Below are 112,863 nucleotides of genomic sequence, written 5' to 3' on the forward strand. Positions count from 1 at the left end.
CGCAGCTGGCCCCCACGCTGCCTGCGCACCTGGGCAAACAGCTCGTCCCGCCGCTGCGCCACAGCCGCTATGCGGTGCGCAGCATCCGCGAGGGCTACGTCTACATCTTCCTCCAGCGCCTGGGCAAGCCCTTCGTCTGCGAAGCCGCCTACCGCGCTTGCGACACTGGCTTGCTGCAAGCGGTCTGGCCCTATGACCCCGGCGTACCGATACCGGGCATCGCCGCACTCGGTGGCTGGACCGTGCAGGTCGGTGACCCGGAAGATGTCGACGAGGCCCGATTGCTGTTCACCCCGGACCCGCTCAGCCCTGAAATGGTTGATCGTTATCGGGACAACCCCGTTTACCGTAACCGCCTGCAAAAATTCGACCTGCGCACGCTCGTCAATAGCTGCGGGCTGTTTGTCGACGCCATCACCCCCTCGAACGTCGCCGGCACCGTCGCCGAGTTCCTCGCCGCTGACAACCCCGCCGCCAGGCACCTGCTGGAGAAACAGGCATTTCCCCCGTTCCGCAACGCCCTTGCACCGGGTGACGAGCCGAGGTCCATGGGCTCGATTTACCAGAGCGCCCTGGACAGCCTGATGGGTGGCGGCGGTGTCGCCCTGGTGCTCGATGACCCGATCGGCATCGTTCAGGAGCTCAATGCCTGGCGTAACGACGCCATTGAAATGAACCTGCCGTGGTTGAAGCAGACAAACAAAGAAGGCATCAGCAACGAGCGCCTGTATGCCGTAGCGCAAGCGCTGGACAACGTAGAAACAGCGATGCAGCAGGGTTATATAGAAAACGCTGTCGAAGATGCCGCGTCAAAACTCAGCGCCGCCAAATACAGGGCAATGCGTCATCAGGTCAGTTTCGGCGTGAGCTTCGAGAACATGGAAGCGCAGGAACAACGCTACGATCCGCAGACAGTACTCGATAATGCCTCTGCAGAGGCCCCCGAAGAGGCGTTCAAACGCTATCGCCCCCTGCTGGACATGCAGGCCAGAACCAAGATCAAGGATGACTTCGCCAGATGCGACCAGCAGGCGCAGGCTGAAATGGACAAGCGGTCGTCGGACCACATCGCCTGGCTGGAACACGACCTGTTGATCCAGGCATTGGACCTGTATGACCGCAAGGATGCGATCTGGGGCCAGGCGTTCATGGAACAAATTGGCCTGTGCCTGCTGGGCATGAACGGTTGCGAAAGCGGCGCAGCGAAACTGGCGGGCTGGTGGTCGGACATCAGCATCGGCGAGCGCAATCTGGCTTGGCGCGCCCTCACCCGCAACCAGGCGCAAATCAGGGGCAAAACCGTCATCGCAATCGCCGAAGCCAAAGCCGGAGAAGTCCTGACCGCAGAGAACATGGTGGCGAAACTGGCAACCGTAAACGCCCTCTTCAAAGGCGTTGCGGAGCTGCTGGGGAAAGCGGACTCAGACGTTCAGCAGGCGCTGGCAGAGGGCTCCCACAAGTGGTTTGGTGCCAATCGCCTGGGCCGCTCGCTCTCGCTATTTGCTCAAGCCCATCAATACCTCTTTGAATTGTTGCCGGACAATGCCCTTGATCGAAGGCTGGTAGCCCCGCTGTTGGGCTATATACACGCCAACCTCGGTAATCAGGTCACCCGCCTGCGCCTTGAAGATCTGGCTGCTGCAGGCCGAACCGCTAGCGAAGCACGCGTACGCGGTCAGGTGAACTATCGCATTGGCGAAGTTCGCAATACGTTGGCCTCGGACTTTCAGAACGGGCGCGCGGGCCCCTTCTACAAACTGCGCAGTGGCATCGTTGTGGCGATTATCGAATCGATCACACTGCTGACCGCTGCCTCACGCACTGACAAGCAGACAAAAGACTATGCAGAGTTGGTAGCCGCAGGATTGGTAACGGCTGCTGCAGGCTTCGAATTGACTGCGAGTGGCGTAGCAGCAGTCAGCGCCAGATTTACTCCTTCTACTGTTGTTGGGCGAGGCTCAGCCATTGTGTTGGGTGGGTTGAAAATAACGGGAGGATTGCTTGCGGCTGTAGGTGGGGGGATATCGGCTGTTTTGGCAGCACTGGATGCACGAGTAGCCCTTAGTGAAGGACGCTACACCCTTCGTAACGCTTACCTAGCACAAGCCATTGTCTCTACAGCAATCTCGACGCTTGGGGCAATGCTGTCATTGTCCGCCTCCGGCGCGTTCCTAGAATGGCTTCTACAAAACACCCAACGTGCGTTTTTACGCACGATCCTGCCGACAGTCATTCGTTGGTCGGCCGCATTGGCAGTACCTGAAATCGCCGCCATGTTGGGGTTGGCATTGGGTTGGGCAACTGTCATCGGCGTCGTTGTGGCAGTTGTTATCTGGAAAATAGCGCCTGACGACCTTGAAGCCTGGTGCAGACACAGCTCTTTCGGCAAACGCGAAGAAGGCGATTTCTGGAAGCCATTCCAAAGTGAAGAGCTGGAACTCCAACGTCTGTACGAAGCATTTAATACGGTGAACTAATGTACCTACTAGAAAAGGGCTTCTGGGCGATACAAATCGATCCCAAAACACGCGGCCAGCTGGAAGTTGATATGGCGCGAGCCCTCGCCAAAGAGAAGGCGGATAGAGAGAATGGGGGGATGGAACTATCTGGCATTCACGATCGGGTTAGCGAATGTCCAAATGCGGATGGTTCAATTTACGCTTTCAACGACACCTATATCGAACTCTACGCAGGAGCAATTCAGAAGGGCCGCGGAATTATCACAGTGCTCTCGCTCACGCTGATATCTCTGCTGTGGATATTAGTGCCAGTAAGCATTCAGCTTTTGTCCGTTTGGGTTACAGGTGTGGAATATTGGAGCAGAGCAAGCGCCACAACCTTCATTTATATTAACTCACTGGTAGAGCCAATCATTGTTGTCGGGATTGTCTGGGCAATCTACAAATACCTGTGGCGCTTCATCCGCCTGGAGAACTTCGTCCAGCGTCGCCTGCTGATCCGCTTCAATCGCGTCACCCGCCAGGTTTACCTGCACCGTCCCGGCTATGCTGGTGGCATCACCACCCTGGCCTGGGACCAAGTCTCTCCGGAGCCGGCGCTGGGCCTTCCGGAGTGGCGAGGCACGGGTACCCAACTCATGCTGGCCTGGACCAACGAGATGACCGGCCTGCCGCACTTCCATATCATGCTGGTCGGCAAGATAGCCAACGGCACCAGCGATATCGTCAACCTCTGGGAGTTTATCCGACGCTACATGGAGGAAGGCCCGCAGGCGGTGCCGAAGCCGAAAAAGCTGCTTGGCAAAATCCCCTGGCCCTGGTTGTCCCTGAAGGCGCCCTGGAGCTTTTTGCGCCCGCTGTGGCGCGCAGGCCTTACCTCCAGAGTAATGTTGTGGACCGCCGCGTTATCACCGCTGATTGTGCTGCATGCCACTTTGCACTGGATTTCGCTGTTGCTGGGCTGGGAGCCACGCTGGCCGCGCATCATCCGCGAGGCCGGCAGGCCCGGAAAGCCTGTTCCACCCCTCTCCACCGCCGCCGACTGGCCGCCACTGCCAGTAGTCGAAAGCGGGCTAATCAAACCCCGTAAGCGGCGCAGTCGGCGTAATAACGATACAACAGCACAATCCGACAGCCCCGAAACGCCACCCGACAATACAGCCAAACGCTGAGGCCGCGTCCGAATGTACCTAATAGAAAAGGGATTCTGGGCGATACAAATCGACCCCAAAACACGCGGCCAGCTTGAAGTTGATATGGCGCGAGCCCTCGCCAAAGAGAAGGCGGATAGAGAGAATGGGGTGATGGAGCTCCCTGGCATTCACGACCGGGTGAGCGAGTGTCCAAATGCGGACGGTTCAATTTACGCCTTCAACGATACCTATCTCGAGCTTTATACCGGCGCAATGCAGGACAAGCGAGGCATCGTCACGCCTTTGACACTCACGCTGGTAACGATCGTGTTTTTGTTGGCTACCTTGAGTGTTGAAATGAGTAGCGTGTGGTTTACCCACGTTCATTTCGGTGTAAAAACGCCTGCAACAACCATGGACTACGTTGACCCGATCATTATCGGCTCTCTGGTGTGTGCAATCTGCTGGGCAATCTACAAATATCTCTGGCGATTCATCCGCCTGGAGAACTTCGTCCAGCGCCGCCTGCTTATCCGCTTCAATCGCGTCACTCGCCAGGTTTATCTGCACCGTCCAGGCTACGCCGGCGGAATCACCACCCTGGCCTGGGACCAGGTTTCCCCGGAACCGGCGTTAGGCCTTCCGGAGTGGCGAGGCACCGGTACACAACTCATGCTGGCCTGGACCAACGAGATGACCGGCCTGCCGCATTTCCATATCATGCTGGTCGGCAAGATAGCCAACGGCACCAGCGACATCGTCAACCTCTGGGAATTTATCCGACGCTACATGGAGGAAGGCCCGCAGGCGGTGCCGAAGCCGAAAAAGCTGCTCGGCAAGATCCCATGGCCCTGGTTATCACTCCTGGCTTCATGGAGCTGTTTAAGGCCTCTGTGGCGCGCGGGCTTTACCTCCAGGGTGATGCTGTGGACAGTCGCATTATCGCCCCTGATTTTTCTCCATGCATCCTTGCACTGGATTTCCCTATTGCTTGGCTGGGAACCGCGCTGGCCGCGCATCATCCGCGAGGCCGGCAGGCCCGGAAAGCCTGTTCCGCCCCTCTCCACCGCCGCTGACTGGCCACCGCCGCCAGCGCCAGCAAAGAGAAACCGCAAACGCGCAAAGGAACAGACCCGGCCGAGCCGCTGATCAACTCAGCATCACCGTCCCTCACAACCCCCAATGCATCAGCGCCAACACCAGCAACACGAGGAACACCGTCTCCCCCACCATCAAGGCAATGGGCTTGAAGCCGACCTTGGCCAGTTCCTTGAGTTGGGTCTTCATCCCCAGCGCACTGATCGCGACCACCAGGCACCAGCGCGACAGGTCGTTGATACCGCCCTGCACTACCGTCGGCACCCAACCGGTGCTGTTCAGGCACGCCAACAGTACAAAACCCACCGCAAACCATGGCAACAGCGGCGGCCGCTTGCCGCTGGTGTCGTCGCCTGAGCGCCGGGTAATCATCGCGGCGCAGACAATTACCGGCAGCAGCATCGCCACCCGCATCAGCTTGACCACCGTGGCAATGTCCCCGGTTTCGGTAGACATGCTGTACCCCGCCCCCACCACTTGCGCGACATCGTGAATGGTGGCGCCAAGGAATACCCCGGCCTGGGGCGGCGTCAGTTCAAGCCAGGTGGCAATCATCGGGTAAAGGATCATCGCCAGGGTCGACAACGCCGACACGCCGATCACGGTGAACAGCGTTGCGTGCTCCTTCTGCTTGTGCGGCGGTAGCGCCGCCGCCAGTGCCAGCGCTGCCGAGGCACCGCAAATCGCCGTGGCTCCACCGGTGAGCATGCCGAACAGGCGGTTGAAACCCAGGGCCTTGGCCACCACCATCGACACGCTGATGGTCACCGCGACAATGATCACCACCAGCGCCACGGGCTTCCAGCCAAGGCTGGCGATTTGTTCCAGGGTGATGCGCATGCCCAGCAAGGCAACGCCGATGCGCAGCACCGTACGGGCGGTGAATTCGATGCCGACCTTGCAGCGGCCATCGACGGAAAGAAAATTCAGCGCCATGCCCAGCAACAGGGCAAACAGCATCACCGGCGCGCCGTAGTGCTCGCTGAGAAAACTGGCCGCTGCAGCGGCAATCAGGCTGACCAGAAAACCCGGTGCCAGCTCGCGCACCCGATTATTGACGGCGGCAATTGCAACAGTGCTCATTGGCCGGTCTCCTCGTAGACGATGTACAGCTGATCACCCTGCTGTTCGACCGGGTAGCTGTTGACCTTTAGCGCGGTAGAATTGAGCAGGTATCCGCTGGAAAGGTCGAAACGCAGGCCATGGGCGCAACACTGGATCACCCGGCCTTCCAGACGCCCGCCACACAGCGAGGCGCCTTGATGCGGACAGCTGTCGTCGATGGCGTAGAAGGTATCGGCGACGTTGAACAGCGCCAGGCTCTTGCCTTCGAACGCCAGCAGCGCACGGCCTCCGCGCTCGGGTATTTTGTGCGCTGGCACAGGGTAGCGAAGGCTCATGCCGGCACCGCCTCGTCCAGGGCTTCACGCATGGCTGCAAGCAATACAGCGGGTGGCTGTGCGCCTGAAACCGCACGGCGCTGGTTGAGGACGAAGCACGGCACACCGTCGGCGGCGTGGGCATTGCCGCCCATGAACGGGCTGGCATCGCCGCGCAGGCAATCGGCAATTTGCGTCGGGCTCAAGCCGCAGTCGCGGGCGATGTGCAGCAAGGTGACCGGGTCACCGAGGTCCTTGCCTTGCTCGAAGTAGGCGGCGAACAGGCGTGCCAGCAAGGCTTCGACCACCTGCGTGTCGCCCAGGGCTATGGCGCGCTGGAGCAAACGGTGGGCATCGCCGGTGTTGGGCATGCGCGTGATGCGCGAAAAGTCGATGTTGGCGCCGGCCGCTTGCGCGGCGCCACGTACCTGGGCCTGGCGCACACGTACAGCCTCATCGCTGCCCAGGCGCTTGCGGTAGAACGCCTCGAAGGGTTGCCCGGTGCGCGGCATGTCCGGCAGCAACTGCACACCGCGCCAGCGCACACTGACTTCAGCGTCAGGCTGCTCGAGATGCAACTGCTCAAGAGCTACCTGCAGATGACGCTGACCGATCAGGCACCAGGGGCAGATAAAGTCGAAAAATACTTCAATGGACAACACGCGCTTCACGGTTTTACCTCCTGAATCGGCGCCACTTCAGGCGACGCTTCCTGCAGGTTCTGCAGGCGGGCCATGTCGTTGTGGTAGTGGCGCTTGGCAACAAAAAACACCGCGGCGGCAAAGATGCTGATCAATGGCACCAGCTGGAACGCGGCATGCAAACCGATCACGTCGGAAACACGCCCGGTAATCAATGGCCCGGTGGCCAGCCCCAGGAGGTTGTTGGCCAGGGTCAGGGTGGCGAACGCAGTACCGTGCACCGAGTAATGCGTCAGGTTGGCGACCATCGCGCTGGACGGTCCGTTGGTGCCTGCGGCGATCATCATCCCCAGGCAGATCAGTACCAGTTGCGCGGTGCCGGTTGGCAAAGCGAATGCCAGCGACAACAGCACACAGCTGCCCAGGCAATAGCCGATGGCCAGGCTGATCTTGCGGTCCGGACGTTGACGCCCCAGACGGTCACAGAGCATGCCGCAGAGGATGATGCCGATGCCGCTGCACAGCACGATAATGGCGGCGACGACGCCTGCACGATCAGTACCCATGGCGTAATAGCGGTTCAGGTAGCTGGGCATCCAGACAATCACCGTACCGCCGACGAACAACTGCAGGCCACTGCCGACGTACGCGGCAATCACCGAGCGGCTGCTGTACAGGGTGTGCAGCGGGCGCGCGATTTTCTTAGCGGCGTCGTTCATGCGTTTCGGGGCGATTTTCGCCTCCTTGACGACCAGCGGGTACAGCACCGCCAGCAACAGGCCGAACAAGGCCATGCCGGCAAATGCCCAGCGCCAGCCCAGGTGCTGTGCCAAAACGCCGCCCAACGCCATGCCCAGCACCGAGCCGAACATGCCGCCGGCCATAAAGGCACCGGCCAGGGTCGCGCGCATGTCGCGGGGGAACACCGCCACCACTACAGCGATACCGACGCTGCCGTATGCGGCTTCGCCGACGCCGACCAGGAAACGGGCGACGAACATTTGTTCATAATTTTCTGCCAGGGCGCAGCCCAGGGTGGCGAGGCTCCAGAGGATGGCCATCAGCACCAGGCTCTTGACCCGGCCAAAGCGGTCGGCAAGCAATGAAAGAGGAAACGTGAGCAAGCCGACCATCAGGGCAACGATGCCGCTGAGCAGGCCAAGCTGGCTGTCACTCAGGGCCCATTCGCCCTTGAGCAGTGGAAAGACGGCGTTGAGCACTTGGCGCGACATGTAGTCGGATATCAGCAGGCCAAAGGTCAAGGCGAAGACAAACCAGGCATAGCGCCGTGGAATGCCACGAGAAGTATCGACACCATCATCAGTGGCGTTGGCAAGATAGGCGGCCATGCTGCCTCCTTAGTTGTCTGGCATAGATGTTTTTGTTATTCAAAAGCCTGACGTTCAGCGCGGTGGTCGGTGGCAGGCCGGCCCCCCGTCAAGGGCCGACCCGTTACCGGTCAGCCGCGCTGAGGTACACCCTTTTGACCTGGCAGGCGGTTAGGCGCCATTCCGTTGGCCTTGAGCGTTTCCTCGATGCTGCTGTACTGCTCGCCGATGCGGTAAATGGCACGGGCTTCTTTACCGTTGGCGATCTCGCGGCCCAGTTCGTGGGCAATACGTACGGTTTGCTGGATCTGTTGCACCGAGCTGAAGCGCTTGCCCTGGTGGTCGATGATCGTGTCTTCGTTGCCGCAGCGTGCGTGCAGGCCCATGGCCATGGCCATGGCGTTGAATGGCAGCACGTTCTTGAGCAGCGATTCGGACGTCAGGGTGCAGCCATCCGGGGCGCGGTGGATGAAATTGAAGAAGTTGAACGGGTTCGGGCCGTCAAAGCCGCCACCGATACCGATCCAGGTCAGGTTCAGCGGGCCCATGTAGTCGCCGCGGCGCACAATGCGCTCCAGGGTTTCCAGGGCGTGCATGCCGGTCAGCTGGAAGTGCGGCTGAATGTTGCTGGCCTGCAGGCGACGCAGGTGCTCGCGCACCCAGGCAGGGCCCGCCGGTACGGTCATTTCGCTGTAGGCGGCCTGAATCGCCGGGTGGGACAGCGAGGTGCCCTCCAGGTATTCCGGGTACAGCAGCTCCATGATGTTCATCTGGGTGGTGTTGATCGCCACCGTTACCTGGTCAGGCTTTGGCGTCAGCTCGGCGAGCATGTGACGGGTATCGTCCGACAGCCATTTGGCCGCCTCGCCGTCGCTTTCCGGGGCGAACGAGATCGAGCCACCGACCTGGATGATCATTTCCGGCACCGCTTCACGCACACCGGCAATCAATTCGTTGAATTTCGACAGGCGTTTGGAGCCTTTGCCATCCAGCTCACGTACGTGCAGGTGCAGCACCGTGGCGCCTGCTTCGTAGCAGTCAACGGCCTTTTGAACCTGCTCATCCATGGTCAGCGGGATGTCTTCAGGGAAGTCTTCAGGCATCCACTCCGGGCCATACGGAGCCACGGTGATGACCACCTTTTCCATGTTTTCCGGGTGCAGCGAATCGTCGAAGAATTGCATGTTTCCGTCCTCGGTCTTGTTATTGTCGTATTCGGTGAGCGCGCCAGTCGGCGACTGGCCTGCGCTTAAAACGTACGGTCGCCCTTGATCCCGGCGCGCTCCATCTTGCGGTGGCAGGCGGGGTAGTCCATGACCGCGTAATGCTGGGTACTGCGGTTGTCCCAGATCGCGATGCTGTTGGGCTTCCAGCGCCAGCGCACCTGGTACTCGGGCAGGTAGGCCTGGCTGATCAGGTAGCGCAGCAGATCGCCAGCGCCCGGATTGGCGTCCTGGCCGAAGCGCACCCGCTGCGGCGTGTGGTAATTGGTGAAATGGGTGGTGAAGGCGTTGACGAACAACACCTGCTCACCGGTTTCCGGGTGAGTACGCACCACCGGGTGCTCGGCATCCGGATACTGGGCTTTGAGCGCCAGGCGCTTTTCGATCGGCATCGCGGCGCCAAAACTGGCCTCGATGCTGTGACGGGCGCGCAGCCCTTCGATTTTTGCCTTAACCTCGTCCGGCAGGTTCTGGTAGGCCAGCACCATGTTCGCCCACATGGTGTCGCCACCGACCGGCGGGCATTCCACGCAACGCAGCACGCAGCCCATGGGCGGTGCCTCGCGCCAGGTGGCGTCGGTATGCCAGGCGTTTTCATAGCGGTCGGCTGGCTGGTCCGGGCGCTTGTAAATCTGCACCAGGCCCGGATGCTCCGGGTCGCTACCAGCTACCGGGTGATCTTCCAGGTCGCCAAAGCGGCGCGCGAACGCTACGTGCTCGGCACGGGTGATGTTCTGGTCACGCAAAAACAGTACCCGGTGCTTGAGCAGCTGCGCACGCAGCTGCTCGAACAGGTCGTCGTCGTGCACTGCATCGGCCAGGTTGACCCCGGACACTTCGGCGCCGATGGCGCACGTCAATTGTTCGATGTGCATGCTGAGGCCCTCTTCAGATGACGAAGATCGACGAACCGGTGGTTTTGCGCGCTTCCAGGTCACGGTGGGCCTGGACGGCGTCCTGCAGGGCGTAGTGCTGATTGATCTCGATCTTGATCCGCCCGCTGCTGACGTGATCGAACAGCTCGCCGGCAAGGTCGGCTTTCTCGACCGGGTCGGCGATATAGTCGGCCAACGCCGGACGGGTCATGAACAACGAGCCTTTCATGGCCAGGATCTGCGGGTCGAACGGCGGGATGGTGCCCGAGGCGGTGCCCACACACACCAGCAGGCCGCGGCGCTTGAGCGAGTCGAGCGAAGCCATGAAGGTGGTTTTGCCGACACTGTCGAATACCACGTTGGCGCCAACACCATCGGTCAGTTCACGTACGCGCTTGGCGACATCTTCGTGGCTGTAGTTGATGGTGTGAGTGCAGCCATGGGCCTTGGCGACTTCGGCCTTGGCATCGGTGGACACGGTACCGATGACATTGACGCCAAGCAGCTTGGCCCACTGCGAAACGATCAGGCCGACGCCACCGGCAGCGGCGTGCAGCAGCAGCGTGTCGCCCGGTTTGAAGTCGTACAGGCGGCGCATCAGGTAGGCTGACGTCAGGCCGCGCATGGTCATCGCTGCAGCGGTTTCAAAAGCGATGGTTTCCGGCAGCTTGATCAGCGCAGCGGCGCCAATCAGGCGCTCGGTGCAATAAGCGCCCAGGGTATTGAGAAACCCGGTGTAGGTGACGCGGTCGCCCACGGCGACGTTGGTGACACCCTCACCCACTGCCTGGACCACACCGGCCGCTTCCACGCCCATGCCGTTGGGCATCGGGATCGGGTAGGTGCCGTTGCGGAAATAGGTGTCGGCGTAGTTCAGGCCAACCGCAACCTGGCGCAGGCGGACCTGGCCCGGGCCGGGCTCACCGACTTCGGCGTCCTCGTAGCGCAGGACTTCAGGGCCACCCGGTTCGTAGAAGCGTACGACTTTAGACATGCTTGTCACTCCGTTCTTGTTCTTGATGCACTGCGTCAGTACAGGTTGGCTGGACAATAAGCCCTACGCTTTCAAGGTGCTTCTCATCCCGCGACAAGCCTTTTTCATTTCGTGACAAGCCCTCTGCGCTGGCTGCTGCACGGGCTTTTCTACGCCTCAAGTTCGTTGCTGTACCAACGGGCAAAGCGATGCCCTTGTCCAGAAACGACAAAACCGGCACAAGGCCGGTTTTGTTTTATGCGCAACGCAGGATGTCTACATCTCGACTTGCGTACCCAGTTCGATCACCCGGTTGAGCGGCAGTTTGAAGTACTTGAGGTTGCTGTTGGCGTTCTTCAGCAAAAAAGCAAACAACCCTTCACGCCAGCGCGCCATACCGATGCGCTTGGTCGGGATGACCGTCTCACGGCTGAGGAAGAACGTCGTGACCATGGGGCTGAAGTCCAGGCCCGGTACGTGACACAGCTGCAACGCGGCCGGCACATCGGGCTCTTCGATAAAGCCGAAATTGAGATTGACCCGGTAGAAGCCGTCGCCAAAGTCCTGCACCTCGAAGCGTTCAGCCACCGGCACCCGCGGGCGATCCTGCGACACCACCGTGAGCAACACCACCCGCTCGTGCAGCACCTGGTTATGCAGCAGGTTGTGCAGCAAGGCGTGAGGCACAGCGTCGGAACGGGCCGTAAGAAATACAGCCGTACCCTGTACGCGGTGCGGTGGCTGGGCGGCAATACTGCTGATGAACAGTGGTAGCGGCAGCGCAGACTCGTCCAGCCGCTCAACGATGATTTTACGGCCGCGCTTCCAGGTGGTCATCAGGATGAACAGTGCGGTACCGGCGATCACCGGAAACGCCCCGCCCTGGAAAATCTTCGGCGCGTTGGCAGCGAAATACAGGCAGTCGACCAGCAGAAAACACACCAGCAACGGTACCGCCAGCCAGCGTGGTGCTTTCCACAACAGCAGCACCACCGCCGCCGACAGCAACGTGGTAATCAGCATGGTGCCGGTCACCGCTACGCCGTAGGCGGCGGCAAGGGCACTGGAGGACTCGAAGCCGATCACCAGCAGCACCACCCCCACCATCAGCGCCCAATTCACGGTGCCGATGTAGATCTGCCCTTGCTCCTGGCTTGAGGTGTGCTGGATGAACATGCGCGGCACATACCCCAGCTGGATGGCCTGGCGCGTCAGCGAGAATGCGCCGGAAATCACCGCCTGGGAGGCAATGATGGTCGCCAGGGTGGCAAGCCCGACCATTGGCAGCAAGGCCCAGCCCGGTGCCAGCAGGTAGAACGGGTTGCGCACCGCCTCGGGGTTGCCAAGGATCAGTGCGCCCTGGCCGAAATAGTTGAGTACAAGCCCCGGCAACACCAGCAGGATCCAGGCCCGGGCAATCGGCTTGCGGCCAAAGTGGCCCATGTCGGCATACAGTGCCTCGGCGCCGGTCAGTGCCAGCACCACAGCGCCGAGAATGGCTACGCCAATACCCGGATGCACCACGAAAAACTGCACGGCCCAGGCCGGGTTGAGCGCCAGCAGCACTTCCGGGCGCTGGACGATGCCATACACACCCAGCGCACCGAGCACACTGAACCACAGGACCATGACCGGGCCGAAAAGGATACCGATACGCGCCGTGCCGTGCTTTTGAATCAGGAACAGCGCCACCAGCACCACCAGCGAAATCGGCACGACCCAGTGTTCGATACCGTCGAAAGCCAGCTGCAGGCCTTCTACCGCCGAAAGTACCGAGATTGCCGGGGTAATCATGCTGTCGCCGTAGAACAGTGCGGCGCCAAACAGGCCGAGCAGCACCAGCACCCGGCTCAACCGCGGATATGGTGCCGCCGCTCGCCGTGCAAGAGCGGTCAGGGCCATGATGCCGCCCTCGCCCTGGTTGTCGGCACGCAGCACGAACAGCACGTACTTGAGTGTCACCACCCAGATCAGCGACCAGAACACCAGCGACAGGATACCCAGCACACCGTCATGGTTGGCTTGCACGCCATAATGGCCGGCGAACACTTCTTTGAGGGTGTACAGCGGGCTGGTGCCGATATCGCCGTAGACCACGCCAACGGCAGCAACAAGCAGGCTGATTGAGGAAGTTTTTACAGGAGGATGGGCGCTTGCAGAGGATACGGCTTGGCTCACGGTGGGACGTCTCGGCTACAGAATGCGGCGGTAGTATCCCTGTCCGCGAGACGGCCCTTCGTAAAAAGTGCGTAAAATTTTTTGCAGCCTGACTGTCCAGAACACCGCATACCTGCAGGAGCGGATTTATCCGCGAAAAGCGGCGCAACAGACCCGACTCAGTGTCGAGCATCCGGTCTTCGCGGATGAATCCGCTCCTACAGGTCTGCTGCTTCAGCCGAGCAGTGCGCTCAGATCAAGCGTTTGGCCGTTGAGCGGCGGGCACCAGTAGTAACCACCGGTCAGCGGCGTGCTGAAGCGGTACAAGGCGTCGACCACACCGTCTTCCAGCCCGCTCATGCGGCGCAACTGGGCTTCGAAAGCGTCGAAGGAATGACCGAAGGCCAGGAACGCCAGGCCCGCGCCACGCGTATCGGCCCAGGGCATCGAACGACGAACGATAAACGCCTCAGGCTCGAAGCTTTCCTGCGCCGTACGCTTGACGTGAGCCGACTCGGGCGCATCGTCGAGCTCTTCGTTGTCGGCTTTGCGCCGGCCGATGATGTTGTCCTGCTCGGCTTGCGGCAGGGCTTTGAAGCAGTCCAGGTCGTGGCGCCACAGCTGAAACGCGGCAAAGCTCGAGCCGCTGATGCCGGGGGTATCGCCAGGGACGATGGCGGCTTCGACCGCGGCGTCTTCAACCGGGTTTTCCGTACCGTCTTCATAGCCGGTCAGGTCAAAACCGGTTTTATGACGAAAGGCATCGGTGGCCTCGGCCAGGACAAACGCCGGTGCCAGCAGCTTTTCAAGGTCCTGGCTGAGCAGCCACAGGTCGCCACGGTCTTCACCGCGCAGCCACAACCACAGGTCGTGCTGGGTGCACGGGTTGGCGACTTCGGCGTCCAGTTGCGGAAACCCGCGCAAGCCTTCGATGCTGCGATCCAGCGCCTGTACCAGAGGCGCCCCGAAACCTGCGACTACCCGTTTACCCTCCACCTGTTGCTGCAGTGCAGACAGTACGCCCGGCAATGCGGCTGGCGATTGCAGGGTAAAAAACAAGTGACGGCCTTGAGCGGGTACGGGGGCGGCGAGAATGCCTGGCTGGAACTGCATCGAAATTCATGTCCTTGAGTAAACAGCGAATCCTACTGCCTGCAGCCAGGTGCCACAAGGGCGACGGCTTGACGCAGCTTGCGCAGGGCGGCATCGCAAATCATTGAATAATAATCACTATTACGCCGCGTTTCCCGCCACACCGAGTGAAGCACGGTGCTCGTTCGGCGTGCAGCTGAACCAGCGACGAAACGCACGGAAGAAGGTACTCGGTGTAGAAAATCCCAGTAAATAAGATATCTCTTGAAGGCTCAGGCCGGATTGGGCCAGGTATTGTTCAGCCAGGGTGCGGCGAGTGTCGTCGAGCAACGCATGGAATGTACTGCCCTCCTCCTGCAACCGGCGCTGCAAGGTACGTTCGGACATCAGCAAGGCTTGGGCCAGGGATTCGCGCCGAGGTTCGCCCTGAGGCAACAAGCGACTGAGCAACTGGCGGACCTGGTGGCTGAGCTGCCCCTCGTTAAATCGTTCCAGGTAGTCATCGGCAAAGCGCTGGTGCACGGCCGCCAGCGCCGCATTGGCGGTAGGCAGTTCGGCGTCCAGGTCAGCACGCTCGAAACACAAGGCGTAATGCGTGGCATCAAACTCCAGGGGGGCCTGGAATAGCGCCTCATAAGGCCGGCTGTCTTGGGGTGGTACTCCGCACAGACGCACCCGGCGCGGCGTCAGTGGACGATTGCCTAGCCAGCGGCAGAATGCCAGGAAATATGCCAGCGAACCCTCGGCACTTTCCCTGCTGGAAGGCAGGCGGTCACCATGAATTTTCAGGGTCAGTTCATATTCGTCGGCGTAGGTGTGCAGCGTAAGGTCTGCCGCTTCACCGATAATGCGCTGGTAACGCACCAGTTGCTCGATGCCTTCGACCAGCGTGCGGCTGGACATCAGCGCATACCCCACTACATGAAACGCCGAAGGCCGAACAACTCGCGCCAGGCCAAGCCCAAGCCCGGAATTGCCGGTAACCCGGGCGGCGGCCTGCCACAGGCACGTCATGCCATCCTGGGGGAAGCGTGCTTCAGCGTCGCTCAAGGCCTGGTAATTCATGCCCAGTTGTTTGAACAACTGACGGCAATCCACCCCCTGCTGCTCCAGGGACTGGACGATGGTACTGGCCCAATGGGACGAGGTGGTGCGTTCGGTCATCTAGGGACTCTTGTTCGACAAGTGCTCAGCCGTTCTACACCAGCGCCTGAGCACAGACAACCGTGCGCGCCAGTGTGTACCGTGCAGGTGACCCGCAAGGCTAGCAGTCTGGCTGCCAAGGCAAGTTCGTCACCGCACCGGACTGGCTAGACTCGAGCCATTCTCATAAAAACAAGGAAGCGCGCATGAACAGCCTGAATTCCCCCCGTGGCGTGCAGCAGCAGGTGTCTGACCTCGAATGGCAGACCCGTGTCGATCTCGCCGCCTGCTACCGCCTGATTGCCCTGCATGGCTGGGATGATTTGGTGTTCACCCATATTTCGGCCAAGGTACCGGGCACCGAGGACTTCCTCATCAACCCATATGGGCTGATGTTCCACGAGATCACCGCCTCCAGCCTGGTAAAAGTCGACCTGGCCGGAACCAAGCAGATGGACAGCCCGTTCGAGATCAACCCGGCGGGCTACACCATCCACAGCGCAGTGCATGAGGTGCGCCACGACGTCAATTGCGTGTTGCACACCCACACTGCCGCAGGCGTTGCCCTGTCGGCGCAGCAAGCCGGCGTGTTGCCGTTGTCGCAGCAATCGATGTTTGTGCTGGCCAGCCTCAGTTACCACGACTACGAAGGTGTGGCCTTGCACGCCGAGGAAAAGCTGCGGTTGCAGGCCGATCTGGGCGACAGCCACTACATGGTCCTGCGTAACCACGGCCTGATGACCTGCGCGTCTAGCATTGCCGATGCCTTTCTGATGATGTTCATCTTCCAGCGCACCTGCGAAATCCAGCTGATGGCGCAAAGCAGCGGCGCGGCATTAGGCGTAATCCCACCGGGCATTCTTGCCGGCGCCCAGGCCATGCTCGCCGGTGTGATGCGCAGCAGCACCGGCATCGGCGGTGCACTGCCGTGGCCTGCATTACTTCGTAAACTTGATGAACACATGCCCGGCTACGCGGCCTGAGATCCTCGCCTACACTGGCGCACATCCCTTTTCAGCGAGCCTATGACATGACTGCATCGCCTCTGCTCAGTGCCTTTTTACCCATTGCCCTGGGGTTCATCATGCTCGGGCTGGGGTTGACCCTGACCCTGGCCGATTTCGCCCGGGTGGTGAAATTCCCCAAACCCGTGCTGATCGGCCTGGCCTGCCAGATCCTGCTGCTGCCCTTTCTGTGTTTTCTGATCGCCAAGGGCTTTGGCCTGGCGCCGGCGCTGGCAGTGGGCCTGATGCTGCTCGCTGCGTCGCCGGGCGGCACCACGGCCAACCTGTTCAGCCACCTGGCTCATGGTGATGTGGCGTTGAACGTGACCCTCACTGCGGTCAACTCGCTGATCGCGATCCTGACCATGCCGTTGTTGGTGAACCTGTCGCTGGCGTACTTCATGACGGCGGATCAGGCCATCCCGTTGCAATTCACCAAAGTCCTGCAGGTATTCGCCATTGTCCTGGTACCGGTGGCCATCGGCATGCTGATCCGCCGCCTGGCACCGGGGTTTGCCGCACGCATGGAGCGGCCGATGAAGATCATTGCTGCGCTGTTTCTGGTGTTTACCATTGTTCTGGCCATGGTCAAGGACTGGCAAACAGTGGTCGACTACGCCCCGGTGGTGGGCGGCGCGGCTTTGCTCTTCAACCTGTTGAGCCTGGGCATTGGCTACTGGCTGCCGCGTTTGTTGAAGATTCCCAAGCGCCAGGCGATTGCCATCGGCATGGAAATCGGTATCCACAACGGTACCTTGGCCATTGCGCTGGCCTTGGCGCCGACCTTGCTCAATAACTCGACCATGGCCATTCCCGCAGCGATTTACAGTTTGATCATGTTCTTTACCGCAGCGGGTTTTGGCTGGTGGGTGAGCCGCGAGCCGGCAGGTGCGACTGAAGTGGCGCACCAGGAGTAAAGCCCGCAAGCCGCCTTCAGCCCTGAAGGCGGCTTTGGCCAGGATGGGACGCTACCCCTTTAGCAAGCCGCCCGCCACTGGCGGATCTGGTCGATGGTTGCGGTAACGCCGCCACAAACGATCACCAACACCTTTTGATAGCGTCTGAGCTCATCCGATGGCGTGTAAGCCAGCGCCAAGGCTGCGCCACAGGCGGGCTCGACAAGGATGCGTTGATCCGAAAGAAACTGTTCGCACGCCGCCAGTGCCGCCTGATCACTGACAACGTGGCTGTACACGGGGCGTTGCTGGCTCCATTCGAACGCACGCTGGCACACCTGTTTGGCCGCCAGTGACGTCGCCACGGTGTTGACGCTTTCCAGCGCCACCCATTGCTTCTGCGCCATGGCGGCCGCCAGCGAGGCGGCACCTGCGGTTTCAACCGCGAATACCGGCAGTTGATCCCAACCGTTGCGTTCAAGGCCTTCACACACGCCGGAAAGCAGACCACCACCGCCTACTGCGACCACCACGGCGTCGGGCTTCAGGCCGCTGGCGGCCACTTCATCAATCATGCTGGCATGGCCCTGCCAGAGCAGCGGGTCATCAAAGGGATGGATATAGGCATCGTCGTCGCCCAGCAGCGAAAGCGCCAGAGCGTTGGCCTCATGCCAGGCCTTGCCGTGGACGATGACCTCGGCCTGTTCCTGGCGGATCAGCTGTTTGGCCCGCTCGGTGGTGGTTTCCGGCACTACCACGGTAACCGCCAGGCCCAGGCAGCGGCCGGCATAAGCCACGGCGATGCCGGCGTTACCACCCGATGAGGACACGAAACGGCGTTTGCCCTGCTTGGCATAGACCTCGCAGGCAGCGCCAATGCCGCGCAACTTGAACGAACCCGAGGGCTGCAAGGCGTCCAGTTTCAGCCAGATGTCCAGACCACTGGCCAAGCTCAGCGGGCGGGAGGCCAGCAGCGGGGTTTCGATGTACAGGCTCATGCTTCAACTCCATGTAGGGTACTGCTCCAGCCTACGCCTAATGCGTCCGGCGATCTTGTACGAAATTGCGCTACTGGCTTCTGCGCCGTTCGCGCAACTGACGTTTCAGCTTGTGCATCGGCGGCGCATACAGAAAACCGAACGACACACTGTCATCCCGCCCCTTCAGCGCATGGTGCAACAAATGCGCCCTGTACAAGCGCTTGAGATACCGGTTGCGCGGTCGCGGCTTGAACGGCCAGTGCCGGTGCACGATACCGTCATGGATGATCACGTACAGCACGCCAAACGCCGCGACCCCGGCGCCTACCCATTGCAGCGGCGCATGCCCGGCTCGGCCCAGCGCTACCAGGCCGAGGGCGATCAACGCCAGGGCAGCCAGGTAGATATCGTTGGTTTCCAGTGCGCCCAGATGAGGCTCGTGGTGCGAACGGTGCAGAAACCAGCCCCAACCATGCATGATGTAACGATGCGCCAGGTAGCCGATACCCTCCATGGCTGTCAGGGTGCAGAGAAATACCGCGAAATTGAGCATCATGAGGACATCTATCGGCTGGTGGGCACAAACGGCCAGAAGCCTACCATTTTGGCTCGCTCGGCAGGAGGCATTTCGTCACGCTACTGGCGTACGGTCACCGTCGCTGTGGTACCGGCGCGCAGGTTGTTCCTGCCGCTGTAACCGGGGTCGATCTCGATGCGTACCGGAATGCGCTGTGCCAGTTTGACCCAGGTGTAGCTGGGGTTGACGTTGGCCAGCAGGCGACTGCCAGGCGCGTTCTCGCGGTCGGTGATTGCGTAGGCGATGCTCTGTACCTTGCCGTCGAAGTGTTCACCGCTCATCAGGGCAATCTGCACCGGATCGCCTACCTGGATACGTGGCAGTTTGGTTTCCTCGAAATAGCCGCTGACATAGAACGAACTGCTGTCCACCAGGGCCAACAGCGGGCCGCCAGCGCTGGCGTAATCCCCCTGGCGGGTCAGCAGGTTCGTCACATAACCGCTGACCGGCGCAAGGATACGGGTGCGCTGCACGTCGAGTTGTGCCTGGTTCAACGCTGCCGTGGCCAGTTGCACGTTCGCAGTGGCCAGGCTCAGGTTGGCCTGGCCCCGCATCAGTTCGGCCTGGGCGACCGCAACATCGGTACTGGCCTTTTCCCACTCTTCACCGGAGATTGCCGCGGTCTGCTTCAAGGTGCGCCGGCGCAGTTCTTCGCTTTGACGCTGCTTGAGCAACGCCTGGCTGGCAACAATCGCCGCCTGGGCCAAACCTTCGCTGGCGCGGGCGACTTCGATGGCACGATGGGCATGGTCCACCGCCAGGGCATAGCGCTCAGGGTCGATTTCCAGCAGTAGATCGCCTTTGTCCACGTGCTGGTTGTCGGCTACCCGCAGCGCAACGATGCGCCCGGCGACGTCTGCCGACAAGGTTACCACGTCTGCCCGCACTCGCGCATCACGGGTCCAGGGAGCACGGGTGTAGTGCTCCCAGGCGAACCAGCCGAGCACCAGCGCCAGCGCCACAATTGCCAGGGTCGACGCCTGGGCCACGAATTTCTTCACTGTTTCAGCTCCCCATGAACAGGATGATCAAGGCACAGACGCAGGCATACAGGGCGCCCTCGAACAATGCCGGGTGCCACACCCGCTGCATAACCCCCAGGCGTTGCAGCAGCCACAGCAACGCGAACAGCAAGGGCACGGCCAGCAACAGTGCCTGGGCTATCGGTGGCAGGTAAACGCCACCGATCTCGAAATCAATGGGCAAGCGCTGGCTCTCCTTCAGTAACGGGATCAAGGTAGGTACTGTAATGGCGCAGGAAACCGGCGATTACCAGCAAGGCGACGCGAATGCGAAACAGCGAGCGCAGTTGCTCGGGCGGCGCGTGAAACTGTTCGCTGTGCAACGCATCGAGTTCTTCGCCCAGCGCCTGCAAGGTATCGAGTAAAGCCGATAACTGGCCTCGGGTGCGGCCCGCCACAAAGCGCCCGGTGTTGCGCAGGACCTGCTCCAGGCGTTCACGGGTGTTGTCGGCCAGCAGCAGATTTAACCGCCCCTGCTCCTGCAACTGCCGCAATGCCACACCCAGGGCCATGCACGCCAGATTGACGTCGAACAGCACTTTGGAACGGCTGTCCTGAACGGCTGGCAGCAGGCCGAGAATCAGCGTCAGGCGGTCAACCATACGGCTCTCGAAGGCAAACTGGCGCGCGTCCGAGGTGGGCCCCTTGAGTAACGCATAGACCTGCTCGCGGGTTTCGCGGAACAGCCGCTCGATGCGCCGCTGCGGGTTGAACGGGAACATCCAGGCATACACCAGCAACGACAGCACGCCGCCACAGATATAGGCGCCGGCGAATTCAAACCACTGCATGGCGGTGTTCTGCCAGGCCCCGATGTTCTGCGGACCGAACATCAGGAAACTGGAAAGGCCCAGGCCCATGCCGATCCCCGCCGTCATTGGCGTCGACAGGCCCACCGCGACGACATACAGCAACGGCAGCAGCAACAGCGCGAGCATCTCGAAATCGACGACCTGCGGAATCAGCCAGAACTGGTACAGCGCCGACACCACTAAGGCCAGGCCCAAGCCGCGCATGTAGTTTTGCGCGGCCATCAATGGCCGTGGGAAGGTGGCCATCAACGAACAGAGAATGCCCACCAGGATCACCCCGGCACGGGCCCCGTCCCACGCCGTCTCGATCCAGATCAGCCCGGCCACCAGCAAGGCGCAGAACGCGCGGCTGGCGTTCATCGCCGCCAGGCGCCAATCCAGATGCAGGGGGTTGGTCAATGGCTGGCGGTACAGGCAATCACCGGCACGGCCTTCCTGTATCGCGTCGCTGAGTTCGAGCATTTCGCTCAATTGTTCGAGCAGCCGTGCCTGCTCCCAGCGCAGTGCCCAGGCCAGCGAGCGCAACGTTGCCGGCATGTCATGCTGTAACTGCTCGGCCTGCAAGGCGGCCTGGTCGAAACGCCGCTGCAAGGCACTGAAGTGTTCGCGGGCGTTGCTCGGCATCGCCCTGCCCTGTTGCGCCAACTGGTCAAGAAAGGCCAGCTCGTCTGTAAGCAACCGATTGATGAAGTCCGGATACGCGCCCGGCCAGCGCTCGGCAATCATCAGTTTCTGGTTGCGCAGTACGGTCAGGCGTGAACTGAGCAGCACCAGCTGGTTGCCCAGCAGTTGTACCAGGCCATTGGCGCCGCGCAGGTGTGGCGCGTCGAAATACAGGTGCCTACGCAGCCCCTCCAGCGCGCTGATTTCACCGAGGATCTGCATTTGCCGCTGGCTGAACGCGGCCGCGCTTTCTTCGCCGCGAATGGCCGCGGCGGCGTGACTGGCCATCAGCTTGATCAGGTTGTCGACCTTGGCGAAATAGCCCTTGGTAACCGCCTGGGGACGAGCGCTGAGCAAGCTGACCACACAAACGCAGGCCACTGCCAGCAAAGTTTCGGTAACCCGGGTGATGGCCAGCATCAGGGTGTTGTCTTGTTCGGGGATGGCAAGCATGGCGACCACCACGGCGGTGAAGCCGCTGAGCACGAAGGCATGCGAGCTGGTGTAGCGCAACAAGGTGCCGCCGGCGGTACACAAGGCCAGCCACAGTGCCAGGGTGACCAGAAATGGCAACGGGGCCTGGGGAAACAGCGCCATGATCAGCACCGCCACCGCTGCCCCGACGGTTGTGCCGACAACCTGGGCAAAACTGCGCTGCAAGGTCATCCCGCCGAGCGGCTGGCTGACGATAAACACCGCCATGATCGACCATTTGGGCTGGTCGAGGTCAAAGATAAACGCCAGATACAGGGTCAGCAGGCAGGCGATGATGGTGCGCAAGGCGAAGCGAAAGGTATCTGCGCCTGGATGCAGAATCATGTTGAAGTAGTTTATCAGTGGCTGCATGCCGCTCCCCCGCCGAACCGTGACTACAACCATAGCCATAGCGCCTGGCCGGCGGTAGCGGCGTGGACACACTAGAGCGTTGCAAATCCGGAACACTGGCGTTCCAGATGCATTCCTACAGCAATTGTCATGAAAACAACCTTGACCCTGCTGCCGTACAACGTTAGTTTCTCGCCCGCATTTTTGCATGCCTATACAGGAGTCCTGAATTGGACAGTAGCTCTGGTCGATTGCGACAGACCCCTACGGCGCGCTAGTTCAGCAGACTCTCTTCTCTGCCACTGCTACGCCGTACATGGCGGACAGTGGCGCCTCGCATCCGCTTGGATGACGACGCTTCATTCTCCTTCCCTGCCTGGCCGTCACGAGGGTTCGTGAACCTGGCTTGTGGGCCTGCGCAATCCATTTGTTCATCCCGGTATCGAACCCGTTCGGTGCCCTGGCGGCGTGTGCCGCGAGATTGAGGTTTGTCATGGACTGGAAAGTTTTTCTCCTGCGCGTTGCTGTCGCGCTTGTACTGGGTGCGCTGATCGGCGCAGAACGTCAATTGCGCCAGCGCCTGACCGGCCTGCGCACCAATGCCCTGGTCAGCACCGGCGCTTGCCTGTTCGTGTTGATGACCCAGGCGGTGCCGGGCATGGCGGCTACCGATGCCTCGCGCATCGCGGCCTATGTGGTGTCGGGTATCGGTTTTCTTGGCGGCGGGGTGATCATGCGTGACGGCCTGAATGTACGCGGCCTCAACACCGCGGCAACGCTCTGGTGTACGGCGGCCGTTGGCGTGCTGTGCAGCATGGGCCTGTTGCTTGAGGCGGCATTGGGTAGCTGCGTGGTGCTGTGCGCCAACATCCTGTTGCGCGACATTGCCCAGCGTCTCAACCATCAGGACGTGCTGCCTGCTACTGAAGCTGAACAGCGCTTCGAGGTGCGCATCACCTGCCGTGCCGAAGACGAGATTCAAGTGCGCAGCCTTATGCTGCACAGCTTCGGCAATGGCGGATTGCGCCTGCAGTCGCTGCACAGTGAAGACCTGGCCAACCCGGCCAAGCTGGAGGTGCGCGCCGAATTGCTTGGCAGCCCGGAGGCGCCCACGCAACTGGAGCGCCTGGTCAGCCGGGTCAGCCTGGAAAAGGGCGTCAGCTCGGTGCGTTGGCAGGTGCAGGAGCTGACGGCTGACTAACGACGTTCGTCAGACAGCGGTGTGGGTTGATCAGGCTCCGGTAAACGCGTGTCGTCATCCGGGGCGTCGGGCAGGCGCTCGATGTCCTGGGGATGCTCGCGCCGTTGCGGGTCGCCATCAACATTAGGGTCAGTGACCGGATCGTGTACGCGTTGCGGGTTGTTCAGCGGATCCTTCCAGAGCGGATCATCCTCGGGACGTTGCTGGCTCATGGCAGATACCTCTATAGAGCGGCCCGCAGAACGTCAGGCCGTATCAGTTCGAACCTGCCACTGTGCGCGACGTGCCTTCAAAGCGATCAACGGTTGGCCAGCGAAAATATCCTCAGTGCCCAGCAAAATCCGCTGCAGGCCTTTACGCCCCACGGGGTACCCTGTAGCAAAATAATCAGCCAGAGGTGCACTGTGGCGTCCTATACCTTGCGTCAGTTGAAGTATTTCGTCACCACCGTGGAGTGCGGCAGCGTCGCCGAAGCGTCGCGCAAGCTGTACATCGCGCAACCGTCGATTTCAACCGCAATCAAAGGCCTGGAAGACAGCTTTGGCGTGCAGTTGTTCATACGCCATCACGCCCAGGGCGTATCCCTTACCCCCGGTGGCGCGCGGTTCTACCGTAAAGCACAGGAACTGCTGCGCATGGCCCGGGAGTTCGAGCAGAATGCCCTGGCCGACAATGATGTGGTCTGCGGGCAGATCGACATCGGCTGCTTCGAGACGGTTGCCCCGCTCTACCTGCCGCGCCTGATCAAGGGCTTTCATGAACGCTTTCCCGGTGTGGAGATCCGCCTGCAGGACGGTGAGCAACAGGAACTGGTGCAGGGTTTGACCGGCGGGCGCTTTGACCTGGCGATCTTCTACGACCATGACCTGGACAGCACTATCGAGACTGAAGCCTTGATGGCGCCGCAACGGCCCTATGCATTGCTGCCAGCCGGACATCGCTTTGCCGAACAGGCGCAGGTGTCGTTACGCGACCTGGCGCTGGAACCGATGATCCTCCTGGATGTGCAGCCGAGCCGAACCTATTTCGTGAGCATCTTCGAAGAGCTGGGGTTGAGCCCGAACATTGTTTTCAGCTCGCCTTCCATCGAGATGGTCCGCGGGATGGTCGGGCAAGGCTTCGGCTTTGCCGTGCTGGTTACCCGGCCGCAGACCACCAGCACCTATGACGGCCAGGAACTGGTGTGTGTGGCGTTGGCCGAAGATGTAACCGGTTCGGGGCTGGTGGCGGGCTGGTTGAAACGTGCGCAGCTGACCAAGCCTGCGCAGTTGTTTGTCGACTATTGCAAAGAACAGTTCACGGCCTGGCTGGCCTGAATGTTGGGGAACATTATTCGCGGGTGAACCCGCTCCCACAGGTACAGTGCAAACCCCTGTGGGAGCGGGTTCACCCGCGAATGCTTAAGGTCAGCGCGCCGCCCAGGCGTTGAAGCGCTGTTCCAGTTCCTCCCCGTGATCCACCCAGAACGCCGCATCCACTGCCTGCGCCTGAGCGAGGTTGGCTTGAGCCGTAGGCAACTGTTGCTGCACCGCATCAGGCAACAGCTTCAGCGCATCACGATGCACCGGCCCATAGGGGATCTCTTCAGAAAACACCTTTTGCGCCTGCGGCTGGCTGGCAAAGGCAATGAAATCCTCGGCCAGGGCCTTGTTCGGCGTGCCCTTCACCACCGCCCAGTATTCCGGGTCGTACAGGCTCTGCGGCCAGACGATACCCAGTTTCATCCCCTCTTTCTGCGCCGAGGCAATGCGCCCGTTATAGGCCGCGCTCATTACCACGTCACCGGCGATCAACCACTGTGCCGGTTGTGCGCCCGCCTCCCACCACTGGATGTTGCCCTTGATCTGGTCGAGCTTGGCAAACGCCCGGCTCACCCCTTCTGGCGTCGCCAATACTTCGTACAGTTGCTCGGGCTTGACGCCGTCCGCCAGCAAGGCGATCTCCAGGGTGTACTTGGCGCCCTTGCGCAACCCACGTTTACCGGGGTACTCGCTGACATTCCAGAAGTCCGCCCAGGAAGTCGGCGCCTTGACCAGTTTGTCGTGGTCGTAGGCCATGACCATCGACCAGACGTACGTCGCCACTCCGCATTCGCTCAGGGTACCCGGCACAAACTGCGCCGCATCGCCAAAACGTGCCGGGTCCAGGCGCTCGAACAGGCCTTCGTCACAGCCGCGCAGCAACTCCGGGCTTTCGACCTCGACCACATCCCAGCTGGTATGGCCGACATCGACCATGGCTTTGATCTTCGACAACTCACCGTTGTATTCGCCGGCGACGACGCGTCCTGCACCGCTGGCGTTGAAAGGTTGGAAATAGGCCTTGTCCTGGGCCTGTTTGGTAGCACCGCCAAACGAGATCACCGTGAGGTTCTGTGGCGCGGCCTGAACAGCACCGCACAGCAACGCCAGGGCAAAGGGAACACTGCAACGCAAGGATCTGGACATGGATCTGTTCCTCAAGAGAGCCGGCTCGCCCATACGAGCCGGCGTACGGGGCTTACAGCAGGCCGTACTCGCGCGCGGTGCGGTCTACGGCAATACGGGTCTTGTCGACCAGTTCATCGATATCGGCTTTACCGGCCACCAGGGCTGGCGCCATGATCATCCGGCCCAGGGTCGAGCGGATGATCAGGCCTTCTTCGAAGCCGATGGTGCGGCAACGCCAGGCCATGTCGTTCTCGTTGGCAAAGCGTTTGCGGCTGGCCTTGTCTTCGGCAAACTGCAGGGCCGCGACCAGCCCGGTGCCCTGGATTTCGCCAATCAGCGGGTGATTGCCGAACACCTCACGCAGGCAGTTCTGCAGGTACGGACCGGTGTCCTGCTTGACCTGGGTGACAATGCCCTCGTCGCGCAGTGCCTTGAGGTTGGCTATCGCAACCGCCGCTGCCACCGGGTGCCCGGAATAGGTCAGGCCGTGGGCGAATACCCCGCCCTGCTCTACCAGCACCTGCGCCATACGCTTGGACAGGATCAGGCCGCCCATGGGGATGTAGCCGCTGGTCAGGCCCTTGGCGATCGACAGGGTGTCGGGTTCGAAACCGAAGTGCTGGTGGGCAAACCATTCACCGGTACGGCCAAAGCCGCCAATCACTTCATCGGCACACAGCAGTACGTCGTACTTGCGGCAGATGCGCTGAATCTCCGGCCAGTAGCTTTCTGGCGGGAAGATCATGCCGCCCGCGCCCTGGAACGGTTCGGCAACGAAGGCGGCAACGTTCTCGGCACCCAGCTCGAGAATCTTCTCTTCCAGCTGGCGCGCGGCGCGCAGACCGAACTCGGCCGGGGTCAGGTCGCCTTCATGGGCGAACCAGTACGGCTCGTCGATGTGCGCGACATCGGGAATCACCCCGCCCATGTCGTGCATGAACTTCATCCCGCCCAGCGCGGTGGCGCCCAGGGTCGAGCCGTGGTAGCCGTTCCAGCGGCCGATCATGATTTTCTTCTGCGGTTTGCCGAGGATCTGCCAGTAGCGGCGCACGGTGCGGATCAGCACCTCGTTGGCCTCGGAGCCTGAGTTGGTGTAGATCGCGTGGCTGTAGTGGCTCGGCAGCAGGCTGAACAGCAGCTCCGAGAGCTCTACCACTGCCGGGTGGGTGGTGTGGAAAAACATGTTGTAGTACGGCAGTTGCTCCAGCTGGCGGCTGGCGGCGGCGGCCAGGTCCTTGCGGCCGTAACCGAGGTTGGTGCACCACAGGCCTGACATACCGTCGAGGTAGCGCTTGCCGTCGTTGTCCCAGAGCGCCAGGCCTTCACCACGGACGATCACGCGTGGGCCTTCCTCGTTCAGGGCTTTCTGGTCGAGAAACGCATGGATGTGGTGCGCCGCATCCAGGGCCTGGTAATCGCCGGTGCTGCGGTCGGTGTTCACTTGAGCGGTCATTGCGAGTCTCCTTATTGGTTTTTATCGTTGCCAGCCACCAGCGCGGTTTGCAGTGGCTCGGGCTTGAACAGGGGTTTGCGCATCACGCACTTGATCCACAGCACGGCGATGATCGAGACGATCAGCAGTACCAGGCCGGCGTAAGCGAAAATCGAGAAAGTCATCTCAGGGCTTGGCGACACGTTCCAGATGGCAAAGAGCATGCCGGCGATGCCGAAAATCTGTGGCAGCGGGTAGAACGGCGTGCGAAACGGCCGGTGAACCTGCGGATAGCGGCGGCGCAGCGCAATCACGTTGATGTGGGTAATGATGTAGGCCAGCAGCCAGGCCAGTGCGGCGGCCAGCAGCAACTGGTTGATCGCGTCCGGATGATCGTGCATCAGCAGCAACGGCAGGCCGGTGATCGCCGCCACGAACAGCACCGCCACCCAGGGTGCACCGGTGCGTTTGCCCTGGCGTTTGAGGATGCCGAACGCCTGTCCGTTGCAGGCCATGCCGAAGAGCATGCGCGGGATCGCCGCCAGCGAACTGTTAAGGGTGCTGCATGTAGCGGTAATGGCGGCGGTGACCAGAAACACCTTGCCCGCCTCACCGAATACGGTGGTGGCGAACAGGTAATGAGGCAGGCCATTACTGGCCAGTTCCGCCTGCGGCACGGTGAGCAGCGCGCCGAGTGCATACAGGGCGATGATCACAAAGATGATGGTCAGGCCGAGCATCATCGAGCTGGGGATGTTGCGCTCCGGACGACGGGTTTCTTCCACCAGCGGGCAAACGAACTCGGCACCGACAAAGCCCCACACCGCCATCGCCGTCAGGGCGATCACGCCCAGCCCCATCGGGTTCCAGCCCGCGCTTTCAAACAGGCCAGGGTTTGGCGAAACGATGTCGCTGTTCATCGCGCTCAGGCCCATCACCAGCAGCACCACCACCATGACCACGGCCAGTACCGTCTGCAGACGGGCGAAGATGTCGATGTTGAACAGGTTGAGCACGGTAAACAGCGCCAGTACACCCAAAGCCACGGTCAGCGGCGGCATCGAGTGCGGGTAGACCTTGTCGATGATGAACTCCATCAACAGCAGCTCTGCCGACAAGGCGAACATCGCCACCACCACGTAACCGGAAAAGGTCGCGAGGATCGCCGGGAACTGACCGATAGCTACCTCGGTGTAGCTACTCAAGCTGCCGGCGCGAGGGATCATCAAGGCCAGTTCCGAGAACGAACAGGCGTAGCTCAAGGCCAACAGCCAGGCCAGCGCCAGGGGCACGATGAAACCGGCCCCGGCGATACCGACGCCTTGCAGCATCAGCACCATTACGCCTTGCGACACGACCAGGCCGATGGCCACGGCGAGCAAGGCGCTCAGGCCCAGTTTCTTGCTACTCGCAGGCGGCGCCAGGGCGCCTGCGGACACGCTTGCATTGCTGTTCATCGGGTGCTCCGTCTTGTTGTAGTTTTAAGAACAGTTCGGGGTTGCCAGTACTGGGGCTGCCCTGCAGCCCATCGCAGGCTTCGCCAGCTCCTACAGGGTCTTTGGGTGGATCTTCAGCCTCGCAGCTGAATCCAGGTGGTTTTCAGTTGCGTGTACTTGTCGAACGAATGCAGGGAAAGGTCGCGGCCAAAGCCCGATTGCTTGCCACCGCCAAAAGGCACCGTGACATCCAGGGCATCGACGGTGTTCACCGACACGGTCCCGGCATTCAGCCGCCGTGCCACCCGATGTGCGCGGTTCAGATCGTCGGTCCATATCGACGCTGCCAGGCCATAGATGTGGTTGTTGGCAATCGCGACAGCCTGGTCTTCATCGTCAAAGACGGTTACGGCAAGCACCGGGCCGAACACTTCTTCGCGGGCCAGGGTCATGTCGGCGGTGACACCGGTGAAAATCGTCGGTTCGATGAAGTTGTCGGCGCCGTCGATGCTCAACTGGCGGCCCCCACACACCAACTGTGCGCCCTCGCCTTGGGCCTGTTCGATGTACTGCATGATTCGCAGGGTCTGGCGCGCATCGACAATGGCCCCGGCGGCACTGGCCGGATTCAACGGGTTACCGGGCTGCCAGGCGCTGGCTTTTTCGATCAGGCGCTGGATGAATTCATCGGCAATCGAGCGCTGCACCAGCAGCCGCGAGTTGGCCGAGCAGACTTCGCCCTGGTTGAAGAAAATGCCGAACGCGGCCTTCTCGGCAGCCAGGTCGAGGTCCTGGCAATCGGCGAACACCAGGTTCGGGCTTTTGCCACCGCACTCCAGCCACACTTGCTTGAGGTTGGACTGTGCCGCGTACTGCATGAAGTACTTGCCGACTTCGGTGGAGCCGGTGAACACCAGGGAATCCACGTCCATGTGCAGGCCCAGCGCCCGACCGGCCTCCTCGCCAAGGCCCGGCACTACGTTGAGCACACCAGCGGGGATGCCGGCTTCCAGCGCCAGTTCAGCCAGGCGCAGGGCCGAGAACGGCGACTGCTCGGCGGGCTTGAGTACCACGCTGTTACCGGCCGCCAGGGCGGGTGCGAGTTTCCACGCAGCCATGTCCAGCGGGAAGTTCCACGGCACCACGGCAGCGATCACACCCAGTGGCACGCGGGTAATGGTCGCCAGTGCGTTGCTGGCGGTCGGTGCAACCTGGTCATAGAGTTTGTCGAGGCTTTCGCCGTACCAGGCGAACACATGGGCGGCACCCGGCACGTCGATGTTCCAGGCATCCATCACCGGCTTACCCATGCTCAACGAATCCAGCAAGGCCAGTTCATCCCGGTGTTCGAGCATCAGTTGCGACAGGCGCAGCAGGACTTTTTTACGTTCGCCCGGCGCCATCTTTGCCCAGGGGCCTTGCTCGAATGCTCGACGAACACTGGCAACAGCCTGGTCGACCTCCACCTGCCCACACGCGGCAACACGGGCCAGCACGCGGTTGGTGGCCGGGTTGATCACATCAAAACGCACGCCGTTTTGCGCCTGGCACGGCTCGCCGTCGATCAGCGCGGTGTCTATCAGACGCTGTTGCGCAGCTAGGTGTGTCCAGCCATTGAAATCGTTCACCACAGACTCCTTGTTGTTATCCGTTGTGGGAGAGGTACGCAGCCAGCCGGTCCATCAGGCGGTCACAGGCCGCCATCTGCTCGACGCTGACGAATTCGTCGGGTTTGTGCCCTTGTTCCATGCTGCCGGGGCCACAGACCACGGCGGGGATTCCAGCCTGGTCAAACAGGCCGCCTTCGGTGCCAAAGGCCACCGTGCTGAAAGCGTCGCTGCCACACAGTTGCGCGATGAGTTTCGCGGCGGCGCTTTCAGGTGCAGTCACCAGGCCCGGATACGCAGACAGTGCTTCGAAACGGATGGCGGTGTCGGCGTTGACCGCCTGCATGGCCGGCAACAACGTGTGCTCGGCGTAGGTTTGCAACTCATCGAGTACCGCTTGCGGCGCGAATGCTGGCAAGGCACGCACCTCAAAGTCGAAGCGGCAGTCGGCCGGCACAATGTTCAAGGCCGTGCCACCCTGGATCACCCCGACCTGTACCGTGGAGTACGCCGGATCGAAGCGCGCATCGTGGTGCTCTGGCGCAGCCAGGCGTTGGCCGATTTCGCCCAGGCGGCCAACCAGTCGCGCCGCCTGTTCGATGGCGTTCACACCATAAGGGGCGTAGGCCGAATGGCACGGCGCGCCGTGTACATGGCAACGCATGGCCAGCTTGCCCTTGTGACCGAGCACCGGTTTGAGCTCGGTGGGCTCGCCAATCAGGCACACCGCTGGCTTCGGGATGCGCTGGGGCAACAACGCCAACAGGCTGCGTACGCCCAGGCAACCGACCTCCTCGTCATACGAGAACGCGAAGTGCACAGGGCGCCGGAGCGGACTGGCAAGAAACACCGGTACCGCTGCCAGCACTGAGGCCAGGTAGCCTTTCATGTCCGCAGCACCGCGGCCATAGAGCTTGCCGTTACGCTCGCTCATGACGAAGGGCTCGACCGTCCAGGCCTGGCCGTCCACCGGAACTACATCGGTGTGCCCCGACAGCACCACTCCGCCTTCCACTGCCGGGCCAATGCTTGCCAGCAGGTTTGCCTTGGTCTGCTCAGCGTTGTAGATCAGCTCGCAGCTGACGCCAAGGCCGTGCAGGTAATCACGGACGAACTCGATCAACGCCAGGTTCGAATCGCGGCTTACCGTGGCAAAGCCGATCAGCTTTGCCAGCAAGGCACGGCTACGCAGCTCACTCATCACCCGGTACTCCGTAGCTCGGGGCCAGCGTCGGGTTGAGTGCGCGCGTCAGGTAATCCTGCAATTGAGGCTCATAGGCATCCCAGAGCTTTTGCAACTCACCGATGGGGTTCTCGTCAGCCCAGTCGACCCGCAGGTCAACGATCGGCCAGACCAGCTCGCCCACCACTGATACTGCTGCCGAATGCACCGCACCGGCTTCCCCTCCGGCGTCCTGCCCGGCTTGCAACGCCGTGAGCAGGCGCGCGGCCAGGCAGCCTTCGCTGGCTTCAAACGCAGCGACCATGCGTTCGATCACTGCCGTATTGGCCAGCAGGTTGCCGGCAGCCACACACTGCTCGCCGGCCACGGCGTTGTGCGTGCCCAAGGTATGGTTGCCACTGAACACGGCGGTACGCCCCTGGGCATCGATGACTGCCACCTGGCGATACTGGCTGTAGCCGTTGCGGGTCAGCGCATGATCCAGTGCCTGATGCGGCGCCAGGCCTTCACCCAGCGCATCCAGTACCTGTGGGCCGAGGGCAGGCAAGGTGATGTTCTGGCTCGAGACCGCCCCCACGCCTGAGCGCAGCCAGGGGCAACGAGCGCCGACAGCAATGCTTGAAGAACTGATTGCGATGCCCAGCTGGCCGGTTTCTGCGCAGCGTCCGACGATGGAAAAAGTCATGGCAGGCTCCTTATTCGGGGATGACCGCGATCACGTCGATTTCCATCAGCCACTGCGGCTGGCCCAGGGCACTGACCACCAGCCCGGTTGAAATCGGGAACACGCCTTTGAGCCATTTACCCACTTCCTGGTACACCGGCTCGCGGTAGCGCGGGTCGATCAGGTAGGTGGTGGTCTTGACGATATGGCTGAGGTCACTGCCCGCCTCTTCCAGCAGTTGCTTGACGTTGCGCATGGCTTGTTCGGCCTGCGCACGAGGATCGCCGAGGCCTACAAGCTGCCCGTTGAAGTCGGTGCCGACCTGGCCACGAACGTACACGGTGTTACCGGCACGCACTGCCTGGCACAGGTCGTTGTCCAGGGTCTGGTTCGGGTAAGTGTCTTTGGTGTTGAACATGCGGATACGGGTATGAGTAGGCATCAACGGGCTCCCAGCAGGCTGGCGGTTTTCAGGGGTGTCTTGGTGGTTTCGGCCTGACGCTGCGCGGCGTCCCGATAATCGAAATAGGCGCGCTGCTTGATGATGTGTTCGGCGATGTGCCGGGCGTCATGCCACACGCCCCAGATAAACGCCGAGCCCCTTCGCGCAAGCCAAGGCAGGCCAACGAAATAGATGCCAGGCTCGCTGCTGACGCCGCGTTGATGCTGCGGTTTGCCGTCGGCCTTGAAGGCATTGACCTTCAGCCAGTCGTAATCCACGGAATAGCCGGTAGCCCAGATCACCGTGGTGACACCGGCCTTGGCCAGGTCCAGTTCAAGGATCGGGTGGCTGACACACTCAGGATCGGGCAGCATGATCCGCGCCTCGGGTTCCAGCGGCAGGTCGAGCCCGTTGGCCTCGATGTAAGCGTCGGCGGCGTCGAGCAGTGCCAGGTAATTTTCGTCCCCGCGAGCGATGTTCTCGGCCAGGTTCGACTCGAAGCTCACCACGTCACCATTGAAAGCCTTGGTCAGGCCCACCAGGGTCACGCCTTGCTGGGCCAGGCGGCGGAAGTCGACGGTATGGCCGCCGCGCGCACCGCTTACAGCGATGGTGACGTGCTCTTTGCCTGGCTGCACACCTTCGGCGTCCCACAAACCGAGCACACCCAACCACCAGCAGAAATCACGGTTGCGGTAGGCGCGCGGTGGTCGGTCATGGGCACCGACAGAGAGGTACACCTGTTTACCTGCCCGTTGCAGCTCGTCGGCGATCTGCACGCCAGAAGAACCGGCTCCGACCACCAGTACGGCGCCTTCGGCCAGCTGCTGCGGGTTACGGTACTGAGCGGAGTGAATCTGGGTTGCCTTGCCATCGGCAGGCGCGATCGAAGGAATCAGCGGGCGCTGGAACGGGCCGGTGGCGACCACCACATTGCTGGCTTCGATGACGCCGTCGGATGTTTCAAGGGTAAAGCCCGGGCGGCCGACGTTGCGCTCTACCTTGGTGACTTCAACGCCGGTACGCACCGGGGCGTTGAATTTTTTCGCATAGGCTTCGAAATAGTCGGCAACCTGATCCTTGCCGGCGAACGCGTCGGGGTCGAGGCCTTCGAATTCAAGGCCCGGAAAGCGGTCATGCCAGGCCGGGCCATTGGCAACCAGCGAATCCCAGCGCCCGGTGCGCCAGGCTTCAGCGATACGGTTGCGCTCCAGCACCAGGTGCGGCACGCCGAGGCGGCTCAGGTGCTCGCTCATGGCCACACCGGCTTGCCCGGCGCCCACTACAAGCGTGTCTATTACAGTCTTATTGTTTGTCATCGCTGCGCCCTACTGAGGTTACCCACGGGGGAGGACCGTGGGTGGGTGTAGGACGCATTCTGTGAGCAGGCGCTGAAACGCGAAATTATGATTTATGTGGTCGTAGCAGAGTAAAAAACTATGGGGTGCTCAGACGCTGTGCCATTCGCCTGAGTAATTGGTCCTTGCACCAAGGAAGACCGGTTCACGCCTAGTCCATTAGAGGTATGACGCCCAGGTGCTGGTCTCCTAGCATCGCCTGCACACTGGGATTCGCTATGTCTCTGGAGCTACGTATGAACGCCAATTTTTCATCTGCCCGTCCCGTTCGGATCGAGGAAGTTGCACAGTGGGACCTCGAAACCGAGGTTGCAATCATTGGTTTCGGTGCCGCCGGCAGTTGTGCCGCGATCGAAGCGCGCGAAGCGGGAGCGCAGGTGGATATCTTCGAGGTAGCCTCGGCGGGTGGTGGTAGTGCCGGGCTTTCGGGCGGTGAGGTGTATGTCGGCGGTAGCGGTGGCACCGAAGTGCAGCGTGAGGCCGGCTTCGAAGACAGCACCGACGCTTTCCAGACCTATCTCGCGATGGCCGGTGGCCCTGCCGCGGACGGTGATCGGGTGGCGCTGTATGCTGAGAACGGCGTAGCTCATTTCAACTGGCTGAAGCAGCAAGGCGTGCCGTTCAAGGGGACCTACCTGCCGGGAAAATGGATCGAGCCCACGACGGACGACACGCTGGTGTGGAGCGGCAGTGAATTGGCCTGGCCTTTCAGTGCGCACGCCACCCCGGCGCCGCGCGGTCATACCGTGCAATTCGTGGGATGGGGCGGCGGACAGAAGCTGATGGAAACGCTCTGCCAGCGCGCCCAGGACCTGGGCGCCAATGTCCATTTCAACAGCCGCGCATTGTGCTTGATCGTCGATTCGGCCAATGCCGTGCAGGGTGTGATCATCCGCCGAGATGGCAAGGTGCTGTCTGTGCGCGCCCGCAAGGGCGTTATTCTCGCGGCCGGCGGTTTCATCGGCAACCGCGAGATGGTTCAGCGCTACGCACCCGAGGCGATGGTGTGCGAGCAACTGGTGACTGCTGGTAATGACGATGGCTCCGGCATCCGCATGGGCATGAGCGTCGGTGCGGCCACGCTGAATATGCATGAGTTCTTTGCCACTGTGCCGTTTTTCCCGCCAGCGTCCTTGGTCAAAGGCATTTTCATCAACGAGCGCGGCCAGCGTTTCATCAACGAGGATGCCTACCACGGCCGGGTCGCTCATTATGTGCTGCGCCAGCCGAACAGACGTGTCTGGCTACTGGTGGATGAAGAGATCTTCGGACGCCCGATGCTTCAGGAAAACATAGACATCGTCGCCGTAGGCGAAACCTGGGACGAGGTGGCGGAAGGTCTCGGCCTGCCCACCGGGGCACTCCAGCACAGCGTGGCGGAGTTCAACCGCCACGCCGCCGAGGGGCTCGACCCGTACTTTCACAAAAGCGCCGAATGGTTGCGACCGTTGAGCACGCCGCCCTTCGCTGCGCTCAGCTACTGCCTGGGCGACATCGATGCTCATGCCTTCACGCTGGGTGGCTTGGCGACGCGTCCCAGTGGTGAGGTCCTTGACGGCGATGGTCAGCCGATACCGGGCTTGTATGCCGCGGGCCGCACGGCCTGCGGCCTGCCTCGCTGGGGAGAGGGCTACAGTTCCGGCTTGTCACTGGGTGACTCGACGTTCTTCGGCCGTGAGGCCGGGAAGTGTGCAGCGCGCCAGTGAGTCTGACGGCAGGAAGGCGCGTGAAACTCGCCCACGCGCTCGCGTCATTGACGGTGCTGCTGTACGGAGGGAATATGGCGCCAGAAGAAACCCTACAGCCCGGCGAGTAGAGCTGATACGTTTAGCTGCATGGCCGACTGAAAAGATTGGTGTGATGATCCAGCAAGTCAGGAAAACCGAACGCTTGACGCTGAAAAGCGTCGTCACTCGCGCAAAACTCGTGGCCATTGCCGAGCGCTTGTTCGCCGAGCGCGGTATCGAAGGGGTGTCGTTAAGCGATATCAACAAGGCGGCGGGGCAACGGAACAAGAACGCCACGAGCTACCACTTCGGCAGCAAGGACGGTTTGCTGCAGGCCATCCTCGACAAGCATGTGCCTGGCATTTCAGCACGGCGCAACGCCTTGCTCGATGAGTTGGAGCAGCGAGGCAACCCTTCGGTGCGAGACGTGGTCCGCGCGTTCATGTACCCGTTGGCAGACAAGATGTTCGATCCCTGCGGTGGCAGGCATTTCATTTGCCTGGATGCCCAGCTGGTGGCGATACATACGCTCTCGGTGCAGAACCTGCGCGCCTCCGCGTTCAAGCTGGGTCAGGTGGACCGTTTGAGACGGGCGCTGCTCGAGGTCATCCAGGGCCTGCCGGAGTCCGTCGCCGAGCAGCGCCTGCACCTGGCGGCAGTACTGCTCCTTCACGGGCTCGCCGATCACTCGCGCATGCTGGATGCGAGCGAGAACAAGAAGGTCTTGTTGATCGACACCGAGTTGTTCATCAAGAACACCGAAGACTGCCTGGTGGCATTGCTGGCGAGCCCCATGTCACCTGAAACCATCGCCCTTCTCTCCCGCCTTGAAGCACCTGAACAGGCTTCGGTCCCGGCTTCCAGCGTGCCGTGAGGATACGCATTTTCCGTAGCGTCAGACTCATCTCTTCCCAATAACCGGCTGTCATCCGCGCGCAGGCGTCCGAGCCTTGGACGCCGGAAGTGCAGCAGCCTGTTTTCAACCCTCTCCCCCCTCCTCCCACGAATCAAGTGGTCAGCACCGTTGCGCAACGTGCGATTGCGTGTGGACGTTTATCGTCTGCCTGTTATTTAAGTCGTTCTACTCAAATGTCTATCAATTAAAGACCCGGAAATACCGCAATTCATAGTCCGTTTCGACTATTCGCATCTGAAATCAATTTAATACGATTGACTTATATTGAGTCGCCGGCTGGCACGCGTGAAAGCGGTAGCCCCTGACTCACAGGCTCACTGCATCACAGCAACTATCGGAGGCAACGCCCCATGAGTGTTCAGCAGGCCGACTGGCCGAATCTTCGTTTTGACTACAAGAACTGCCACGTGCTGGTGACCGGAGGTACCAGCGGCATCGGCGCCGGCATTGCCGAAGCGTACCGCGCTGCAGGTGCCGAGGTGACGATCACGGGCACCCGGCCAAGCGCCTGCGATTATGAAAGTGACCTCAACGGCTTCCGCTACCTGCAGCTCGACATCGAGAACAGCGACAACATCGCTGCCGTCGCCGCTGCGCTGCCGCGCCTGGACATTCTCGTCAACAACGCCGGCTTCGCGTTGCCTAGCACTGGCCTGGACGAATATGAACCGGACGTCTTCGAGCGCGCGGTACGCATGCACCTCGTCGGCGGCTACCGGATGGCGCATGGCTGCGCAGACAAGCTTTTGAAAAGCACACTGCCCGGCGGTCCGTCGATCATCGGTATCGCTTCGATGAGTTCGTTCTTCGGGATCGATATCGTGCCTGGCTATGGCGCGGCGAAGACCGGCGTGATCGGACTGACCCGGGCATTGGCGGTTCACTGGGGCGGGCGCATTCGCGTCAATGCGGTCGCGGCAGGGCTTACCGCAAGCCGCATGACAGCGTCGACTGTCGCCAACCCGCAGTGGTCCGCTCCCACCCTGTCGCGCACGCCGGCAGCACGGCTTGGCGTGCCACAGGACATCGCCGGCCCCGTCCTTTTCCTGACAAGCGCGGCCGCCGGATGGATCACCGGGCAAACGCTGCCGGTCGATGGCGGCTACACCATCGCGGGCTGAGCGCAGTGCCGGCTCGCCTTGCCTCTGCCCATTGACACCACCTCCCCTTACACGTCGGAGCAGCACATGACACCTGACAGCATCCGTATCACTGACCTGGGCGCACCTGAACTTACCGAGCGGCAGCGTCAAGCGATTGCCAGCGCCCCCTGCATTGAAATGCGCGAGGAGGCTGTGCTGGCAGCTGCATGCCAGAGCACAGGGCTCTCTGATTTCGGTGCGGATGACTTTCGCGAACGGCTGCGAATCTGGCTAAAGAGCTTTGACGAGGATGCGGGGCTGGGGCCCCTGGGGCGCGCGGGCATGTTTGGCGATGCCGTGCGCTACGCAGCGTCCCGCCTGCGCTTCGAAGACCTTGTGAAACGCTACCCGCAAATCAACGACATTGAGATTCAACGGCCGATCATTGTCGCCGGGCTTCCCCGCTCCGGCACGACCCACCTGGTCAACATCCTGGCAGCCGATCCGCGATTGCGCTCAATGCCCCTGTGGGAAGCAATGGAGCCTATTCCTGTGCCGCAAGAGCAAATGCCAGGCGGGGAAGATCCACGTATCACGCGCACCCGCCAGGCCTGGGGAGAATTCGAAACCCTGTTGCCGTACATGCCGGCAATGCACGAAATGTCCCCCACCCACGTGCATGAAGATATCGAACTGCAAGGCCTGGATTTCTCGACCTATCTGCCGGAATGGCAGTCTCGCCCCTCTCGCTGGCGCGACTACTACTATCGCCACGACCAGACGCCGCACTACCGTTATGGTCGCCGCGTCCTGCAGGCGCTCACCTGGCTTCAGGGCCCGAACCGCTGGGTGATGAAATCGCCGCCACACATGGAGAACCTGCGGCCGCTGATGGCGACCTACCCCGACGCGACGCTCGTCATCACCCACCGCGACCCGGTTGCCGTTCTTCAGTCAGCCATCACCATGATCGCCTACGGCGACCGCATTCGCCGCCATACAGTCGACCTCAAGGAACTGGCGAACTATTGGACAGATCGGGTGGAGCATCTACTGCGCGCCTGTGTTCGGGACAGGGACAGCGTTCCCGCCGACCAATCGCTCGATGTGCGCTTCGACGACTACATGGCTGACCAGCAGTCAGTGATCGAACGCATCTATACCATGGCCGGCCTGCCATTGACCGCCGACACCAACGCGCGGATCCAGGCCTATCTGAACGCCAATCCGCGGGGCAAGCACGGACGTGTCGTGTATGACCTGAAGGGAGATTTCGGGGTTGATATTGCTGCCTTGCGTGAGCGCTTCGGTTTTTACTACGAGCGTTTCTCGCTGCGGCCCGAGCGTATCGAAGGAGAACGGCCATGACCGATCTCGCTACGCAGCGCCTGCTGTCCGGCCACGCATGGGATGACTTCTGCGAGACCATTCGCCAGGCCGGGCATACGGTCGACGCTTTCGGCAGCGAGGCCGATCCACTCGACCGCGCCGAATGGTATCGCTTCATGACCCGACTCATGCGCAACGGTTTTGAACGTTTTCTGGAGAACGCCGAGCCGGAACGGCCGCGCCTGCGCGATACGCCCTGGCGCCAATCCATCAACTTCCAGTCTCCCGATCAGGATCATCTGCTAGCCGAGTTCATCGACGGTAGCCATGACTATGTCATTCGTGGCCATCGCGGCGGCCTGCCGTACTTCGTCATTGCCTCATGGCGCGCAACACAACCGCGCCATCCAGGCGCCATGGACTGGGCCCCGCGTGGCGTGGCCGGCCTTGGCGAATTTGACCCCACGGCGCTGCGAACCACCCATTTCATTTCGTCACGCGAGGTGAGGTTCGACAAAGAAGGCGCGTTCGAAATCGTGGTCAGCCAAAGCAAGCCCGCTGACGGGCGCGACTGGCTGCCGATCACGCCGGACTGCGTCGGACTGCTGGTGCGTACGCTTTACCATGATCGCGCCAATACCGCGCCGCCCCGTTTCTCCATCGAACGTATCGATAGCCCGCAACCGCGCCCGGTTACCGCCGCCGAAATAAGCGATGCGCTCGCCAAAACGGGCCAGACAGTGCTTGGCTATTGCGAACTGGTACGTAACTGGTGGCAGGGCAATCTCAGCCAGCGGCCGAACCGCATCCGCTTCGACCGCGCGGTGTACCTGTCCAATGGCGGCGTGCCGGACCGGCACCACGGCTTCGGGACCTGGGCGTGCGCCAGCGACGAAGCGCTGGTCATCGATTTTATGCCCTCGGCCTGTGATTACTGGATATTCCAGTTGTGCTCGATCTGGCAAGAGAACCTCGACAACTACGAAGACGGCGGCGGCCATGTACAGAAGTACAAGGCCAGCTATCGCCACGACGGCTCGGTGCGCGTCATCGTTGCGCAAGGTCAACCCGGTATCGCCGGCAACTGGGTTCAACCCTTCGGCCATGTCCATGGCGGCATGAGCCTGCGCCTGATCGGCACCCAGGGCGAGCCGCCGCAGGTAACGCTGCGCTGCATTGCTCTCGCGGCACTGCAGGAGCGTGGTGAAGAAGCACTGGATGAAGTCGCGCCGCTCATCAGTGGTGAGGTGACATTCGACTGACTCGGAAGCAAGAACACAGCAATCGTAACTTTACATCACTGCCTCAAGGAGAAAAGCACCATGTCGAAGCCTGTCGTAGTACCGGATGCTGCGCACATTCGCAGCGTGTTTGAACGTTATGCGGACCTTATGTGTGCCGGTGACGCTGACGCGATCGTTGCCTTGTACGCGCCGGATGCCAGCGTCGAAGACCCCGTGGGATCGCCAGTGCTGAGCGGCCACGAGGCAATCCACAACTTTTATCAGGCGGGTTTCGATGAAATGGGCGGGCGCATTCTGATGCATCTGGAAGGCGCCGTTCGCATCGCCGGCCACGAAGCCGCCGCTGCATTCATCGCCACGTGCGACAAGTATGAGAAGCCGTTCGTAGTCCAGACGCTGGATCACATGTGCTTCGACGATAAGGGCCTGATCACTTCGATGCGGGCATTCTGGGGCGAAACCAACACGACGCGCGACCTCTAGGGCGGGCAGGCTCTTCGCGACCTGCGATGGGTCGCGAAGGGGATCCCACCAGCCCCCCCCCCTCCGCGGCCCCCGCAAGCATTGCGGGCCGCTGCTTCTTGTATGGCGGGACGTCGCCCGTGCCGCTCTGCGGTCACTGATCAGGCGGGCACCTAGCGTTTTCTGGGTGTTGCCTTGCCCGCGCGCCGAGCAGGCTCCGGCAACGCATTGCTGTTCGCCGCCGCCAATTGATCGGTCAGCATCTCGGCCCGTGCCTGCGCCGCTGCCGCCCGTTCGCGCGCGCTCACCGACTCGGCCTCGGCTTCCAGCAAGCGCTGTTGCGCGGTATTGCGCTGCGCAGACGCCTCCACGCTTGCCAGACGATATTGCTCCAGCTGATCCTGCAGGCCTTGGGCCTGGCTCAATGCTGCAGCGCGCTGCTCGCGTGCCTCGGTTAGCGCCTGCTGGCCGGCTAGCAGCTTCTGCTGCAGGGTCTGCAGGTGGCCCTGGGTTTCTTTGAGATGGGCCGCGAGGGCCTTGCTCTCCTCGCGTGTCCGATCGATTTCACGAAACGCCCGGTTTTCCACGTCCTGGGTGTAGCGCTCCTGCTCAAGGCGCAGCTGCTGCGCCTGGTTCTGATTGTTCTGGAGCTGTTGGCGCAGCGTAGCGGCATCCTGACGTGCCTCTTCCAGCTGGCCGCCCTGCTGCTCACGCTGTTGGCGCAGGTCATCGATCTGCGCCAGGCGCTGCGCCAGCAACTGCTCCAGATCACCCAGGCGGGTCTCGCTGGCCTGGCGTGCGGCGATCGCCTCTGCAGTCTGCTGGCGCGCGCGCGCAGCCTCCAGGCGCAGTTGTTCCTGTTCCGCGGCCAATTGTTGACGCTCCTCTACCAGCACCTGGCGTTGCGCCGCCAGCGCCTGTTCCGCCACGCCCTGGGCCAGCAGCGTTGCCTGCTGCCAGATGGCGACAAAGGCCTGCGCCACCTCCGCCGGCAGCCCCGGCAGCCGCGTTTCGCCGCGCAGGCGCCCGGCCAGCTGTTCCCACCACTGGTCTAGCAGCCCGCCGACCCGCGCCGGGCTGCCACGTCCCAGCTCCAGGCGCACACGCTCCACTGTCGGCCGCTCGCCACGTGCCAATACCGCGTCCGCCGCAGCGAACACGTCGTGCTCCGGTACACCTACCGCCATGCCCTGCCCTCCGCTATATTAGGTCTGATAAATAAATGTTATCCGACCTTATAAATTAAAAACTAAATAAATAATACGTTGAACGTAATGAATAATACACTTCCACTCGACGGCTTGCCGAATACCCCGCTGGCGCTGCACGGCTTGGCCGACAGCACCCGCGCCGCCGCCGAGGCCTTCATTTCGGCAGGCACGGCAGCCAATACCGTGCGCAGCTACCAAAGCGCCCTCAGCTACTGGTCCGCCTGGCTGCAATTGCGCTATCGCCGGTCGCTTGGCGACGGCGCGCTACCGCCCGATGTCGCGGTGCAATTCATCGTCGATCACCTGGCCCGTCCGGATGGCGATGGCAACTGGAGCCAGTTGCTGCCGCCGCAACTGGATGCGGCTCTGGTCGCTGCCGGGGTCAAGGGTAAACTCGGCGCCTTGGCGTTCAGCACGGTCAGCCACCGCCTGGCAGTGCTGGCTAAGTGGCACCGCCTCAACGCGTGGGACAATCCTTGCGAGGCCTCAGCGGTAAAGACCCTTTTGCGTGAAGCGCGCAAGGCCCAGGCCCGTCAAGGCGTGGCGCTGCGCAAGAAAACCGCAGTGGTGCTCGAACCGTTGCAGGCGATGCTCGCCACCTGCAGCGATGGCGTGCGCGGCATCCGCGATCGCGCCCTGCTCCTGCTGGCCTGGAGCGGCGGCGGCCGGCGCCGTTCGGAGGTGGTGGGTCTGCAGGTCGAGGATCTGCGTCGACTGGATGCGGACACCTGGCTGTACGCCCTCGGGGTAACCAAGACCGACACCGGCGGTGTGCGTCGCGAGAAGCCCTTGCAAGGCCCTGCCGCCCACGCGCTGCAGGGTTGGCTTGAAGCGGCACCGGCCCGCAGCGGCCCGCTGTTCCGTCGCCTGTACAAGGGTGGGCGCGTCGGCAGTGCCGGGCTGTCCGGCGATCAGGTCGCGCGCATCGTCAAGCGCCGAGCGGCGCTTGCCGGGCTGGAGGGCGACTGGGCAGCGCACAGTTTGCGTTCAGGCTTTGTCACCGAGGCCGGGCGCCAGGGGGTGCCTTTGGGCGAAGTCATGGCCATGACCGAGCACCGCAGTGTCAACACAGTCATGGGCTATTTCCAGGCCGGCTCCCTGCTGGGTAGCCGTGCGGCCAACCTGATGGGCAATGAATCGGTCGACACGGAGCGCGCACCAGATCACACCACGACGCACACCAAGCCCAATCACTAGGCCCTGCTCGGAAACGCATCGACCTGCTGGCCTCAGAAGCAACGCAGTGCCTGCTGGCAATTGGTGCCTTGAGGTCAACAGTCTTTTGCCCCAGGCCATCTGTATCCGTGCGCCCCGCACCGCTACCCTTTACGCCTGCATCCAAGAGGATTCGTTATGTCCAACACGTATCGCGCCTGGGGCTGGACGCCGGGCGCCGGCCTGGAAGGCCTCCAGCTCATCGACAAACCCTTGCCCAAACCCGGTCCCGGTCAGATCCTGGTGACAAACCACGCCATCGCCCTGAACCCGGTGGACTGGAAGATCTGTGAGTGGGGCCACGCCGACTGGCATCAGGGCACTGTGCCGGGCGTAGATGGCGCCGGCATCGTCAGCGCCGTTGGCGAGGGCGTCGACCTGCCGTTGGGCTCCCGCGTTGCTTACCACCAGTCACTGTCGCGCGATGGCAGCTTCGCTGAACACTGTGTTGTTGACGCCAGCCTGGTGATGCACATCCCGGCCAACTTCGAAGCCACTGCTGCCGCCGCCGTACCATGCCCGGCGCTGACCGCCTGGCAAGCGCTGGCCAAGATCGCCAGTGGCGCGTCGCGCGATGTGCTGGTGGTCGGTGCAGGCGGCGCAGTCGGCTTCTACCTTGTCCAGCTAGCTGCGCAGCAAGGTCTGCGGGTGTGGGCTACCGCCAGTGAGAAGCACCATGCCCGCCTCAAGCAACTCGGCGTGGTCGGCGTCTTCGATTACCGCGCCAGCGACTGGCAAGAAGCACTTAAGGCCGCCCTCGGCGAACGCCCCTTGCACGCAGTGTTCGACACCGTCAGTGGCGCCCATGCCGCAAGCCTGGCCCACCTGCTGGGCTACAACGGCCACCTGGTGTGCATCCAGGACCGCCAGGAGAACGCGCCGCTGCCCGCCTTCAGCACGGCGATCTCACTGCATGAGGTGGCGCTTAACAGTATTCATGCCCATGGCCGGCTACTTGATCGCCAGGCGCTGAGGGTTGCAGGGGAGCGCTTGCTGCAGCAAGTCGCCGATGGCCGCTTGCTCGCGCCGCAGCGCCTGGACTTTGCGTTTGAAGCGTTGCCGCAGGCGTTGCGCCAGCTGAAAGATGGCAGCGCGTCCGGCAAGTGGGTGACGCGACTGGTGTGATTCGCCAGTGTTCACCTCGATGAGGGTCGAAAGCGCAGCGCCTTCGGCCTTCATCGAGGTGCAGAGGCTTAGAAAGTCCCTGGGTAAGCCCCACCATCAATCAGCAGGTTCTGCCCGGTGATATAGCCAGCGTGGCTGCTGCACAGGAACGCACAATACGCCCCGAACTCCTCGGCGTTGCCGAAGCGTGCCGCCGGAATCGCCTGGCGGCGGGCCTCGGTCGTAGCCTGCAGATCACCGTTGGTCTTGCTTGCGGCCTGCAGGGTTTTTTGCAGACGTGCCGTGTCGAAGGCACCCGGCAGCAGATTGTTCAGCGTCACATTTCGCCCGGCCAGACGCTGCTGACGGGCCAGCCCGGCGATGAAACCGGTCAGGCCGCTACGCGCACCGTTGGACAGGCCAAGAATGTCGATCGGCGCCTTTACCGCGCCTGAAGTGATGTTCACCACCCTACCAAAGCCGCGCTCGGCCATGCTGTCGACTACCGCCTTGATCAGTTCGATAGGCGTGAGCATGTTGGCATCCAGCGCCTTGAGCCAGTCTTCCCGGCCCCAGTCACGGAAATCGCCCGGCGGCGGGCCGCCGGCATTGTTGACCAGAATGTCCACCTGCGGGCAGGCAGCCAGCAACGCCTGACGCACCGCAGGATCGGCCACATCGCCGACGACCGTACGCACCTCGATTGCCGGGAACCGTCCGCGCAGCTCGCCTGCCGCCTGCTCCAGCGTGGCAGCAGTACGCGCATTGATCACCAGGTTAACGCCCTCGGCTGCCAGGGCTTGCGCACAACCCTTGCCGAGCCCTTGGCTGGCGGCACACACAATCGCCCAGCGGCCGCTGATACCTAGATCCATGATCTGCTCCTCGCTTGAATTAATGAGTCATTCATTGCACCGGGGACATTCTGACAGGGATCACAGACATTTCGTTCAGCAACTGTTCAGGTCAGGTTCAGCAGGCGTTCAGGCAGAGCGGCTTAGGCTTGCTCCATTCTTTTTTGCATGCCTTGCGAGGTCATCACTATGAACCGCCCTGCTCTGCTTCTGACTGCTTTGTTTACCAGCGCTGCCCTGCTGTCCGGTTGCGCGTCCAACCTGTCGGGCTCTTCTTACTCCCGCGCTGACGCTCGGTCAGTTCAAACCGTGCGCATGGGCACCATTGAATCGCTGCGCGCAGTGCAGATCGAAGGCACCAAAACCCCCATTGGCACCCTGGCGGGCGCTGCCGTCGGCGGTATTGCTGGCAGCACTATCGGCGGTGGGCGCGGCAGCGCGGTTGCGACCATTCTTGGTGGCGTAGCGGGCGGCGCGGCGGGTTCGGCCGTGGAAGAAGGCATCACCCGCACTCAGGGCGTGGAAATCCTGGTCCGCGAGGACGATGGCAATACCCGCGCTTACGTCCAGGCTGTGGATTCGTCCCAGCAGTTCCGCGTCGGCAACCGCGTACGCATCATGACCGTGAACGGTGCCAGTCGCGTCTCCCTTTGAACCGGTAGTATTCAACGCCGTGCCTGAAGCGCACACGACCACAACCGGGCAATATCCCCTGCGCGAGCCTGCAGCAGGCTAGCGGCGTTAGCACAGGCCTGCTCAAGACTCATCGGCCCGCCTGTCACGGCAAACGCGGCGTCAATACCATGCTGGTAGAGCTGCTCGTAACCTTCTCCCAGGGTGCCGGCGATCACCACCACCGGCACACCGTGACGCTGGGCAACACGGGCCACACCAAACGGCGTCTTGCCGCGCAGGGTTTGCGCGTCGAAGCGCCCTTCGCCGGTAATCACCAGGTCGGCGCCCTGCACCGCCGCTTCAAGCCAGGCCAGTTCCGCCACTACTTCAATACCCGGGCGGAAGGTCGCCTGCATAAACGCCTTGGCGGCAAAGCCCATGCCGCCGGCCGCGCCACAGCCAGGAAAATCACGCACGTCGTTATCGAGCAACTGCGCGCAATGATCGGCAAAATGCCCCAACGCCTGATCCAGCAGTTTTACCTGTTCGGGGCTCGCGCCTTTCTGAGGGCCGAAGATCGCCGAGGCGCCGTTGCTACCGCACAGGGGGTTGTCGACGTCCGCAGCTACTTCCAGCTGAACGTGGGCCAGACGTGGGTCCAGCGCACTGGCATCCACTCGCGCCAATTGGCCCAATGCCAGGCCACCTTCCGCCAACGGCTGCTCACGGCCATCGAGCAGCCGCATTCCCAAGGCACGCAACATGCCGCTGCCACCATCGTTGGTAGCACTGCCGCCAATGGCGAGGATGATCCGCTGTGCGCCGGCACCCAGTGCAGCACTGATCAACTCGCCGGTGCCATAGGTGCTGGTGCGGCAAGCGTCACGCTGGGCAACGCTGAGCAATTGCAAGCCACTGGCCTGGGCCATTTCGATGATTGCGGTGTGGCTATCGGCCAACCAGCCCCAACCGGCCATCACTGGCTCACCCAGCGGCCCCTGCACCTGCTGATGCCGAAGCTCGCCCTGACAGGCCGCAATAATGGCCTCCATGGTGCCTTCACCGCCGTCGGCCATCGGGCACTTGACCAGCTCTGCCTCAGGCCAGACCTGAGCCAGCCCTGTAGCAATGGCCTGGGCCACGCCTTCGGCACTGAGGCTGTCCTTGAACGAGTCGGGGGCGATGACGATTTTCATGGCAATTCTCCTGCGGCAGATGCCTGCATGCTGACAGCAAGGCCGCGTACGAGCTTCTGTCGAATGCACAACACCAGGCCCGGCGCTTTGGTCACTTTGCCCAATCAGGCGTTCGCGGGCAGCAGTTGCAGGCCCAGGTACAGGCTCAACATGCCTTCCAGGCGCAACGGGTCGACCTCACTCAACTCGGCAATACGCTCCAGCCGATAACGCAGGCTGTTGCGGTGGATGCCCAGCGCATCGGCACACGCCTGGCTTTGCCCATCGTGGGCACACCAGGCGCGCAACGTCGCCAGCAGCTGGCCGCTGTTGTCTTTGGCGCGGATGCGTTGCAAGGGTTCGAGCAGCTCATCCAGGGCATCGTCGTTGCGATGACGCCACAGCAGCGCCGGCAGGCGATAGCGGTTGAGGGTAAGGATCTGCTCGCCGGGCAGCACCTCACGGCCATAGGCCAACAAGTCGCGCACCCGTCGATAACCCCGACGCAATTGTTCGAGGCTCTGCGCCGACGAGCCTGTGGCCAGGCGCTGCACCTGCCAGCCATGGCGCTGCACTCGCTCCACCAGGCGTACCTCCTCCAGCGAGACGCTGGCCGGCCGGCACCACAGCAGCGACTGACGCGCGGGGCTGACGCACCAGCTGTCCGGGTAGCGGCTCATCAGCCAGCTGGCCAAGCCTTCGGCGGCAGGCCCGGCATCCAGTTCGAACAGGCAGGGAATTCTTGGCAGTTGTGGCTTGAGACCCAACTGGCGCGCCTCATCGACCAGCCGTGGCGAATCGCCGGAGCCACCCAGCAGCAGCGCGAGCAAATCATCGCAACGCTGGCGCCGCCACTGCTGTTCCACCTGCAGATGGCGCTGGGCCAGAAGCATCTCGGCGGTCATGCGTACCAGTTGCGCATAGGTTCGTAGTTGTTGCGGGTCGCCGGTCAGCCCCAGTACGCCCATCAAACGGCCATCGAGCAACAGCGGCAGGTTGATCCCCGGCTGCACGCCCTTGAGGCACTTGGCCGCCTCGACGTCCAGTTCGACGATACGGCCGTTGGCCAACACCAATTGCGCACCTTCGTGGCGGGTGTTGATGCGCTCCGGTTCGCCGCTGCCCAGAATCAGGCCCTGGCTGTCCATGACGTTGACGTTACAGGGCAAAATCGCCATCGCCCGATCGACGATATCTTGCGCCAGGTCATGGTCCAGTTCGAACATGGGAGGATCCTTGTTGTCGCAATGATTGGTCCGCGGCACAGCAGGCCGCTGAAAATGCTGTGCAAAAGCACAAAGACAGCCACGGCCCGCTCACCGAGACTCATCGCAGCAGCCGCCTCGACGCAGGCTGCGGCGATAAAAATAAACGAAGAGAGCAAATCATGTCATACAGCCCTGCCCCTGACCAAGGCCCAGACGTCACCCGCGATGCGCTGTATCGGCGCATCACCCTGCGACTGATTCCCTTCATCTTCATCTGCTACCTGTTCAACTACCTTGACCGGGTCAACGTTGGCTTTGCCAAGTTGCAGATGCTCGATGCACTGAAATTCAGCGAAACCATCTATGGCCTCGGCGCCGGTATTTTCTTTATCGGCTACGTGTTGTGCGGCCTGCCCAGCAACCTGGCACTCAACCGCTTCGGCCCGCGTCGCTGGATCGCGTTGATGATGATTGCCTGGGGCACTTTGTCGACCTGCCTGCTGTTCGTGACCACGCCGATGGAGTTCTACGTGCTGCGCCTGTTTACCGGTGCCGCCGAAGCGGGCTTCTTCCCCGGTATTGTCCTGTACCTTTCGCGCTGGTTCCCGGCCACGCGCCGTGGACGGATCATGGCCCTGTTCATGTCGGCGATCCCGGTCTCCGGCTTGCTTGGTGGGCCGTTCTCCGGCTGGATCCTCAACCACTTCGCCGCCGGTCAGCATGGCCTGGCCGGCTGGCAGTGGATGTTCCTGATCCAGGGCCTGCCGACCGTACTGCTCGGTTTCCTCGCGATCTTCCTGCTCAGTGATGGCTACGCCACCGCCAAGTGGCTAAGCCCCTCGGAACGGGACATGATCAAGCACGACCTGGCCGTCGATGCCGCCAGCAAGCCGGTCACTGCCAGCGACAGCCTGCTCTCGGTATTCACCAACCCGATGATCTGGACCTTCGGCTTTGTGTACTTCTGTATTCAGAGTGGCGTGTACGCGATCAACTTCTGGCTGCCGTCGATCATCAAGAGCCTGGGCTTCAGCGACGCCCTGCTGATTGGCTGGCTGAGTGCGATTCCTTACCTGCTGGCGGGTGTCTTCATGCTGCTGGTTGGCCGCTCGGCAGACCTGCGCAACGAGCGCCGCTGGCACTTGGTGGTGCCGATGCTGATGGGGGCCATCGGCCTGCTAATCGCAGTGAATTTCGCCCATAACCCGGTGATCGCCATTGTCGGCTTGAGCATCGCCACCATGGGCGCCCTCACCGGCCTGCCGATGTTCTGGCCGATGCCTACTGCCCTGCTCAGCGCCGGTACCGCCGTCGCGGGCCTGGCGATCATCAACTCGGTGGGACAAATGGCGGGCTTCCTCAGCCCGTACCTGGTGGGCTTCATCAAGGACCAGACCGGTTCGACCGATGCTGCCCTGTACTCGCTGGCCGGCTTGATCGTCGTCGGCAGCCTGGTGGCCTTGCGCGTGTCTCGCACGCGGGCTGCAGGTTTGGTAGGCGAACAGGCCAACTAAGCAAAATCGCATCGCCGGCACGGCCGGCGATGCTGTTCATCATCGGTAGAACTGTGTAAAACAGGTCGGATCCCCCTTGCCAAGGATTCTCGATCATGATCTACCGTCCATTGGGCCGCAGCGGCCTGCAAGTGTCCGCCCTGACCTTGGGCAGCATGATGTTCGGCGAACAGACCAGCACCGAAGATTCCCTGCGCATCATCGACAAAGCCTGGGACCAGGGCATCAACTTCATCGACACTGCCGACGTGTACAACGCCGGGCACAGCGAAGAGATCGTTGGGGAAGCCATCGCCCGCAACCGCAATGAATGGGTGCTGGCCAGCAAGGTCGGCTTTGGTCCTGCCGACGGTGTGCCCAACCGCAGCGGCTTGAACCGCAAACATATCTTCAACGCCATCGAAGCCAGCCTGACCCGCCTGGGCACCGATTACCTGGATATCTATTACCTGCACCGCGAAGACCACAACACCCCGCTGGAAGTCACGGTGGCAGCCATGGGCGATCTGCTGCGCCAGGGCAAGATCCGCCATTGGGGCGTGTCGAACTTTCGTGGTTGGCGCATCGCCGAGGTGTGTCATCTGGCCGAGCGCCTCGGGGTGCCCAGGCCCGTTGTCAGCCAGCCGCTGTACAACATCGTCAACCGTCAGGCCGAGCCCGAGCAATTCCATGCCGCGGCGCACCATGGCCTGGGTATCGTGCCGTACAGCCCATTGGCCCGCGGTGTGCTCAGCGGAAAATACGCTCCCGACGCTGCACCCGATGCCAACAGCCGCGCCGGTCGGCAAGACAAACGCATCCTGGAAACCGAGTGGCGCCCAGCGTCGCTGGCCATCGCGCAGAAGATTCACGCCTATGTCGAGAACAAAGGTGTGGGCATGGTCGAGTTCGCCATTGCCTGGGTGCTCAACAACCAGCTGGTCAGCTCGGCCATCGTCGGGCCACGTACCGAAGCGCAGTGGGACACCTACGCGGGTGCGCTGGAGGTCACGATCACCGCCGAAGATGAAGCCTTCATCGACGCGCTGGTGACTCCGGGCCATGCCTCTACCCACGGCTATAACGATGTCGCCCATTTCGTCAGCGGGCGCCTGCCGCGCTGAACACCGGTTTATCGCCTGCCCGTGCACCAAACCCTCTACGGCGCGGTCCAAGGGCATGCCACCCATGCAAAAATGCAGGTTCGGCCTGCAGTTTTGTCGATTGTACTGAGCAAATTTGCACTGATAGGATCCAGCGATCCTCTAGCGTCCATCCAGACCGTGACAATTCACCTGGAAAATCAATAACAAAGCAGGGAGACAGCGATGACCGCGCACGTCCACGCACCGACCGAAGCGCCAGTTCTGGCCCAGGTTCGCAACCACATCGGACACTTGACCCTCAACCGTCCCGCCGGCCTCAACGCCATTACGCTGGACATGGTTCGGCGCCTTCAGCAGCAACTCGACACCTGGGCGAACGACCCTCAAGTGCATGCCGTTGTATTGCGCGGTGAAGGCCCGAAAGGCTTCTGTGCCGGGGGCGACATCCGCTCGCTGTACGACAGCTACAAAGCCGGCGACAGCCTGCACCGCGATTTCTTCATCGAAGAATACGCCCTCGACCTGAGCATCCATCACTACCGCAAGCCCGTCCTGGCGTTGATGGATGGCTTTACCCTCGGCGGCGGCATGGGCCTGGCCCAGGGGGCCGAGTTGCGGGTGGTAACCGAACGTAGCCGCCTGGCCATGCCCGAAGTTGCCATCGGTTACTTCCCGGACGTGGGCGGCAGCTACTTCCTGTCGCGCATCCCTGGCGAGCTGGGCACTTACCTGGGTGTCAGTGGCGTCCAGGTTCAAGCGGCCGATGCGCTGTACTGCGGCCTCGCCGACTGGTACCTGGACAGCAGCAAACTCGCCCAGCTCGATGAGCGCCTCGATAACTTGAGCTTCACGGAGCACCCGCTCAAAGACCTGCAGGGCGTGCTGGCCAAACTCGGCACCCAGGTGCTGGAGGATGCGCCGCTGGCCAGGCTGCGCCCGGTCATCGACCACTTCTTCGCCTTGCCCGATGTCGGCAGTATTGTTGAACAGTTGCGCAGCGTAACCATTGCCGACAGCCACGAATGGGCGGTGAAGACCGCTGACCTGCTGGAGACCCGTTCGCCGCTGGGCATGGCGGTGACCCTGGAAATGCTCCGTCGTGGTCGTCACCTGAGTCTGGAAGACTGCTTCAAAATGGAACTGCACCTGGACCAGCAGTGGTTCGAGCATGGCGACCTGATCGAAGGCGTGCGTGCCCTGATCATCGACAAGGACAAGCAACCGCGCTGGAACCCGGCCACCCTCGCCGGCCTCAGCCGCTCGCGCGTGGATCAATTCTTCGAAGGCCTCTGAGGCCTGGAGTACGCAGATGCAAGACCTGGAACTGACAGAAGAACAGATCATGATCCGCGACATGGCCCGCGACTTTGCCCGTGGCGAAATCGCGCCATTTGCCCAGGCCTGGGAAAAGGCCGGCTGGATCGATGATCAGGTAGTCAAGAAAATGGGCGAGCTGGGCCTGCTTGGCATGGTTGTCCCCGAGCAATGGGGTGGCAGCTACACCGATTACGTCGCCTATGCCCTGGCCGTGGAAGAAATTGCCGCCGGTGACGGTGCCACTGGCGCCCTGATGAGCATCCACAACTCGGTAGGTTGCGGCCCCCTGCTCGCCTACGGCAGCGCCGAACAGCAACAAACCTGGCTGGAGCGGTTGGCCAGCGGCGAAGTCATTGGATGCTTCTGCCTGACCGAACCACAAGCCGGCTCCGAGGCGCACAACCTGCGCACCCGCGCCGAGCTGCAGGGTGATCACTGGGTCATCAATGGCGCCAAGCAGTTTGTCAGCAACGCGCGTCGCGCAGGCCTGGCCATCGTCTTTGCCGTGACCGACCCGGACCTCGGGAAAAAAGGCATCTCGGCATTCCTGGTGCCTACCGACAACGAAGGCTTTGTGGTCGATCGCAGCGAACACAAAATGGGCATTCGTGCTTCCGACACCTGTGCGGTTACCCTGAACAACTGCCGCAACCCGGCCGCCAACATGCTCGGCGAACGCGGCAAGGGCCTGGCCATTGCCCTGTCCAACCTTGAAGGCGGCCGGATCGGCATCGCCGCGCAGGCACTGGGCATTGCCCGTGCAGCCTTTGAGGCGGCACTGGCCTATTCGCGTGACCGCATCCAGTTCGGCAAACCGATCAATGAGCACCAGAGCATCGCCAACCTGCTGGCCGACATGCAGGTGCAGATCAATGCCGCGCGTCTGCTGATCCTCCATGCCGCGCGCCTGCGCAGTGCCGGCAAGCCGTGCCTCAGCGAAGCGTCACAAGCCAAGCTGTTCGCGTCGGAGATGGCCGAGCGTGTGTGCTCCAAGGCCATTCAGGTGCATGGCGGCTACGGTTACCTGGAGGATTACCCGGTGGAACGCTATTACCGCGATGCACGGATTACCCAGATCTATGAGGGGTCCAGCGAGATCCAGCGAATGCTGATTGCGCGGGAGTTGAAGCACTATTCTCTGTAACAAGCGAGTCGGATTCAGTTGCCCGACAGCATGTAAAACGTCTGGCACGTAAGTGGGCGCCTGTCTAACCAATGTAATTGGTATGGACAGGCGCCTTTTTTGTTTATTAATCAATGGTTGCACCAAAGCAGGCTGAGCCAATCCAAGCGGCACGGTACCCCGTTATCTCGCTCCCAGCCCCCTCCCCACCATCTTGTGTCTTCCGCTCGCGGTCATATCTGACCAAAGCGTAGTAGCGTCGATTTTTGGTGTTAGGAAATTTCTCTCGAGCCTATGGGAATTGCACTACGAAGATGCCATTGCAGTACTTTGCGGCGGCAGTCTATAAATTATGCATGCCTGCCTGCAATGGGGGGGAAACTCAAAGCTAGAGACTTAGTCGCACATTCGAAGAACCACCACGCCATCGAGATGGAGATACCATTTTGATTTATCTTTAGTTGACCGCAAAGGGAAGTTTCAGGAGAAATCACAAATGCACAACCTCATAGATTACATTTCACAAAAAATAGTAAATGCCGAGCTATTCAACAACCCTTTCAAGCACTTTGAAATAAACGACCTAATTCCAGAAAAACACTATAAATCATTCATTTGTGCGTTACCAAAAATTACCCTATACAACCCCCTTGCTCACAGAGACGCTTTCAAGCAAGGATGCGCCACTCGCTTCGAATTATCCCTATCTTTTGAGAATAGGCACTTAGAAATAGATAGGATTTTTTCAAAAAATAAAACCGCCACCGACATCGTTGACGCATTTTGCAGCGAAAGATTCAAATCCCTGCTACTAGACAAGTTTGAGTCCACCCTCGAGGTAACCCCCTACCCGCACCTATACAAAGATCTTGCGGGATTCCATCCGCCACCACACACTGACATTGTAGAAAAAGCAATAACATTTGGATGGTACTTACCCGAGAATGCATTATTTAAAGACTCAGGGCTAGGTCTATTTACAAAAACCAGTTGCGAATTCAAAGAAGTCAAGAGAATACCTTATACCCCTAATAAGGCGTTTGCTTTTTTGAGATCAAGCGATAGTTGGCATGGCGTAAGACACAGCCCAAGCACTTCGTACGAAAGAAACAGTTTATTCGTAACGTTTTATCGAAGAAATCATTACAGCAATGGATCTGTGCTAGTGAGCGATCCAAACCTTGATCGCAAGGAAGATGACCTACTTATAGACTGCATGAAAATAAACTCATCCGTAATCCTGATCATTGATCACGCAGGTTCGCTTCTAGGCGCCGCACACAAACAGGCTCTATCAACCTAATCTCTTGCTTTGATGCCGTAATCACTCACATAGCCAGATCAATCCGGCCGCTGACTAGCCGGCGGGGTACCTTTATGCTAGCGGCATCTCTTAACGCGACACTGCCTATATTTGGACTCATTCTTTTAGGCTTCATCCTTTCATCAAGCCGCATACTGGAGCGAGGCGCTGAAATTGCATTCAGTAATTATGTGTTTTATGTCGCGCTGCCGATAGAAATCTTTTTAACGACATTAAAGTCCAGCCATGCACTTGGTTCCGGTACAAGCGATTACTTGCAAGCTTATGGCGCCGGGATTTTCATGCTCTGGATACTAATCTTCATCCTTTATAAAATAGCATTAAAGAAAAGCACAGTTGAAATCGGACTCAATCTTGTCGCGGTCGGACAAACAAATACAGCATTCCTGGCAGCTCCTATTTTCATTCTGGTGCTAGGTGACTCTAAGCTGGTCATGCCAATAATTATGTTTCAGTCAGTTGTCCTTACGACTATTTCAGTGCTGGTCATGGAATCCTCTACTTTTTCAAAGTCAGAGTCGATGATCAGCTTCTTAAAAAAAGCATCAACCATAATTATCAAGAACCCATTGATAATCTCAGCACTGGCGGGAGCGCTAGCTTCTCAGTTTGAACCATTGCATCATGCCGATGCGGATTATTTTATCTTTAAAATCATGAGCCTTATAGCCAACACTGCGGCGCCAATTGCGCTTATGGCTTTAGGCATTTCGTTTTGCGCTGGGCCCGCCGGGGCAAGTTTGAAAGACGACCGCAACGAGATAATCACAGGCGTGCTCGTGAAGAACCTCATACATCCTGCAATTTCTTTTGTTGTAGGTCGGTATTTTTTCGAACTAACTGACCTGATGCTGTTTGCTCTCGTATTGATCTCCGCCATGCCTTCGCCTAAAAATACATTCATCTTTGCTCAGGCATATGATGTGCCGGTGCAAAAATACAATTTAATACTTTTAACCACTACCGCAACTTCTTTTTTTACGATAAATGTGGCTTGTTATTTTCTTATTCCGCATCTGACGTGAGTCGCCGTTTCTCAGCCCCATCCCTGTTTCGATCGGCTGCCTCTGGCACATGGCATCCACCGATGGCTGCTGCGCGAGGTCTATTTGGAGCGGCATCGCTGTACCAGCTTCCGCGTACCGCCCCCCTGTGACGACCAATCACACCTATACAAATTAACTATTGAAACCACAGCAAAGCCTGAAGTAAGCTCGACCTCATCAACCGGAGAGTCCCATGCCGCCATCCACCCTCATTCACGCTCAACTCGCAGGTCGCTCGACGCGTCCCGAGCTGGCTGTGGCCGAGTGTGCGACAGTCGCTCCCGCTGCGTTTTATTTTGGGTATTGGTTTAGCCACAGGCGCCGCTGATACCCACACCGGCGCCCACTTCAAGGGGCCGCCGAATACGAGAATACTCAACCCCCGGTCGGCTCCCCGACCGGGGGTTTTGCGTTTCAGGCCCCACGAAAACCGAACAGATTACGAGGATTACACCATGAACTTCACCACCTATTACCGTTACCCAAGCTTTACCGCCTGGCGATTTAGCCAATCCCGTTCGGGCCAGTCTGCCGCCTCCGATCGGTCACTTGTTGGTGGCACACATACACATGACGCCAATCAGGCCAACTGTCGAACACCTCGATAGGGCCGACAGCGCGGGACAGAACCCGCCATCCGCCCAGGGAACCCAGCACATGCAATCGTCCACACTCGCACTGCCATTGTCCGAACCCAACGCCGCCAACAGCGCCGTTAGCCAACGCCTGCCAAGCCCGCTGTTGCTCAAGCAGCAGATGCCTTTGTCCCCTGCACTTACTGCTCAGGTTGAACGCCATCGCCAGGCCGTGCGCGCCATCCTTGATGGCGAAGATTCACGCCTGCTGCTGATCGTCGGCCCCTGCTCGCTCCACGACCCACGCTCCGCACGCGAATACGCCCAGCGCCTGGCCCAGCTAGCGGAAGAAGTCAGCGACCAGATGCTGCTGGTAATGCGCGCCTACGTGGAAAAGCCACGTACCACGGTGGGCTGGAAAGGCCTGGCCTACGATCCGCATCTGGACGGCAGTGACGACATGCACGCCGGCATCGCCTTGTCGCGCGGCTTGATGCTGGCCATGATCGAATGCGGCTTGCCGGTGGCCACCGAACTGCTGCAACCGATGGCGGCAGGCTACTTCGACGATTTGCTGAGCTGGGCGGCCATTGGTGCGCGTACCACCGAGTCGCAGATCCACCGTGAAATGGTCAGCGGCCTGGGCCTGCCGGTAGGCTTCAAGAACGGTACGGACGGCGGGGTTGGTATTGCCTGCGACGCCATTCGCAGTGCTGCCCACAGTCATCGCCACTTCGGCATGGATGTGCAGGGCTTCCCGGCAATCATCGAGACCTTGGGCAACCGCGACACCCACCTGGTGCTGCGCGGCGGCAACAAGGGTCCGAACTACGACCCGCAAAGTATTGCCCTGGCGCGTCAAGGGCTGGCCAAAGCGGGCGTGTCGCCAAGGATCATGGTCGACTGCAGCCATGCCAACAGCGGCAAAGAACCGCTGCGCCAACCCGAAGTGTTCAACCAGGTGCTGACGCAGCGCCTGCAAGGCGACCGCGCGTTGATCGGCATGATGCTGGAAAGCCACCTGTTCGATGGCTGCCAGGCACTGGGCAAAGAACCGCTCAAATACGGGGTATCGATCACCGATGGTTGCCTGGGCTGGGCGGGTACTGAAGCGCTGTTGCGTGAAGGTGCTGCTGCACTGCGTGACATTGCGCAGGAAAAACCGGCGCTAATCGGGTAGTCTCGGCACTTTCTTGCAAAGGAGTAACTCCCATGGCCAAAGCCACTGCCCGTCACATCCTGGTTGCCACTGAAGAGAAGTGCAATGAACTGAAGGCTCAGATCGAAGCCGGTGCCGATTTCGCCGAGATCGCCAAAGCCAACTCCACCTGCCCGTCCAGCCGTCAGGGCGGCGACCTGGGCTCGTTCGGCCCGGGCCAGATGGTCAAGGAATTCGACACCGTGGTGTTCAGCGCACCGGTAAACACCGTTCAGGGCCCGGTCAAAACCCAGTTCGGTTACCACCTGCTGGAAGTGACCAGCCGCCAGGACTGAGTCACTCACCTGAACCGGTCCTGCAGGACCGGTTCAGGATTGCCGGCCTGACCTGCTAAGCTACAGCCACCATCGTGGGTACAGGTAGTCAGGCGCTTGCACATCGGTCGTTCCTCTCTTTTTGCCGTCTTTACCCTGGCCCTGGCCTGGACCCAAACCGGTCTGGCTGCCCCCAGCCATGCGTTGACTGTCTACGGCGAAGCACCGCGCTATCAGCCCGGTTTCCAGCATTTCGAATACGCCAATCCTGACGCCCCCAAAGGCGGCAGTCTGCGTCGCTCGGCCATCGAGATCGGCCAGTTCGACCACGTGCTGCCCTACATCGACAAGGGCATCGGTGTGGCTGAAGTTGACGGCTGGCTGTATGCGCCGCTGGCAATACGCTCACAGGACGAGCCGTACACCGTTTACGGATTGATCGCCCGCCAGATGGAGCGCGACCCCGAGGGGCTCTGGCTGCGCTTCTACCTCGATCCCCGCGCGCAATTTGCCGACGGCCAGCCCGTGCGTGCAGAAGATGTGCGCTACACCTTCGAGCTGTTCATGCGCGAAGGCAACCTCAAGTACCGCACACAATTTGCCGATGTCGAGCGGGTCGAAATCGAAGGGCCGCGCCAGGTTCGATTCGTCTTCAAGAGCAACCAGAGCCGCACCCTGCCCCTGGACCTTGCCACCCTGCCGGTACTGCCCGAGCACTGGTGGAAAACCCGCGACTTTGCCAGCGGTGGCGGCTTCGAAGCGCCTGTAGGCAGCGGGCCGTACCGGATCGGGCAGATCGACAACGGCCGCAGCATTACCTTTGAGCGCAACCCGATCTGGTGGGCCCGCGACTTGCCGGTCAATCGCGGGCGCTACAACTTCGATCGCCTGCGCATCGAATATTTCGGCGACACCGAGGTGGCCCGGCAGGTATTGCGCGGCGGTGGCTACGACTACAACCGCGAGTTTTCCGCCACCGGCTACTCCATTGGCTACAACAGCCCGGCACTGGACGACGGCCGTTTGCAACGTGCCCACCTGGCCAAGCAAGCGCCACAACCGGCCCAGGGCTTTGTCTTCAACTTGCAGCGCCCTGTATTCAAAGACCGACGCGTACGCCAGGCGCTGGCGATGCTCTGGGACTTTGAGTGGAGCAACCGGCAGATGATGCGCAACCTGTACATTCGCCAGCAGAGCTTTTTCTCCAACAGCGTCCTGGCGGCACGCGCGTTACCCGACGCGGGCGAGTTGGCGCTGCTTGAACCGCTTCGTGGGCAAGTACCCGAAGACGTGTTTACCCGCGTGTTCGAGGCACCCCGCACTGACGGCTCAGGGCTGATTCGGGACAAACAGCTTCGGGCGCTGGAGCTGTTGAAGGCGGCAGGCTGGAAACCTGAAGGCGATCAACTGGTCAACGCCGAGAGCGAGCCGCTGCGTTTCACTTTCCTCAATGGCCAGGCCGGCTTCGAGCGCTTGCTGCTGCCATGGAAGCGCACCCTGGCCCAGATCGGCATCACCCTCGACATTCGCCGTATCGACGCTTCCCAGTACGTCAACCGGTTGATGGCGCGTGACTACGACATGATCGTCACCGGCTACCCGGTCACCCCTTCACCTGGCCTTGAGCTGTACAACTATTTTGGCTCGGCGGCGGCCAATGACCCGGGCTCGAACAACTACATGGCCCTGCAAGACCCGGCGGTCGACCGGCTGATCGACGGCCTGGTCAAAGCCAGCACCCAGGCCGACATGCTCCGCCATGCCCATGCGCTGGACCGGGTGCTGCAGTGGAACTACTACTGGATCCCCAATTACTACCCGCCGGGCACCTCCACCGTCTGGTGGAACCGTTTCGGCTTGCCGAAAGTACAAGCGAGCAATGACGAAGGCCTGGACAGCTGGTGGGAAGTCAGCCCCACGGCGCTGACCAACGCGCAAATGGCCCAGCGCCTCAAGGAGCAGCCATGACCGCCTACATCCTGCGTCGCTTGTTACTGATCATCCCGACCCTGTTGATCATCCTGCTGGTGAACTTCGTCATCGTTCAGGCTGCACCGGGTGGCCCGGTGGAACAGGCCATCGCCCGCTTGCAAGGTATTGGCGGCGGCGCGCCGGGGGCCAGTGTCGAGACCGTGCACACCAGCTCCCGTGCCAGCCGCGGCCTGGACCCGAAACTGATCGAAGACATCAAACGCCAGTACGGTTTCGACAAGTCGGCGCCGGAGCGGCTGTGGTTGATGCTCACGCAATACGCCCACCTTGATTTCGGCAGCAGCTTTTTTCGCGGCGCCAAGGTCACCGACCTGATCCTCGAAAAGATGCCGGTCACCCTGTCCCTGGGCTTTTGGGCAACGCTCATTACCTACCTGGTGTCGATTCCGCTGGGCATTCGCAAGGCCATCCGCCACGGCACGGCGTTCGATGCCTGGAGCAGCAGCCTGATCGTAATCGGCTATGCCCTGCCCTCGTTTCTGTTCGCGCTGCTGTTGATCGTGGTGTTTGCCGGCGGCACGTCGCTGAACTGGTTTCCGGTGCGCGGGCTGGTGTCGGAGGATTTCGACCAGTTGAGCCTGCTCGGCAAGGTGGCCGATTACTTTTGGCACCTGGTGCTACCCGTAGGCGCCCTGGTCATCGGCGGCTTCGCCACGCTGACCCTGCTGACCAAGAACGCCTTCCTCAACGAGATCACCCGTCAATACGTCATCACTGCGCGGGCCAAGGGCCTGAGCGAGCAGCGGGTGCTGTACGGGCATGTGTTTCGCAACGCCATTTTGCTGGTGGTCGCCGGTATTCCCCAGGCCCTGATCAGCGTATTTTTTGCAGGTTCCCTGCTGATCGAGGTGATCTTCTCCCTCGATGGCCTGGGACGCATGAGCTACGAGGCGGCAGTGTCCCGGGACTATCCGGTGGTGTTTGGTTCGTTGTTCATTTTCACCCTGTTCGGCTTGCTGATCCGCCTGGTCGGCGACCTCTGCTACACCCTGGTCGATCCGCGCATCGACTTTGCGACGAGGGCGCATTGATATGTTCAGCCTGTCTCCGCTGTCGCGCCGACGACTGCAAAACTTCCGTCGCAATCGTCGTGGCTGGTACTCCCTGTGGATGTTCGCCGTATTGCTGGTGCTGAGCCTGGGAGCGGAACTGGTAGCCAACGACAAGCCCTTGGTCATGGGTTATCAGGGACAACTGTATTTCCCTGCATTCAAGCGTTACACCGAACAGACCTTTGGCGGGCAGCTACCCTTCCAGCCGGATTACCGCAGCCAGTACGTGCAGCAACTGATCAAGGATCAGCACGGCTGGATGCTGTTCGCGCCGATTCCCTTCAGTGCCGATACCCCCAATTACGACCTGCAGCAGCCGACGCCCAGCCCGCCCACCACCACCAACTGGCTGGGCACCGACGACCAGGGCCGCGATGTGCTGGCGCGGGTATTGTACGGCACCCGTGTGTCGATCCTGTTTGCCCTGGCCCTGACCCTGATCAGCACGGTGATCGGCATTGCTGCCGGCGCCCTGCAGGGCTACCACGGTGGCTGGGTCGACCTGATCGGCCAGCGCCTGCTGGAAGTCTGGTCGGGATTGCCGGTGCTTTACCTGCTGATCATCCTCAGCGGCTTCGTCGAGCCCAATTTCTGGTGGTTGCTGGGAATCATGGCGCTATTCTCCTGGCTGGCACTGGTGGATGCGGTACGCGCCGAGTTCCTCCGTGGGCGTAACCTTGAGTACGTGCAGGCGGCACGGGCGCTGGGGCTGCAGGACCGCGGGATCATCCTGCGGCACATCCTGCCCAATGCCATGAACGCCACCTTTACTTACTTGCCGTTCATTCTCACCGGCGCCATTACCACCCTCACCGCCCTGGACTTTCTCGGCTTCGGCATGCCGGCCGGCAGTGCCTCGCTGGGCGAACTGGTAAACCAGGGCAAACAGAATCTGCAGGCACCGTGGCTGGGCTTTACCGCGTTCTTTGCCCTGGCATTGATCCTGTCGTTGCTGGTGTTCATTGGCGATGCCTTGCGCGAAGCCTTCGATCCACGGGCATAATCGCAACCTTTGACCTTCAGGGAGCGGTTTATGCCTGCCAATGACAGCCTCAAGGACTATCAGCAGGTTCGCCTGCTGGCGATCCGTTCACTGTTCGAAATCATCGAGCAGTCAAGCGAAGGCACCATCATTGTTGACCGCGATGCGCGCATTGTCTGGATGAACGAGCGCTACGCCCGGCGCTTTGGCCTGGAAGACGCCGTCAGTGCCATCGGCCAGCCCTGCGAGAGTGTGATTCCCGGCAGCCTGATGCGTGAGGTGGTGAACAACGGCAAGCCGATTCTGCTGGACATGCTCGACACCCCCAAGGAGCCGCTGGTGGTGATGCGCCTGCCGGTACACGACGGTGACGGCGCGCTGATCGGCGCCATCGGCTTTGCCTTGTTCGACGAACTGCGCAGCCTGTCGCCACTGCTCAAGCGCTACGCCAGCATGCAGCAGGAACTGGCTTCAACCCGTTCGCTGCTGCGCGCCCGGCAAGCCAAATACAACTTTGCCCAGTTCATCGGCACCAGCGCTGCCAGCCTTGAGGTCAAGCGCCGGGCGCGACGCGGGGCCAGCAGCGATTCTGCAGTGTTGCTGCTGGGTGAAACCGGTACCGGCAAAGAGCTGCTGGCCCATGCCATCCACGCGGCTTCGCCACGGGCGCACAAAGCCTTCGTCAGCATCAACAGCGCGGCCATTCCCGACACCTTGCTGGAAGCCGAATTCTTCGGCACCGCGCCGGGGGCCTACACCGGTGCCGATCGCAAAGGCCGGCCTGGCAAGCTACAACTGGCCGAGGGCGGCACGCTGTTTCTCGACGAAATTGGCGACATGCCATTGCCGCTGCAGAGCAAGTTGCTACGGGTGCTTCAGGAAAAGGAGTACGAACCGGTCGGTTCCAACCAGATGATGCGCAGCGATGTGCGCATCATTGCCGCGACCTCCACCGACCTCGGCGCCGCCATGGCCCGCGGCGAGTTTCGCGCCGACCTCTATTACCGTCTCAACGTACTGCCGATCCAGGTGCCACCGCTGCGTGAGCGTCTGGACGATCTGCCGGCCCTGACTGAAGCCATCCTGGAAGAGCTGGGCAGTCAGCATGAACTGGACGACGAGGCACTGATGTTGCTCTCGCGCCATGCCTGGCCTGGCAACATCCGCGAGCTGCGCAATGTGCTGGAACGCGCCACCTTGCTCGCCGACCACGCGCACCTGGGGGCGCGTGACATTCAGTCCGCGCTTGGCCACCTGACACCGCTGCAGGTGACGACTCCGCAACTGGACTATAAGCAAGCGTGCGCGGCGTTCGAGCGGCAGCTGCTGAGCAACACACTGGCCCGTTGCAACGGCAACGTGCCGCAAGCCGCACGGCAACTGGGGCTGGGACGGTCTACCCTGTATAAAAAGTTGGTGGCACTGGATATTTGTCTCGATAAAGAGACTTGAGTCTCAAATTATAGACGGTCGAATTTCAGCGGGTTAAAGCGGTTCGAATGCATTGCAGCTGATCGCCAAGGTGCCGGGCCTCTACCAGCCTGTCTCTATTTGGAGACTGTTTTAGATCAACACATCACTTTTCTGTAAAATATTGATGTATTTCAATAGGTTATAAAGTTGGCACGATTCCCGCTATCTCCTTGCAACCAACAAAAACAAGATTCACCCAAGGAGACACTCGATGAGTGTGATCATTGCCCTGGCAGCCCTCGCGCTGCTGATGCTGGCTGCTTACCGTGGTTATAGCGTTATCCTCTTCGCCCCCATCGCCGCCCTTGGCGCGGTGCTGCTCACCGACCCTTCCGCTGTCGCCCCGACGTTTACCGGGGTGTTCATGGAAAAGATGGTCGGCTTTATCAAGCTGTACTTTCCGGTGTTCCTGCTCGGCGCGGTGTTCGGCAAGCTGATCGAGCTGTCCGGCTTCTCGCGATCCATCGTGGCGGCGGCCATTCGCTTGCTGGGTACGCGCCAGGCCATGCTGGTGATCGTGCTGGTGTGTGCCTTGCTGACCTATGGCGGTGTGTCGCTGTTCGTGGTGGTGTTTGCGGTCTACCCGTTTGCCGCCGAGATGTTTCGCCAAAGTAACATCCCCAAGCGCTTGATCCCGGCGACCATTGCCCTGGGCGCGTTTTCGTTCACCATGGATGCCCTGCCCGGCACACCGCAGATCCAGAACATCATCCCCAGTACCTTTTTCAACACCACCGCCTGGGCCGCGCCCTGGCTCGGCCTGATCGGTACCCTGTTCGTTTTCTGCACCGGCATGCTCTACCTGCAGCGCCAACGCAACAAAGCCCAGCGCGCCGGCGAAGGCTACGGCACCGACCTGCGCAACGAACCGGAAACCGCCGCCGACCTGACCCTGCCCAACCCGCTGCTGGCGCTCTCACCGCTGTTGTTGGTCGGTATCATGAATCTGTTGTTCACCCACTGGATTCCGGCCTGGTACGGCAAGACCCACACCCTGCAGCTACCGGGCATGAGCGCACCGGTACAGACCGATATCGCCAAGCTCACCGCCATCTGGGCCGTCGAGGCAGCGTTGCTGCTGGGCATTGTGCTGGTGCTGGTGGCGGGTTTCGGGGCGATCAAAAGCCGTCTCGCCGAAGGCAGCAAAAGCGCGGTGAGCGGTGCGCTGCTGGCGGCGATGAACACCGCCTCCGAATACGGCTTCGGCGCAGTGATCGCCTCGTTGCCGGGGTTCCTGGTGCTTGCCGATGCCCTGCGCGCGATCCCCAACCCGCTGGTCAACGAAGCCATTACCGTCACCTTGCTGGCCGGTATCACCGGTTCCGCCTCCGGCGGGATGAGCATTGCCCTGGCGGCGATGTCCGACAGTTTCATTGCCGCCGCCAACGCCGCCAACATTCCGCTTGAAGTCCTGCACCGGGTGGCCGCGATGGCCAGCGGCGGCATGGATACCCTGCCACACAACGGCGCAGTGATTACCTTGCTGGCCGTCACCGGCCTTACCCACCGGGAAGCCTACAAGGACATTTTCGGTATTACCCTGATCAAGACCCTGGCGGTGTTCGTGGTGATCGCCACCTTCTACGCGACCGGTATCGTTTAAGGAGCAGCAGATGAATCTCAACGGTAAAACAGCAGTGGTCACCGGCTCCACCAGCGGCATCGGCCTGGGCATCGCCCATGTCCTGGCCAAAGCGGGCGCCAACTTGATCCTCAACGGCTTCGGCGACATCAAGGCAGCGATTGCCGAGGTCGCGCGCCACGGTACCCGGGTGGGCCATCACCCGGCCGACCTCGGTAGCGTAGAGCAGATTGAAGACCTGTTCGCCTACGCCGAGCGCGAGTTCGGCGGCGTCGACATCCTGGTCAACAACGCCGGCATCCAGCATGTCGCACCGGTTGAAGCGTTCCCGGTAGAGCGCTGGGACGCGATCATCGCCATTAACCTCAGCGCGGTGTTCCACGGCACCCGCCTGGCACTGCCCGGCATGCGTCAGCGTAACTGGGGGCGCATCGTCAACATCGCCTCCGTGCATGGCCAGGTGGGCTCCACGGGCAAGGCGGCCTATGTCGCCGCCAAGCACGGTGTCATCGGGTTGACCAAGGTGGTCGGGCTTGAAACCGCTACCAGCAATATCACCTGCAATGCCATCTGCCCTGGCTGGGTACTCACGCCACTGGTGCAGAAACAGATCGACGACCGCGTTGCCAACGGTGTCGACCCGCAACAGGCCCAGCACGATCTGCTGGCCGAGAAGCAGCCTTCATTGTCATTCGTCACTCCCGAGCACCTGGGCGAACTGGTATTGTTTCTCTGTAGCGAAGCTGGCAGCCAGGTTCGCGGCGCCGCCTGGAACATCGATGGCGGCTGGTTGGCCCAATAACGGCAACCCTTGGGGATCTGGCTGCTGCATCGTATTTTTTACCTGCAAGGAGGCCCTATGCGCCCGATCCCTTTCACCGCGTTGCTCACCCTGGCCCTGGCCGTCGGTACTTCCGTACAGGCTGCCAGCCTCAAAGACGTAGCGCCCTACCCAGAGGCCGAAAAAGGCTTTACGCGCCAGGTGATCCACCTGCCGCAGCAAGACGATGAGTCAGCGTTCAAGCTTGAAGTACTGGCCGGCAAGCAACTGCAGGTCGACTGCAACCGCCAACACCTGGGCGGAACGCTTGAAGAGAAGACCCTGCAGGGCTGGGGCTACAGCTATTACCGCCTGGAAAAAGTCATGGGGCCGGCCTCGACCTTGATGGCCTGCCCGCAAAACACCAAGCAAGAAGCCTTTGTGCCGGTGGTGGGCGACGGTTTCCTGCTGCGTTACAACAGCAAGCTGCCGGTGGTGGTCTACGTGCCTGAAGGAGTGCAGGTGCGCTACCGCATCTGGTCGGCATCGACCGACGTGAAAAACGCGACCGTGGAATAACACCACCCGGCCAAGGAGATCGCGGCATGAATGAAGTGCTCTGGCGCCCTTGCGAGGCGCGCATAAAGGCCAGCCGTATGGATGCCTTTCGCCGCGAGGTCAATCGCAGGTACGGCCTGGCACTTGCCGACTACGATGATCTGCATCGCTGGAGCATCGACCAGCGTGCCGCGTTCTGGCAAACCCTTGCCGACTATTTTCAGGTGCGCTGGCATCAGCCGGCCACCGAGGTCCTCAGTGAAGGCCAACAGATGCCCGACGCCCGCTGGTTCAGCGGCGCCACCCTGAATTTTGCCGAGCACCTGCTGCGCCGCCGCGACGCACATCCGGCGTTGATCTCGGTACGCGAAGATGGCCAGCGCCAGGTCATCTCCCATGCCGAGCTGGCCGAGCAAGTCGCCGGGTTGCAACGCAGCTTCAAGGCCGCCGGTATCGGCGTGGGCGACCGCGTTGCCGCGTGCATGCCCAATACCTGGCAGACGCTGGTGGCAATGCTTGCGTGCACCAGCCTGGGCGCGATCTGGTCGTGCTCGTCACCCGAATTCGGCACCCACGGTATCATCGACCGCTTCGGTCAGATTGAGCCCAAACTGCTGATGGTGTGTGCGGGCTACCAGTACGCAGGCAAAGCCATCGATCAGGTCGACAAGATCAACGAAGTGCTGGCGCAACTGCCCGGTCTCGAACACCTGCTGGTAGTGCCTTATACCCGCAAGCACATCCGCACCGACGAATTCCACAGCACAGCCAAGACCTGGCTGTGGAACGATTTCTATCAGGCCGGGGGCGAACCGCAGTTCACCCCGCTGCCTTTCGATCACCCGCTGTACATTCTTTACTCCAGCGGGACCACTGGCGTACCCAAATGCATTGTGCACAGCGCTGGTGGCGTGCTGTTGCAACACCTTAAAGAGCATGGATTGCACAATGACCTGAGCAGCGAGGATGTGCTGTTCTACTACACCACCTGCGGCTGGATGATGTGGAACTGGCTGGTCAGCGGCCTGGCGGTCGGCACTACCCTGGTGTTGTACGACGGTTCGCCGTTTCACCCCGGCCCCGAGCGCTTGCTCGACCTGATCGACAGCGAGCAGATCAGCGCCTTCGGTACCAGTGCCAAGTACCTGGCCGCCCTAGAGCATGCTCATCTGCAACCGCGACTGAGTCACCGCCTTACTTCGCTCAAGCTGTTGCTGTCCACCGGGTCACCGCTTTCGCCGGAGAGCTACGACTACGTGTACCGCGAGTTCAAGCACGACTTGTGCCTGGCGTCGATGTCGGGTGGCACCGACATCTGCTCGTGCTTCGTCATCGGCAATCCGCTACTGCCGGTACGCCGCGGGCAGATCCAGTGCAAAAGCCTGGGCATGGCGGTAGAGGTCTGGGATGACAAGGGTCGCCCGCTGGTAGGCGAGAAAGGCGAGTTGGTCAACACTCGACATTTTCCGGCGATGCCACTGGGTTTCTGGAACGACCCGCAGGGTGAGCGCTTTCGTGCGGCGTATTTCAGCCAGTTCCCGGGCGTGTGGGCTCAGGGCGACTATGCAGAAGCGTTTCCTGAAGGCGGCATGATCATTCATGGCCGCTCGGACGCGGTGCTCAACCCCGGTGGTGTGCGCATCGGTACCGCGGAAATCTATCGGCAAGTGGACACGATTGACGAAGTACTCGAAAGCGTAGCCATAGGCCAACGCTGGCAGAACGATGTCCGGGTTGTGCTGTTCGTGCGCCTGCGTGAGGGCCTGCAGCTGGACGAAACACTTCAAAAGCGCATCCGTCAGGTGATCCGCAACAACACCACACCGCGCCACGTACCGGCGGTGATTCTCGCGGTGACTGACATTCCGCGGACCATCAGCGGCAAGGTGGTGGAACTGGCCATTCGCAATGTAGTGCATGGGGAACCGGTGAAAAACACCGACGCGCTGGCCAACCCCGAAGCGCTGGCGCAATTTCGTGACCGCCCGGAGCTGCGCGATCAGGCATAATGTGTGGTTTTACCGCTTTGCGAAGGTACCCGAGATGAAAGCACAGGCCCGGCATATTCTGGTCAAGACCGCTGAAGAAGCCGAACAGCTCAAGCAACGCATCGCCAAAGGCGAAGCGTTCGATGTGCTGGCCAAAAAACACTCCACCTGCCCGTCCGGCAAGCGCGGTGGCGACCTGGGCGAAGTGCGACCTGGGCAAATGGTCGGTGCCATCGACCAGGTCATTTTCAAGAAGCCGCTGCGCGTGGTGCACGGCCCGATCAAAAGCAAGTTCGGTTATCACCTGGTGCAGGTGTTCTACCGCGATTAAAGGCTATCGCTTCGCCGCCCTGCGCGTTGCAGGCGCTGGTCAGCCAGGTCGTTGCGCAAGCCCAGGATCAGATTGGAAATCGCCCGGCTGCTGGTCAACTGGTCAGCGCTGATGCCCGTCACCAGCAGGTCGACCCGCTCGCAGCTGCGGTCGAACACCTTGACGGTCAACGAGCGATCAGCTGCCTGGGTGCATTGGCAGCGGGTGGGTAAAAAACTGCTTTCTATGATATTGCGCAACTCCAGGGTCGAGAGCATCGGTACTTCTCCTTGGCAGGTGGCGGACAGCGGTCCCGTGTTGCCCGGTCCACCCACCAGCCTAGGCGATATTTCCCATGGAATCAGACCCATTCACTATAAGGACCTGCGCACTTCACCCCGTGGGCAGCCCGCCAGCCATCCTAACCCCGCCGTGCAGCCAGTAGTCCAATCCCCGCAAGACTTAGCAAAGCAGCACTGACCCGGTTGAACACCCGCCGCGGCCCTGGCTGGTTGAACCAGCGTTGCAGGTAAGCACCCAGCCAGGCGTAGATGGCAATGGCCGCCCACTCCAGCAACAGGAACAGCCCGCCCAGCCAGGCGAACTGCTCCGACACCGGCATCGGGCTTGCGACCTGGACAAACTGTGGCAAGAACGCGGTGAAAATCAGAATCGCCTTGGGGTTGCCCGCCGCCACCAGAAACTCCTGGCGCGCCAGGCGCATCATGCCGACGTTCTGTTCACTGCGCACAGCTGTGACCGCCACCGGAGCGCGCCACAATTGCCAGGCGATATAAAACAGGTAGGCAGCGCCCAGCACCTTGATCGCCAGGAACAGGTACTCACTGGTGTAGAGCACCACCGCCAGCCCCATGGCCGCCAGCGCGATCATGCCGGCAAACGCCAGCAAGCGACCGGCACCGGCCGCACAGGCGGTACGCAGGCCGTAACGGCTGGCGTTGTTGAGGGACAACAGGTTGTTCGGCCCCGGTGCCATGTTCAGGGCAAAACAGGCAGGCACGAACAAAGCGAGGGTGGACAGGTCCATGGCAGGCTCCGGCAGTGTGAGCGGTTAGGGTCTGCTCGCCGCGCCTTCGAGGTCAAGGTACAGTTGGGCGAAATAATTGTGCACCGACGCTTCGCCGCTGATAGTTCACCTAACGTCACCTACCAACGTGCCCCGTGCCCTGCTGATCACTCAGGCACCGGGCGTTATCATTCATCGGCCATGGCGTTGACCAGGCTGAGGCTGTCCAGCGCCAACAGGCTGAAGTGCCCGCGGGACCAGCCACCGGTGTCGATGTGCCAGATGTTGCCCAGCACCCTGATTTCGCGCAAAGGCGTGTGACCCACGATCAGCGCCCGCAACCCTTCGACCGGCGACGCATCATCCACTTGCAGGCGATGCCGGGACCATTGGCAATATTCCTCAAGCGCCGGGGCCAGCTGACCCTGCAACTGCTCGCATAAATCCGGCCAACTGGCGAAAGGACAATCCGCATGGATCATGCCAACTGGCCCTCGCGCTGTCTCGACCTCCATCGCCAGCGGCATGCGGGCAAACCGCTCGGCAAACCGTGCCTGCTCGCTCTCCGGCAAGTCGAGAAACCAGCCACCACCAGCCGCACGGTATTGCCCGTAGTCGAGCCAGCCGCCGCTGACGTGAGTCACCGCCAAGGCTTCGTGGTTGCCCTGTACTGCATGGAACCAGGGCTGTTCCAGCCAGTCCAGCGCATCGATACACTCCGGCCCACGGTCGACCAGATCACCTACGCTAAATAGCCGGTCAACCTTCGGGTCGAACCCGATGTGCTTCAGTTGCGCCGACACACGCTGAAAGTGCCCGTGAATATCACCGACGGCATAATCCCTGCCCTGGTGGTTGGCGGCGAACCGCTCGATCCTGCTCACTGTGTTCTCCCCTCACCCGCCATCCCTGGCAGGCGTACAATAAAACCGTGCAGACGCCTGCACCCGGAGGTGAATCATGCGCGCTGTCCTGAACGTACTCATCCTGAGCCTGTTGGCTCCCTACAGTTTGGCTCAAACACCGGCAAACGCATCGGTTGAAGTCAATTACGTCAATCCCGAACATTTTCGCGATGCCAGCCTGGACAGCAATGGCTATGAGCGCGGCGCCGACGAGCAGGTCATGAAAACCCTGCGCGCCTACCTGCAGACGCTGGGCGAACGCTACTTGCCCATGGGTCAGACGCTGCGCATCGACATCCGTGACATCGACCTGGCAGGTCGCTACGAGCCCTGGCATGCGCAGGCTTACAGCGTGCGTTTCATGCGTGACATCACCTGGCCCAGTATCGAACTACACTATGTGCTGTCGCAAAACGGTCAGACGCTGAACCAGGCAGATGCCCACCTGAGTGACAAGTTTTACCTGCAGCGTCCGGGCCGCAGCACCACCAGCGACCGCCTGTATGCGGAAAAAGCCATGCTCAACGAATGGTTCCGCAAACAATTTGCCGTGCAACACCAGACGTCGTCTTGAACCATTGCGATCAACGCCGCGTCTGAACCTGTGTGTACTGAGCAGAGGACAACAAGAATGGTCACTCACTACAAGGTTTCCGGTCACCTGGCTTGCGGCCACCACGGCAGCAACCTGATCTCTACCACCGAGCTCAACCGCGTTAAATGTCGCAGCTGTCGCAACACCGACGCTTACAAAGACGCCCGTCGCGATCAGCGCAATGCAGCCCGCCGCGCGGCACGCAAGGCCAAGTCGCAGCATACCGCCACTGACTGGCGCAGCGCCTGGACCGAACGCCTGACCGCCATGCCCGGGCTGCAACGCCTGCCGCGGGGCTTTCATGGCCAGGCTTTTGTCTAGCTAGACGCGTTTGCTGCTGCTTTTCGGCCATGAACCGACCGCTGCCCCGGTGGCGCAGCGGTCGGTTTACGTTTGCGTGTTTCAACGCGAGCGATCAGGCCGGAACACCCAGAATGATGTGAGACGCCTTGATCACAGCCGTAGCGCTGACACCGGTCTTCAAGCCAAGCTCGGTTACCGCATCACGGGTCACGATCGAGTACACCTTCGAACCACCGGCAAGCTCCACCACCACTTCAGCATTGACGGCACCATCGGTGACGCTCAGCACCTTGCCTTCCAGGCAGTTACGCGCCGACAGGCGGATATCGCTGGACTCGGTCATCAGCATTACCCAGGGCGCTTTGACCAGAGCAACGGCGTCTTTGCCTACGGCGATACCGAGGCTGCGGATACTTTCCATGGTAACCACTGCAACCAGTTGTTCGCCGCCCGGAAGCGTCAGCACCACTTCAGCGTTGACCGCCCCTGCCTGAACCTGGCTGACCTGACCTTTGAACACGTTGCGTGCACTGACTTTCATGTGACAAATCCTTTTTCCTGACTTACGGGTTAGGTTTTAGCCGCATCATCACCTTTACCGTCATGTAGTGACAACTGCAGCGCTTGAATAAAGTGTCGACTTACGGCGGTTCGAACCCTTATAGCCCATTCCTGATCGCAAGGTTGTCACGGCCAACAACACATTTGGCGCTCAGACACCAAAGCCACCAAGCCTGCACGGTGATAATCCCAGGGCAAAACGCTTTCTGAAGGGCGCTCTCCAGGAGGAGTCCAAGCGTGGCCCACCTCATTCTTCGTCTAACGACCCTGTTTGTCCTGCCATTCGTGCTGTTGTTTCTCGCCGATGCAATGCCTGGCATCAGTCCGCTGTGGGATTTTGCCAATGCGGCCGGATTCTTTTCCGGACTATTGTTGGCTGCACTGTTTATCTACAACGGCCGCCCACTCTCCAAGCCTTACTACGATGGCAAGTTCTTCATGAACCTGCATCGGGACTTGAGTTTTGCTGCCGCACTGCTTTTGCTCGTGCACATCGGCGTCCTGTTGATGAGCGAACCCTTGGTCATCGATTACCTTAAACCTTCGGCTGCATGGCCCATGCTCAGTGGCACGCTGGCCACACTGCTGTTGGTCTTTTCAGTGCCCGCCAGCCTGTCCGGTGTTCGGCAGAAAATCTGGCGCAATCACCAGCGATTCAAAACCTGGCATTACCGTTTGTGCACGCTGATGCTGTTGCTGATGGCCGTGCATATTATCGGCGCGGGTTTCTATACCGCAGAGCGGTGGAAAGCGCTGTTATGGGCGGGACTTACCGCTGCTGCAATCGTCAAACCGTTACTTGCGCGGCCATCACGTGAACGTGGCAACGGACCGAGGCGACGCAATACCGCACTGTTTGCCAGCCGCTTGAGTGCGGGCATGGCGCTCTTCGCGCTGACGCTGGCCGTCGGGTTCGCGCTACTGGCCAATAGTGACTTGCCGCTATGAGGTGCACGCAGCTTCTTGGCTGGCTGATACCGGCAGCTGCGCTCGGTTATGCCGTGTTCGCCGGTCACGCGCAACTGGTTCGAACGCGGCCCCTCCTCCCGCTCGACTTCAACCATCAACTGCATGGCAAGGTGAACTGCCTCACCTGCCACCATGATTACGCCGATCATGCGTCTTCTCCCCCATCCGGTGAGCGCACATGCCTTTTGTGCCACAAGAAGACCCCGGCGCTGGCCCTGCGCATTGAGCAGGACTTCCATGCATTGTGCCGGGATTGCCATCTGAAGCAGTCACAGGTATTTCACGCCGCCGGGCCGATCCGTGAGTGTCAGCGTTGTCATGTGCCAACCACGTTGAACTTGCCGAAATAAAGCGGGATGTGGATCACCGCACCAAGTGGTACAATCGCGCCCTTCATGCCCCGCGCCCGATGCGTCGGGCAGCCTTGAGCGTCAACAGTCCGACACGCGCCACCCCCACGCAAGCATGTGCCTGATGGCCGGGATGAACCCGGGTTCATCACCAATACACTCGGCCATGTGTCGCGTTGCTGCGCTGAATCGACGAAAAATGGATCAGCTCCTCCTCGGCTTGGAAGGAGCTGGAAAGCTGCCGATCCCTGACGATTTGGCCAAAAACAGTGCCACGATCGTTGCCGGCACCTAAACACACTTCTGGATACCCCGCAGGAACATCACTTGATCTCCACCGCTAACATCACCATGCAGTTCGGCGCCAAGCCGTTGTTCGAGAACGTCTCGGTCAAGTTCAACAACGGTAACCGTTATGGCCTGATCGGCGCCAACGGCTGCGGCAAGTCGACCTTCATGAAAATCCTCGGCAACGACCTGGAGCCTTCGGCCGGTCAGGTCATGCTCGAGCCGAACGTGCGTCTGGGCAAGCTGCGCCAGGACCAGTTCGCCTACGAAGAATTCACCGTGATCGACACCGTGATCATGGGCCACGAGGAACTGTGGCGGGTCAAGGCCGAGCGTGATCGCATCTACTCGCTGCCGGAAATGACCGAAGAAGACGGCATGGCCGTTGCCGAGCTGGAAACCGAATTCGCCGAGATGGACGGCTACACCGCCGAGTCCCGTGCTGGCGAACTGTTGCTGGGCCTGGGTATTCCCCTGGAACAGCATTTCGGTCCGATGACCGAAGTCGCGCCAGGCTGGAAGCTGCGTGTACTGCTGGCCCAGGCGTTGTTCTCCGACCCTGAAGTGCTGCTGCTCGACGAACCTACCAACCACCTGGATATCAACACTATCCGCTGGCTGGAAAGCATTCTCACGGCGCGTAACAGCACCATGATCATCATTTCCCACGACCGTCACTTCCTCAACAGCGTGTGCACCCACATGGCTGACCTGGACTACGGCGAGTTGCGCCTGTTCCCGGGCAACTACGATGAGTACATGACCGCCGCCACCCAGTCGCGCGAGCAACTGCTGTCGGACAACGCCAAGAAGAAAGCCCAGATCGCCGAACTGCAGACGTTCGTCAGCCGCTTCTCGGCCAACGCCTCGAAAGCCAAGCAGGCCACTTCCCGCGCCAAGCAGATCGACAAGATCCAGCTGGCCGAAGTCAAGCCATCGAGCCGTGTCAGCCCGTTCATCCGCTTCGAGCAGACCAAAAAGCTGCATCGCCAGGCCGTGACCATCGAGAAGCTGTCCAAAGGCTTCGAAGGCAAGACCCTGTTCCAGAACTTCAGCTTCACCGTTGAAGCCGGTGAGCGCGTAGCGATCATCGGCCCGAACGGTATCGGCAAGACCACCCTGCTGCGTACCCTGGTCGGCGAACTGGCTCCGGATGCCGGTGCGGTGAAGTGGACCGAAAGCGCCGAGCTGGGCTACTACGCCCAGGACCATGCTCACGACTTCGAAGACGACGTCAGCCTGTTCGACTGGATGGGCCAGTGGACCCAGGGCGAGCAGATGATCCGCGGCACCCTGGGCCGCATGCTGTTCTCCAACGACGAGATCCTCAAGTCGGTCAAGGTGATTTCCGGTGGTGAGCAAGGCCGCATGCTGTTCGGCAAGCTGATCCTGCAAAAGCCGAACGTGCTGATCATGGACGAACCGACCAACCACCTGGACATGGAGTCGATCGAGGCGCTTAACCTGGCGCTGGAAAACTACCCGGGCACGCTGGTTTTCGTCAGCCACGACCGTGAGTTCGTATCGTCCCTGGCCACCCGCATCATCGAGCTGAGCCCAAGCGGCGTCGTCGACTTCAGCGGCACCTACGATGACTACCTGCGTAGTCAGGGCGTCGTGGTTTAATCAGAGCGTTACGTCCTTGATCGCCGGCAAGCCGGCTCCTACAGGTCATCTGTAGGGGCCGGTTTACCGGCGATGTGTCGTCTGAACACCGTTAAAATTAGTTAGCCTGCTTTCTTTTAGCCTCGCCGCCAGCGATCATGGGCGCTCTCCCACCGCCCGCCAGCGAACGAGCTCATGTCCGCGTCACACCCCGCACCTGCCCACACCGCCTCGATCACCCTGCAGATCCTGTCGATCGTCTTCTATACCTTCATTGCCTTCCTCTGCATCGGCCTGCCGATCGCAGTGCTACCCGGCTATGTGCATGACCAGTTGGGATTCAGTGCCGTCATCGCCGGCCTCACCATCGGCCTGCAATACCTGGCCACCTTGCTCAGCCGCCCGTTCGCCGGACGTGTTGCCGACGGCCAGGGCACCAAGCGCGCCATTATCTACGGGTTGATTGGCATTGCTGTAAGCGGGTTATTGACCTGCGCCTCGGCGCTGACCGTCAACATGCCGCTATTGAGCCTGTTTACCCTTCTCGCCGGGCGTCTGTTCCTCGGCGTTGCCCAAGGCCTGATCGGCGTCGCCACCTTGAGCTGGGGCATTGGCGCTGTCGGTACCGAGCACACCGCCCGGGTTATTTCGTGGAATGGCATTGCCTCCTACGGCGCCATCGCCATCGGCGCGCCGGTAGGCGTGATGCTGGTCGATCAGGTCAACTTCGCCACGCTCGGCCTGGTGTTGTGCGTGCTCGCCTTACTGGCCTTGTGGGTGATTCGCAACAAGCCCTCGATGCCGGTGGTTCGCGGCGAGCGCCTGCCATTCTGGGCCGCATTTGCACGGGTTGCCCCCTGCGGCGTAGGCCTGACCCTGGCCTCGATCGGCTATGGCACCCTGACCACCTTTGTCACCCTGTTTTACCTGGAACAAGGCTGGACCGGCGCGGCCTGGTGCCTGAGTGCCTTTGGCCTGTGTTTCATTCTCTCGCGGCTGTTGTTCGTCAACGCCGTCAATCGCTTCGGCGGCTATCAGGTCGCGATTGTCTGCATGACCACTGAAGCGCTGGGCCTGGCCTTGCTGTGGCTCGCGCCAAGCCCCGTGTTGGCGCTGGTGGGTGCAGGCTTGACCGGCTTCGGCTTGTCGCTGGTGTACCCGGCGTTGGGGGTGGAAGCCATCAAGCAAGTGCCAGTCTCCAGCCGCGGCGCCGGCCTTGGCGCCTACGCGGTGTTCTTTGACCTGGCGCTGGCCATTGCCGGCCCCTTGATGGGCGCTGTGGCCCTGCACCTGGGCTACGCCTGGATCTTCTGTATCGCCGCCCTGCTGTCACTGGCCGGTGTCGGCCTGACCCTGCTGCTGTCGCGGCGGGCGCAGCATTATTGATTGGCGGTATTGAGCCCCGCACGCCCGGGATGCTTGAGCGTGCGGTTGAAAAAGTGTGCGGCTTCGCTTTGCAATGACAAATGAATGCCTTCACGGTCGACGCCTTCAGGATCGTTGCACAACGCGGCCATGTGTTCGCGTTGCTCGTCGTCACACGGCGCCATGAACACGAAATGCCCGGCACCCGCCAGCAGGCGGTAATTGGGAGCCACCGGTAGCTTGCGCGCCAGGGCCTGGGCATTCTTGTCGATCGCCAACAGCTGGTCGTTGTCGCCGCTGTAGATCAATGCCGGCACCTTTACATGCGCCAGAGCCTGGCGTCCGAACATCAGGCTGAGCGGTGCCATCAGCAACAAGGCATGAATGCGCGGATCTGCCTCGGCACCAAGGTCATCACGGTCGGCAATCAGCACGCCCTGGGTCTTGCAGGCATCGGCGTCCTGCGGACGTTCCTCGCAGTAGCGGCGCAGCCGCTCAAGATCAGGCTCTGCACCGGAAAGGATCAACGCGGTTTCGCCACCGGCCGAATAGCCGATCATGCCCACCTGCTTGCCGTCGACATAGGGCGACAGCAGCGGATCGGCAAGGCTTGCGGTAATGGCCGCACTGATCTGCAGCGGCCGCCCATAAAGGTTGCTCAAGGTGCCCAGGCGGCTGTGATCGTGGGCGTTGTCACCGGGGTGAGTGACTGCCACCACAATGAAACCGCGGCGCGCCAGCGCAGTAGCGAGATCGTGCAGGGCAAGGGGCGTGCCGGTGTTGCCATGCGAAAGCATCAGCAACGGATAGCGGCCAATGGCGATCGGTGCACCGGCAACCGCATCGACCCGATAGCCGTCGATACGACTGCTGCGCTCAGGGCCACTGGAAGGATAAAACGCCAATGCCTGGACAGGGCGCGCATCCAGCGGGTCGGCGAACGCCATGTGGTGCAGGCCGACACTCCAGTGCTGTGCAGGCTCTGCATGCACCACACTGGCCATGCCCAGCCAGCACATTATCCAGAACACCGCCAATTTGCGCATTTTGCCTTCACCCTGCCCGGCTGATGATCTGCCGGGTACCGGTCAAGCATAGAGCGCGCCAATGCGCCGCGGATGAAAGCTCAATGAAAAAACCGACAGCAGACATGGCCTGCTGTCGGTTTCGGTCACGCGTAGAGGCGGATCAAGCGGCGGCGAACAGCTCGGTGCTGATCTGTGCCTGGGCAGCGCTCATGGCATTGCTGCGGTGCTCGTCACCGTAGGCCAGACCGTGGGCACGCACGATCTCAAGATCAGTGACACCAATGAAGCCAAGGAACACCTTGAGGAACTCTTCATGGCCGACACCGGTAGGCTGGCCCGCGTGCAGACCACCGGCGGTGGATACCAGGATCACTTTCTTGTCACCGCACAGGCCTTCAGGGCCGGCTTCGGTGTAGCGGAAGGTCTTGCCGGCCACCGCAACACGGTCAATCCAGGCCTTGAGCTGGGTGGGGATGGTGAAGTTGTACATCGGTGCGCCAATCACTACGGCGTCGGCATCGAGAAACTCTTGCAAGGTTTCGCTGCTCAGCGCGGCTTCGTGTTGCTGAGCTGCATCACGCAGTGCTTCAGGGGTGCCGGCCGCAACCAGGGTGGCCGCCGAGAAGTGGCTGATCGCGTCGCTGGCCAGGTCGCGGTAAATAACCTCAAGCGATGGATCGGCCGCTTTCCAGGCCTCGACCACGCTGCGGCTCAGCTGACGGGAGGCGGAGTTGTCGCCCAGAATGCTCGAATCGATGTGCAACAGTTTCATGGTTCTCTCCTGAATGAAGACCGCATCTGGGCGATCACGATGGAGACAATCCTACTTGAGTCACCAATAGCTGATAAGTCAGCAAATTTGCGTTAGTTTGTCCTACTGACAGGACAATGGTGAGCGCCATGCAAGACCTCAACGACCTCTTCTACTTTGCCCGCGTGGTCGAAGCAGGCGGATTTGCCGCCGCCGGACGCCTGCTCGGGATCCCCAAGTCGCGCCTGTCCCGGCGTATTGCCGAACTGGAGGAGCGACTCGGCACGCGCTTGCTGCAGCGCACCACCCGCCAGCTGAAGTTGACCGCGGTGGGCGAGCGTTACCTGCGCCACTGCCAGGCCATGTTGCTGGAAGCAGAGATGGCCGATGAGGCGGTTGCCAGCATGACCAGCGCGCCGCGCGGGCGCTTGCGCGTATCCTGCCCGGTCGGGTTGGCCCATACCCTGCTGCCGCAAGTGATCAGCAGCTTTCTCGCGCAATATCCCCAGGTGCAACTGGACATGGTGCTGCTCAATCGCCGCGTCGACCTGATTACTGAGGGTATCGATGTCGCCCTGCGGGTACGCGACCTGGGTGATGAAGACCCGGCGCTGGTCACACGGCGCTTGCGCCAGGCACAGATGTACCTGGTTGCATCGCCCGAATTCGCTGCCGCCCACGCGCCGAGCACGCCGGAAGACCTCAGCGGTTTGCCCCTGCTCGGTGCCGTGGATGCCGACCGCCTGGTTCATCTGCGCCTGCTTGACGCCCGTGGCCATAAGCACGATTTGGCCATGGAAGCGCGCCTGGCCATCGACGACTTTATCGTACGTAAGGAGGCAGCGATCGCCGGGTTGGGCTTCACCGCCCTGCCAATCATACACTGTGAAGAGGAACTGGCCCGTGGCGCACTGGTGCGGCTGCTGCCAGGCTGGTCACTGCCCGGGGGCTATCTACAAGCGGTGTACCCGCACCGGCGCGGACTGTTGCCAGCCGTGCGGGTATGGATCGATCATCTGGTGGCATCGTTTGCAGAGTGCGGGGAGCGTTATGTCTGAGCGGCAAATCAGTGAAGAACAGGTAGCGCAATTCTGTTTAAGCCTGCCCGGCGCACGAGAGGATTACAAATGGGGCGGTATCCGGGTGTTCTCGATTGCCGGCAACAAGATGTTCGCGGTAATGGATCTGGCCGGTGCGGGGGTATCGTTCAAAGTCGCCAGCGAGCTGTTTCTTGGCTACGTGGACCGCCCCGGCGTACGCCCTGCACCTTACCTGGCGCGGGCGCACTGGATCAGCGTGGCACGCCCCTACTGCATGGGTCGCGAGGAGCTCTGGGATTTGCTGCAGCGCTCCCACCAACTGGTAGTCCGGCGCCTGCCAAAGCGCCTGCAGCCGGGCCTGCTCATCTGAGCAGCGGCCCCAGGGCGCTGCCCAACCAACGACCTCGGAACAACAGGTGGTCGATCCAGAACAACTGGTGCAGGGCGACAATCGCCCAGAAGCTCAGCTGGAACGACAGTTTGCGGGTTTTATGCCGAAACAGCTGCTGCGCCACCAGCGCGCCAGGCCAGCCACCACACAGTTCGCAGGCGTGCAGGACTTTCTCCGGTGTGCGCCAGCCCTGGTTACGGGCCTGTTGTTTGTCACGCCAGTACAGCGCAACACACACCAGGCTCGCGACCGGGTAAGCCACCGCAGGTAGCCAGGACTGCCCGCTGATCAACATCTGCAGAGAACCCGCCAGCGGCAGCAGGCACAGCCCGGCAAACACCAGCAACTTGCTGCGCAGATACTGAACCGCGCCGCTGTTACCCGCTGCGCGCTGCGCAGAAGCTCGGGTCATTGATTCAACCCTGCGCCGTAGCCCAGTCAACCCAGCCGAACTGCCAGGTCGCCAGGATGATCAGGCCAAACACGATGCGGTACCAGGCGAACATGGCATAGCTGTGGTTAGCGATGAAGCGCAGCAAGCCGCGTACCGCAATCATGGCGAAAATGAACGAGACCACGAAACCGATGGCGAACACCGGGAAATCGTCAGGCTGGAACAGGTGACGGTATTTGTAGCCGGAGTACACCGCAGCACCGACCATGGTCGGCATGGCCAGGAAGAACGAGAACTCGGTGGCCGCTTTACGCGACAAACCAAACAGCAAACCGCCGATGATGGTCGAACCAGAACGCGACGTACCCGGAATCATCGCCAGGCACTGTGCACAGCCGATTTTCAGGGCGTCGGTCCAGCGCATGTCATCCACCTGATCGACCTTGATGACATGCTGGCGGCGTTCGGCCCAGAGCATGATCACCCCGCCCACTACCAGCGCTACCGCCACGGTGATGGGGTTGAACAGGTATTCGTGGATCACGTCGGCAAACATCACGCCCAGCACCACCGCCGGCATGAACGCGATCAACAGGTTGGCAGTAAAACGCTGCGCCTGACGCTGCTTGGGCAAGCCCACGACAACATCGAAGATCTTGCGCCGAAACTCCCACACCACCGCCAGGATCGCCCCCAATTGAATGATGATGTTGAAGGCCATGGCCCGCTCACCACCGAAGTTGATCAGGTCAGCGACAATGATCTGGTGACCCGTGCTGGAGATCGGCAAGAATTCGGTCAAGCCTTCGACAATACCCAGTATGACGGCCTGCAAGCCTGTCCAAAGATCCATTATTTCCCTACGCAGCAATGCCTTAGGCATGCCCTTTTCTAGTTTGAATAAGCCAGAGGCGATTCGAGTAACCGGTTGTTTACAGCGGCTGTTGGTCGCAATGTCGACAGAAAAGTGCTGCCACCCTTCAGGTTTGTCGCGACCGGGCCGAAATCCTATCAGACCTCCGGTGTAAACGCTGCTGCTCAGCGCTACACATCTTGGCCGATACAGCCTTTAGGCTTTGGTCGAGTGGGTGGTTGGACAAAAGCATGCTGGGATGTACTTAACAATAAAAAGAATCCGGGGTGAGCGTTCCATGAAGACTCTACGAAGCATGTCAATCAGCCGGCGCTTGTGGCTGATTCTGGTGGTGGCGGTGGTAATGCTGCTGACCTTGGGCCTGTTGATGCTCAGGCAGATTCACGGTGACCTGTACCAGGCCAAAGCGCAGAAAACCCGCCACGTGGTGGAGACGGCCGCCGGTGTGCTGGCCTACTACCAGGGTCTGGAGGCCGCCGGTACCTTGAGTCGCGAGGCGGCGCAACAGCAGGCATTGAGCGTGGTGCGCGGCCTGCGGTATGACCAGAACGATTATTTCTGGATCAACGACCTGGGCCCGACGATGATCATGCACCCGGCCAACCCCAAGCTCGACGGTCAGAATCTGGCAGCCGTGCGCGATCCGGACGGCTTTGCCGTGTTCAACGAAATGGTCGCCCTGGCAAAAACCCAAGGCGCGGGCAACATTGGTTACCGCTGGCCCAAGCCGGGCGCCAGCGACCCCGTTGAGAAGACCTCCTACATTCAATTGTTCAAGCCCTGGGGCTGGATCATCGGCTCGGGCATCTATATCGACGACATGCAAGACGAGTTCATGCGCCAACTGCGCGACGCCTCGTTGCTGGGACTGGGTATTGCGCTGGTCATGACCCTGCTGGTGGTGCTGATCGCGCGCAGCATCTCCCGGCCTTTGCAGGATGCAGTCAATGCAATGGCCATGATCGCCAGCGGCGACAGCGACCTGACCCGCCGCCTGGATACCCATGGGCGCGATGAAGTCACCCAGCTGGGCGAGCACTTCAACCGCTTTACCAGCAGGTTACAAGGCGTTATTGGCCAGTTGCAGGGTGCGGCTCATGCCCTGGGGCAATCGGCGGTGGACGTCAGCAGCAATGCCAACCAGGCCCAACAGCGCAGCGAGCAGCAGTCGCAGCAGATGGAGCAAGTGGCTACGGCCATCAACGAAGTCACCTACGCGGTGCAGGACGTGGCCAGGAATGCCGAGCAAGCCTCGACAGAAATGCGCGATGCCCAGCACCGTGCCCAGCAGGGCCAGCACAGCATTCATGGCAGCCTGCAGCAAATTGATCAATTGTCGGGCACGATCGATGAAGCGGTGAAGGTGATCCAGACCCTGGCCAGCCAGAGCACGCGCATTGGCAGCGTGCTCGAAGTGATTCGCTCGATCGCCGAACAGACCAACCTGCTGGCACTCAATGCCGCCATCGAAGCGGCACGGGCGGGTGAACAAGGCCGGGGGTTTGCCGTGGTTGCCGACGAGGTGCGCCTGCTGGCGCAGCGCACGCAGCAATCAACGGCTGAGATCCAGTCGATGATCGAGCACCTGCAAGGCCAGTCCGAAGCCGCAGTAAAAGCCATCGACGCCAGCAGTGAAGCCTCGCGGCAGACCATTGCCCAGGCCAACGAGGCCGGTGTCAGCCTCGACGCCATCAGCCAGGCCCTGCACAACCTCACGGCACTCAATGCCTCGATTGCCAGTGCCACCTTGCAGCAGTCCCATGTGGTCGAAGAGATCAACCGCAATGTGACCGAAACGGCCGACCTGTCGCGCCAGACCGCGACGGCTGCGTTGCAGTCGAGCAGCGCCGGGACGGCGCTGAATCAGTTACGCGAACAACTGGACCGCTTGCTTGGCCAGTTCCGCGTCTGACCCTCTGCCAAGGGGCTGCGTGGCGGCCCCTTCATAACCCCAGGCACAAGCGGGTGCAATCTACGCATCCAGCGTGGCACAAGGTACAATCCCTGCCCTTTCCCGAACCTGCCTAGGAACGCCGATGTCCGGCCTCGAATTGTTCGCCGCCGTGCTCGGCGTTATTGCCGTATGGCTCACCACCCGGCAAAACCCCTGGTGCTGGCCGATCGGCCTGGTCATGGTATTGCTCTACAGCTGGGTGTTCTTCGAAGTGCGCCTGTACTCGGACATGCTCCTGCAGCTGGTTTACGCCGTGCTGCAGCTCTACGGCTGGTGGCAATGGACCCGACCGGGCAGCGAGCAACTCGCCCGCCAGGTCAGCTACCTGCCCATGCAACCGATGATGCTCAGCCTGGGCCTTGGTGTGCTCGGCAGCCTTGCCCTGGGCGCCGCCATGTCGGCCTGGACCGACGCCGCACAGCCCTGGCTGGACGCCGCCCTGACAGGATTCAGCCTGGTCGCGCAGCTGTGGATGGCACAAAAGCGTGTGCAGTGCTGGCCGCTGTGGATCGTGCTGGATGTAATCTTTGTCGGTCTGTTCCTTTATAAGGGGTTGTACCTGACGGCAGCGCTCTATGCCTTGTTCACCCTGATCGCCGTGCAGGGCTGGCGCGCCTGGCGGCGAGATCCGGTGTTGGCCAGCGCATGAAAGTACTGGTACTGACCGGACCCGAATCCAGTGGCAAAAGCTGGCTCAGTGGCGAAATACAGGCGCATTTCGGCGGTGAACTGGTGGGCGAATACGTGCGCCACTTTATCGACGAGCAGGGTCGCGACACCTGCTACGCTGACATACCGGCCATCGCCCGCGGCCAACTGGCCTGGGAAGACAGCGCCCGGGGCCATCAGCCTGAACTGTTGATACTCGACACGCACTTGCTGAGCAACATGCTCTGGAGCCGTGCGCTCTTCGGCGATTGCCCGGCCTGGATCGAACAGGCGCTGCTTGACCGTACCTATGACCTGCACTTGCTGCTCGATCCCGTAGGCGTCAGCTGGGTCGGTGATGGCCAGCGCTGCCAACCGGATCTGGGCCAGCGAAAGGCATTCTTCAACGACAGCCTGCAGTGGTTGCAACGCCACCGCCAGCCCGTGCAGATCATTGACGGCGACTGGCCCCAACGCAGTGCGGCCGTGCTCGGTGCGGTACAACGTTTGCTTGGGGGTAAATCCCCCGCTTGCCCCACCGAGTGTTAAACCACTGACACACCGCAATGGGCGATAGTCCCCGTAAATGCGCCCTAGCCCCCATTTCTGGGGGCGTTGTTACGCCGGTGATACATCCCGCAAAAAAACCCTTCAGGCAAGCCCACCAGTGGGCTAAGCGCGTAAAGGCTGAAAATCTGTCTCAACGGTGATACAGCAAAATACCGGCGCCTTTAGCTTGGTACGCCAACACTCTGATTTCATTGAAAATATCAAAACCGGCACACCTTCTGCTCTCCTCCTTGCAACGCTGATCAGGGCCAGCGACTGAAGAAGGAATTGCCACCGTGAGGAATTTGAACAAAGGCATACATCGCCTCCTGTTGATCGGCTGCGCACTGGGCTCAAGCTTATGCCTGCCTGTCCAGGCCGAGAACGGAATCATCATCATTACCCGTGATGTGCAACCGCGTAATGCGATGCGCCCGCCGCTCGCCCCCGACCCCTACCCCGTCACTGCCAATGCCAACCCGTCGACTCACATCCTCAAGCAGACCAACGAATTGAGCGATGGCGACTTCGCCAACATCAGCAGCGGCGCAGGCATCTCCTCGCTGGTCACTCAACAGACCAACAACCTCGGGGGCCAGATCAACAGCCAGACCCAGTTGCCTAACCTGGCCGGTGGTCGATCGCCAGGCTCCGGCAATGGCATCTCCAACATGGTCAATTCAAGCCTGCAGAAAGGCCTCGCGCCCCTGCAGATCCTGACCGGAGGCCAATGAAATGAGGCACACGCTGCTGATCCTGGCCACGTTCTGCAGTGCACCGGCCTTCGCCGAATCCCTTGTACCCGTCATCAACACTGCCACCATCGACAACTCCGGTGCGCAGTACCAAGGCAACATGACCGTCAACCAGGCGGCCGGCGACCTTCAGCAACAGGCCAATGCCCGGGCCTTTGCCGTGGGTCATGAAGCCAGCGCGACCACCGAGATCCGACAACGGCTACGCTCCGAGGTCGATCCCAGGATGGATGCCCAATCCAGCATCCAGGGCAACTCCTTCAGCAACGGCAGCGGTGCACTGGGCGTCAACCAGAGCGCGGGCGCCAGTACCCAGCAAGCGAATGCGGTGCGCATCAGCATCAGCACCCAGCCGCAAAGCATCGACGACAGCGTCCTCATGCAACAGAACGTGGCGCTGCTCAACACCTCCGACTCGACTGACTCTGCACTCGGCAACCGCCAGGTCACAACCAGTGACCAGGCATTCACCGGTAGCCGCGGGGTGATTCAGTTGAATCAGAGCGCCGGGGTGGGAAACCGCATGGCAAACACCCTCAGCGTACGGGTCGCGGACTGACCCAAACAGGTAAGAACAACACTTAACCTAAAATAAAGTACGGAGAATCACCATGAAACCCTCGATGGCACTCAAGCCTCTGGTTTTCGCAATTGCTGCGGTCATGGCTGTTGCTGTACAAGCGGAAAATAACGATAGACGTGGCAATGGCCACCATCACAACAATAACAACCACACCCCACCGGCAAAAATGGTCGAAATCAACGCGACCGCCAATGCCAATGACAGACAAACCAGTAACAACAACAAAATCGTCAACCAAGGGACCGAGAACTCGGCTGAAATGAGTTCTTCCGCCTCGGGCACCAGCGGCAACGTCGGTGTCAACGTGGCAGCAGGCGCCGGCAACCAACAAGACAACGCTGCGGCCATTGCCAACGCGTCCTCTGACAACAGTGCCATCGACAACAGTTTTGTCTTTGGCACTTCCGAAGCCACCTCACGCGTCACCCAAACCAGCAACAACAACAGGGTCTACAACTACGGCAGCACCAACTCGGCAGTCATGAGCGCGTCGGGTAGCGAAGGCAGCGGCAACATGGGCATCAACATTGCTGGTGGCGACCTGAACCAGCAGAAAAACACCATGGCAATTGCCAACACCAATGCACCACTGGGCAACGCCACGGCTACCGCTTCGGCTAACCAAAGCGGCCCAGGCCTGGTTGTAGAAAACAACGCCGACCGCACCTACCGTGTCGATACGCTGACCTTCACCACGAGCTCCAGCGGCTCGTTCTCCCGCGATGGGACCTTTGATGCCAGCGTAGACAAGAGCTCGTCTTCGAGCTCGAGCGAAAGCGGCTCGTGGAACACCGCCTCCAACGGCTCCAACAGCTGGAGTGCCAGTGGTTCCAACAACTCGTCGGCTAGCGGCTCCAACAGCTCGTCGGCCAGCGGGTCGAACAATTCGTCGTCCAGCGGTTCGCTCACTGCCAGTGCCAACGGTACCAACAGCTCGTCGTCCAGCGGTACTAACAGCAGCGATCACAGCTCTTCGTCGAGCTCTACCCTCACCGCTTCGCTGGACGCCGCGGCCGGGGCCAGCGTGACCAATACCCGTGATAACAACGGCAACGTCAACACGCGTACCCAAAGCTTCGATGCTTCGGCAAACGCCAACCTCAACGCATCGCTGGAAACCACGCACGAAGGCTCGTCGAACTCTTCGTTCGACAGGACCCGTGACTCGTCGTTTGATCGCTCGCTGGACGTGTCTTATGACAAGTCTCGCGAATCGTCCTACGACAAATCTCGCGAGTCTTCCTACGACCGGTCGCGCGAATCGTCGTTCGACAAGTCGCTGGAGTCCTCGTTCGACAAGTCGGCCTCGGCCTCGTATGACAAAGCCAAAGAAGCGTCTTCGGAGTCTTCGGACAGCATCTCGAAGAGCTACAGCGAGGCTAACTCGTACGACCTGAGCAACACCATCTCGTTCCAGGTGTTGACCCCTACCGGCTGGGCTAACCCTGTAACCAACACTGCAACCCTGAGCGGTTCGGTGAATGGCGGCAGCGGCAACCTCGGCGTCAACGTGGCTGCCGGTGTCGGCAACCAACAAAGCAACTCGCTGGCCATCTCCAACCAATCGTTCTGATTGTTGTGGCCTGGAGGCCCCCTTCGGGGGGCCTTTTCTCAACAGAACCAGAAGGCAGCTGAACATGCGCATTATCGCCTTGGCGTTGTTGCTCTGCGTGACCAGTCTGAGCGAGGCAGCGCAAATGCCTCTTTCCGTTTTGCCGGGTGGCGCGGTGGTGTTCAAACCCATCCAGAGCGTACGCGAGCGCAAATTTGCCGACCTGGTGCAACAAAAAACCGACTTCAGTTGTGGCGCTGCGGCGCTGGCAACCATCCTGCGTCAAGCCTACTGGCTGGACGTGAATGAAGAACAGATCATCGAAGGCATGCTGGCGCACGCCGATCACGACCTGGTCCGCGTCCAGGGCTTCTCCATGCTTGACATGAAAAAGTACGTGGAAAGCCTCGGCATGCGCGCCCGCGGTTACCGGGTGGCCCCGGAAACCCTGCAAAGTGTACGCATTCCGGTGGTGGTGCTGATGGACATCCGCGGCTACAAGCACTTTGTCGTCATGCAGAAGGTCGACAAAGGCTGGGTGTATATCGGTGACCCGGTGCTTGGTCACAAGCGCTACACCGTCGACGACTTCGTCAAGGGCTGGAACGGCATCATCTTTGCCATCATCGGCCAGGGTTACGACAAGACCAATGCCTTGCTCGACCCACCGCTGCCGCTGACCGCCAAGAACCGGATAAACAACTTCACCCCGGTTCAAGACGCTGAGTTGATGGATTTCGGTTTTATCCAAAGCGACTTCTTCTAATGACAAGGGAGCACGACGCTCCGGGAGCATCCAATGAAGACTCCACTCTGGCTGGCTGTGGTCTGCATGGCCGCCAGCCTGCCGACTCAGGCACAGTCGTTCAAGCCCATCGAACTGAAAGACCAGGAACTGGCGAACCTGCGCGGCCGCTATGTGCTGCCCGGACGCATCGTCAGCTTCGGCATTGTCATGACCAGCACCTGGCAGAATGCCAACGGTGAAGTGATCGGCGCCACGTCCACGATGCAGATCCAGCAGTCGACCATCAAGCCTCAGTTCTATGTGTCGATGATCAACGAAAAAGGCAATGGCTCGGCAAGCGCACAAAACAACAGCACAGGCGCCGTAACCGGCACTGTCACCGGTGGCAACGGTCTCAATACCACCGAAGGTGTCACCCAGGTGGTACGTGCGGCCGGCGATAACAACACGGCCTACAACAACGTTGATATCAACGTCAGCAAAGCCAACCAGGCGCCTGCCGTGCAGCAACAGGGCGAAGCATTGGCCGCCGGCACCACCTTGGTGGGTTCCAACGGCGCAGGCTCGCTGAGTGTTTCCTCAACCGGTACGGGTGTTCAACTCAATATTGTCGCCAACAACAACCAGGGCAGCACCGTGCAACGCCTGGCCCAGGGTGGGCTGATGCAGAACACGACCTTGCTCGGCGGCGGCAACCAGGTGAACAACCTGACCTCCCTCAACGTCGTGCTGCGTGACAACGTGCCGACAGCCGGGTCGCTGAACAGCAACCTGGACCAGCTCAAAGGTCTTCGCACTCTCGGATACTGATCTACGCTCAGTCTCATCAAATGTAGTCAGAAGGGACGGCTAACCCATGCAACGATCGTTGACGCTCAGGGCTATTGTCTGTTTGAGCACCCTGACTCCGGCCACAATGCTATACGCAGCGCCAGACCCTCAGGTCGAAGCACTAAAAAAAGAACTCATGGAGCTGAAGCAACGGTACGAAGCACAACAAAATGCGCTGATGGTCCTTGAACAGCGCGTTCGCCAAGTCGAAGAAGCCCCGGCAACACCGGCCCCCAAACGTCTGACCAGGTCCCCCGCGGAAACCACCCGGGATGGCCAGACAGTGGCGGCCGGCGCCCCAGGCACCACCAACAGCTCCTACGGCCAGTCGCTCAAAGACGATTCGGAGCCGGCGCAGAGCGTTTCCAACCTGTATGACGAAGCCAGTGGCTTCTTCGGTGGCGGCAAGTTCAGCGTCGAGACCGGCCTCACCTATACCCACTACGACACCCGCGCCCTGGTCCTCAACGGCTTCCTGGCACTGGACTCGATTTTCCTCGGCAATATCAACCTTGACCGTATCAAGGCCGACAACTGGACCCTGGACCTCACCGCCCGCTACAACGTCGCACAGCGATGGCAGTTCGATATCAACGTTCCGGTGGTGTACCGCGAATCCACCTACTCCTCGGGCGGCGCAGGTGGCGCCGGCCCGGTTACCTCCGATGCGACGGTCACCCGTGACCCAACCATCGGCGATATCAACGTCGGCGTTGCCTACAAGTTCCTCGATGAATCGGAAAACTGGCCCGACGCGGTCGCCACCCTGCGCGTCAAGGCGCCGACCGGTGATGATCCCTATGGCATCAAGCTGGTCAACGACCCCAGCAACGATAACCTCTCGGTGCCTGAGGACCTGCCCACCGGTAATGGTGTGTGGGCGATTACGCCCGGGATCTCGCTGGTCAAGACCTTTGACCCTGCGGTACTTTTCGGCAGCCTGTCGTACACCTACAACATGCAGGATTCGTTCAGCGACATCAGCCCCACGATCAACACCAAAGTCCCGGGTGACGTGAAACTCGGCGACTCCTGGCAAATCGGTGCGGGTATTGCCTTTGCCTTGAACGAGAAAATGAGTATGTCGTTTTCGTTCTCCGATCAGTTTGCCCGCAAAAGCAAGATCAAGCCCGATGGTGGCGACTGGCAGTCGGTGCCCAGCAGCGATTACAACGCCGCCAACTTCAACATCGGCATGACCCTGGCTGCCACCGACAGCCTGACCATCGTGCCCAACCTGGCCATCGGCTTGACCGACGATTCGCCGGACTTCTCCTTCAGCTTGAAGTTTCCGTACTACTTCTAACGTGCCCGCCCATGAAAAAGCCCGCCGAAGCGGGCTTTTTCATGGGCGGTACTCGCAACTACTCAGCGGATCTGGTGCTTGTGCAGCAGCCGGTAAAACGTAGGCCGGGAAATACCCAGCACCTTGGCGGCGATACTCAAGTTGTCGCTGTGCCGGTTGAGCACATCGCACAACGCCTGACGCTCGGCCAGGTGCTTGTAGTTTTCAAGCGTGCCCATGCTCGGCACGAAGGCATTCTGACTGTGCAGGCCCAGGTCCTGCGCTTCAATCTGCCGGCCCTCGGCCAACACCAGGCCGCGCCGCACCCGGTTGGCCAGTTCACGCACGTTGCCAGGCCAGTCGTGCTTGCCCATCGCCATCAGTGCATCTTCGCTGAAACTTCGTGGGCGCCGCCCGGTTTCCAGGCTGTAGAAATGAGCGAAGTGATTCGCCAGCATCGACAGGTCGCCATGCCGGTCTCGCAACGGTGCGGTAACCACCTGCAGGACATTGAGCCGGTAATACAGGTCCTCACGAAAGCGGCCGCGGGCGATGGCCTGTTCCAGGTCAACATGGGTGGCGGCCAGCACCCGCACATCCACAGCTATCGGCTGGCTGCCGCCAACCCGCTCGATGTGTTTTTCCTGAAGAAAGCGCAGCAAGTTGGCCTGTAGTTCCAGCGGCAGGTCACCAATTTCGTCGAGAAACAACGTGCCACCGTTGGCCGCCTCGATGCGGCCGATCTTGCGCTGGTGGGCACCGGTAAACGCGCCCTTTTCGTGGCCGAACAGCTCGGACTGGATCAGTTGCTCGGGCATCGCGCCGCAATTGATCGCCACAAAGGGTTTGTCCCGACGCTGTGACTGACGGTGCAGGGTTCGCGCCACCAGTTCTTTGCCCGTACCACTTTCGCCGCGTATCAGTACCGGCGACTCGGTCGGTGCCAGTTTGCTCAGCAGTTTGCGCAATTCGCGAACGGGTCGGCTGTCACCCAGCAACTCATGATCATCCTCATCAACATGCACAGTACCCTTGCCACGCAGGCGCGCCATGCCGAACGCACGACCGATGGTGACCTGCACGCGCGAGACATCAAACGGCAAGGTGTGGAAATCAAAGAACCATTCACAGACAAAGTCGCCGACGTTCTGCATCCGCAGTTCATCGCCACCGAGCACGGCGATCCACTCGGTTTTGCTGCGTTTGATGAGGTCTTTGACCGCGTCCGGATGCTTGAGGTGCGAAGCCTGCAGGCGTAGCAAGCCGACATCACACGGATGCTCCAGGGCCGAAGCCAAGGTACAGCTGTGAACATCCCAGCCGACGTTGCGCAGGCCTGGTAATAAACGGTGACAATCATCGCAGGGGTCGACGATCAGCAGGCGGCGATTGGATGCAGGCTCAAGCATGACCTTTCCTTGGCGCCAATTGATGGATTTTTAATAGAAACAGCAAGTTGGCGGACCCGTTTGTAACAGTAGCAACGATGCGTCAAACGCCCACTACCGTCTGTCTGTAAAACAATCGTTCACACCAGGCCCCGGGAATCTTTTTTAACTTTCAGCGTCACAGCCGGCAAGTGTTACAACTTTTTGCGATAGATGAAAAAAGTTGCAGTCTGTTGTGACTTACCCCGGTGCTGCGTGCATCAGTACAAGTAACCCACCGCTAACGCGGCTGTTAATTACCTTGTTTGGCCCACAGAGAGACCGAACCCATGAACGCCCCGCTCCGTGTCAACGAAGCACTGCTGATTGCCGACCACGCCTTCGAACCCTTCCAGTGTGTTGCCTGGGATTCGCCGAACGGCACAGGTGAACTAAGCCTGACAGTGATCGACCGGACAAGCACGCGCATTGGCAGCAAGCAAGTGCCAAGCAGCACCTACTCCGACCCGGCGCAACTGGCCAGCCTGATTGAAGAAATGCGTGCCGAGTTGAAAAAACAAGGGTGCGCCTTGCAACCCTGGTCAATGCCCGCATAAACAGTATGCGTTACTTGCATTGCCAATGAGTGCGCACCGGTTCACGGTGTGCACCCGGCAATTAAGTTGTTACATTCATATGACTGCGACACATAGCCGCAGTATTGCCAGCACCGTATTGTGCGCGTGGCTTAATTAATTAAAACCTTGAAACTTTCAATCGACCGGTAGTCCGCTTCCAACTGCCGGGCCAATAAGCGTGCGCGCCCCAATCGCACCGGCGAACACTCCATATCGATCAACATACTTGGGCACGGCAGCGGCTGTAACGGATCCCAGGCCTTTAATCGACCATCGGTCAGTACCAGGCAACGTTGTTGTTCTTGCGGGTGACGGCGCTGGCGAGCCAGTAACCAGTGGCGTGCCTGTTCAAGGGCGGCGAGCAGTGGTGTCCCCCCGCCTGCACCGAGATTTTCCAGCCAGGGTTGCAACGCTGCTGACGCTTTCAGGCCATGACGCTGCCAACGTGGCGTATTGCCGCTGGCGGTGAGCAGGGTCAGCCGTGCTCGCTGGCGATAAGCCTGATCAAAGAAACTGGCCAACAGGCCCTTGGCCTGGCTCAAGGCCTGGAAACGACGGGTAGAGGCCGAGGCGTCGACGATCACCAGCCACAGTTCATTGGCGCTCGCCGTGCGTTGCTGCCAACGCAGGTGGCTGCGCTGCGTCGGACGACCGTTGAGCAAGGTGGCCGGCCACGCCACTTTACCCTGCTCGGCCGCGCGGGCCCGCCCACGAGGCCCCTGCTTGATAGCACCTGCTCGGGGCCTGGCATCCGTTGTCTGCGACCGACGGATGCTCAGGGCTTTTTTGCCCAGTTCGGCACCTCGCGCCGGGCCCCGGTTGCCGTGGCCTGTGGCGGCATTTCACCCCAGGCGCCCTGGCCTTGTTGCCTGCTGCCGGCGTCACCGCCCGGTGGTGGCTCGGTCGGGGACTGCGGCGGCGATTGAGGCGTTTCGCGGCGGCGGTGACGCAGGGCAAAGTCTGCCACTGCGTCGATGTCCTGCGCTTCGATCGCAACGCCACCCCGCCAGGCCACATGCGCCCGGGCGGCACGCAGCCAGACCAGGTCTGCGCGCAAACCATCGACACCCGCGGCAAAGCAGCGCTCGGTGATCTGCGCCAGGGCATGATCATCCAGGGCGATGTGCGACAGTTGCTCACGTGCTGACTGGCAGCGTTCCCGCAATTGTCGTTGCGCCTCGGCCCAGGTTTGGCAGAACCCTTGCGGGTCGGCATCGAAATCCAGCCGGCGTCGAATAATCAGCCCACGTGCCTGCGGTTCCGGTTGCCCGTCCAGGGCAACATTGAGGCCAAAGCGATCGAGCAATTGCGGGCGCAGTTCCCCTTCCTCAGGGTTCATGGTTCCGATCAACACAAAACGGGCGCTGTGACGATGCGAGATGCCATCACGCTCGACACGATTGGTACCACTGGCGGCAACATCCAGCAGCAGATCGACCAACGGGTCAGCCAGCAGGTTGACTTCATCGACATACAGCACGCCGCCGTCGGCCTTGGCCAGCACACCCGGCGAAAACTGCGCTTTGCCCTGTCCCAACGCGGCATCCAGATCGAGGGTGCCGACCAGCCGCTCTTCACTGGCGCCCAGTGGCAGCGTGACGAACGGGCCTTCGTTCAGCAGATCCGCCAACCCGCGGGCCAGCGTGCTCTTGGCCATGCCTCGTGGCCCTTCGATCAAGACGCCGCCGATCTTCGGATCAATGGCCGTCAGGCACAGGGCCAGTTTCAGCTCATCGGCGCCGACCACGGCAGACAGCGGGAAATGTACAGGTTCGGTCATCTCAGTTCTCTTCTTCGCCGTCCAGCAAGTGCTCTTCCAAGGCCTGTCGGTACGCACCTGGTGCCTCCCAAAGGCCTCGCTGCTGGGCTTCGAGCAGGCGCTCGGTAATGTCACGCAGCGCCTGGGGATTGTGCTGTCGGATAAAGTCACGGGTCGGGCCATCGAGTACATAAGCCTCGGCCAGTGCCTGGTAATGATGGTCGTCGATCAAGTGCGTGGTGGCATCGAACGCGAACAGGTTATCGACGGTGGCCGCCAGCTCGAAGGCACCTTTGTAACTATGGCGTTTGACTCCGTCTATCCATTTGGGATTGAGCGCACGGGCACGGATCACGCGGTTGAGCTCTTCTTTCAGGGTGCGGATACGCGGTCGGTCCGGTTGGCTGTGATCGCCGTGGTAACTGGCAACGCGAGCACCACCGAGGCTTTCCACGGCGGCCAGCATGCCGCCCTGGAACTGGTAATAGTCATTGGAATCAAGCAGGTCGTGCTCATGATTGTCCTGGTTCTGTATCACCGCCTGAACCTGGCTCAAGCGTCGGGCAAAATCGACCTGCGCGGGTGTGCCGTCATCCGCAGCGCCATAGGCATAACCACCATGGTTGAGGTAGACCTCGGCCAGGTCCTTGCGCTCGTTCCACAAGTGCCCGTCGATTGCATTCTGCACGCCGGCGCCGTAAGCCCCCGGCTTTGCCCCGAATATCCGCCAGCCCGCCTGACGCGCCGCCTGCTCTTGGCTCACGCCCTGGCGCTCCAGTTCGGCACGTTCACTGCGTACGCGAGCGGCCAGCGGGTTGAGGTCTTCAGGCTCGTCCAGCGCCGCCACGGCTTGAACCGCCGCGTCGAACAGCTTGATGAGATTACCGAACGCATCGCGGAAAAACCCTGAGACACGCAGCGTCACATCCACCCGTGGACGGTCCAGCAGGCTCAGGGGCAGGATTTCAAAGTCATCGACGCGCTGGCTGCCACTGGCCCACACCGGGCGCACCCCGAGCAGGGCCATGGCCTGGGCGATATCATCACCACCGGTACGCATGGTTGCCGTGCCCCACACCGACAACCCCAATTGGCGAAGGTGGTCGCCGTGATCCTGGAGATGACGCTCCAGAATCAGGTTGGCCGACGCAAAACCGATGCGCCATGCCGTGGTGGTCGGCAAGTTGCGAACGTCAACGGTATAGAAGTTGCGACCGGTCGGCAGTACGTCCAGGCGACCGCGGCTCGGCGCACCGCTGGGCCCTGCCGGGACGAAGCGGCCCTGTAGCGCTGCCGACAAACCGGCAAGCTCTGCAGGACCACAGGCATCCAGCTGTGGCGCAATATGCTGCTGCAAGGCCTCAAGCACCGCACGTACATCGGCCCATTGCGGCTCGGCTGGCAGCTGCGCCCCGCCGTTCACGGCCTGGCTGATGAAGCAGGCCGCGAGCTTTTCCAGGCGCTCGCGGGTGTCGCCCATCGTTCGCCATAGCGCTGCGTCCTGCGCCAGCAACATTGCCGGGCGCGGGCCCTGCCATGGCTGGCCAAGGTCACAGTCGAGCGGGTCAAAGCCCAGTTGCAGGGCGCGCGCCAAGGCTCGCAACAGGCTGGCATTGGCACCCCGGCCATCGCCGCGTTCAACGCGTAACAGGGCCAGCAAGGTATCGATGCGCAAGCGCCCGCCCGGCGATTCGCCGAACACATGCAGGCCGTCGCGTATCTGCGACTCTTTAAGGTCGCACAGGTAGGTGTCCAGACGCGGCAACCACACGGCGGCGTCATCCAGCGCGCCTTCAAGCTGCAGTTCACGATCGATATGGTTGTCGCGTACCAGCGCCAGGATGTCCCGTTGCAGCTCACGTGCACGCCGTGGGTCGAGCAACTGGGCTTCGTAATACTCGTCGGCCAGCGCTTCAAGATGACGCAACGGACCATAGGTTTCGGCGCGGGTCAGTGGCGGCATCAGGTGATCAATGATCACCGCCTGGGTGCGCCGTTTGGCCTGGGCGCCCTCGCCCGGGTCATTGACGATAAATGGATAGATGTTGGGCAGCGGCCCGATCAGTGCGTCCGGCCAGCACTGGGCGGAGAGACCGACGCCTTTACCCGGCAGCCACTCCAGGTTGCCATGCTTGCCCACATGAATCAGCGCATCGGCGGCAAAACCATGCCGCAGCCAGAAGTAGAACGCCAGGTAGCCGTGCGGCGGCACCAGGTCCGGGTCGTGGTAGACCGCACTCTGGTCCAGCTGGTAACCACGGGCAGGCTGAATGCCGACGAAGGTCAGGCCAAAACGCAGGCCGGCGACCATCATCCGCCCGCTGCGAAACATCGGATCGTGTTCGGGGCTACCCCAACGCTCCAGCACCGCCTGCTGATTGGCCTGGGGCAAGGCGGCAAAGGCGCTCTGATAGTCGTCCAGGGCCATGCTTTGCAGGCAGGGCCGCTGGTCGAGGCTGTCCAGGTCGTTGCTGACACCGCCGAGCAATGCCTGAATCAACGCTGTGCCGCTGTCTGGCAGGTCGCTCAGCGGATAGCCCTGGTCCTTCAGTGTACGCAGAATGTTCAACGCCGCTGCGGGCGTGTCCAGGCCGACACCGTTGCCGATACGGCCGTCGCGTGTCGGGTAGTTGGCCAGCACCAGCGCCACCCGCTTTTGCTCATTGGGCACCTGTGCCAGCGCACACCAGCGCCGCGCCAGTTCCGCGACAAAGTCCATGCGCTCGGCATGTGGGCGATAGCAGACTACGTCCGACTGGCTGCGCTCGCTGCGCCAGGCCAGGTCCTTGAAACTGATCGGCCGGGTAATGATGCGCCCGTCCAGCTCCGGCAACACGATATGCATGGCCAGGTCGCGAGCCCCCAGGCCCTGCTCGCTGGCCGCCCACCCGGGCTCGTTGTCCTGGGCACAAATGGCTTGCAGCACCGGAATGTCCCGGCGAAACGGCCGCAGGTGCGGTTGCTCGGGGCTCGACTGGGCGAAGCCTGTGGTGTTGATGATCAGTGCGGCATCGACCTGATCCAGCCAGTCTTCTACCTGGTTCAGGCAACCGGCCTCTTTGAGGCTGGCCACCGCGATGGGCAGCGGATTGAGCCCGGCGAGCTGCAAGCGCTCGCAGAAGGTGTCGATAAAAGCCGTATTGGCCGCCTGCAGGTGCGAGCGGTAGAACAGTATCGGCACCACCGGTTGCTCGACCTGCCAGTCTGCAAACCAGTCGGCGAGTTCAGCGCTGGCCTTGCGCGGGTGATAAACCGCCGTACGCGGCAGCTGTTGCGGCTCGCTCCAGGGGTAGTCACGCTGCAGCCACTGGCTGGCCAGGCAGTTGAACAGGTTCAGCGCATTGGCTTTCCCGCCCTGGCGCAAGAAGTGCCAGAGCCGCTCGGCCTGCTCGGGCGTTACGGTACTCAGGCGGGTGAGTTCCGGGTCGGGACGATCATCACCCGGCACCAGAATCAGCTGCACGCCACGGGCCGCCAGTTCCAGTAGCTGCTCGACGCCATAGCGCCAATAGCCGACGCCGCCGTGCAGCGACACCAGAATCACCTTGGCATGGCGCAATACCTCGTCGACATACAGGTCGACCGAAGCATGGTTTTGCACCTGCATCGGGTTGGCCAGACGCAGGCTGGGAAAATCCCCGGGCAACTGCTGGGCGGTTTCGGCCAGCAGCGCCAGGTGCGAATCACCGCTGCAGAGAATTACCAGCTCGGCCGGGGTCTGGCCGAGGTCGGCAATGCTGTCGTCCGGTACAAAACCACCGGGCTGGGTCCGCAGCAGGTGCATGGGTCAAGCGCCCAGGGCGGCGCGCAGGCTCGCTTCCAGTTGCAGCGCATCCAGTTCCTGGCCGATCAGCACCAGGCGCGTGGTACGCGGCTCTTCGCTGCGCCAGGCGCGGTCGAAGTGTTTGTCGAAACGGGTCCCTACACCCTGGATCAGCAAGCGCATCGGCTTACCCGGGATGGCGGCAAAGCCTTTGACCCGCAGAATGCCGTGTTGAACCACAAGCTGGGTCAAGGCATCGAGCAGCAGGCTTTCGTCAGCTTCGGGCAGCTCGATGGAAATCGAGTCGAACGCATCGTGGTCATGATCATCGTGATCATCGTCGTCGTGGTGTGAATCATGATGCGTACGGCGGCCATCGATGTGCGCTTCGGACTCGGCGCCCAGGCCCAGCAACACTTCCAGCGGCAGGCGGCCGCTGCTGGCTTCGATCACCTTGACCGCTGGCGGCAGTTCTTCCTGCACTTCGGCCCGGACCTTGGCCAGGTCGTCGGCAGCAATGAGGTCGGCCTTGTTCAACACCACAAGGTCGGCACTGGCCAACTGGTCGGCGAACAGTTCATGCAGCGGCGACTCGTGATCCAGGTTCGGGTCGAGCTTGCGTTGGGCGTCGACCTGGTCGGGGTAAGCGGCAAAAGTGCCAGCAGCTACAGCCGGGCTATCGACGACGGTGATTACCGCGTCAACCGTGCAGGCATTGCGGATTTCCGGCCATTGGAACGCCTGAACCAGTGGTTTTGGCAACGCCAGCCCACTGGTTTCGATCAGGATGTGGTCGAGGTCGCCACGACGGGCGACCAGCTCGCGCATCACCGGGAAGAACTCTTCCTGCACGGTGCAGCACAGGCAGCCGTTGGCCAGTTCATAGACACGGCCGTTGGCTTCCTCCTCGGTGCAGCCGATGCTGCATTGCTTGAGGATCTCGCCGTCGATGCCCAGCTCGCCGAACTCGTTGACGATCACCGCAATACGGCGCCCCTGGGCGTTGTCGAGCATATGCCGCAGCAGCGTGGTTTTACCCGAGCCGAGGAAACCGGTCACGATGGTGACGGGGAGTTTTGCCAGTGTTTTCATGTCGTCGATGCCCTTGGCAGGATGGCGGGCATGCGGGACGAGAGCCACAGGCAGTATTGCCTGGGCGCGTTCGCCACCGGATCACCCCGCCCGGTTTATGTCGGAAACTGATCGAGGCAGGTCTCCTGGCTTGCATTGCACAGGCGCAAGGCCCGTTGAACGACGCCTTCCCGCAAGGATGCAGTGGCTGTGTCGAACGCTTCAATGCTTACAGTTGCGGGGGCAGCCGCGGCTTTGACCGCGTTCCCGTCTTAGCTTCGGCCAGTGCCGAAGAACCTCGAAAGCGCAAGGCTACGCAGTGCCCGGTAAGCGGTCAACTGCTGTCACGATTGACGCATGCCCTCGCCCGTGATTTGCTAACGCCATTCGTTTGGGTGCCCTTGAATGGGTGAAACTGGGAAACCGGTGCGTCATACGCTGCTTCAAGCGCGGCATGACAAGTCCGGTGCTGCCCCCGCAACGGTAAGTGAGAAAAGCGTCTGAACCACTGTGCCTGCAGTCTGGCATGGGAAGGAGACGCCTTTGGCGAGCACCTGCTCGCCCTCATCAGCCCGGAGACCGGCCCGACACTGATCTGACAAACCCGCGGTGGGCGGGCGCTGTTGCAACCCCTGGGCGAAGTCCGTGCAGGGGTTTGCTGCGCTTGCCTGTTGCCGACAACACCAAAAGGAAAGCGCCATGCCTATCACCACCGCCAGTCACTCAGCCGTTACCCCTTCCAGCCTCAGCCAGCGCCTGCTGGTTGCCGTCGGTGCCTCGCTGCTGGGCCTGTGCCTGGTCTACTTCGCCGGTTTCTCGCACATCGAAGCGGTGCACAACGCTGCCCACGACACCCGCCACAGCGCCGCCTTCCCTTGCCACTGAGTGCCGCCCGATGATCAAGCGTATTGCACGTACTGCAGGATTTGCCGGCCTGTTGGCTGCCCTGCTGTTGACCCTGCTGCAGAGCTTCTGGGTCGCGCCCCTGATTCTTCAGGCCGAAACCTATGAAAGCGCAGCCCCGGCGCCAGAGGCGCACGAACATGCGCCAGGTGTTGCCGCCGACCACCACCACGACAGCGAAGCCTGGTCGCCGGAAGATGGCTGGCAGCGCGTGCTCTCGACCACCGGTGGCAACCTTGTGGTCGCCGTCGGCTTTGCCCTGATCCTTGCCGCGCTGTATACCCTGCGTGCACCGAAGACCGTCGTCAGTGGCGCGTTGTGGGGCCTGGGTGGTTTTGCCGTGTTCTGCCTGGCGCCGACCCTGGGCCTGCCACCGGAACTGCCAGGTACTGCCGCCGCTGACCTTGCCCAGCGTCAGGCCTGGTGGGTAGGCACCGCTGCCGCCACTGCAGCCGGGCTGGGCTTGATCGCGTTCGCCCACAACTGGCTGTTTAAAGTGCTTGGCGTGGTGTTGCTGGTGATTCCTCATGTGATCGGCGCGCCGCAACCAGAGGTCCATGAAATGCTGGCGCCAGAAGCTCTGGAAGCCGAGTTCAAGGTCGCCTCCCTGCTGACCAACGCCGCGTTCTGGTTGGCCCTGGGCCTGATCAGCGCCTGGCTGTTCCGTCGCCCGAGCCAGGCCTGAACCCGATGCAGTTGTTCGTCGGCCTGGGTTGCCGACGAGGCTGTCCGGTGGAAACGCTGGCCGGCTTGCTGGAGCACACTCTCAAGGCCCACGACCTGCCACTGGCAGCCGTCGCGGGCCTGGCCAGTATTGACCTCAAGCAGCATGAGCCCGGGCTGCAGCAACTGGCCCGGCAACTCAATGTGCCCCTGCTGTTCTTTTCCGTGCCCCAGCTGGCTGCTTTCGAGCAGCAATTGAGCCATCGATCGACGGTGTCCTACCAGCACAGCGGGTGTTACGGCGTTGCCGAAAGCGCGGCCCTGGCGCTGGCCGAGCACTTCGCCGGCACTGCGCAGTTGTGCGTTACCCGCACCCTGCTGCGCGATGCCAGCCTGGCATTGGCGACAAGCCCCGGGTTTGACCGATAATTCCCGCTTTCTCTTCTAGGATTTCCCATGACTGTCTACTTCATCGGCGCAGGCCCCGGCGATCCGGACCTGATCACCGTCAAGGGCCAGCGCCTGATTCATCGCTGCCCGGTGATCATCTACGCAGGTTCGCTGGTACCCGCCGCCGTACTGGAAGGGCACAGCGCCCAGACCGTCATCAACAGCGCCGAGCTGCACCTTGCACAGATCATCGACGCCATGCAGTTAGCCCACCAACAGGGCCTGGATGTCGCCCGCGTGCACAGCGGCGACCCGAGCCTGTATGGCGCAATCGGTGAGCAGATCCGTTATCTGCGCGAGCTGGGCATTCCGTACGAGATCGTCCCCGGCGTTACCGCAGTGGCCGCCAGTGCCGCGCTGCTCGGCTGTGAACTGACCCTGCCGGACATCGCCCAGACCGTAATCCTCACCCGTTACGGCGATAAATCACCGATGCCTGCCGGTGAGCAACTGGCCGACCTGGCCCGCCACCGCACTACCCTGGCGATTCACCTGGGGGTCAAGCATCTGGAGAGGATCGTCGAGGAGCTGCGCCCGCACTACGGCGGTGACTGCCCGATTGCTGTGGTCCATCGCGCGACCTGGCCCGATCAGGACTGGGTGCTCGACACCCTTGATGGTATTGTCCAGCAGGTACAGGCCAAGGGTTTTCGTCGTACCGCGCTGATTCTCGTCGGCCACGTGTTGGCCAGCGACAGCTTTGCCGAGTCGGCGTTGTACCGTGCCAGTCATGCCCACCTTTATCGTCCCTGAACGAGGAGTCGACCATGCTCGACCTGCGACCCAACTGTGAGTGCTGCGACCGCGACCTGCCCGGAAACAGCCAGGATGCATTGATCTGCTCGTTTGAGTGTACGTTCTGCAAGGACTGCAGTGAGCAACACCTGAAGGGACAGTGCCCGAACTGTGGCGGCGAACTGGTGAAGCGACCTCCACGGGCCGTGGAAAAGCTGGTGAAGTACCCGGCGTCGACCAAGCGGGTGCTCAAGGAGCACGGCTGCCCGTCGCATTAACAGGCGTTTGGCCATTGTGCGAGCCGGCATCGCCAGCGATGGGCTGCAGGGCAGCCCCCGAGGCCCCGCAGCGTCTCATTGGGCCTGGTACTGGCTCAGGTACTTGTTCAGTACTTCGTTATCACCGCTGCCATCCCCCGCCACCTGCCACAGGCGCCGTTCGATACCTTGTGCCAGCAAGTGACCAACCGCCGATTCGATGGCCGACAGCACGCACAGTTGTGCCGGTTCGTTGGTGGTGTAGCCCACTTCGGCTTCCAGCAGCTTCTTGAACTCGATGAACTTGAACACCCCGGCACTGCGCCCGACCGAGTAGATGGTCTTGCTGGTCATGACATTGGCCAGCACCTGGCCGCTGCGCACATCCACCGCCCGCAGGTTCACGGAAACCTGGTCGACCCGGTACTCACGGGAGATGTCGATGCCCAGGTAGCGCGCGCCTTCTCCGCCGCTGCGAACGTTGGTGTCGTAGGCAATGATGCCACCCTCGAGCATCAGGTTGGCCGCCTGCAGCGGTGGCAGTTCGCCCTGGATGTTCACCGGGGTATCCGGCTTTTTCTGTGAGGCACGGATGATCTTGCGTTCGGTCAGCAGGTTCTGCAGCCCTTCACGCTCCAGCACCACAAACCAGCCGCTGGCTTGCAAGGCGTCCATCAGCATGCTCGCCGCACCTTGGGTCACGCTGGTGGAAAACGAGCTTGCCGGGGTCGGTTTGTATTGACCGGTCTGGTCACGGAACCCATACACCACAGCCATCAAGCGACCTTTAGGCCGCGGCATGTTGAGCAGGTCGTAGTAGGTAGACGCCCGCGGCGTCAGGGTCGGCGTTTCGCCGTCTTGCTCGGCGGACATCGGCTCGCGCAAGCTGCAACCTTGCAAGGTGGCCAGCATCAGCAGTGCGGTCAGAATTCTTTTCATTTTGTCACTCCCCGTTGACCCCGCCCTTTTTATGGGTTCAGGCCGTTCACCTGAACTTCGGAAACTTCCCCGGTTACCCGGTCGGTGATCTGTATGCTCAGCGCGCCCGAGTCGTCGATGACATTGATGAGAAAGGCATCGGTTTGCAGGCTGCCGGTGTTGCCGTTATTGATGTTGGTGAGCAACTGCGACAACAGCCGTGACTCCAGCTGGCTGGTGAAGCGCTCCAGTGCCGAGGTGCTGGCAAAGGCCGAGGCCCGATCTTTGATCGCAGGGTCCTCGTGGTCGTTTTGCGCCTGGGCGTTGTTGAGCAGCCAGGTGCCATTGAGCGGGTTGCCGCCGAAGGCCGGGTTGACCGGGGTGTACACCAGTTCGGTGGCACCCGCCTGACTGCCCAGGGCAGCCAGCAAGAACAGGGAGGCCAGGCGGCAGGTATTGTTGTTGTTCATAGCTCGTCCCTCTCTAGATCGGTGGTGTCTTGCAGCAGCATCTGCAGCTTGCGCTGGGCGATCTGCGCCCTGACCAGGTCAGCCGCTTCATAGGCGGCGTCCTTCAGCTCGGTGGTGTTGGGTGGCAAAAAGCGTCTGTAGATCAAGCGTTGCTCGTACTCGACCGTCACCAGGCTGCCCCAGCGTGCGTCCGGCCGTTCGCGTACCACCAGGTTGAAATCCAGGCGACTGGTGGCACGCAGCCGCTCGGCAAAGCTGTAATAGAAGTCGTGCCCGATGTGCGAGATGGTGTTGTCGACGATAAAACCCATCATCTCGTCCTCGGCGCCGCCGCGGGCGGTGCCGGCCAACAGCACCAGGGCCAGGGCGCAAGCCGTCAGTTGGCGGTTCATTGCCCTACCCCCTGGGCCAGGCCCTTCTGTGCACCGGCGGCCGTTTCGGCAAAGGCTTTCTCGGCGACGAACTGCCAGTCGGCGTAATGGCTCAGGCCTTCGAAGTCCGACCACTGCGCGGCAAAACCGGTCTGCTTCAGCGGGGCCTGGTCCGAGCGGCTGTACACCCCGGTGATGCGCCCGTCGATCGAGCGCACCAGGCCCCAGTCGTCGCTGCCAGTGATCGGGTCGGGATAGAGCCTGCGCAGGTGGCGCTTGACGTTCGGGTAGCGCGGGTCTTCGAGTAGCTCGTCCAGGGTCTGCGGGTACTGGGCCAGGCCCGGCGAGTTGCGGTAGTAACTGCGCAACGCCTGGGCGTACTGGGTGCCCACCCAGAGCAGGTCACGTTCACGCTCGCGCAGGGCCTGGGTCGACCACAGGGTGACGGTCGAGCCCAGGGCGATGGCTGACACGGCGATCAGCAACAGCACGCCCAGGTAGGTGAAGCCTGCCTCGGCAGTGCTACCACTCGGCATAGAGGCTGCCATCACGCGCCCTCCCGGTTGCACCGCTCTTGATGTCGGCGACAGACCCGGCCACCCCTTCCGGTGGCGCTACCACCTGCCACAAGTCGCGGCGTTCGGTGATCGGATCGAGCGGCGCACTGCGCAGGTAACGTTGTTCGACCAGTTGCTCCAGCGACTCGGGATAGTGGCCGGTGTCGCCGTAGTAGTGGTCCAGCGCCTCGCGCATGACCGCCAGGCTCTGGCGCAAGGTGGCTTCGCGCGACGTTTCCAGGCTCTGGAAATAGCGCGGCATGGCGATGGTCATCAGCGTGGCGATGATCGCCATCACCACCAGCAACTCAATCAGCGTAAACCCCTGGTTGCGTTTCATGCCAGTCACCACTGCCCGTAGGCTATACCGTTGAGGCCCTTGCCCCGAGCCTTGGAGTAAACGTCGAAGACGTCTTCACCGTCGCGCGGGTTCTGAGCGGAACTGTCGTAACTGCGCACGCCCCAGCCACCGTCATCGTCGCGTTTGCTGGTGGTGAACGGGTCGTGAGGTATGCGCCGCAGAAAGTAGAACTTGGCCCCCTTGGCACTGCGCACATCGCGCACGCCGTCCACCAACACGTTCAGGTTCGGCGGATAGCCGCTGGCGTTGAGCGACTTCTCGATGTAGCCGGCATCGAAGGCACGTTTGTAGGCGTCGATGGCATCGCGGATCTGATACAGCGCGGTTTTCAGCTCCTGTTCCTTGCCCCGGCGCACCAGGGTCTCGGTCAGCGGTGCGGCAATCGAGGCGAGCAACCCGAGCAGCGCCAGGGTCAGCATCACTTCGATCAGGCTGAATCCTGCCATCGACCGTTTCATGGCTCAGGGCCTCACGCCGGTAGGTGCTGCGGCGATCGGTTGCTCCAGCTCCACCTCGACATTGCGGTTGAGGTTGCGGATCTGCATGCTGGTTTCAGTGCCGGTAGGAAACTCCATGTCCGAAGGGCTCTGGTAAGGCAGGTTGCGCACGATGCGCGGGGTAATCGACAGCACCAGCTCAGACTGGGTCTTGTCATTACGATTGCTGCCAAACAGCCGGCCCAGGCCGGGGATGTCACCAAGCCCCGGAATCTTGTTGCCGCTGGCGCCTTCGTCATTGCGTACAAGCCCGGCCAGTACCTGGGTTTCACCGTCGTGCAGACGCAGGCTGGTCTGCGCGTTGCGGGTGTCGACCTGAACCGGAATGGTGCCCTGGCGGGTCGGTTCCAGCGGTTTGGCGTTACTCACTTCAAGGGATACCTTGATCGCCACTTCGTTGTTCAGGTGCACAACCGGCGTCACCTCAAGCTTCAGACCGACATCCAGGTAGGTAATGCTTTCAGTAATCACCGGCCCCTGGGTCGAGGGCACCGAGGTGGCACTGACGATCGGCACCCGTTGACCGATGTGGATGCGCGCCTGCTCACGGTTGCTGACGCGGATGACCGGGCTGGCCAGGGTGTTGATGTCGTTGTCCTGGGCATTGATCTTGGCCTGAGGCGCCGGGGCGATACTGATCCGCGACGAGTTGATGCCGCGCAGTTGGTCAAGGACGCTGACCGGATTGCCTTCATCGTTGAGGAGGCCGAAGGTGTTCGGCCATTGCAGGCCAAGCTCGAGGATGCGCGAGCGGGCCACCTCCATCACCTCGACTTCCAGCACCACTTCCGGGTTGGACTGGTCCTGGGACTGCAGCAGCTTTTCGGCCATGCGCACGGCATCGGGGGTGTCGCGCATGGTCAGGGTGTTGAGGCGCTCGTCGACGAATACATCGCGGGTCTTGAGCATGGTTTTGACCATGTTCAACGCGGTGTTGGAATCAATGCTGGTCAGGTAGAAGGTGCGCATGACCAGTTCCTGGTAGTCCTTGGTCTTCTGCGGAGAATCCGGGTAGATCAGCACGGTGTTGTCGTTCACTACCTTCTGGTGCAGCTGGTTCTGGTCCAGCAACAGCGACACCGCGTCTTCGATTTTCACGTCGCGTACGAAGATGGTGGCCTTCATGTCCGGGCGCAGGTCTTTGTCGAAGATGAAGTTCAGCCCGGCAACCTGCGACAGCACCTCGAAGATGGTCTTGAGGTTCGCGTCGCGAAACTCCAGGGTCACCGGCCGTTCCAGCTTGGTGCGCAATTGCGGATTGGGCTGGGCCGTACGGCTTTGCACCAGCTCGATGTCTTTGCGCAGGGCCAGGCCGCCTTCGTTCTGGGGGTCGAGCTGAAGCACTTCACGCATGTGCCGCTCGGCGCCGAACAGGTCACCGCTGCGCAGCGCAGCCTGACCCAGGGCGACGCGCTCACCGATGTTGCGCATCTGCTCGATCTGCCGCACACCTTCTTGTGCCCTGCGGTTGTTGGGTTCCAGGGTCAGTACCCGGCCGTACCCCATGCGTGCACCGGCAAAGTCGTGGCGGCTGCGGTCGCTGTCGGCTTGCGAAAGCAAGGTCTCGACAGCCTGGCGACGGCTCTGGATCACGGCGATGTTGAGGTCGGTGTCACGCGGGTCTTCTTTAAGGGCTTCTTCGAGCTGGGCGATACCGGCTTCGTATTGCCCTTGCGCCATCAGCTCTTTGGCCTCGTTGCGTACGCTCGTCGAGCCGCAGCCGCCCAGGGCGACGCAGAGGGCGAGCATCAAGAACGGCGCTTTGGTGCAGTGCCTGGACGATTTCATGGTGCGCTCCCTACAGACAAGGTCTGGGAAAGGTGCAATGGCAGGTAGACCAGGCTCAGCTCCGTAGCGGAGATCTGCTCGATCCGGTAGGTGTCATCGATCACGTCGCCGCGCCGCACGACGTAGAGCTTTTCGCCGTTTTGCAGGAAGACTTGTTGATCGTCCCGGTCGTCCAGGCGGCCAACAAACTGGAATGGCAGAACCGGCGCAGCAGGCGCCAGCGCAACAGGCTGTACTGCGACCGGCTGTTCGGTGACCGTGGCCAGCTGGGCCGCCGGTTTCCAGCTTTTGCTCGGGAACAGGTCGCGAAGGCTGAGGTCGGCTGGTTTGACGACCTGTTCACCGGCCTTGGCCGCCGCGCCTGCAGCCTTGTCTGCGGGGCTGACAATGGCTTCCCCTTCAGAAGCCGTGTCGTCAAAAAAGTACCCGGGAACCCAGGCCAGCACTGCGGCAGCGCCGAAGAACGCCAACCAGGCCAAGCGACGTTGAGTGTTCATCATGACCTCGACAGATAAAGGGTCATACGAATGCGGCCGGTCAGCTCGCTGTCGCCGATTTTCTTGCGCTGCAGATCGACGTCCTCAAGCACCAGCGCAGGTAACTGCCCGAGCAAGGCATGGACGAAGCGGCGGATCTGCGGGTAGCTGCCGCGCACCGGCAACAGGATCTGGTAGCGTGCCAGCTGGGTCTTGGGATCGACCCCGAGGGCATATTCGCCGCGGGCCAGGCTGATGCGTTCGGCCTTGGCCAGGCTGTAGATGCGGTCGATGGCCACCGTAGCCTGCGGCTGAGCGGGCAGTTGCTTGTGAAAGTCTTCGAGCTCATGCTGCGGCACTTGTGGCAGTTTCAGGTCGCCCCGTTTGAATTGCTGCAACTGGGCCCGAGCCTCCTCGCTCAGCTGTTGCTGCTGTTGCAGTTGCTGCCACTGCGGCAATACCACCAGGGCGCCATACAGCAGGCCCACCAGTACCAGCGCACCACCGGCCAGGCCAACCACGCCCAGCTGCCGGGCACGTTCGTGCAGAATCAGGCTATGGACGTGCATGGCCGATCTCCCAGGTCGCCGAAAGATTGAACTGCACCGGATGCTCAGGCTGTTTGGCCATGATTTCGTGGTTCAGCAGCGACACGTCGCTGAGTTCGCCACTGGCTTCCAGGCGTTTGTGGAAGGCCAGCATCGCCTCCAGGTCACGGGCTTCGGCACTGATGCGAACCTGGCCTTTGCGTGCGTCCGGGGTCAGGGTGAGCAGGGCTACATCATCCTGTGGCAAGGCTTCAAGCATGCCGAACAGGCGCTCCCAGGGCCGTTGCAGTTGCTGCGAAACACTGCGCATCTGGGCCAGTTTCTCGGCCTGCTCGCGGCTTTGCGCCGGGGTCAGCGAGGTCGCGTGTTCAGGGCGCTTGCCCAGTTGCCGCTCCAGTCCCTCCAGTTCCTGTGTTACCTGTGCCTGTTGCTGGCTGAAGCCCTGTTGCAGGGCAATGGCGCCTACCATCAGGCCGCCGCCGACTGCCAACAGCACCCAGGCCGAAAGGGCCGTGCGCCGTGGCTGAAAATCCAGTTCCAGGCGGCGCATTTCAGGCCACCGCCCGGGTCATGCGGCACAGTACATCGCCCGCCTCGCCGTCCAGTTCGCAGAGCTGCACGCCGTCCAGTGCCGGTGGCTGTTCCAGGCGCCCAGGGGCATGCAGGAACACCGGCAGTTCGCGCTCATTGGCGTTGAGTTCACATTGGCGGGCGATCAGCGCTTGCAGGGCAGCGTCGCTATCGCTACCGCCCTGGGTGCTGATCTGCTGCCACACGCCGTTCTGTGCCAACAGGCATACCGTGCGCTGTGGCTCGGCGAGCACAAAGAGGAAGTCGCTTTCGCCCAGTTGCCCGGCAAAGCGGTTGTAGGCAGCCATCAGATAAGGGCGGACCGAGCGCAGGCGCAGGCCCAGGTCCCGGCAATGTTCGTGCAGGCGTTGCAGCAAGGCTTCCGGCACAGCGGTTGCGATCCTTGCAGCGCCAGCGGCTTCCGGTGACACCACCAGGCGCCAGCCGTCGAGGCTCTGGCCGTAATGCGCCTCGAAACAGGCCCGGGCGTAGTGGTGCAGCTCAGCGGGACGGTTGATCGCCGCGCTCCAGGGCACCAGGCAAAAGCGGCAGTATTGCGCCGACAGCAGCAGTTGCAGTTCGGCGCCCTTGCAGCGTTGTTCCGCCAGCAAGCTATGCAGAGTGTCCAGCGCGAGGTTGGCGGCCTGGCTGCGCTCGGCGATAAAGCCGAGGCTGCCCAGCCAGTGGTGGTCCTGCCCCTGGCGTTGGCTCAGGCCGACACCTTGGGCGCCGAGTACGGCGATAAACCGATCAGGCGACAAATGTGACACGATTGATCTCCTCCAAGGTGGTCCGGCCATCGCGCACCAGTTCCAGTGCCGAGCTGCGCAACAGGCGCAGGCCGCGTTGACAGGCCAGGGCCCTGATCTGCGCCAGGGGCCGACGTTCGACGATCATTTGCCGCAGCTCATCGTCCAGGTGCAGCAGCTCGGCAATTGCGGTCCGCCCGCGATAACCGCTGCCGCGGCACTGCCCGCAGCCGCTGCCGTGAACAAAGCGATAGTCCCCCACCTGCCCGGCTTCGAGGCCCGACAGGCTCAACTCTTCATCGCTGGGCTGATGAGGGCTGGCGCAGTGCGGGCAGACCAGGCGAATCAGGCGCTGGGCCAGCACGGCGTTGAGTGCGGAGACGAAGCTGTAGGGATCGACCTGCATCTGGCTGAAGCGGCCGATCACATCAAAGACGTTGTTGGCGTGGATGGTGGTGAATACCAGGTGGCCGGTGAGCGCGGACTGCACGGCGATTTGCGCGGTGTCGGGGTCGCGGATCTCACCGACCATGATCTTGTCCGGGTCATGACGCAGGATCGAGCGCAGGCCACGGGCAAAGGTCAGGCCTTTTTTCTCGTTGACCGGGATCTGCAGGACGCCGGGCAGCTGGTATTCAACCGGGTCTTCAATGGTGATGATCTTGTCCACGCCGTGGTTGATCTCGCTGATCATGGCGTAGAGGGTGGTGGTCTTGCCGCTACCGGTGGGGCCGGTGACCAGGATCATCCCGTAAGGCTCGTTGGCCAGGCGGCGCAGGCTGCGCAGGGTGTGGTCCTCGAACCCCAGGGCCTGCAGCTGTACCCCGCTGACCCGGTCGGCCAGGTCTTGCTTGTCGAGCACCCGCAGCACTGCGTCTTCACCAAAGATGCTGGGCATGATCGACACACGAAAGTCGATCTGCCGGGCACTGATACCAATTTTGAAACGGCCGTCTTGCGGCACGCGCTTCTCGCCGATGTCCAGCTCGGCCATGACCTTGATCCGCGAGATCACCTGCTCGGCGAACTCGCTGCCACTGACCTTGCTGATGCTGTTGAGCACGCCGTCGATGCGGTACTTGATCACCAGGCCATTGCCGGTGACCCCCAGGTGGATGTCACTGGCGTGCATTTTCAGCGCATCGTAGAGGGTGGAGTTGACCAGTTTGACCACCCGGCTCTGGTCTTCGCTGATGCTGGCCAGCGACAGGCTTTGCAGCGTATCGAGCTCGGCAACCGCCTCGCTGTCGTTGTCCAGCGAATCGACGGCATGAAAGCTTTCTTCGTGGCGGGCAAGAAAACCGGCGAGGTCGGCGGCTTCAACCAGATACAGCGGCGCACCCTGCAGGCACTCGTCGATCCAGGCCAGGCGTGCGGCATCGAACGGGTCGGCAAATACGCCAAGGGCCTGGCCATTGTGCTCAAGGAAAATGAACTCGCGCTTCAGGCACTGAGCCAGGCTGACCCGGTCAAACAACGGGGTTGCAGCGAACAGCGCCTGACTGTCGAGTACCGGATAATGCAGGGTGAGGCCCAGACGGGCGACAAAATCAGCGGGGTTTGAAGCACTCAAGCGTTGCAGCGTATCGATCAGGCGCTCGGCGCTCTGTTCGGCGGTGGCGCGTGCCTGTGCCAGCAACTCGCGACCGAAGGGTGCAGGGGCACTACCCTGGGTGCAGACTACAGCGAGTGACACGGTTTCCATGACTTGCTCTCCAGCGCGGGGCGCGGCAAGCCATGTTCAGGTCTGCTCGCGCGTTATTCCCCGGTGAGCAGTTGGTCGTCGTCCGGATCCGGCTGCCTCGCGCCACTGCGTCGGCGATCTGCCAGAACCCAACTACCGTCGAACAACTGCAGGGGGAAACTTTCACTCCTGCTCTGGCGTCGTTCAACGAACCCTGTGTCCGTGTTGTCCTCAGGCCCGGCCTCGCGCTTGATGCCCATCAGGTCGTTGACTGCGCGGGCCAGTTCCGCGAGCGGAAAAGGCTTGAACAGGATATGGCTGACACCTAGCTGGCTGGCTCGCTCACGGACCTCGGCGGTCGGGTGGGCGGTGATCAGCACGAAATGACAGTTCCTGGTCTTGCGCACAGTCTCCAGTACCTGGAACCCCTCCATGTCGGGCAAGCGGAAATCGAGCACTATCACTTCAGGTTGGGTGCGTTCGGCTTCACCGATCGCACTGGCCCCGTCGTGGGCAACATGGACGTCCAGGCCTTGCGCATCCAGGTAAGCCTGGATATTGCCCGCAAGGGTCTGTTCGTCATCGACTACCAATACTGTGTTAACCAAGATCGACTCCTTGCAGCCTTTCAGGCCCGGTTTCCCGGTCTGGTGAAGTGCGACCTTGTACAGGCTTACGCATGCTTCGTGCCAGACCAGAGACGGCGCATTCAACGGTGCTATGTCGTTGATTTGTTAAGAGTAGACGCAAACGGGCCATGGCCCCTCCCCCAATCCCGGGGACCAGCTGGCGTTTTGCCCCTACCGATATCCCCAACATTGGGGGTCAGGTGAGTGATCAGTCAAGTCGTTGCACCTGCCCGGCGTCACGAAGACGCTGCAGCAAGGCATACCGTGCTTGCGACTGTTGCTGATCGATAAGGACGCGTTTGGCCAGAACCAGCCCCTGCTCTTCTTCGACAGAAGCGTCTGCGGTTTGGTTCTGCGCCTTTTGCAAATCGCGCTGATTGGCCAGATAAAAAGCCCGGACCTCAGCGGGGTCCGGCTCAACCACCTGGGCGGCCTGCATGAACACTTGCTGTGCAGCCAGTTCCTGACGGGTGTACTCGGCGAAGCTGTTGCGGTCAAAACCCGCATCGGCCAGGCGCTGCTCGAACGAGCGGGTGTTGCCGAATGCCTGGCGAAGCTGATCGACCTGCGCGTTGACCACAGTGTCACTGATTGTGATCCCCTGGCGCTGGGCCTCCTGCCACAGCAGCTCACGGTCGATCAGGTCGCTCAGGGCCTGGTCGCGCAAACGTTTGTACACGCTGGGGTTGCGAATACTGGTCAGCGCCCTGCCCTGGTCCTCCAGGTATTCGGCAAAGTAGCGTTCCAGACGCAGTTGGGTGATGGGTACGCCGTTGACCCGGGCCGCCAGCGGTCCCTCCTGCGCGTAAGTCGGCAGGGCCAGCATGCACAACAACAGACAGAGCAGCTTCATGGCGCATTCCCCTCGGCGACAGGACGATAAGCGGCTACCGGAAAGAACACCGGGCCGGGCATTTCCAGCGTGACCACATGGGCGCCGGCCAACCCCTGGCGGCGGCCCGGACCGAAATTCAGCGGCGGGGTGAGCCCGGTTTGCAGATCATGCAGGCCTTCCAGCGCCGTGATGAGCTTTTCACGGCTGGCATCGCGCCCGATTTGCTTGAGGGCATCGCCGAGCAGTTGCATCGCACACCAGGTGCTGACTTGCAAAACGCCCTGGCGCCCGTCCAGCCCTTGACGCTGGCGCATCGCACTGAGTGCCTGGCTGCCACCGGGCGTCCAGTCACCGGGGACGAAGGGATAGGCCAGGAACACCCTGCGCGACCAGTTTTCAGGCACCTGTGCAAGCTGGCTGGCCACCTGGTTGGCTGCGGCGAACAGGTACGGTGTGCGCCCCGCCTGTTGTAACTGCGCCGTGAGCTGGCCAAAGCCTTCGGCATCGCCCAGGTAGAAAATCGCCTGGCCGGTGGCGGCCTGCTCAGTCAGCGGCGCGGCCGTAACCTCGCCCCAGCCGCGGCGTTGCAGCTGCTGCAAAAGCTGCCGGGCCAGACCGGCCTGGGCCGGGTCGGCGTAAACGATCTGCGTGCCGGCCTGCTGCAGCGCCAGGTTGCCCTGGGCATAGTCGGCCAGGCTCAACAGTTGGTCATCCAGCCCCGGCAAGGGATCAAAGATCTGTGTACTGCGGCCTGCAGTCGGCGCCGCGCCAATCATGGGAATACGCGCCTTCTCCAAGCGGCTTGCCAGTGTCGATTCCAGGGCCGGTACCACGGGGGAGATCAAGGCGAATACCTGCTGCTGTTCGATCAGCTCGGTGAGCGCCTGTTCCGCACTGGCCCGGTCCGGACCGGGGTCAATACTGATCATCTGCAACTGCCGGCCATGAATCCCGCCCTGGCGGTTGAGTTGATCGATACGGTCATTGAGCACGGCGGCCACAACACGTGCCGAAGGCGCCAGCGGTCCCTGCTCGGGCAATAGTGTACCCAGGCGCAAGGTTTGCTCGCTCAAGCCCGGATCACGGTCATCGGCCAGGCGCTTGAGGTAGGCACTGAGGTTGCGC

At 61.3% G+C, this 112,863-nt stretch carries 112 protein-coding genes, 1 pseudogene and 2 riboswitches (1 of these 115 running past the window's edge); of the genes and pseudogenes, 57 read left to right on the forward strand and 56 right to left on the reverse strand.

The window, feature by feature from the left end:
• From DM813_RS20780 to DM813_RS20790, 3 genes are all read left to right on the forward strand, one after another.
• The coding region (locus DM813_RS20780; protein ID WP_164897276.1) for a T6SS effector BTH_I2691 family protein at window positions 1-2,477 on the forward strand (2,477 nt) is incomplete at its 5' end.
• Window positions 2,477-3,631: a DUF6708 domain-containing protein gene (locus DM813_RS20785; protein ID WP_128325281.1), complete on the forward strand. Its 1,155-nt coding sequence runs from the start codon at window positions 2,477-2,479 to the stop codon at window positions 3,629-3,631. The genes DM813_RS20780 and DM813_RS20785, both read left to right, overlap by 1 nt.
• Before the next feature lie 12 nt (window positions 3,632-3,643).
• Window positions 3,644-4,741, forward strand: a complete 1,098-nt coding sequence (locus DM813_RS20790) for a DUF6708 domain-containing protein (RefSeq protein ID WP_128325282.1) — start codon at window positions 3,644-3,646, stop codon at window positions 4,739-4,741.
• Window positions 4,742-4,762: 21 nt separating this feature from the next.
• Here the strand turns inward: DM813_RS20790 and DM813_RS20795 are convergent, their stop codons facing one another.
• The 10 genes from DM813_RS20795 to DM813_RS20840 form a co-directional block, all read right to left on the reverse strand.
• The gene (locus DM813_RS20795; RefSeq protein ID WP_128325283.1) at window positions 4,763-5,773 is read right to left on the reverse strand and encodes a YeiH family protein; all 1,011 of its coding nucleotides are present in this window, start codon (window positions 5,771-5,773) and stop codon (window positions 4,763-4,765) included.
• Complete coding sequence (locus DM813_RS20800) at window positions 5,770-6,090, reverse strand: Rieske (2Fe-2S) protein (RefSeq protein WP_128325284.1); 321 nt, start codon at window positions 6,088-6,090, stop codon at window positions 5,770-5,772. The genes DM813_RS20795 and DM813_RS20800 overlap by 4 nt, the downstream gene beginning before the upstream one ends.
• Complete coding sequence (locus DM813_RS20805; RefSeq protein WP_128325285.1) at window positions 6,087-6,740, reverse strand: DsbA family oxidoreductase; 654 nt, start codon at window positions 6,738-6,740, stop codon at window positions 6,087-6,089. Before DM813_RS20805 ends, DM813_RS20800 begins: the two co-directional genes overlap by 4 nt.
• Window positions 6,737-8,059 carry an MFS transporter gene (locus DM813_RS20810; protein WP_128325286.1) on the reverse strand — a complete coding sequence of 441 codons (1,323 nt, stop codon included), beginning with the start codon at window positions 8,057-8,059 and terminating at the stop codon, window positions 6,737-6,739. The genes DM813_RS20805 and DM813_RS20810 overlap by 4 nt, the downstream gene beginning before the upstream one ends.
• 110 nt (window positions 8,060-8,169) lie before the next feature.
• Window positions 8,170-9,222 carry a 3-keto-5-aminohexanoate cleavage protein gene (locus tag DM813_RS20815; protein ID WP_128325287.1) on the reverse strand — a complete coding sequence of 351 codons (1,053 nt, stop codon included), beginning with the start codon at window positions 9,220-9,222 and terminating at the stop codon, window positions 8,170-8,172.
• A gap of 65 nt (window positions 9,223-9,287) precedes the next feature.
• A complete protein-coding gene (locus DM813_RS20820; protein WP_128325288.1) occupies window positions 9,288-10,136 on the reverse strand; it encodes a TauD/TfdA dioxygenase family protein in 849 nt (282 codons plus the stop codon).
• 13 nt (window positions 10,137-10,149) lie between these two features.
• Window positions 10,150-11,130, reverse strand: coding sequence for a quinone oxidoreductase family protein (locus tag DM813_RS20825; protein ID WP_128325289.1), 981 nt, complete (start codon window positions 11,128-11,130; stop codon window positions 10,150-10,152).
• A gap of 255 nt (window positions 11,131-11,385) precedes the next feature.
• Window positions 11,386-13,287: a potassium transporter Kup gene (locus DM813_RS20830; RefSeq protein WP_128325290.1), complete on the reverse strand. Its 1,902-nt coding sequence runs from the start codon at window positions 13,285-13,287 to the stop codon at window positions 11,386-11,388.
• Between the two features lie 213 nt (window positions 13,288-13,500).
• Entirely contained in the window at window positions 13,501-14,379 is an 879-nt protein-coding gene (locus tag DM813_RS20835; protein ID WP_128325291.1) for a Dyp-type peroxidase, read from the reverse strand.
• Between the two features lie 120 nt (window positions 14,380-14,499).
• Entirely contained in the window at window positions 14,500-15,522 is a 1,023-nt protein-coding gene (locus DM813_RS20840; protein ID WP_128325292.1) for an AraC family transcriptional regulator, read from the reverse strand.
• Window positions 15,523-15,707: 185 nt separating this feature from the next.
• On the opposite strand from DM813_RS20840, the gene DM813_RS20845 reads away from it, so the two are divergent.
• Window positions 15,708-16,484 (forward strand): class II aldolase/adducin family protein, encoded by a 777-nt coding sequence (locus DM813_RS20845; RefSeq protein WP_128325293.1) that lies wholly within the window; start codon window positions 15,708-15,710, stop codon window positions 16,482-16,484.
• A gap of 47 nt (window positions 16,485-16,531) precedes the next feature.
• The gene (locus tag DM813_RS20850) at window positions 16,532-17,422 is read left to right on the forward strand and encodes a bile acid:sodium symporter family protein (RefSeq protein WP_128325294.1); all 891 of its coding nucleotides are present in this window, start codon (window positions 16,532-16,534) and stop codon (window positions 17,420-17,422) included.
• A 59-nt stretch (window positions 17,423-17,481) separates the two neighbouring features.
• Here DM813_RS20850 and DM813_RS20855 read toward each other — a convergent pair whose 3' ends face one another.
• The 5 genes from DM813_RS20855 to DM813_RS20875 form a co-directional block, all read right to left on the reverse strand.
• Complete coding sequence (locus tag DM813_RS20855; protein ID WP_128325295.1) at window positions 17,482-18,399, reverse strand: pyridoxal-phosphate dependent enzyme; 918 nt, start codon at window positions 18,397-18,399, stop codon at window positions 17,482-17,484.
• 70 nt (window positions 18,400-18,469) lie between these two features.
• Window positions 18,470-18,937 (reverse strand): sterol desaturase family protein, encoded by a 468-nt coding sequence (locus DM813_RS20860; protein ID WP_128325296.1) that lies wholly within the window; start codon window positions 18,935-18,937, stop codon window positions 18,470-18,472.
• A gap of 80 nt (window positions 18,938-19,017) precedes the next feature.
• Window positions 19,018-19,959, reverse strand: coding sequence for a biotin/lipoyl-binding protein (locus DM813_RS20865; RefSeq protein ID WP_128325297.1), 942 nt, complete (start codon window positions 19,957-19,959; stop codon window positions 19,018-19,020).
• A gap of 4 nt (window positions 19,960-19,963) precedes the next feature.
• Window positions 19,964-20,164, reverse strand: a complete 201-nt coding sequence (locus DM813_RS20870) for a DUF1656 domain-containing protein (RefSeq protein ID WP_128325298.1) — start codon at window positions 20,162-20,164, stop codon at window positions 19,964-19,966.
• The gene (locus DM813_RS20875) at window positions 20,154-22,301 is read right to left on the reverse strand and encodes an FUSC family protein (protein ID WP_128325299.1); all 2,148 of its coding nucleotides are present in this window, start codon (window positions 22,299-22,301) and stop codon (window positions 20,154-20,156) included. The genes DM813_RS20870 and DM813_RS20875 overlap by 11 nt, the downstream gene beginning before the upstream one ends.
• 472 nt (window positions 22,302-22,773) lie before the next feature.
• On the opposite strand from DM813_RS20875, the gene DM813_RS20880 reads away from it, so the two are divergent.
• The gene (locus DM813_RS20880) at window positions 22,774-23,481 is read left to right on the forward strand and encodes an MgtC/SapB family protein (RefSeq protein ID WP_128325300.1); all 708 of its coding nucleotides are present in this window, start codon (window positions 22,774-22,776) and stop codon (window positions 23,479-23,481) included.
• On the opposite strand, the gene DM813_RS20885 is transcribed toward DM813_RS20880, so the two are convergent.
• Window positions 23,478-23,693, reverse strand: a complete 216-nt coding sequence (locus tag DM813_RS20885; RefSeq protein ID WP_128325301.1) for a hypothetical protein — start codon at window positions 23,691-23,693, stop codon at window positions 23,478-23,480. The genes DM813_RS20880 and DM813_RS20885 overlap by 4 nt on opposite strands.
• A 192-nt stretch (window positions 23,694-23,885) precedes the next feature.
• Between DM813_RS20885 and DM813_RS20890 the strand changes: the two genes are divergently transcribed.
• On the forward strand, window positions 23,886-24,797 hold the full coding sequence (locus DM813_RS20890) for a LysR family transcriptional regulator (protein WP_128325302.1): 912 nt from the start codon (window positions 23,886-23,888) through the stop codon (window positions 24,795-24,797).
• Window positions 24,798-24,887: 90 nt separating this feature from the next.
• Here the strand turns inward: DM813_RS20890 and DM813_RS20895 are convergent, their stop codons facing one another.
• The 8 genes from DM813_RS20895 to DM813_RS20930 all read right to left on the reverse strand — a co-directional run bounded on the left by DM813_RS20895 (window position 24,888) and on the right by DM813_RS20930 (window position 33,993).
• Window positions 24,888-25,928 (reverse strand): ABC transporter substrate-binding protein, encoded by a 1,041-nt coding sequence (locus DM813_RS20895; protein WP_128325303.1) that lies wholly within the window; start codon window positions 25,926-25,928, stop codon window positions 24,888-24,890.
• Window positions 25,929-25,980: 52 nt separating this feature from the next.
• Complete coding sequence (locus DM813_RS20900) at window positions 25,981-27,363, reverse strand: aspartate aminotransferase family protein (protein WP_128325304.1); 1,383 nt, start codon at window positions 27,361-27,363, stop codon at window positions 25,981-25,983.
• 11 nt (window positions 27,364-27,374) lie between these two features.
• Window positions 27,375-28,799, reverse strand: a complete 1,425-nt coding sequence (locus tag DM813_RS20905) for an APC family permease (RefSeq protein ID WP_128325305.1) — start codon at window positions 28,797-28,799, stop codon at window positions 27,375-27,377.
• 113 nt (window positions 28,800-28,912) lie between these two features.
• A complete protein-coding gene (locus tag DM813_RS20910; protein WP_128325306.1) occupies window positions 28,913-30,406 on the reverse strand; it encodes an aldehyde dehydrogenase in 1,494 nt (497 codons plus the stop codon).
• A gap of 16 nt (window positions 30,407-30,422) precedes the next feature.
• A complete protein-coding gene (gene argE / locus DM813_RS20915) occupies window positions 30,423-31,586 on the reverse strand; it encodes an acetylornithine deacetylase (protein WP_128325307.1) in 1,164 nt (387 codons plus the stop codon).
• Complete coding sequence (locus DM813_RS20920; RefSeq protein WP_128325308.1) at window positions 31,579-32,253, reverse strand: DUF1028 domain-containing protein; 675 nt, start codon at window positions 32,251-32,253, stop codon at window positions 31,579-31,581. Before DM813_RS20920 ends, argE begins: the two co-directional genes overlap by 8 nt.
• Window positions 32,254-32,263: 10 nt before the next feature.
• Complete coding sequence (locus DM813_RS20925) at window positions 32,264-32,674, reverse strand: RidA family protein (protein ID WP_003201555.1); 411 nt, start codon at window positions 32,672-32,674, stop codon at window positions 32,264-32,266.
• Window positions 32,674-33,993 (reverse strand): flavin-containing monooxygenase, encoded by a 1,320-nt coding sequence (locus DM813_RS20930; RefSeq protein ID WP_128325309.1) that lies wholly within the window; start codon window positions 33,991-33,993, stop codon window positions 32,674-32,676. The genes DM813_RS20925 and DM813_RS20930 overlap by 1 nt, the downstream gene beginning before the upstream one ends.
• A 275-nt stretch (window positions 33,994-34,268) precedes the next feature.
• On the opposite strand from DM813_RS20930, the gene DM813_RS20935 reads away from it, so the two are divergent.
• From DM813_RS20935 to DM813_RS20960, 6 genes are all read left to right on the forward strand, one after another.
• The gene (locus DM813_RS20935) at window positions 34,269-35,738 is read left to right on the forward strand and encodes an FAD-dependent oxidoreductase (RefSeq protein WP_128325310.1); all 1,470 of its coding nucleotides are present in this window, start codon (window positions 34,269-34,271) and stop codon (window positions 35,736-35,738) included.
• A gap of 154 nt (window positions 35,739-35,892) precedes the next feature.
• Entirely contained in the window at window positions 35,893-36,633 is a 741-nt protein-coding gene (locus DM813_RS20940; protein ID WP_164897277.1) for a TetR/AcrR family transcriptional regulator, read from the forward strand.
• A 392-nt stretch (window positions 36,634-37,025) separates the two neighbouring features.
• Entirely contained in the window at window positions 37,026-37,796 is a 771-nt protein-coding gene (locus DM813_RS20945; RefSeq protein ID WP_128325312.1) for an SDR family NAD(P)-dependent oxidoreductase, read from the forward strand.
• A gap of 66 nt (window positions 37,797-37,862) precedes the next feature.
• Complete coding sequence (locus DM813_RS20950; RefSeq protein WP_128325313.1) at window positions 37,863-39,125, forward strand: sulfotransferase family protein; 1,263 nt, start codon at window positions 37,863-37,865, stop codon at window positions 39,123-39,125.
• Window positions 39,122-40,348 (forward strand): DUF1214 domain-containing protein, encoded by a 1,227-nt coding sequence (locus DM813_RS20955; protein ID WP_128325314.1) that lies wholly within the window; start codon window positions 39,122-39,124, stop codon window positions 40,346-40,348. Before DM813_RS20950 ends, DM813_RS20955 begins: the two co-directional genes overlap by 4 nt.
• Before the next feature lie 60 nt (window positions 40,349-40,408).
• Window positions 40,409-40,813 carry a nuclear transport factor 2 family protein gene (locus tag DM813_RS20960; RefSeq protein WP_128325315.1) on the forward strand — a complete coding sequence of 135 codons (405 nt, stop codon included), beginning with the start codon at window positions 40,409-40,411 and terminating at the stop codon, window positions 40,811-40,813.
• A 152-nt stretch (window positions 40,814-40,965) separates the two neighbouring features.
• Here the strand turns inward: DM813_RS20960 and DM813_RS20965 are convergent, their stop codons facing one another.
• Window positions 40,966-41,979, reverse strand: coding sequence for a DNA-binding protein (locus DM813_RS20965; RefSeq protein WP_128325316.1), 1,014 nt, complete (start codon window positions 41,977-41,979; stop codon window positions 40,966-40,968).
• Between the two features lie 87 nt (window positions 41,980-42,066).
• On the opposite strand from DM813_RS20965, the gene DM813_RS20970 reads away from it, so the two are divergent.
• Window positions 42,067-43,200 (forward strand): site-specific integrase, encoded by a 1,134-nt coding sequence (locus DM813_RS20970; RefSeq protein WP_128325317.1) that lies wholly within the window; start codon window positions 42,067-42,069, stop codon window positions 43,198-43,200.
• Between the two features lie 156 nt (window positions 43,201-43,356).
• Window positions 43,357-44,343: a zinc-binding dehydrogenase gene (locus DM813_RS20975; protein ID WP_128325318.1), complete on the forward strand. Its 987-nt coding sequence runs from the start codon at window positions 43,357-43,359 to the stop codon at window positions 44,341-44,343.
• Window positions 44,344-44,411: 68 nt separating this feature from the next.
• Here the strand turns inward: DM813_RS20975 and DM813_RS20980 are convergent, their stop codons facing one another.
• On the reverse strand, window positions 44,412-45,197 hold the full coding sequence (locus DM813_RS20980) for an SDR family oxidoreductase (protein WP_128325319.1): 786 nt from the start codon (window positions 45,195-45,197) through the stop codon (window positions 44,412-44,414).
• A 168-nt stretch (window positions 45,198-45,365) separates the two neighbouring features.
• On the opposite strand from DM813_RS20980, the gene DM813_RS20985 reads away from it, so the two are divergent.
• Window positions 45,366-45,830, forward strand: coding sequence for a glycine zipper 2TM domain-containing protein (locus tag DM813_RS20985; protein WP_128325320.1), 465 nt, complete (start codon window positions 45,366-45,368; stop codon window positions 45,828-45,830).
• Between the two features lie 11 nt (window positions 45,831-45,841).
• Here DM813_RS20985 and DM813_RS20990 read toward each other — a convergent pair whose 3' ends face one another.
• Complete coding sequence (locus DM813_RS20990; RefSeq protein ID WP_128325321.1) at window positions 45,842-46,987, reverse strand: glycerate kinase; 1,146 nt, start codon at window positions 46,985-46,987, stop codon at window positions 45,842-45,844.
• 104 nt (window positions 46,988-47,091) lie between these two features.
• Window positions 47,092-48,192 carry a sugar diacid recognition domain-containing protein gene (locus DM813_RS20995; protein WP_128325322.1) on the reverse strand — a complete coding sequence of 367 codons (1,101 nt, stop codon included), beginning with the start codon at window positions 48,190-48,192 and terminating at the stop codon, window positions 47,092-47,094.
• Window positions 48,193-48,353: 161 nt separating this feature from the next.
• Between DM813_RS20995 and DM813_RS21000 the strand changes: the two genes are divergently transcribed.
• From DM813_RS21000 to DM813_RS21080, 17 genes are all read left to right on the forward strand, one after another.
• Window positions 48,354-49,688, forward strand: coding sequence for an MFS transporter (locus DM813_RS21000; RefSeq protein WP_128325323.1), 1,335 nt, complete (start codon window positions 48,354-48,356; stop codon window positions 49,686-49,688).
• Window positions 49,689-49,783: 95 nt separating this feature from the next.
• Window positions 49,784-50,791: an aldo/keto reductase gene (locus DM813_RS21005; RefSeq protein ID WP_128325324.1), complete on the forward strand. Its 1,008-nt coding sequence runs from the start codon at window positions 49,784-49,786 to the stop codon at window positions 50,789-50,791.
• A 204-nt stretch (window positions 50,792-50,995) separates the two neighbouring features.
• Window positions 50,996-52,066 carry an enoyl-CoA hydratase/isomerase family protein gene (locus DM813_RS21010; RefSeq protein ID WP_128325325.1) on the forward strand — a complete coding sequence of 357 codons (1,071 nt, stop codon included), beginning with the start codon at window positions 50,996-50,998 and terminating at the stop codon, window positions 52,064-52,066.
• A 16-nt stretch (window positions 52,067-52,082) separates the two neighbouring features.
• The gene (locus DM813_RS21015; RefSeq protein WP_128325326.1) at window positions 52,083-53,234 is read left to right on the forward strand and encodes an acyl-CoA dehydrogenase family protein; all 1,152 of its coding nucleotides are present in this window, start codon (window positions 52,083-52,085) and stop codon (window positions 53,232-53,234) included.
• A 475-nt stretch (window positions 53,235-53,709) separates the two neighbouring features.
• Window positions 53,710-54,516: a hypothetical protein gene (locus tag DM813_RS21020; RefSeq protein WP_128325327.1), complete on the forward strand. Its 807-nt coding sequence runs from the start codon at window positions 53,710-53,712 to the stop codon at window positions 54,514-54,516.
• Between the two features lie 74 nt (window positions 54,517-54,590).
• The gene (locus DM813_RS21025) at window positions 54,591-55,562 is read left to right on the forward strand and encodes an AEC family transporter (protein WP_128325328.1); all 972 of its coding nucleotides are present in this window, start codon (window positions 54,591-54,593) and stop codon (window positions 55,560-55,562) included.
• A 678-nt stretch (window positions 55,563-56,240) separates the two neighbouring features.
• Complete coding sequence (locus DM813_RS21030) at window positions 56,241-57,338, forward strand: 3-deoxy-7-phosphoheptulonate synthase (protein ID WP_128325329.1); 1,098 nt, start codon at window positions 56,241-56,243, stop codon at window positions 57,336-57,338.
• Window positions 57,339-57,370: 32 nt separating this feature from the next.
• Window positions 57,371-57,652, forward strand: coding sequence for a peptidylprolyl isomerase (locus DM813_RS21035; protein ID WP_128325330.1), 282 nt, complete (start codon window positions 57,371-57,373; stop codon window positions 57,650-57,652).
• 135 nt (window positions 57,653-57,787) lie between these two features.
• Window positions 57,788-59,599, forward strand: coding sequence for an extracellular solute-binding protein (locus tag DM813_RS21040; protein WP_241653231.1), 1,812 nt, complete (start codon window positions 57,788-57,790; stop codon window positions 59,597-59,599).
• Window positions 59,596-60,654 (forward strand): microcin C ABC transporter permease YejB, encoded by a 1,059-nt coding sequence (locus tag DM813_RS21045; RefSeq protein WP_128325332.1) that lies wholly within the window; start codon window positions 59,596-59,598, stop codon window positions 60,652-60,654. Before DM813_RS21040 ends, DM813_RS21045 begins: the two co-directional genes overlap by 4 nt.
• 1 nt (window position 60,655) lies before the next feature.
• The gene (locus DM813_RS21050; protein WP_128325333.1) at window positions 60,656-61,678 is read left to right on the forward strand and encodes an ABC transporter permease; all 1,023 of its coding nucleotides are present in this window, start codon (window positions 60,656-60,658) and stop codon (window positions 61,676-61,678) included.
• 30 nt (window positions 61,679-61,708) lie between these two features.
• Window positions 61,709-63,109: a sigma-54 interaction domain-containing protein gene (locus tag DM813_RS21055; protein ID WP_128325334.1), complete on the forward strand. Its 1,401-nt coding sequence runs from the start codon at window positions 61,709-61,711 to the stop codon at window positions 63,107-63,109.
• 232 nt (window positions 63,110-63,341) lie between these two features.
• Window positions 63,342-64,733 (forward strand): GntP family permease, encoded by a 1,392-nt coding sequence (locus DM813_RS21060; RefSeq protein ID WP_128325335.1) that lies wholly within the window; start codon window positions 63,342-63,344, stop codon window positions 64,731-64,733.
• A gap of 10 nt (window positions 64,734-64,743) precedes the next feature.
• Complete coding sequence (gene hbdH / locus DM813_RS21065) at window positions 64,744-65,514, forward strand: 3-hydroxybutyrate dehydrogenase (RefSeq protein WP_128325336.1); 771 nt, start codon at window positions 64,744-64,746, stop codon at window positions 65,512-65,514.
• A 57-nt stretch (window positions 65,515-65,571) separates the two neighbouring features.
• Window positions 65,572-66,051: a serine protease inhibitor ecotin gene (eco, locus tag DM813_RS21070; RefSeq protein ID WP_128325337.1), complete on the forward strand. Its 480-nt coding sequence runs from the start codon at window positions 65,572-65,574 to the stop codon at window positions 66,049-66,051.
• 26 nt (window positions 66,052-66,077) lie between these two features.
• Entirely contained in the window at window positions 66,078-68,039 is a 1,962-nt protein-coding gene (locus tag DM813_RS21075) for an acetoacetate--CoA ligase (RefSeq protein ID WP_128325338.1), read from the forward strand.
• Between the two features lie 34 nt (window positions 68,040-68,073).
• Window positions 68,074-68,349, forward strand: a complete 276-nt coding sequence (locus DM813_RS21080) for a peptidylprolyl isomerase (RefSeq protein WP_128325339.1) — start codon at window positions 68,074-68,076, stop codon at window positions 68,347-68,349.
• Here the strand turns inward: DM813_RS21080 and DM813_RS21085 are convergent.
• The 3 genes from DM813_RS21085 to DM813_RS21095 form a co-directional block, all read right to left on the reverse strand.
• Window positions 68,346-68,606, reverse strand: coding sequence for a DUF1652 domain-containing protein (locus DM813_RS21085; RefSeq protein ID WP_128325340.1), 261 nt, complete (start codon window positions 68,604-68,606; stop codon window positions 68,346-68,348). The genes DM813_RS21080 and DM813_RS21085 overlap by 4 nt on opposite strands.
• A gap of 143 nt (window positions 68,607-68,749) precedes the next feature.
• Window positions 68,750-69,376: a LysE family translocator gene (locus DM813_RS21090; protein ID WP_128325341.1), complete on the reverse strand. Its 627-nt coding sequence runs from the start codon at window positions 69,374-69,376 to the stop codon at window positions 68,750-68,752.
• A 167-nt stretch (window positions 69,377-69,543) separates the two neighbouring features.
• Complete coding sequence (locus DM813_RS21095) at window positions 69,544-70,239, reverse strand: metallophosphoesterase (RefSeq protein WP_128325342.1); 696 nt, start codon at window positions 70,237-70,239, stop codon at window positions 69,544-69,546.
• A gap of 76 nt (window positions 70,240-70,315) precedes the next feature.
• Between DM813_RS21095 and DM813_RS21100 the strand changes: the two genes are divergently transcribed.
• The gene (locus DM813_RS21100; RefSeq protein ID WP_128325343.1) at window positions 70,316-70,834 is read left to right on the forward strand and encodes a DUF3016 domain-containing protein; all 519 of its coding nucleotides are present in this window, start codon (window positions 70,316-70,318) and stop codon (window positions 70,832-70,834) included.
• 57 nt (window positions 70,835-70,891) lie between these two features.
• Entirely contained in the window at window positions 70,892-71,176 is a 285-nt protein-coding gene (locus DM813_RS21105; protein WP_128325344.1) for a hypothetical protein, read from the forward strand.
• A 94-nt stretch (window positions 71,177-71,270) separates the two neighbouring features.
• On the opposite strand, the gene DM813_RS21110 is transcribed toward DM813_RS21105, so the two are convergent.
• Window positions 71,271-71,699 (reverse strand): TOBE domain-containing protein, encoded by a 429-nt coding sequence (locus DM813_RS21110; protein WP_128325345.1) that lies wholly within the window; start codon window positions 71,697-71,699, stop codon window positions 71,271-71,273.
• Between the two features lie 257 nt (window positions 71,700-71,956).
• On the opposite strand from DM813_RS21110, the gene DM813_RS21115 reads away from it, so the two are divergent.
• From DM813_RS21115 to DM813_RS21130, 4 genes are all read left to right on the forward strand, one after another.
• A complete protein-coding gene (locus tag DM813_RS21115; RefSeq protein WP_164897278.1) occupies window positions 71,957-72,667 on the forward strand; it encodes a ferric reductase-like transmembrane domain-containing protein in 711 nt (236 codons plus the stop codon).
• The gene (locus DM813_RS29065) at window positions 72,664-73,038 is read left to right on the forward strand and encodes a cytochrome c3 family protein (RefSeq protein ID WP_128325346.1); all 375 of its coding nucleotides are present in this window, start codon (window positions 72,664-72,666) and stop codon (window positions 73,036-73,038) included. Before DM813_RS21115 ends, DM813_RS29065 begins: the two co-directional genes overlap by 4 nt.
• Window positions 73,039-73,365: 327 nt before the next feature.
• Window positions 73,366-74,952, forward strand: a complete 1,587-nt coding sequence (locus tag DM813_RS21125; protein ID WP_128325347.1) for an ABC-F family ATPase — start codon at window positions 73,366-73,368, stop codon at window positions 74,950-74,952.
• A gap of 174 nt (window positions 74,953-75,126) precedes the next feature.
• The gene (locus DM813_RS21130; protein ID WP_128325348.1) at window positions 75,127-76,317 is read left to right on the forward strand and encodes an MFS transporter; all 1,191 of its coding nucleotides are present in this window, start codon (window positions 75,127-75,129) and stop codon (window positions 76,315-76,317) included.
• Here the strand turns inward: DM813_RS21130 and DM813_RS21135 are convergent.
• Window positions 76,311-77,342, reverse strand: coding sequence for an alpha/beta hydrolase family protein (locus DM813_RS21135; protein ID WP_128325349.1), 1,032 nt, complete (start codon window positions 77,340-77,342; stop codon window positions 76,311-76,313). The two genes, DM813_RS21130 and DM813_RS21135, sit on opposite strands and share 7 nt — an antisense overlap.
• Window positions 77,343-77,484: 142 nt before the next feature.
• Window positions 77,485-78,096: an FMN-dependent NADH-azoreductase gene (locus DM813_RS21140; protein WP_128325350.1), complete on the reverse strand. Its 612-nt coding sequence runs from the start codon at window positions 78,094-78,096 to the stop codon at window positions 77,485-77,487.
• Window positions 78,097-78,224: 128 nt separating this feature from the next.
• Here DM813_RS21140 and DM813_RS21145 point away from each other — a divergent pair, with 128 nt between their 5' ends.
• Both DM813_RS21145 and DM813_RS21150 read left to right on the forward strand, forming a co-directional pair.
• The gene (locus DM813_RS21145) at window positions 78,225-79,133 is read left to right on the forward strand and encodes a LysR substrate-binding domain-containing protein (RefSeq protein ID WP_128325351.1); all 909 of its coding nucleotides are present in this window, start codon (window positions 78,225-78,227) and stop codon (window positions 79,131-79,133) included.
• The gene (locus tag DM813_RS21150; protein WP_128325352.1) at window positions 79,126-79,485 is read left to right on the forward strand and encodes an MmcQ/YjbR family DNA-binding protein; all 360 of its coding nucleotides are present in this window, start codon (window positions 79,126-79,128) and stop codon (window positions 79,483-79,485) included. The genes DM813_RS21145 and DM813_RS21150 overlap by 8 nt, the downstream gene beginning before the upstream one ends.
• On the opposite strand, the gene DM813_RS21155 is transcribed toward DM813_RS21150, so the two are convergent.
• Both DM813_RS21155 and DM813_RS21160 read right to left on the reverse strand, forming a co-directional pair.
• Entirely contained in the window at window positions 79,478-79,918 is a 441-nt protein-coding gene (locus tag DM813_RS21155; RefSeq protein WP_128325353.1) for a DUF1294 domain-containing protein, read from the reverse strand. The genes DM813_RS21150 and DM813_RS21155 overlap by 8 nt on opposite strands.
• Window positions 79,919-79,922: 4 nt before the next feature.
• On the reverse strand, window positions 79,923-80,753 hold the full coding sequence (locus DM813_RS21160) for an undecaprenyl-diphosphate phosphatase (RefSeq protein WP_128325354.1): 831 nt from the start codon (window positions 80,751-80,753) through the stop codon (window positions 79,923-79,925).
• 388 nt (window positions 80,754-81,141) lie between these two features.
• Between DM813_RS21160 and DM813_RS29070 the strand changes: the two are divergent.
• The 10 genes and pseudogenes from DM813_RS29070 to DM813_RS21205 form a co-directional block, all read left to right on the forward strand.
• Window positions 81,142-81,828, forward strand: a pseudogene (locus DM813_RS29070) (cache domain-containing protein); the annotation flags it as partial.
• A 123-nt stretch (window positions 81,829-81,951) separates the two neighbouring features.
• Window positions 81,952-82,686 carry a methyl-accepting chemotaxis protein gene (locus DM813_RS29075; protein ID WP_431312004.1) on the forward strand — a complete coding sequence of 245 codons (735 nt, stop codon included), beginning with the start codon at window positions 81,952-81,954 and terminating at the stop codon, window positions 82,684-82,686.
• 124 nt (window positions 82,687-82,810) lie between these two features.
• Window positions 82,811-83,377, forward strand: coding sequence for a nicotinamide riboside transporter PnuC (gene pnuC, locus DM813_RS21170; protein ID WP_128325356.1), 567 nt, complete (start codon window positions 82,811-82,813; stop codon window positions 83,375-83,377).
• Window positions 83,374-83,925, forward strand: a complete 552-nt coding sequence (locus tag DM813_RS21175) for an AAA family ATPase (RefSeq protein ID WP_128325357.1) — start codon at window positions 83,374-83,376, stop codon at window positions 83,923-83,925. The genes pnuC and DM813_RS21175 overlap by 4 nt, the downstream gene beginning before the upstream one ends.
• Before the next feature lie 296 nt (window positions 83,926-84,221).
• Complete coding sequence (locus DM813_RS21180; RefSeq protein WP_128325358.1) at window positions 84,222-84,659, forward strand: hypothetical protein; 438 nt, start codon at window positions 84,222-84,224, stop codon at window positions 84,657-84,659.
• A 1-nt stretch (window position 84,660) separates the two neighbouring features.
• Window positions 84,661-85,239, forward strand: a complete 579-nt coding sequence (locus DM813_RS21185; protein WP_128325359.1) for an adhesin — start codon at window positions 84,661-84,663, stop codon at window positions 85,237-85,239.
• Between the two features lie 52 nt (window positions 85,240-85,291).
• Entirely contained in the window at window positions 85,292-86,836 is a 1,545-nt protein-coding gene (locus DM813_RS21190) for a heme utilization protein (protein ID WP_128325360.1), read from the forward strand.
• 64 nt (window positions 86,837-86,900) lie between these two features.
• On the forward strand, window positions 86,901-87,581 hold the full coding sequence (locus DM813_RS21195) for a C39 family peptidase (RefSeq protein ID WP_128325361.1): 681 nt from the start codon (window positions 86,901-86,903) through the stop codon (window positions 87,579-87,581).
• Between the two features lie 33 nt (window positions 87,582-87,614).
• Window positions 87,615-88,373, forward strand: a complete 759-nt coding sequence (locus DM813_RS21200) for a hypothetical protein (protein ID WP_128325362.1) — start codon at window positions 87,615-87,617, stop codon at window positions 88,371-88,373.
• A 46-nt stretch (window positions 88,374-88,419) separates the two neighbouring features.
• The gene (locus DM813_RS21205; protein ID WP_128325363.1) at window positions 88,420-89,700 is read left to right on the forward strand and encodes a hypothetical protein; all 1,281 of its coding nucleotides are present in this window, start codon (window positions 88,420-88,422) and stop codon (window positions 89,698-89,700) included.
• A gap of 62 nt (window positions 89,701-89,762) precedes the next feature.
• Here the strand turns inward: DM813_RS21205 and DM813_RS21210 are convergent, their stop codons facing one another.
• Window positions 89,763-91,088, reverse strand: a complete 1,326-nt coding sequence (locus tag DM813_RS21210; protein WP_128325364.1) for a sigma-54 dependent transcriptional regulator — start codon at window positions 91,086-91,088, stop codon at window positions 89,763-89,765.
• A gap of 308 nt (window positions 91,089-91,396) precedes the next feature.
• Here DM813_RS21210 and DM813_RS21215 point away from each other — a divergent pair, with 308 nt between their 5' ends.
• Complete coding sequence (locus DM813_RS21215; protein WP_128325365.1) at window positions 91,397-91,663, forward strand: hypothetical protein; 267 nt, start codon at window positions 91,397-91,399, stop codon at window positions 91,661-91,663.
• Window positions 91,664-91,794: 131 nt separating this feature from the next.
• On the opposite strand, the gene DM813_RS21220 is transcribed toward DM813_RS21215, so the two are convergent.
• Genes DM813_RS21220 through cobW form a run of 4 tightly spaced genes read right to left on the reverse strand, consistent with a single transcriptional unit; the run spans window position 91,795 to window position 98,298 of the window.
• Window positions 91,795-92,412 (reverse strand): vWA domain-containing protein, encoded by a 618-nt coding sequence (locus tag DM813_RS21220; RefSeq protein ID WP_241653232.1) that lies wholly within the window; start codon window positions 92,410-92,412, stop codon window positions 91,795-91,797.
• A gap of 47 nt (window positions 92,413-92,459) precedes the next feature.
• Window positions 92,460-93,464 (reverse strand): ATP-binding protein, encoded by a 1,005-nt coding sequence (locus tag DM813_RS21225; RefSeq protein WP_128325367.1) that lies wholly within the window; start codon window positions 93,462-93,464, stop codon window positions 92,460-92,462.
• A gap of 1 nt (window position 93,465) precedes the next feature.
• Complete coding sequence (cobN, locus tag DM813_RS21230) at window positions 93,466-97,227, reverse strand: cobaltochelatase subunit CobN (RefSeq protein ID WP_128325368.1); 3,762 nt, start codon at window positions 97,225-97,227, stop codon at window positions 93,466-93,468.
• A 3-nt stretch (window positions 97,228-97,230) separates the two neighbouring features.
• On the reverse strand, window positions 97,231-98,298 hold the full coding sequence (gene cobW / locus DM813_RS21235; RefSeq protein WP_128325798.1) for a cobalamin biosynthesis protein CobW: 1,068 nt from the start codon (window positions 98,296-98,298) through the stop codon (window positions 97,231-97,233).
• A gap of 98 nt (window positions 98,299-98,396) precedes the next feature.
• Window positions 98,397-98,593, reverse strand: a riboswitch (cobalamin riboswitch).
• Window positions 98,594-98,655: 62 nt separating this feature from the next.
• Window positions 98,656-98,879, forward strand: a riboswitch (cobalamin riboswitch).
• A 97-nt stretch (window positions 98,880-98,976) separates the two neighbouring features.
• Here cobW and DM813_RS21240 point away from each other — a divergent pair.
• From DM813_RS21240 to DM813_RS21260, 5 genes are read left to right on the forward strand one after another with little or no spacing between them, the layout of a single operon-like run.
• Window positions 98,977-99,162 (forward strand): CbtB domain-containing protein, encoded by a 186-nt coding sequence (locus DM813_RS21240; protein ID WP_128325369.1) that lies wholly within the window; start codon window positions 98,977-98,979, stop codon window positions 99,160-99,162.
• Between the two features lie 10 nt (window positions 99,163-99,172).
• Window positions 99,173-99,865: a CbtA family protein gene (locus DM813_RS21245; RefSeq protein WP_128325370.1), complete on the forward strand. Its 693-nt coding sequence runs from the start codon at window positions 99,173-99,175 to the stop codon at window positions 99,863-99,865.
• A gap of 5 nt (window positions 99,866-99,870) precedes the next feature.
• A complete protein-coding gene (locus DM813_RS21250) occupies window positions 99,871-100,272 on the forward strand; it encodes a cobalamin biosynthesis protein (RefSeq protein WP_128325371.1) in 402 nt (133 codons plus the stop codon).
• Window positions 100,273-100,299: 27 nt separating this feature from the next.
• Window positions 100,300-101,046, forward strand: coding sequence for a precorrin-4 C(11)-methyltransferase (cobM, locus tag DM813_RS21255; protein WP_128325372.1), 747 nt, complete (start codon window positions 100,300-100,302; stop codon window positions 101,044-101,046).
• Window positions 101,047-101,060: 14 nt separating this feature from the next.
• Window positions 101,061-101,306 carry a DUF1272 domain-containing protein gene (locus tag DM813_RS21260; RefSeq protein WP_128325373.1) on the forward strand — a complete coding sequence of 82 codons (246 nt, stop codon included), beginning with the start codon at window positions 101,061-101,063 and terminating at the stop codon, window positions 101,304-101,306.
• Between the two features lie 75 nt (window positions 101,307-101,381).
• Here the strand turns inward: DM813_RS21260 and DM813_RS21265 are convergent, their stop codons facing one another.
• The 15 genes from DM813_RS21265 to DM813_RS21335 all read right to left on the reverse strand — a co-directional run.
• Window positions 101,382-102,224, reverse strand: a complete 843-nt coding sequence (locus DM813_RS21265) for a CsgG/HfaB family protein (protein WP_128325374.1) — start codon at window positions 102,222-102,224, stop codon at window positions 101,382-101,384.
• A gap of 29 nt (window positions 102,225-102,253) precedes the next feature.
• On the reverse strand, window positions 102,254-102,673 hold the full coding sequence (locus DM813_RS21270) for a curli assembly protein CsgF (protein ID WP_128325375.1): 420 nt from the start codon (window positions 102,671-102,673) through the stop codon (window positions 102,254-102,256).
• Entirely contained in the window at window positions 102,670-103,065 is a 396-nt protein-coding gene (gene csgE, locus DM813_RS21275) for a curli production assembly/transport protein CsgE (RefSeq protein ID WP_128325376.1), read from the reverse strand. Before csgE ends, DM813_RS21270 begins: the two co-directional genes overlap by 4 nt.
• A complete protein-coding gene (locus DM813_RS21280) occupies window positions 103,062-103,592 on the reverse strand; it encodes a type II secretion system protein (RefSeq protein ID WP_128325377.1) in 531 nt (176 codons plus the stop codon). The genes csgE and DM813_RS21280 overlap by 4 nt, the downstream gene beginning before the upstream one ends.
• On the reverse strand, window positions 103,567-103,941 hold the full coding sequence (locus DM813_RS21285; protein WP_128325378.1) for a type II secretion system protein: 375 nt from the start codon (window positions 103,939-103,941) through the stop codon (window positions 103,567-103,569). Before DM813_RS21285 ends, DM813_RS21280 begins: the two co-directional genes overlap by 26 nt.
• 5 nt (window positions 103,942-103,946) lie before the next feature.
• On the reverse strand, window positions 103,947-104,420 hold the full coding sequence (locus tag DM813_RS21290; protein ID WP_128325379.1) for a prepilin-type N-terminal cleavage/methylation domain-containing protein: 474 nt from the start codon (window positions 104,418-104,420) through the stop codon (window positions 103,947-103,949).
• A 3-nt stretch (window positions 104,421-104,423) separates the two neighbouring features.
• Window positions 104,424-106,247, reverse strand: a complete 1,824-nt coding sequence (locus DM813_RS21295; RefSeq protein ID WP_128325380.1) for a secretin N-terminal domain-containing protein — start codon at window positions 106,245-106,247, stop codon at window positions 104,424-104,426.
• Window positions 106,244-106,744, reverse strand: coding sequence for a hypothetical protein (locus tag DM813_RS21300; protein WP_128325381.1), 501 nt, complete (start codon window positions 106,742-106,744; stop codon window positions 106,244-106,246). Before DM813_RS21300 ends, DM813_RS21295 begins: the two co-directional genes overlap by 4 nt.
• Entirely contained in the window at window positions 106,744-107,292 is a 549-nt protein-coding gene (gene pilO, locus DM813_RS21305) for a type 4a pilus biogenesis protein PilO (protein ID WP_128325382.1), read from the reverse strand. Before pilO ends, DM813_RS21300 begins: the two co-directional genes overlap by 1 nt.
• Complete coding sequence (locus DM813_RS21310; RefSeq protein WP_128325383.1) at window positions 107,279-107,821, reverse strand: pilus assembly protein; 543 nt, start codon at window positions 107,819-107,821, stop codon at window positions 107,279-107,281. Before DM813_RS21310 ends, pilO begins: the two co-directional genes overlap by 14 nt.
• 1 nt (window position 107,822) lies before the next feature.
• The gene (locus DM813_RS21315) at window positions 107,823-108,611 is read right to left on the reverse strand and encodes a hypothetical protein (RefSeq protein ID WP_128325384.1); all 789 of its coding nucleotides are present in this window, start codon (window positions 108,609-108,611) and stop codon (window positions 107,823-107,825) included.
• On the reverse strand, window positions 108,592-110,295 hold the full coding sequence (locus DM813_RS21320) for a GspE/PulE family protein (protein ID WP_128325385.1): 1,704 nt from the start codon (window positions 110,293-110,295) through the stop codon (window positions 108,592-108,594). Before DM813_RS21320 ends, DM813_RS21315 begins: the two co-directional genes overlap by 20 nt.
• Window positions 110,296-110,348: 53 nt before the next feature.
• Window positions 110,349-110,882 carry a response regulator gene (locus DM813_RS21325; protein WP_128325386.1) on the reverse strand — a complete coding sequence of 178 codons (534 nt, stop codon included), beginning with the start codon at window positions 110,880-110,882 and terminating at the stop codon, window positions 110,349-110,351.
• A gap of 229 nt (window positions 110,883-111,111) precedes the next feature.
• Window positions 111,112-111,756, reverse strand: coding sequence for a SurA N-terminal domain-containing protein (locus DM813_RS21330; RefSeq protein ID WP_128325387.1), 645 nt, complete (start codon window positions 111,754-111,756; stop codon window positions 111,112-111,114).
• Window positions 111,753-112,863, reverse strand: the 3' portion of a protein-coding gene (locus DM813_RS21335; protein ID WP_241653216.1) for a cytochrome c/ABC transporter substrate-binding protein. 425 nt of this gene lie beyond the right edge of the window; the window shows 1,111 of its 1,536 coding nt (coding positions 426-1,536); its start codon lies beyond the right edge, outside the window; its stop codon occupies window positions 111,753-111,755. The genes DM813_RS21330 and DM813_RS21335 overlap by 4 nt, the downstream gene beginning before the upstream one ends.

It is taken from the genome of Pseudomonas alkylphenolica (assembly GCF_004025535.1).
Lineage (GTDB): Bacteria > Pseudomonadota > Gammaproteobacteria > Pseudomonadales > Pseudomonadaceae > Aquipseudomonas > Aquipseudomonas alkylphenolica_A.

What these genes read in the sequence shown, in the direction of transcription:
- DM813_RS21055 (WP_128325334.1), top strand. Translation starts at nt 61,709, where the DNA reads ATGCCTGCCAATGACAGCCTCAAGGACTATCAGCAGGTTCGCCTGCTG.
- DM813_RS20990 (WP_128325321.1), bottom strand. Translation starts at nt 46,987, where the DNA reads ATGAAAATCGTCATCGCCCCCGACTCGTTCAAGGACAGCCTCAGTGCC.
- DM813_RS21225 (WP_128325367.1), bottom strand. Translation starts at nt 93,464, where the DNA reads ATGACCGAACCTGTACATTTCCCGCTGTCTGCCGTGGTCGGCGCCGAT.
- DM813_RS20975 (WP_128325318.1), top strand. Translation starts at nt 43,357, where the DNA reads ATGTCCAACACGTATCGCGCCTGGGGCTGGACGCCGGGCGCCGGCCTG.
- DM813_RS20980 (WP_128325319.1), bottom strand. Translation starts at nt 45,197, where the DNA reads ATGGATCTAGGTATCAGCGGCCGCTGGGCGATTGTGTGTGCCGCCAGC.
- DM813_RS29065 (WP_128325346.1), top strand. Translation starts at nt 72,664, where the DNA reads ATGAGGTGCACGCAGCTTCTTGGCTGGCTGATACCGGCAGCTGCGCTC.
- DM813_RS20945 (WP_128325312.1), top strand. Translation starts at nt 37,026, where the DNA reads ATGAGTGTTCAGCAGGCCGACTGGCCGAATCTTCGTTTTGACTACAAG.
- DM813_RS20785 (WP_128325281.1), top strand. Translation starts at nt 2,477, where the DNA reads ATGTACCTACTAGAAAAGGGCTTCTGGGCGATACAAATCGATCCCAAA.
- DM813_RS20920 (WP_128325308.1), bottom strand. Translation starts at nt 32,253, where the DNA reads ATGACTTTTTCCATCGTCGGACGCTGCGCAGAAACCGGCCAGCTGGGC.
- DM813_RS20835 (WP_128325291.1), bottom strand. Translation starts at nt 14,379, where the DNA reads ATGCAGTTCCAGCCAGGCATTCTCGCCGCCCCCGTACCCGCTCAAGGC.
- eco (WP_128325337.1), top strand. Translation starts at nt 65,572, where the DNA reads ATGCGCCCGATCCCTTTCACCGCGTTGCTCACCCTGGCCCTGGCCGTC.
- DM813_RS21000 (WP_128325323.1), top strand. Translation starts at nt 48,354, where the DNA reads ATGTCATACAGCCCTGCCCCTGACCAAGGCCCAGACGTCACCCGCGAT.
- cobN (WP_128325368.1), bottom strand. Translation starts at nt 97,227, where the DNA reads ATGCACCTGCTGCGGACCCAGCCCGGTGGTTTTGTACCGGACGACAGC.
- DM813_RS20850 (WP_128325294.1), top strand. Translation starts at nt 16,532, where the DNA reads ATGACTGCATCGCCTCTGCTCAGTGCCTTTTTACCCATTGCCCTGGGG.
- argE (WP_128325307.1), bottom strand. Translation starts at nt 31,586, where the DNA reads ATGAGTGAGCTGCGTAGCCGTGCCTTGCTGGCAAAGCTGATCGGCTTT.
- cobM (WP_128325372.1), top strand. Translation starts at nt 100,300, where the DNA reads ATGACTGTCTACTTCATCGGCGCAGGCCCCGGCGATCCGGACCTGATC.
- DM813_RS21015 (WP_128325326.1), top strand. Translation starts at nt 52,083, where the DNA reads ATGCAAGACCTGGAACTGACAGAAGAACAGATCATGATCCGCGACATG.
- DM813_RS21145 (WP_128325351.1), top strand. Translation starts at nt 78,225, where the DNA reads ATGCAAGACCTCAACGACCTCTTCTACTTTGCCCGCGTGGTCGAAGCA.
- DM813_RS20840 (WP_128325292.1), bottom strand. Translation starts at nt 15,522, where the DNA reads ATGACCGAACGCACCACCTCGTCCCATTGGGCCAGTACCATCGTCCAG.
- DM813_RS21280 (WP_128325377.1), bottom strand. Translation starts at nt 103,592, where the DNA reads ATGGCAGCCTCTATGCCGAGTGGTAGCACTGCCGAGGCAGGCTTCACC.
- DM813_RS21265 (WP_128325374.1), bottom strand. Translation starts at nt 102,224, where the DNA reads ATGAAAAGAATTCTGACCGCACTGCTGATGCTGGCCACCTTGCAAGGT.
- DM813_RS21075 (WP_128325338.1), top strand. Translation starts at nt 66,078, where the DNA reads ATGAATGAAGTGCTCTGGCGCCCTTGCGAGGCGCGCATAAAGGCCAGC.
- DM813_RS20985 (WP_128325320.1), top strand. Translation starts at nt 45,366, where the DNA reads ATGAACCGCCCTGCTCTGCTTCTGACTGCTTTGTTTACCAGCGCTGCC.
- DM813_RS21100 (WP_128325343.1), top strand. Translation starts at nt 70,316, where the DNA reads ATGCGCGCTGTCCTGAACGTACTCATCCTGAGCCTGTTGGCTCCCTAC.
- DM813_RS21285 (WP_128325378.1), bottom strand. Translation starts at nt 103,941, where the DNA reads ATGAAACGCAACCAGGGGTTTACGCTGATTGAGTTGCTGGTGGTGATG.
- DM813_RS20950 (WP_128325313.1), top strand. Translation starts at nt 37,863, where the DNA reads ATGACACCTGACAGCATCCGTATCACTGACCTGGGCGCACCTGAACTT.
- DM813_RS20815 (WP_128325287.1), bottom strand. Translation starts at nt 9,222, where the DNA reads ATGCAATTCTTCGACGATTCGCTGCACCCGGAAAACATGGAAAAGGTG.
- DM813_RS20925 (WP_003201555.1), bottom strand. Translation starts at nt 32,674, where the DNA reads ATGCCTACTCATACCCGTATCCGCATGTTCAACACCAAAGACACTTAC.
- DM813_RS21155 (WP_128325353.1), bottom strand. Translation starts at nt 79,918, where the DNA reads ATGACCCGAGCTTCTGCGCAGCGCGCAGCGGGTAACAGCGGCGCGGTT.
- DM813_RS21150 (WP_128325352.1), top strand. Translation starts at nt 79,126, where the DNA reads ATGTCTGAGCGGCAAATCAGTGAAGAACAGGTAGCGCAATTCTGTTTA.
- DM813_RS20880 (WP_128325300.1), top strand. Translation starts at nt 22,774, where the DNA reads ATGGACTGGAAAGTTTTTCTCCTGCGCGTTGCTGTCGCGCTTGTACTG.
- DM813_RS21330 (WP_128325387.1), bottom strand. Translation starts at nt 111,756, where the DNA reads ATGAAGCTGCTCTGTCTGTTGTTGTGCATGCTGGCCCTGCCGACTTAC.
- DM813_RS20965 (WP_128325316.1), bottom strand. Translation starts at nt 41,979, where the DNA reads ATGGCGGTAGGTGTACCGGAGCACGACGTGTTCGCTGCGGCGGACGCG.
- DM813_RS21080 (WP_128325339.1), top strand. Translation starts at nt 68,074, where the DNA reads ATGAAAGCACAGGCCCGGCATATTCTGGTCAAGACCGCTGAAGAAGCC.
- DM813_RS21185 (WP_128325359.1), top strand. Translation starts at nt 84,661, where the DNA reads ATGAGGCACACGCTGCTGATCCTGGCCACGTTCTGCAGTGCACCGGCC.
- DM813_RS21110 (WP_128325345.1), bottom strand. Translation starts at nt 71,699, where the DNA reads ATGAAAGTCAGTGCACGCAACGTGTTCAAAGGTCAGGTCAGCCAGGTT.
- hbdH (WP_128325336.1), top strand. Translation starts at nt 64,744, where the DNA reads ATGAATCTCAACGGTAAAACAGCAGTGGTCACCGGCTCCACCAGCGGC.
- DM813_RS21260 (WP_128325373.1), top strand. Translation starts at nt 101,061, where the DNA reads ATGCTCGACCTGCGACCCAACTGTGAGTGCTGCGACCGCGACCTGCCC.
- DM813_RS21200 (WP_128325362.1), top strand. Translation starts at nt 87,615, where the DNA reads ATGAAGACTCCACTCTGGCTGGCTGTGGTCTGCATGGCCGCCAGCCTG.
- DM813_RS20930 (WP_128325309.1), bottom strand. Translation starts at nt 33,993, where the DNA reads ATGACAAACAATAAGACTGTAATAGACACGCTTGTAGTGGGCGCCGGG.
- DM813_RS21005 (WP_128325324.1), top strand. Translation starts at nt 49,784, where the DNA reads ATGATCTACCGTCCATTGGGCCGCAGCGGCCTGCAAGTGTCCGCCCTG.
- DM813_RS20935 (WP_128325310.1), top strand. Translation starts at nt 34,269, where the DNA reads ATGAACGCCAATTTTTCATCTGCCCGTCCCGTTCGGATCGAGGAAGTT.
- DM813_RS21025 (WP_128325328.1), top strand. Translation starts at nt 54,591, where the DNA reads ATGCTAGCGGCATCTCTTAACGCGACACTGCCTATATTTGGACTCATT.
- DM813_RS20845 (WP_128325293.1), top strand. Translation starts at nt 15,708, where the DNA reads ATGAACAGCCTGAATTCCCCCCGTGGCGTGCAGCAGCAGGTGTCTGAC.
- DM813_RS21090 (WP_128325341.1), bottom strand. Translation starts at nt 69,376, where the DNA reads ATGGACCTGTCCACCCTCGCTTTGTTCGTGCCTGCCTGTTTTGCCCTG.
- DM813_RS21190 (WP_128325360.1), top strand. Translation starts at nt 85,292, where the DNA reads ATGAAACCCTCGATGGCACTCAAGCCTCTGGTTTTCGCAATTGCTGCG.
- DM813_RS21035 (WP_128325330.1), top strand. Translation starts at nt 57,371, where the DNA reads ATGGCCAAAGCCACTGCCCGTCACATCCTGGTTGCCACTGAAGAGAAG.
- DM813_RS21085 (WP_128325340.1), bottom strand. Translation starts at nt 68,606, where the DNA reads ATGCTCTCGACCCTGGAGTTGCGCAATATCATAGAAAGCAGTTTTTTA.
- DM813_RS20855 (WP_128325295.1), bottom strand. Translation starts at nt 18,399, where the DNA reads ATGAGCCTGTACATCGAAACCCCGCTGCTGGCCTCCCGCCCGCTGAGC.
- DM813_RS20895 (WP_128325303.1), bottom strand. Translation starts at nt 25,928, where the DNA reads ATGTCCAGATCCTTGCGTTGCAGTGTTCCCTTTGCCCTGGCGTTGCTG.
- DM813_RS21195 (WP_128325361.1), top strand. Translation starts at nt 86,901, where the DNA reads ATGCGCATTATCGCCTTGGCGTTGTTGCTCTGCGTGACCAGTCTGAGC.
- DM813_RS21160 (WP_128325354.1), bottom strand. Translation starts at nt 80,753, where the DNA reads ATGGATCTTTGGACAGGCTTGCAGGCCGTCATACTGGGTATTGTCGAA.
- DM813_RS20995 (WP_128325322.1), bottom strand. Translation starts at nt 48,192, where the DNA reads ATGTTCGAACTGGACCATGACCTGGCGCAAGATATCGTCGATCGGGCG.
- DM813_RS21205 (WP_128325363.1), top strand. Translation starts at nt 88,420, where the DNA reads ATGCAACGATCGTTGACGCTCAGGGCTATTGTCTGTTTGAGCACCCTG.
- DM813_RS21105 (WP_128325344.1), top strand. Translation starts at nt 70,892, where the DNA reads ATGGTCACTCACTACAAGGTTTCCGGTCACCTGGCTTGCGGCCACCAC.
- DM813_RS20875 (WP_128325299.1), bottom strand. Translation starts at nt 22,301, where the DNA reads ATGCAGCCACTGATAAACTACTTCAACATGATTCTGCATCCAGGCGCA.
- DM813_RS21310 (WP_128325383.1), bottom strand. Translation starts at nt 107,821, where the DNA reads ATGCGCCGCCTGGAACTGGATTTTCAGCCACGGCGCACGGCCCTTTCG.
- DM813_RS21240 (WP_128325369.1), top strand. Translation starts at nt 98,977, where the DNA reads ATGCCTATCACCACCGCCAGTCACTCAGCCGTTACCCCTTCCAGCCTC.
- cobW (WP_128325798.1), bottom strand. Translation starts at nt 98,298, where the DNA reads ATGAAAACACTGGCAAAACTCCCCGTCACCATCGTGACCGGTTTCCTC.
- DM813_RS21045 (WP_128325332.1), top strand. Translation starts at nt 59,596, where the DNA reads ATGACCGCCTACATCCTGCGTCGCTTGTTACTGATCATCCCGACCCTG.
- DM813_RS29075 (WP_431312004.1), top strand. Translation starts at nt 81,952, where the DNA reads ATGGAGCAAGTGGCTACGGCCATCAACGAAGTCACCTACGCGGTGCAG.
- DM813_RS20810 (WP_128325286.1), bottom strand. Translation starts at nt 8,059, where the DNA reads ATGGCCGCCTATCTTGCCAACGCCACTGATGATGGTGTCGATACTTCT.
- DM813_RS21130 (WP_128325348.1), top strand. Translation starts at nt 75,127, where the DNA reads ATGTCCGCGTCACACCCCGCACCTGCCCACACCGCCTCGATCACCCTG.
- DM813_RS21060 (WP_128325335.1), top strand. Translation starts at nt 63,342, where the DNA reads ATGAGTGTGATCATTGCCCTGGCAGCCCTCGCGCTGCTGATGCTGGCT.
- DM813_RS20825 (WP_128325289.1), bottom strand. Translation starts at nt 11,130, where the DNA reads ATGTCTAAAGTCGTACGCTTCTACGAACCGGGTGGCCCTGAAGTCCTG.
- DM813_RS20820 (WP_128325288.1), bottom strand. Translation starts at nt 10,136, where the DNA reads ATGCACATCGAACAATTGACGTGCGCCATCGGCGCCGAAGTGTCCGGG.
- DM813_RS21270 (WP_128325375.1), bottom strand. Translation starts at nt 102,673, where the DNA reads ATGAACAACAACAATACCTGCCGCCTGGCCTCCCTGTTCTTGCTGGCT.
- DM813_RS21295 (WP_128325380.1), bottom strand. Translation starts at nt 106,247, where the DNA reads ATGAAATCGTCCAGGCACTGCACCAAAGCGCCGTTCTTGATGCTCGCC.
- DM813_RS21020 (WP_128325327.1), top strand. Translation starts at nt 53,710, where the DNA reads ATGCACAACCTCATAGATTACATTTCACAAAAAATAGTAAATGCCGAG.
- DM813_RS21250 (WP_128325371.1), top strand. Translation starts at nt 99,871, where the DNA reads ATGCAGTTGTTCGTCGGCCTGGGTTGCCGACGAGGCTGTCCGGTGGAA.
- csgE (WP_128325376.1), bottom strand. Translation starts at nt 103,065, where the DNA reads ATGAACCGCCAACTGACGGCTTGCGCCCTGGCCCTGGTGCTGTTGGCC.
- DM813_RS20940 (WP_164897277.1), top strand. Translation starts at nt 35,893, where the DNA reads ATGATCCAGCAAGTCAGGAAAACCGAACGCTTGACGCTGAAAAGCGTC.
- DM813_RS20960 (WP_128325315.1), top strand. Translation starts at nt 40,409, where the DNA reads ATGTCGAAGCCTGTCGTAGTACCGGATGCTGCGCACATTCGCAGCGTG.
- DM813_RS20905 (WP_128325305.1), bottom strand. Translation starts at nt 28,799, where the DNA reads ATGAACAGCAATGCAAGCGTGTCCGCAGGCGCCCTGGCGCCGCCTGCG.
- DM813_RS20790 (WP_128325282.1), top strand. Translation starts at nt 3,644, where the DNA reads ATGTACCTAATAGAAAAGGGATTCTGGGCGATACAAATCGACCCCAAA.
- DM813_RS21175 (WP_128325357.1), top strand. Translation starts at nt 83,374, where the DNA reads ATGAAAGTACTGGTACTGACCGGACCCGAATCCAGTGGCAAAAGCTGG.
- DM813_RS21245 (WP_128325370.1), top strand. Translation starts at nt 99,173, where the DNA reads ATGATCAAGCGTATTGCACGTACTGCAGGATTTGCCGGCCTGTTGGCT.
- DM813_RS21210 (WP_128325364.1), bottom strand. Translation starts at nt 91,088, where the DNA reads ATGCTTGAGCCTGCATCCAATCGCCGCCTGCTGATCGTCGACCCCTGC.
- pilO (WP_128325382.1), bottom strand. Translation starts at nt 107,292, where the DNA reads ATGCACGTCCATAGCCTGATTCTGCACGAACGTGCCCGGCAGCTGGGC.
- DM813_RS20860 (WP_128325296.1), bottom strand. Translation starts at nt 18,937, where the DNA reads ATGATGCTCAATTTCGCGGTATTTCTCTGCACCCTGACAGCCATGGAG.
- DM813_RS20885 (WP_128325301.1), bottom strand. Translation starts at nt 23,693, where the DNA reads ATGAGCCAGCAACGTCCCGAGGATGATCCGCTCTGGAAGGATCCGCTG.
- DM813_RS20970 (WP_128325317.1), top strand. Translation starts at nt 42,067, where the DNA reads ATGAATAATACACTTCCACTCGACGGCTTGCCGAATACCCCGCTGGCG.
- DM813_RS21050 (WP_128325333.1), top strand. Translation starts at nt 60,656, where the DNA reads ATGTTCAGCCTGTCTCCGCTGTCGCGCCGACGACTGCAAAACTTCCGT.
- DM813_RS21320 (WP_128325385.1), bottom strand. Translation starts at nt 110,295, where the DNA reads ATGGAAACCGTGTCACTCGCTGTAGTCTGCACCCAGGGTAGTGCCCCT.
- DM813_RS21135 (WP_128325349.1), bottom strand. Translation starts at nt 77,342, where the DNA reads ATGCGCAAATTGGCGGTGTTCTGGATAATGTGCTGGCTGGGCATGGCC.
- DM813_RS21215 (WP_128325365.1), top strand. Translation starts at nt 91,397, where the DNA reads ATGAACGCCCCGCTCCGTGTCAACGAAGCACTGCTGATTGCCGACCAC.
- DM813_RS21010 (WP_128325325.1), top strand. Translation starts at nt 50,996, where the DNA reads ATGACCGCGCACGTCCACGCACCGACCGAAGCGCCAGTTCTGGCCCAG.
- DM813_RS20955 (WP_128325314.1), top strand. Translation starts at nt 39,122, where the DNA reads ATGACCGATCTCGCTACGCAGCGCCTGCTGTCCGGCCACGCATGGGAT.
- pnuC (WP_128325356.1), top strand. Translation starts at nt 82,811, where the DNA reads ATGTCCGGCCTCGAATTGTTCGCCGCCGTGCTCGGCGTTATTGCCGTA.
- DM813_RS21140 (WP_128325350.1), bottom strand. Translation starts at nt 78,096, where the DNA reads ATGAAACTGTTGCACATCGATTCGAGCATTCTGGGCGACAACTCCGCC.
- DM813_RS21290 (WP_128325379.1), bottom strand. Translation starts at nt 104,420, where the DNA reads ATGAAACGGTCGATGGCAGGATTCAGCCTGATCGAAGTGATGCTGACC.
- DM813_RS20900 (WP_128325304.1), bottom strand. Translation starts at nt 27,363, where the DNA reads ATGACCGCTCAAGTGAACACCGACCGCAGCACCGGCGATTACCAGGCC.
- DM813_RS20800 (WP_128325284.1), bottom strand. Translation starts at nt 6,090, where the DNA reads ATGAGCCTTCGCTACCCTGTGCCAGCGCACAAAATACCCGAGCGCGGA.
- DM813_RS21030 (WP_128325329.1), top strand. Translation starts at nt 56,241, where the DNA reads ATGCAATCGTCCACACTCGCACTGCCATTGTCCGAACCCAACGCCGCC.
- DM813_RS21300 (WP_128325381.1), bottom strand. Translation starts at nt 106,744, where the DNA reads ATGAACACTCAACGTCGCTTGGCCTGGTTGGCGTTCTTCGGCGCTGCC.
- DM813_RS20795 (WP_128325283.1), bottom strand. Translation starts at nt 5,773, where the DNA reads ATGAGCACTGTTGCAATTGCCGCCGTCAATAATCGGGTGCGCGAGCTG.